The organism is Peribacillus sp. BM1 (assembly GCF_056679975.1).
Map to the genome: position 1 here is coordinate 2,941,250 of NZ_CM155259.1, position 115,343 is coordinate 3,056,592.

Sequence of the window (115,343 nt, forward strand, 5' to 3'; positions counted from 1 at the left end):
CATTTGCGTGTTGCCAAACAAAACGATAATGCACTGAAAGTGGCTGGATATTTACAAAATCACCCATCGGTGGAATATGTAAACTATAATGCTTTTGAAAACTTCCCATCACATAAACTTGCCAACAAATACTTAAAAAATGGCTACGGCTCTATCTTGACATTTGGCATTAAGGGTGGTCGTGAAGCAGGTAGTCGCTTAATTGATAGCGTAGAGTTATTCTCACATGTAGCAAACGTAGGGGATGCAAGATCGTTAATTATCCACCCAGCTTCTACGACCCATCAACAATTATCTGCTGAAGAATTAAAAGTTGCAGGCGTATTTGAAGAGCTCATTCGCTTATCTATTGGCCTAGAAGCAGTAGAAGATATTATTGCTGATTTAGATCAAGCAATTGTAAAAGCACAACAGGCATTAATACTATAGATAATAGACTTTATTAATGTTTTGTTAAATATAACAAGCCGGCTAGACAGCTAGAGGATTCCAATTCGAGTTGGAATGTATCTTGATTTGTATGTATATTAGTTTGCTGGTGAAAAATTAGTAAATATATATATAACAAGCCTTAGCTTAGTATGATTTTAATGTCGGTTCTTTGATGAACTGAAAATAGAGCCGACCCTTAGTAGGTATATATGGTTACCACAGTTACTAAATTGCATTTTATTACAAATAGCGAAAAAGTAAAGAGAGTTTCATCAACTAAGATATATATTAGGGAGGAATTAATGATGAGTAATAATGGATTATATAATAAGTCTTATTTCAATCGCCTTGGAGAATTAAACGACCTAGCACCAGAAGTATTCAAAGCCTTTGTACAATTTGACAAACTGGCGTTATCAGAAGGGAAATTAACAAAAAAGTTAAAGGAATTAATCGCCATTGCCGTAGCTCATACAACAGGGTGTCCATACTGCATCGAGGTTCATGTAAAAAACGGAAAATCACAAGATATTTCTAAGGAAGAAATGTCAGAAGCTATTTTAGTTGCCACTGCATTAAAAGCAGGTTCAGCACTAGCTCATGGTGTAAATGCTTTAAACGCTTATGATGGAAATGGTGACGAAGATTTATACAAAGCCTCTTACTTTAGCAGATTAAAAGAATTCTCAAAACTAAATGGAGATATTTTTAGCTCATTTGTTGATTTTGATCAAAAATCAATGAAAGAAGGAGCATTAAGCGTTAAAGAAAAGGAATTAATCGCCGTTGCGGTTGCTCACACAACAGGATGCCCATATTGTATTGACGTTCATACAAAAGGGGCAAAGCATGCAAATGCAACTAAAGAAGAAGTTGCAGAATCTATTATGGTCGCAACAGCTTTAAAAGCAGGTTCAGCATTGGCTCACAGTGTTAATGCTTTAAATGCATTTGATTCAGAAAATTAATATTAAGAGTTTTTATCATGTACATTCGTTTATTAGAATGATATAGAGGGTTAGATCTACATAAATAAAGCAGATTTTAATCAGGAAATAATTAATACCAGGAAAACACCTAAGGTCAAATTAGAAAGACATGATCAAAAATTAAAAAGTTAGGAGCCGATAACATGACAAAGAAAAGAATGTATTTAAATGCGTTTGAAATGAATTGTGCAGGGTTTCAATCCCATGCATTGTGGAGACATCCGGAGGACAACACACCGGGGTATAAGTCCATCGATTATTGGACGCATCTTGCGAAACTTTTGGAAAAAGGACGTTTCGATGCCGTCTTTCTTGCGGATGTGCTCGGCGTTTATGATGTGTATCAAGGGTCAAGGGATCCGGCAATTGTGAATGGTGTCCAAGTGCCTGCAAACGATCCTGCTTTCGTTATACCTGTCATGGCGTCTGTTACAAAACATCTCGGTTTTGGACTGACGGCTTCCACAACACACGAGCATCCTTATACGTTCGCAAGAAAAATATCGACGTTGGATCATTTAACGAATGGGAGAATCGGTTGGAATGTCGTCACGTCTTACTTGAATAGCGCTGCGAAAAATATCGGACTGGCACAGCAAACAAGCCACAACGAGCGCTATGCAAGAGCTGAAGAATATATGGAAGTTGTCTATAAATTATGGGAAACAAGCTGGGAAGACGATGCCGTTGTTGTGAATAAAGAGAAAGGCATTTACGCAGACCCTTCCAAAATTCACGACATAGATCATGATGGAAAATACTTCAGCGTGCCGGGCAACCATTTATGTGAGCCATCGCCGCAACGGACCCCTGTCATCATCCAGGCGGGCGCCTCTTCTAGTGGACGAAAATTCGCTGCGAATCATGCGGAGCTTGTTTTTATTTCATCCACTTCAGCGGAAAAAACGAAAAATATCGTTGCCACTTTCCGACAAGAGATCGTGCAATCCGGACGACCCGCGGATGATGTCAAAGTGATTGCAGCCATTACACCGATTACCGCGCCGACCACCGAAGAAGCGCAGGCGAAATATGAAGATTACAAGCGGTACATCAGCCGTGATGGAGCATTCGCGCTAGTCGGCGGATGGACAGGTGTCGATTTGTCAAAAGTGGATCCGGATGAAAAAGTTGAATACATTCAAAACGATGCAATGCGCTCCATTTTAAAAGGCTTTGCAGGCATGACGCCGAATGAAATTGCAGACGAAGTCGCATTGGGCGGTCTAGGTCCGGTCATTGTCGGTGATCCTCATCAGATCGCCGATGAGTTGGAATACTGGATGGACTATGCGGACGTCGATGGGTTTAACATCGTCTATTCCATCACGCCTGGGTCCTTTGAAGATTTCGTGGAATTAGTCGTTCCCGTCTTACAGGAACGCGGATTGGTTCGCAAGGAATATGAAGAAGGCACCTTCCGCAACAATCTATTTGGCAATGACCAACTGACTAATAGCCATCCCGCAAAACAAATCGGCCGCGTAAATATTACATCATAAAAATACAACAGCGACCCGCTCGAAATGAACTGCAACCCAATTGTTAGACACAACTAACAATTGGAGGTGCACTTATTGGCCAGCCCGATGTCTTACTTCTTGACTAACCGTTTAGTGCGCTCGATGCTTTCACTAAAATGCAACTGCAAGATTTATTGTTAAAAATTCAAAAGAAACGTTTAACGACGATGGTGGTCGTTACGCATGACATTGACGAAGCACTTTACTTATGTGACCGGATTTTCATCCTCGGTGGTCAGCCCGGGACTTTGCAGGCGGAAATACTAGAATTATTACATATCGAAAAGGCGGTTGACTAAACATGGAAAATGAAGAAGTGATTTATCCATATGAAGGAAATTATAATATAACAGCTGATCTTCCATCAAGAGAGGATTTCACATGGGAAAAACTTGAATCGAATTTTAGTTGGTCTGTTACTGGAAAAGTGAATATGGCCTATGAATGTGTGGATCGCCATGTCGTGGAAGGGTTTGGGGAGAAAGTCGCGCTACATTATTTTGGAGAAAATGAAGAGTATACATTAACGTATCGCGAATTGAAAGAGAAATCTGATCACTGGGCTACTGTTTTGAAAAAGCAAGGGGTGAAAAAAGGGGACTTCGTCTTTATCTTTTTATCAAAGCATCCCGATTGCCATATCGCAATGCTCGCCGCAATTAAGCTTGGTGCTGTTGTCGGACCGCTTTTTGAAGCGTTTATGGAAGACGCAGTGAAGGAGCGGATTGCTGATTGTGAGGGGACTTATTTAATTGCTTCACCAGAGTTGATGAAACGGGTGCCGCGTGCGGAATTGCCGTCACTGAAAACGGTTTTGATAACGGCGGAACCAGAACAATGCAATAGTGATGAGATTTCGTTATTTGCGGAAGCGCGAGTTGTTGAAGTTGAAGAAGAAATCATCGAGTGGGTGGATTTAGAACATGCGCTTAATATTCATTATACGAGTGGTTCGACAGGTCGCCCGAAAGGAATTGTCCATGCGCATCGAGCAATGATCCAACAATACATTACAGGGAGATGGGTATTGGATTTGAAAGAAGAGGATGTGTATTGGTGCACCGCCCACCCTGGTTGGGTGACAGGAACGGTATACGGTGTTTTCGCACCACTACTTAACCGGGCAACGATTATAATTCACGGCGGTAGATTTAATGCCGATGAATGGTATTCCGTGTTGGAGAAATCTGGTGTCACAGTTTGGTATAGTGCGCCGACGGCTTTCAGAATGTTGATGGCAGAAGGGGATGGAAAGACAGCGACTTATGATTTGTCAAAGATCCGGCATGTTTTAAGCGTGGGCGAGCCGTTAAATCCAGAAGTGATCCGTTGGGGGGTCAAAACGTTGTCCAATCGTATCCATGATACGTGGTGGATGACAGAAACAGGGGCTCAACTCATTGTTAATCTGCCATCCGAGAAGATTATTCCAGGATCGATGGGAAGACCATTTCCAGGAATTGAAGCGGCGATTCTAGGAGAAGATGGCGAAAAGCTTGCGCCTGGTGAAGTTGGTAATTTAGCTTTGAAAGCAAATTGGCCTGCCATGATGCGAGAAGTGTGGAAAGACCCTGCTAAGTATTCGACGTACTTCCCGTTCGAGGGGTGGTATGTGTCTGGTGATTTGGCGACAATCGATGACAACGGCTATATCTTCTTCCAAGGCCGGAGCGACGATATGATCAATTCTTCAGGTGAACGAATCGGTCCGTTTGAAGTGGAGAGTAAATTGATCGAACATCCAGCTGTTGCAGAAGTGGGTGTCATTGGAAAACCAGACGCGGTGAGAGGGGAAATCGTGAAGGCGTTTATCGTCTTAAAGAATGGCTATGAAGCAAGTGATGCGTTACTGCAAGAGCTCCGCCAATTTGTACGAAGTGGACTTGCAGCTCATGCGGCACCAAGAGAAATTGAATTTCTTGAGGAGTTGCCTAAGACGCCGATTAGCGGAAAAATCCTTCGACGTGAATTAAAGGCAAGGGAACTTCAAAAAGTCGGTGTCTAATCTCCTGAATTGGGACAGAAGAGTCTGCTAAACAAGATAAAGTCCAATACTGCCCGAATTCTAGTAGTGAACGGATAAAGAAGTCACTTTCTACTTTAAATAGCATAGATATCGTTACCCCGTTCGTAAAAGTACACTTTTGCGAACGGGTTGTTTTTTCTTTAAATCAGCTGTTTTGTACGTTCATAAAACTTCGAAAAAGATTTACGAACGACCACTAATTTTCATATACTTTTACGAACGTTTTTTAGTAGAATAATAGTAAACGGTATGAAAATGAGGTAGATACAGATGGACGTTCGAAAGTTTGGATACATACGAGTTAGCAGCAAGGATCAAAACGAGGGACGACAACTTGAGGCCATGAAAGAAAAGGGAATAGGCGAACGAGATATTTTCATGGACAAACAAAGTGGAAAGGACTTTAATCGAACTCAATATCAGTTGCTTAAACGGATGTTGAGAAAAGGAGATGTGCTATATATCCATTCCTTGGATCGCTTTGGGCGGAACAAAGAAGAGATTTTACAGGAGTGGAATGACATCACGAAGAACATACAGGCCGATATTGTGGTGGTAGATATGCCTTTGCTCGATACTACTCAATTTAAGGATAGTTTAGGAACTTTCATTGCGGATCTTGTTTTGCAGATTCTATCCTGGATGGCGGAAGAAGAAAGGGATCGAATTCGAAAACGGCAGCGTGAGGGCATTGATTTGGCTATGCAAAATGGAACAGTATTTGGTCGACCTAAAGTTGAGGTTACTGAAGAATTCAGAGAAGTCTATGATCGTTGGAAAGCAGGAGAGATGACCGCTGTTAAAGCGATGGAAGAATTAAATGTTAAAAAGACGACTTTTTATAAATTGGTTAAGGAATATGAAAATGTCATTAAAAAGGTTTATATATAATAGAAGAAACACGTCAAAAAAGGAGCATTGTCGATAAGCAGATGCTTTTCAATAATTTAAAAGTACCATATACAATAGAAAATAAAGAAACAGGCACGTGGTTTAGGGGGAAGCAATTTGAATAATTTTATTGTTATGCAAGGGCACACTTACGAGGAAGAAAAAGATCTAGGTATTATTTGGTCTCCACAACAAGATAAAGGAGGAAATGTACCACATTCATGGCAACGGATGACGGAAGTAAAGGAAGGATATCGAGTATTTCACTATGTGAAAGGAAATATTTGTTGCTATTAGCATTGCTAGTGAAAGCTGTAAAGCCGATAGCAAACCATCTATCTTGCAAAGTCGAAGTTTAATGAGATCTTGCCATTATTACCGATTAAATATTCACCATTCCAGCAAGATGCAAATGGGAATCAAGGCTATTTATATCCATGTAACGAAGAACTGGCGATTAAATTGCTTGAACTGATTAGCGTATCGCACCGAATACGCTGCTAACAATCAATGGAGACATTCCTGACCGTCAAACTGGGCTGCAGCTTGCGGAACAATATGGTATTGATGGAGTTATGATTGGGAGAGGTACTTTTAAAAATCCTTTTTCTTTTGAAAAAGAGCCAAAAGATCATAGCAGTAAAGAATACCTTGATCTTTTAAGACTGCAGCTTGATCTTCAAGATCAATATGCGGAAGCACTGCCACGTTCAATCACAGGGCTTCATCGCTTTTTCAAAATTTATGTCAAAGGATTCCGTGGAGCTGGTGAATTAAGAAGTCAATTGATGAACACGAAATCAACAGATGAAGTGCGTGCATTGCTTGATAACTTTGGAAAAGAATGTTGATGGGACGGGGACAGTGAAATGATGTAACTCTCAAAAAGTTAGAGAAAAAATGAATCACATCAACTCATGTGTACTTATTTTATTCAGTTTCAAGTTCCTTTGCAGCCGGCAACTTTTGTTTTGATAAAGTCTGAAAGAAAAAGGTCTTAAGAATGTAATAAACCCACCAGCACCCTTGTGTTGCCACATATACTCTGCACATGTTGGAGTTTGTAGTACAGCTCATAGAAAAAATTAGATAAAATTAGGCTCAGTCGATTGATGTACTGAGCCCTTTCTGTTTTTAAAAGGAAACAGAAATTAATTAATAATTATTCGACAAAATCCAACGAACTTCGTAAGGGGTCAGTCATCGCTATTTATTTTTAATAATAATGAGTTTTAACTTGTTCTTCATAATTGGATAAAACCCAACAATAATGGATGTGAAATTGTCCTAATAAGACTACTATATATTTAGATCAAATTATGATGGTCTTGGAAATGAGAATATCATAAATATAAATAAATATTTAAAGGGACAAATACAATGGCTATTGGATTAAGAGAGGAACAAAAAAATGATAAATAACAAAACTGAAAAGTTATTGAACAGCCAATATATTGCGATCAATTTAATTGCTTTTATCTTCTTCTTTGCTGACTATATTTTGATCACAACGATTCCTCTTTATGCCCTTGAAATTGGTGGTAACGCATCTACTGCAGGTGCATTTGTATTTGTAATTAGCACGACTTCCCTAGTTCTTCGACCAATTCTAGGGAACCTTATGGATGTGAAAACTAGGAAGCTTATCATTCTAATAGGGACAATTGCTTTAGCCATAGCGTCACTATTCTATGGACTTGTAGCCTCCATAACAGCGATTTTAGTTTTGGCGATCATTCATGGCCTTTCCTCTAGTGCGCTTACAACCTCAGGACCTACGGTTATAGCGGATGTAACGCCAGCTTCGAGATTGGCAGAAGGGATTAGTATGTTTGGTGTTGCAACGAATCTTACAATAGCTGTTGGGCCTTTAGCGTCACTTTACCTTATCAATACGTTTAGCTATTCTATAACATTTAATGTAGCCTTCGTGTTAGTTCTGTTAAGCATAGTTCTTACTTATCTAATCAATTATGAAAAAAAGGAAGAAAAAATTGTTGGAGAACAAATAAAAACAAAGAAAAAAATAAACATTAAAACCTTATTTGAAAAAACAGCCTTGAAACCAGCAATCTATCAACTCTTTTTAGCCTTTGGTTTATCTGCTATTTTGGCATTTATACCCATTTATGGGAAAATGCGCGGAATTGAGGATATCGGCTTATTTTTTACATTCTATGCAGCTTCCGCGGTTACCGTTTCTTTTATAACTGGAAAAATTGTTCAAACATATGGGGTACGTAAAGTTTTTATCGCAGGATTAATTATGCAGCTGCTAGCATTTTTACTTTTAGCGTTTGCATACTCTTTACCTTTTATGATAATTGCAGCCTTTCTCTATGGGTTCGGGAGTGGCTCTGGTTTTGCAATCATTAGTATTATAGCAATGGAGTTAGCAGAACCGGAGAGGAGAGGTGCTGCTAACGCTACCATTTTCGCTGCAATGGATATAGGTATCGCAGTGGGCTCCATTGTATTAGGAGTGATTTCAACTAAATTCGGATTTACAGTGACATTTATGATTACAGCTTTTATGATGCTCGTTGATATTATTGTTTTTAGTGTTCTGCACAAAGAGAATACAACCAGGTACGCAGAGATGGAAGAAACAAAAGTATTGAATGCTTACCAAAGCTAGTAAAAATAATAAGATGTAAACAGTTAAACCACACCTCTTTTATTAAAAGGTGTGGTTTTTTATCCTTCGCAGGCTTGTGATTTTAAGATGTCTACTCTTTTGCCCTTTTATACTCTGTAGCTGTCATTCCCTTTGTGTCCTTAAAAACTTTGCAGAAATAATTATAACTGCTAAATCCTACTTGTTCGCTGATCACAGTAATAGATTGCCTCCCTTGTTCAAGCAGAAAGGCTGCTTCATCAATACGTTTTTTCTGAATATAATCGATCACGCTCATGTTCATCTCTTCTCTAAATTTTTTAGCTAAATAGGTACGATTAAAACAAATTTCATCTGCTACGGATTGTAAATTAATGTTTTCATGGAAGTGGATATTTATATACATGAGAGCTTTCTTTACAGCCGAACTATGGCCTTTTATGGCAAAATTTTTGACCGCATTAGAATACTCTTTTAACATGGCTATTTCCAACATTTCTAGTTCAGAAATGGTCACAGCCTGCTCAATTTTGATGGAAAATTTTTCTGAAATTTCGTGTAAGTATCGTGGTGGCACACTTCCTCTTCCGGCTGTGATTCTATTAATGGAGTTGGAGCTAAAAGTAACATTTTTTCTTGCTCTCAATGGATTTCCAGGTATTCTATAATCAAAATCACCTGAAAATTGAACTAACATTGCCAGTGCTTTTTCTGTATCACCTGTTTCTATGAAGTGCAAATATTTCTTTTCAAGTTCATATCTTAAATTAGTACTCTTTTCCTCTTTTTGTTCAACTTCTTGTAACGGAAGCACTTCATAATTTTTGTCTACATGATTACTATCAATTGTTATAAGATGGGAACCTAAATGAGGATTTGCAAATATATTCACAAAAGCATCAGCTAACGCCATGGATGTTGACCCAACATTGGTAATGGATTTGTAGTAATTTTCTAAAGGTTTGATCCAGCTTTGCACTAAATTATTCTTCTTCAAAACACTCCATAGAAAATGGTCATTAACTTTTTCAGTTAGAAATGGACCAACAATGGTCATTCCTTGATAGTGTTTCTCTTCTTTAATACCAATAGCGATGTAGGATAGATGAAAAGAATCTGTATAGAAACAGAAACTATTTATTTTGGCCCCTAATAGCGCTTCATGGAAAAAGGGGTACATGCTTTTCCTTGTTTCTGTAATAATTAACGGTTCAGCATCCTCAGAGATATGCAAAATTTGGTTCAAGTCTTTATCAATAAACTGTACATCAATTTTAAAGGCATTTTTAATTATCTGGCATTTTTCTGTAAGTTCATTTTCAATCATTACTATACCTTCTCTATCTGCATTTTTTAATATATTACCACGACTATTCTATTCTAACTACTTAAAATTTTAAACGGGATAAAGTTGTTGGATTTTGAATAAAAAACAACAATATTAGATGTGATATCGCTAACAAAACATTAATATTAACTTATCCTAAATTACGATAGATTTCTATTAAATCATCGTGGTTTGAGGAGCATATTTTTATTATTCTTTTAAGACATCAGATAAACAAATCAACAGTAAGGAGAATGTATAATGGAAAAAGTAAGATTAGGCATTATTGGAATTGGTGCACAAGGCGGTGCTTATGCTGACTTTATTGCTGAAGGAAAAGTTAAAAACATGGTAATCGGAGCTATTTGTGACATTGACCCCGAGAAAAAAGCCATGTGTGCTGAAAACTATTCGGATGTTCCTTTTTATGACAACTATATCGACATGCTTGAAAGTGGCAATGTGGATGCAATCGTAACAGCTGTTCCACATTTCCTCCACCCTAAAATGGGAATAGAAGCGTTAAAAAGAAACATTCACATATTGTTAGAAAAACCAGCCGGTGTTTATACAAAACAAGTTCGAGAATTAAACGAATTTGCGGCAACAAAACCCGAATTAACTTTTGCTATTATGTTCAACCAACGCACAAATCCACTGTATATAAAGTTAAAGGAAATTATTGATAATGGTGAAATTGGCAAAATCCGCCGTACAAACTGGATCATTACAACCTGGTGGAGACCACAAGGATACTATGATCAAAGTGCATGGAGAGCTACATGGGGCGGCGAAGGAGGCGGTGTACTTGTTAACCAGGCACCACACCAAATTGACCTGCTGCAATGGATTTGCGGTATGCCAAAGAAAGTGTCCTCAAATGTGAAATATGGATATCAAAGAAATATTGCAGTAGAAGATGAAGTTACTACAATCCTTGATTATGGTAATGGAGCAACAGGTGTCTTTATTACTTGTACACATGATATTCTTGGCACTGACCGTTTTGAAATTCTAGGTGATAAAGGAAAAATTGTTGTGGATGATAGCAAGAAAATTATGATTAAGCGTCTTAAAAATTCTGAAAATGAAATGAATGCGTCGATTAGTTGGGCAGATATTGAAAAAGTCTACCAGAGTATTGACATGGGTGAAATCTACAGTGAAGAAGTACTTGAATTTGAAAGCGTTTGGGGAGCTCAGCATATAACTGTTTTAGAAAATTTTGCTGCTAATATTATTGAAGGAACGCCACTAATTGCCCCTGGAACGGATGGAATTAACGGGGTAGGGCTTGCAAATGCGATACATCTATCAAGCTGGTTAGGAAAGGAAGTAGAAATTCCAGTTGATGAAGACCTGTATTTGGCTGAATTAAATAAGAAAATTGAAGAAGAAAAGAAACAGCCGGTATTACATTAATTTTTCACTAAAAAACTCATAGTATCCAAGCTATGAGTTTTTTAGTGAAGATTGCCAATCATTCAAATGATTGATGCTCGGGAAACCATCCCAATTAAAACAAGATATAAAAATGGAGGTTGTAACAAGATGAATAAGGGGAAAATTGGCGTACAAATGTATACAGTAAAAGACAAGGTTGTTGATCTTGGTGCATATGAAATAATGCGAAGAATAGCCGAATTAGGCTATCGCGCTGTCGAGGTTTCACAAGTTCCAATGACGGCTGAAAACGTTGCAGAGCTAAAAAGGGCAAGCAAAGATTTTGATATTAAAATTGCTGCGCTGTCTGCAGGCCTAGAACCAATGGTTCCTGGAGACCCTGGAGAAACACTGTCAGCAGATTTTGATAAGATTATAAATGATTGTAAAGTATTAGATTGTAATTATTTAAGAATCGGGATGATGTCTATCCATCTAATGGACGATAAAGATAAAATTATGGGATTCATTGAAAGAGCGGAAGCAATGGCACACCGCCTCGCAGAGCAGGAAATAGAATTATATTATCACACCCACCATCTTGAATTTCAAAAATTTGATGGAGTCTATCTATTGGATATAATGAAAGATAATACAACTAAACTAGGATTTGAATTAGATGTACACTGGATTCAAAGAGCAGGTGAGAACCCAGTAGAGTTTGTGAGAAAGTATAAAGACCGTATTTCCTTATTACATCTGAAGGATTACCGCATCGGAAAAATGGATTTAAGTAAAGTTGACTTTAAAAGTTGGGCTAATTTTGATGATGCCTTTATGAGCACCATTCAATTTGCGGAGGTAGGCGAAGGAAATCTTAACTTCCCTGCCATTATTGATGCTGGCCTTGAAGCAGGTGCCAAATATTTCTTAGTTGAACAAGACGAACAATACGGACGCGATCCATTTGACTGCTTAAAGGTTTCTGCTGAAAACTTAAGAAAAATGGGATATGCTGATTGGTTCTAAACACATATATCGCAAGCATTGAAACCTAATGAACCACTTGGTTTATCAGGTTTTCAATGTTTTATTGATACGAACAGTTTTTCCTCCTCCTATATATAATCAATCACGCTGATTTTCATTTCCACTTTATAATTTTTTCCCAGTCCGTAAATCCAATGGCAATGTAGGAGAGACTTTTAATATGGGATAAAGTGCTAAATATAAAGTTTTTCAATTTTTTATAAAAAACAACAATATCGGATGTGAAAACGCTAACAAAACATTAATATAAACCTATGCTAATTCGATGAACATTACAAAGATACTATTCCGGAGGTATTGAGTGATCTTCATTAAACTTTTAGGTTACTAGAAATTATTTTAACAAATAATTGGGGGTTGGAACGATGGGACTTCTTGCAGAAGCAAAAAATGAAAAAACTGTTTCTACTGTTACAGTCAGGAAATTTGGTTTAAGAGACAAAATTGGATATTTGTTTGGTGATTTCGGGAATGATTTCTTCTTTGGATTAACTTCTATGTATTTAATGGTTTATTATACGGATGTTCTTCATATTAGTGCTGCAGCAGTAGGGGTTCTATTTTTAATAGCGAGGCTGTGGGATGCGTTTGCCGATGTAACTTGGGGCCGTTTTATAGATTCAAGAAAGCCTGGGAAACATGGTCAATTTAAACCTTGGATTCTAAGAATGTCTTTTCCGCTTGTATTATCAGGTGTTTTAATGTTTGTGAAAATCCCTGGTATGTCAGATGGTTTTCATATGGCATGGGCGTTCGCTACCTATATTGTGTGGGGAACTCTCTACAGCACAGTAAATATTCCTTATGGTGCGATGGCATCTGTCATCACCAATGATCCAGTAGAGCGTACAAGCTTATCTACTTGGAGATCCCTGGGTGGAAACTTATCTTATCTAATCGTTGGTTCAGCAGCGCCGCTAATCCTGTTTGTCGATAATAAGGCAGATGGAAACCGTTTTCTAATTGGAGCTATTATTTTTGCCATTCTTTCTCTTTCTAGCTACATTGCCTGCTATAAATTATCAACGGAAAGAATTCTTGATTCTAATGATCAAAAAGAAAAACTGGACTTTAGAAAAACGGCAAAAGGCCTTATAAAAAATAAACCATTATTAGTTCTTTTAATATCAGCATTACTTTTATTAGTTGTATCAATGTTACAAGGAGCGGTAACCACTTACTTGGTTAAAGATTATTTTGGAAATGCAAAGTCATTGAGTTTAGTCTTCGCTCTTCAAATGGTTGCAGCATTGGCTGTCATTCCTATGATTACTCCATTAGCAAAAAAAGTCGGTAAAAAAGAAATATCAGGAATATCCATGGTAATTAGCGGGGCTATCTTCGCTGTGATGTATTTTATGCCGAATATGTCACTAACCACCTATATTATTCTTTCATCAGTTGCTTACTTTGCTTTGTGCTTCTTTTCAACAGCAATTTGGGCATTTGTTACAGATTGTATTGATTACCAAGAATACCTAACAGGTACTCGTGAAGATGGAACGGTTTACTCTATCTACTCATTTTTCCGTAAAGTAGGGCAGGCAATTGCCGGAGGTATTGGCGGTTTTGCTCTTGCTGCAGTAGGATATAACGCTTCCCTTGGTGAACAAACAGAAGAAACGCTTAACGGAATATTTGCACTTAATACGTTGTGGTTGGGCATTGGCTTTTTGGTTGTTGGATTACTTATCATGTTCCTTTATCCATTAAATAAAAAACGTACTGAGCAGTTAACGGCAGATTTAGCTAAGAGAAGAAGTGAAGTGAAATAATCTGGATAAAGTAACCTTTTAATCATGGTTATTTGAGAAAAGAGATACCTAGATATCTAGTTATCTCTTTTCCTTTTATTTATTAATTTTGAATTGAAACTAGGGAATTTCTGCATCAGAAGGGTGAGCTTCATGGAAATTGGTGTAGGCACTTATCTTAAGAAGATAAACAGAAGCTTGATTATAAGTAAAATTATTGAACATGGAAAGATTTCTAGGGCAGAATTATCTACTATGACCAAGTTAACGAAGGCTACTATTTCTTTACAGGTAGCAAATTTATTAGGGGACGAGATAATTATTGAATCTCAACAGAAGTATAACCATGTTGGAAGAAAACCAATCATGCTTTCTTTAAATGCGGGTGCTGGTTATGCGTTAGGAGTTGATTTAGACTATCAACATATAATATTTACTGTATCTGATATTATGGGGAATCCAGTTCATTCTGATACTGTAAAGTTAGAAAACTCGAACTATGACGAGGTTCTTCAACTATTAATCGACCATATTAGAGAATATAAAGAAAAATATTCTACTAGTCGTTTTGGAATTGTTGGAGTAGTCATTGGAATTCATGGAACTGTGAAGAGTGACCAAACCATCGGCTTTGTTCCACAGCACCAATGGTATAATACGGATCTAAAGGGCGATCTAGAGAAAAATTCAGGTATGAATGTATATATTGAAAATAATTCAAATTTATGTGCATTTGCGGAAAAGGTATTTAACCGGCATCAAAGTGAGAACTTAATCAGTATCAGCCTGTATTCTGGAATAGGTCTTGGGGTCTTGATTAATGGTAACCTAGTAAAAGGATATCAGGGATATGCTGGTGAAACGGGTCACATGATAATCAATCCTAATGGGGAATTATGTAATTGTGGTAATTCAGGTTGCTGGGAGCTTTATGCTTCTGAATTCAGCTTCTTTAAACAATTATCTGAAAAACTAAATAAACCTAAATTGACCTATAAAGATATTGAAAATCTAATTATGTTAAGAGACCCAGCAGTTATGATTCAAATGGAAGAGTTTATCAAGTATATCTCTATTGGTTTAAATAATATAATAAATATATTAAATCCTGATACAGTAGTGTTTAATAGTGCATTATTGCAACTGTTCCCTGATGTTGAGAGTAAAATTAAAGCAAACTTGAAATCCTCCATTAGTAATTATAAAGAGTTATTAATATCAGAGCTCGGAACTAATGCATGTGTATGGGGTGCTTGTACCCTAGCAATTAAGAATTTCTTTGAATTACCTGATTTAAGCATAACAATTAAATGATATTCTAAGCAAAAAATGCCTCAAGAATGTTGATAAACCGATCAACATCCATTGTATCTACCTGAATACTAGTTTACATAATACACCTTATCGGAACTTGCAAAAATCTAATCTTAGCAATAATGACAGGAATATAACTACCTATTCTCTAGCATTATAAGTGACAGACATACCGAACATATGTTATGTTTATGTTGTCACTACTACATATTATTTAAGATAAAAGGACGAGGTGCTTGACGATGAACAAAACGGATCTAGTGAATGCTGTGGCAACACAAGCAGAACTAACAAAAGAAGACGCTAAAAAAGCAGTGGATGCACTGATTGAAACAATCTCTACTACGCTTGCTAAAGAGGAAAAAATCCAATTAGTTGGATTTGGAACATTTGAAGTGCGCGACCGGGCAGCTCGTACAGGTAGAAACCCACAAACAGGAGAAGAAATACAAATTGCAGCATCTAAAGTTCCTGCTTTTAAACCAGGCAAGGAATTAAAAGAGGCTGTTAAATAATATAAAGAGATCTATTTATAATAGTTTAAAAATACTCTGGGGCTGATTCTCCAGAGTATTTTCTATTTAGATTAGTATTCTTTCTGTTCTATTCAACGGATGTGAATTGTATATACAGTTTGATCATTTATTATTTGTTCGTTGTTAAGTGATAATAAAGTTGTAAAAAAATGAGAGCCATTCTATTCAACAATCGGGCCAGATTATTGAATACTCTTTTTTGAGAGAGTGCGAAAATTACCCTCTTGGAGAGGAATTATATTCAAAGCTGGAAAATGATGATAATATAAAAAATAAGGACTTATTTCCTTGAAAACTTCAAATAATAGGAGATTAAAATGAATAAAGCTGATGTTTTGAGAAAGTTGCATTTGGGGAATTCTGTTGCTGAACATGACAGGAATTTAATTAATTATTACATAAATACTAGTTATGTTGATACTTTTTTAGAATGATGATATCTTAATAAAAAATAATAAAAGATTTTGGGTGATGATGGACCGGCTTGATGATGCATTTCCAGATGGTACCCCAAAGGATATACTTGCTTTAAAGAGCTTATTATATGCTTTTAAAGATATATGCGTTTATGACAATATTAAAGTTAAAGTTTTTATAAGAGATGATATATATACTAACGTAACTGAAAAAGGTTTTACATCATTGACTCATGTAGCATCAAAAACCATGACTTCAATTGAGTGGGATAGAGACAAACTAGAAGATTTATTATTAGAAAGGTTATTGTTTAACGATACTTTTAAACAGTATCTACAAGAAAATGAAATATCTTTTGCAAATATTAATCAAGAAGCTAAAAGGGCTATTTTTGAAATCTTATTTAAAGGGCAAGTTGATGTAGGTAGTAATAATCCCGATACTATTGGTTGGATTATAAATCATATTAAAGATGGCTTAAATACATATACACCACGAGATTTTATAGCTATCATTGATGCAGCTAGAGGTTATCAATTGGAGGAATTAAAAAGAAAAGCCAATAGTGACTCTGAATATTACTTAATAGGTGCAAATGCATTAAGGAAAGCATATACCCATATCTCAACTCAAAAACTAGAAACTCAGCTTTTCGCTGAATATGCAGAGTATAGAGAATGGATTTTAAAATTTAAAGATAGTAAAGCAGAACATAATAAAGATACTTTAAACAAATTATTAGGAAAACAGTGGAAACATAGAATACAGAAGTTGGTTAAGATTGGTTTTATTGAGGAAAAACAAAACACTTGGAAGATACCTTTTCTATATAGGGCAGGTCTTAATATTACACAGGGGCGTGCTTTTTAGAAAGTGAATTAAGAGATTGGGTAAGAATGATCCTGAATTAATCTAACGCAAGGGAAAATATTGATTTTATGCATATTCTGTACATTATGTGAAGATGATACATAATTTAACCTTATGCATGATGCATAATCGGTAAATATCACCTTAATTAATGTACGAATTGTAAATGAGAGTGTGATAATATCGCACTTTTAAAAAGAAGGTTCTTTCTTCCACAAACGGGCGCTTTTCTGAAATAAGGAGACCTTCTTTCTTCATGAAAAGGGCATTTTGTAAAATAACTCAATATCAATCTGAAAGCAGCGCGATTGTTTGAAGATACTTTTTTCTTGTTTATCTTTAACATATGGGAATAGCAGGGATGCCGCATTATTGTCTGTTGCAATCTATGGGGAACCGGCAAGACGTGAACATAGTTTTTTTGTTATAATACAAAGTGAATCAGATATGTTTGTCTTGTGATGATAAATAGGAGGTACGAACCATGTCAAAATTGACGAAGGTTGCAAAACTGCTGAACAATCCCAAAGTGAAAAAAGCGATTATAGAAAAAGGTGTACCGATGATTAAAAAGGAAATTGAAAAGAGGAAGAATAGAACGAAGTAAGGCGATTGCACGTTGTTGCAGTTGTCTTTTTTTTTGCTGTCCTTTTAGCAAGGAAGCGCATGTTTTCAGCATATAAATTTTGTTTCTCTAAGGATCTAAAGATACGATCCACATAACCCCTGTTTTTTCGAATGCCCCCTTTCGGAACCAAAAAACACCTCAAATTAATTAGCGAACATTCTAAATTTATAGTTTATTTAAAATGAAAGAACCTTCAGGAATGTGCTATTCTCTTTGGTTTGTGTATTATTTTTTCGATCCAGATGGCGAGAAGCTACCGAGAACAATTACAAGAAGAACTAAAAAAACATCCTCTGCTTATCTATCTTCCTTTTCAAGTAATTATTCCTATTGTTCTGTTAATTATTGCTTTTTTAAACAGACTTGTATCACCTTGAAGGAAGGTAAGTTTGAAATAGATGAAGATGGAAGTTTGAATATAGTTATCCGAGAAATGATGAAGAGAAAGAAGCCTCCAAGATCTGATTAATAAAAAGCCTGAATTTCAGTAAAAAAGGATATGATGATTATTAGTGTTCATACTAATTATAAAAACAAAAAGCGGGGTGGGGTTTTATGTATGATACATGGATTTATAATCATTTCATAAACACTATGTTCTTCCCTGTGTTAGTGATGGGTGGAACGATAATAATATCAGCTATCTTTATTTATTTTGTATCTAGAAAACAAAACAATCTGTAAATAAATACCCCTATGTATCTATGAACATTAAGTTTAACTATTGCATCGAACGCGAGTCTAAAACGTATCAAATGTTTCCCCACTTTTAACCTCAGAAATAGGATCTATGAACAGCGCATAGAATAATATAGAAATACTGCGGCTAATGCTGGACAAGGAGGGGATGTATTGATATGAGTATCAAAATGATTCGGAAACTGATAAGGTCAAGGCAACAGGAATTAGTCGAACTTGCTGCTTCATTTATTCGAATTCCATCTGAAAATCCATCGCCTGAGTTTAAGAAGCGGTCAGAAGAAATGGGACGCCATATTAGCAGATATCTAGCAGCAAAAGGGTTCTTGATTACCGAGCACCGCCGTAGCAAAAATGCGCTGGTTACCGTGATTTGTGATGCTCCCTTAACCAGGGTACCTGGTCCACGGCTCCTATTTTGCGGTCATACAGATGTCGTACCTGCAGGCGATCGTTCACAATGGACCTTTGATCCTTTCTCAGGAGAAGTCAGATCAGGTATGCTTTTAGGTCGGGGAGCCTCCGACATGAAAGGAGGCTTGGCATCACTGGTTTTTGTGGCTGGATTACTTCAGGAGTTCGCCTCCACGCTTAATTTGAAAGGTAGCCTAGGAGTTATTGCTTCTCCGGATGAAGAGACTGGCGGCATTGAGGTGGCCTCGCTCCTGGATCAAGGATTGATTAAGGGTGATGCTTGTCTGATTGGTGAACCAACGTCCCCCCACCATCCGAATGCCGGTGAAAAGGCTGAGGCATGGATGCAGGTGACCATACCAGGTCAGCCTGGGCATGGCAGCCAACATCCGATTTCTGGAATCTCCGCCGTACGAAGAGGGGCAGCCGCGGTTGAAGCACTAACCAAGCTATGGGAGTACAAGGCAACACCTCCGGCAGAGCTTGGTCAACTTTTGTACAATACTGAGTGGTTCCTATCTCAGCGTCTAGGAAATCCCTTACTGTCACAATTACTTTATCGTCCCTCTTACAATCCAGGTGTAATCCAGGGCGGAACAAATGTGAACGTCATCGCAGACAAGTGCATCATTAAAGTGGATATCCGGGTTCCATTCGGGATGAAGTCCGAGTTTGTACTTGATGTCGCTAGGAATCTTGTCAGTGCAGTAGCGCCAGATGCAGTTGTAGAGCCAATGGTATCCTTTATTAACCCGAACTGGACCTTAGAGAATCGTCCGATTGTGCAGGCCATAGAACTGGGAATCCAGGGTGTCCTCGGAAAGGAGGAACCCGTCTGCAGCGTACTCTTGCTTGGTTCAAGTGATGCCGGTCACTTCCGGAGCCATGGCATTGATACCGTCCTTTACGGTCCTGGGCTGTCACACACTAACCATGCGTATGATGAGAGGGTTTCAGTGAAGAACTTAGTAGAATCTGCTGAGATATATGCTGAGACGGCAGTCAAGTATCTTAGGTCATTTTAAATCTATTTTCACAAAACTTTATGTAGGGGTAACGTCAGGATTCTGACAATTTATAACGTTAAGATAGAACCTCCTTGTATCAATAGGGTCTAGCCTTGATATGGAGTCAATAGTACGGAAACAAGACTTACTAGTGTTTAGTATAACTTGCCTCAACACATTTATCGTTACTACACCACAATTTACCTAGTGATATCAACGAAATGAAGAAAGCACAAAAGTAATACTGGTACTATAATAAAATTAAAATAATAAGAAGTTTAAAGAAGGATTGAGTTTTCCCTTCCGGCACTTGTGGATTAAACTACTGATGAAGATACCGGATGCAGCTCCTTTTTTGTTGTCACAAAAGAGGTACCAGTACATATAAGACGGGTTATATGTACTCCGTTCTTTTTAACAGTCCCTGTTAAAAAATTTTCTTAACCCCAATAAAAAAAGTACCCGATTAATCGGATACATACTTAATGATTCCATGTAAATAAACGGAATATTCTCGCTGCACATACTCTCTTAATTTAATTTTTCCTTCTCTTTCTAATTCTTTAACCAATTCTTCAATCTTATTTTCATCTTCTTTAGTATTCTTAGGAATTTCTAGTGAAAATAAATTACCTTGATGAGTACTCTGAATCAATTTTAATAGTTTCTCTTTATTCATTGAGGCATCCCCTTTATCAACTCTTAGAACAAATACAAAACTAAATGTTGCTCTGGATTTATTATATCCGATTAACGTATATGAAAAGGATAAAACGAGAATTTATTCTTGTTATCAATAAGAATCTGTTACATGTCCATTTTAATTCATTATTTTTCAGGAAGGTTCATTTAAATGGCACCGATTATCGCTATTTGAGTTATGTAATCCCATTACTAGCAGATGTACAAGAAAGTTATTCATCCTTATTGTCACTGTCAAGAATCCGTTGTTCTTTACGGTTAAGAGCAAGGGTACCTGGTGAAAGTAAATCTTAGTTATGACTAACTAAACTCCCTTGCTCAATATCAATATATTTCACGTTATATTCATTTGTGATGCTTCAAGTAGTCTTTGGTGCGGTTTTTCTTTAGCCGGTTTTATTGATAAAGGCTTCAAGCATACTTCGGGCGGCAGCACTACAGCATGTAAGAAAGGGAAGAGCATCCTTTCTTACATGCTATACGTGTCGCTTCGGCATTAAATGGCCCGATAACCACGGTTTGTACGGCTAGCGCCTATATTCCGTAGGTTCCTGTTCCATTTGCGGTTCCCGCCATACCGAACGAACCGAAAACCTGAAAATTAAAGAGATAAAGACGAAAGGAATGCAGCCATCCGGCTGCTTTTTATTGTGTGCCAGGCATGGCAACTATCTAGGTGGTGAAAGTCCACTGTGGGGGTACGCATCGACCAACCACTAAGGAAGCGCAAGGTACTCACCGTGAGGCAAGGGCTGAAGGAAGCGTGGAATAAAATCTTGGCTCGACGAACAGAAATCTGATACTAAGGCTCTACAAAGGGATAAGGCTCCAATACAAGTCAAAGTCCAAAAGATGTGCGTAACTTTGTAGGGTAAATCAGGCGAGTAAAAGAGGAAAGATGGTTGTCTTACCCTGGGAGGTCTTGCGGATGTACATAGGTACAGTCGAAAAAGGTTAACCGCAAGAAGTCAGCAGAAGCCATAGTAGTGAAGTCATTCATGAAGGGCTGAACAATTTATAGTGTTTCAACGCCACGAATGCGTAAGTGACCTATTCCGAATGTATTAATGGTGAAAGTATGAGCGTATCTCAAAGGATAACCAAAATGGAACTATCACTTATTACGTGAGAGGAAGGGAGAAACGAGTGTGAAACTTTTAGAACAGATTCTAAGTAATCAAAATATGAATGAAGCCTACTTACGTGTCTATAAAAATAAAGGTGCCAGTGGGGTTGATGGAGTTACGGTCGACGAACTGAAACAATATCTGATAGAGCATAAAGCCGAGCTGCGTCAGCGCATCAGAACAAGAAAATACCAACCACAAGCTGCCTTAAGAGTGGAGATTCCAAAAGAAAATGGCAAGATGCGCAAATTGGGAATACCAACAGTAGTGGATAGGGTCGTTCAACAAGCCATTCATCAAGTACTCAGTCCGATATTTGAAAAGCAGTTCAGCGAATTCAGTTATGGTTTTAGACTGAAAAGAAGTTGTGAGATGGCCATTATAAAAAGCTTGGAATTTTTGAATGATGGACACGATTGGGTTATAGATATCGACCTTGAAAGATTTTTCGATACAGTCCACCACGATAAACTCATGCGAATTATTTCTAATACAATAGATGACGGAGATGTCATTTCTCTAATAAGAAAATATCTTGTCAGTGGGGTTATGGTAAATGGGAAATATGAAGAAACACCAGTTGGAACTCCGCAAGGAGGAAACTTAAGCCCATTATTGAGTAATATTATGTTGAACGAACTGGATAAGGAACTAGAAAGTAGAGGACTCCAATTCGTGAGATACGCTGACGATGCCCTTATTTTCGTGAAGAGTGAGAAAGCAGCCAATAGAGTGATGGAATCAATCGTGAGATTTATAGAAAAGAAATTAGGGTTGATAGTCAATGTAGAAAAGAGTAAAATCTCCCGTCCAAAAGATTTGAAATTCTTAGGATTTGGATTTTATTACGATTCTAAGAATGAGAAATATCAAGTAAAACCTCATCTCACATCCATACAAAAACTTCAAAGGAAGCTTCGAAAATTAACAAAGCGAAATTGGAGTGTTCCTCTGGACTACCGAATTCTAAAACTAAAACAGGTCATACTTGGGTGGGTTAATTACTTTAGAATCTCGAATATGAAAAAAACGATGACTGAGATAGATAAGAAGCTTCGCTCTAGAATTAGAGTGATCATCTGGAAGCAATGGAAGGTAGCGAAGAAACAAATCAAATCGCTTGTTCAATTAGGGATTCCGGAGGAAGAAGCGAAAGGATTAACTTTCTGTCGAAAAGGTTACCGGTACATCGGACTATCAAAAGTTGTTCAAAGAGCAATTTCAAACAAAAGACTAAAGCAGAGGGGGCTTCCCTCTGCTTTAGAACATTATCTAAAAGTACACACTGTAATATAAATTGAACCGCCGTATACGGAACCGTACGTACGGTGGTGTGAGAGGGGCGAAAATAGTTAAATTATTTTCCCTCTACTCGATTTATTTTATTTTTCCCTTCCGAATCGTAAAACAGCGCAAGGCTTCTAACCTATGTTTACTAAATACTTGCAGCTGTTTCACGCCTACAATATCATACATTAGACGTATGATATTGTAGTTTTCCCGAAAAAATTCTTTATTGTCAACGAAATGAATGTACAAAAACATCTAAAATCATACATTCAGAAAAACCCTATCTTCTATTAGGGGAGGGTTAGTTGAGAGAACAGTAAATCGTTGACTGTTACTAATTGTCTTGTGAAAGCTAGTACAACGAGAGGTTATGACTATACCTCAAATATAATAACAACCAAGCATACATCCTTTACAAATAGGCAAATACCTACCCCTCATTGAATATGGACACATACACTATTTTGGAAACAATTTGAGGAGGAGATATAAAATGGAAAGACAAGTTGGAGGTTATGGCTACGGCATGGGATATGGCGGTTATCCATCTCATGGCATGGGATATGGCGGTTATCCATCTCACGGCATGGGATATGGCGGTTATCCATCTCATGGCATGGGATATGGCGGTTATCCATCTCACGGCATGGGATATGGCGGTTATCCATCTCACGGCATGGGATATGGCGGTTATCCATCTCATGGCATGGGATATGGTGGTTATCCATCTCACGGCATGGGGTATGGTGGGAATTACTGAGATGGTTCTTGCTAGACACATTAAATAATAATACGGATGCATTACTTAAACCCCTGGAGCCGATCAATAGCTCCTTTTTTTATTATCTGGACGAACCAAAAGAATGAAACCTATTTACATAAACATGGTTTTGATAGTCAGCAATCTTCATTTAATAACCATCTATAAATTAAAGAAGGACGACCTATGACGGTCGTCCTTTTTGTTACTTATTTATTAGCAGAAGCCTCCGTAACCGCCCCCGTAACCGCCCCCGTAACCATAGCCACCGCCGCCGAATCCGGCACCACCGAATCCACCGCCACAACTACATCCAATAATGATTAAGAGGATAAACAATACAATTAACAAGGCAAATCCGCCACCAAATCCACGACCGCCATCACAGCCGCCATCTACACAACCTGACATATACAAACATCTCCTTTTGTATTAAAGGAGGCACTTACTACTTGCATGGGCTAATTAATTATATGTTTAAAATAATGAAATGACACAAATATACGCATTATGATGCACGAATTTTTATTTAATAGGTAATCACCTATTTGGAGTGAAGATAAGCCCATTTACTAAATTAGGGCATAGCACGGAAAGGGGGATACACTCTTTTCCAAAAAAGAATGATCAGCAATCATAATTAAATAACCAGTAAATTTAAAGAAGGGCGCCCATGACGGTCGCCCTTTTTGTTACTTACTTATTAGCAGATGCCTTCGCCAAATCCACCACAGAAGCTAGCACCAATAATAATTAAGAGGATAAACAATACAATTAACAAGGCAAAGCCGCCACCAAATCCACAGCCGCCACCAGCAAAACCTGACATATACAAACATCTCCTTTTGTTTAAAGGAGGCACTTAAATGGGCTAATTTATAGTATGTTTGAAATTAATAAAGTGACACAAATATGCATGAATCAAAGCCCAAAAATTTATTTTGATAAGGATTTCCATCCTTATGTCGAAATTTGCGTTCTATTAATATTTGAAATTGTAAGCGTTTTCTATTAAAATGATAATGGGTTGGATGGCACGTGTGGCCGTCATAGTATCTGGCGTAGGTGGGGCCGATACCAGGGAGAGGGCTTAAATGACATGTCCTTTTTTATTTGTTTAAAACTAGCATTTTTTATGCAGTTGAGAGGTTTCTTCAGATGTGATATATAAAATTATGTATAAACAATAACAATGAAGACGTTAACCCCTTGGTGCTCATGGGGTTTTTAGAACCATTAGAATAGTACAAAAAGTATGGAGAACTAATAGATGCCCCCACTCTATTAATAGAGTGGGGGGCAGCTTTGCATTGAATGAAAACTCATTATGAAAAGCATGTTTGAATAGAACAATGAGTCCGAATTGTAATGAATGTACGAAAGTATACAAAATCATACATTCGAAAAAAAACCTTGTTCAACTGAAGGGGCAGTTTAGTTGAAGAATGATGTTAAACTTGTGTTTAACAATCAAGCAATTTTCTGAAATAACACTCTATAAGTAAATTTTAAGTTATAGCAATACGAATTTAAAAAACCACTCATTCCATGATGGAAAGGTTGTTTCGCTCACGGTTCTAAATCAAGAGAATGGGAAAATGAGGCCCTCCACTATAATTAAAATGGCTGTTGAGCAGTATGAAGAGGTTGGAGGTATATATCAAATACAATGGTTAAATGTCCGGGATAATAAATTTGTTTAATTAACAATAAAGTCGTTTAAAAATAGTATGGTTATTTAAAAATCCCCCATTCGCTAAATTGCTACTTTAGCGAATGGAGGAATAAAATTGACAGAATGGTGGGGAATTTCTGTACATACTGCATAACTCACCAATGACCAACGTAATCCTCAGTTTGGGTGGATCGCGCTGGACTGTATGGTAAACGTTCTGACAATGTTATTGAAGGTAGACAGCCAGTCATTAGTGATAATGCTCCCAATGTAACCATCTGGTCGGATTAACACTAATGTATCACCTGTAATGCCATAAATATTGCTCAGTTTGCCTGTTGTGTCGTCGAGGCGGTTGTTGTCAACTCCGATTCCGTTCCCTACGACGTAGCGATGTAATTCGGCACCACCAATCGGCCAATTCAACTCAGAGAGTGCTTTTACCGCATTGGTTCCGAAGGCTAGCAAGGTGAAGTGTGGACCCTGATAGACATCAAATAATCGGGTTAGACCCCCTGCCCCTACACAAGTTACGTCCGGCGCTCTGTCGCCAACACGTAGAGTTTTAGTAGCAGAGCTATTAGCAGGTGCTAGTGGTCCGCCGTAGTATGAAATTCCGAGTTGTCGTTCCTCATCTCCACGTTTAAGTCCTGAGAGATGTTTATTGTCGATTTTAGAGTAAAGCTCACTAGATTTTCTAAGAACGTGTGCGGCAATTGGCTGCCGTTCTGCTTCGTAACTCTCTAGGAGGTTCTCAGATGCACCTTTTATGACCTGTTGGAGCTTCCAACCGAGGTTATAAGCGTCCTGTATTCCGGTGTTTAGACCTTGGGCGCCAGCTGGTGTATGGACGTGAGCAGCGTCTCCAGCAAGAAAGACCCTGCCAGAACGGTAATGCTCTGCAAGTCGGACATTCGGTCTGAACACTGAGGTCCAAGTAATGTCTTTAAGCTGAAAACCTGTGAGTGTTTGGAACTTGATGGCTAACGCAGTCTCGTCAAATTCTACTGATTCGTCTGGTGTTAGTCGAATCATTATCTGGAACTGGTCGGAGTGTGGTAGAGGACATGCTGCAACCTGTTTCCCGTGTGTACGTGGCCAAATATGCCATCTGTTGCGTGATAGTCCGTTTATCGTGCCATCGATGATAAGTATACGGTCCGCTTCGTTGGTCTCCCCGATGAAACGAATACCTGCAGCCTTGCGGACTGTACTAGAACCGCCGTCAGCTCCTACCAGATACCTACTACGAATTTTCTCTCCAGATGATAGAGTTGTGGTTACCCCGTCGTCATCCTGCTCAAAACCAATAATCGCAGTGTCAAACTCAATATTCAGTCCGAAGCGGTCAAGCATGCGATGTAAGATAGCATCGGTACGATGTTGGGGCAGTAATAGAACATTCGGGTACGGCACATCATGAGTCACCTTTTTTTGTTTTTGCATCCGAAATGGTACAATAATCGGTCCGAAATGGATCCCCATAAGTGGGTAGGTTCCCCCTTCAGCATGAGCTTCTTTCAGTAAGCCAAGGTCTTCAAATATCTCTTGGGTTCTCGGCTGGACTCCCTTCGCACGAGAGCCTTTGAAGGAATGGCATGCCTTGTCTACTAATCGGACACTAATTCCGCGTCGAAGTAAATCTGCAGCTAACGTGGAGCCTGTTGGTCCTGCCCCGGCTATCAGTACATCGATATCGTATTTTTCTGTCAAATGAATCAACCTCCTATTTTTTAAAGTGTGAAATTTAACATTTCATGATTTTCATTTCTACGCATTCTTTTTAATAGCAAACAAGATATTTCAGCCGGTAATGCTTTATATAATCGAATATCCTTATGAAAAAAATTTGACCTACATTCTTTTTTGTTAACTAGAAACAAAATGTTAACTAGAAACAATAATAACTACTACTCATCCCTTTGTCAATATTGTTTCTAGGAAACTAAAATTGTTGCTTGTATTATTTCTTTGGTATAATGGTATTAAGTTACTCAACGGAGGAAAAAATCAATGAATAATAATACAACCCAAAAGCAAAATAAAGAATATTTAATCAAGGAAGTGTGGGAAACTGCAAAAGATTTGCAGTATAAAATACAATCGGAAGATGATGAAGAAAAACAGTGGTTGATACAGAATAGCACTAATCTTGTAGTCACAGAATTAATAAAAGAAATGACTGTTTTGATGCTGCATGTTCTAGATGCAATTGGAAGACTTGAGCCTGTAAACGGCATAACGATTTCAAAACAATTCGGGATATCAAGGGGGAGCATCTCTAAAATTACGAGAAAACTTTTTGAAAAAGAAATAATCATTATGGAAACCCTTCCGGATAACAAAAAAGAAATTCTGTTCCGTACAACGCCATTAGGTAAAGAGATATGTAAATTGCATCTAGATTTGCATCAGCAAATTGATAGCGGAATTAATCGTTTCTTACAACAATATACCGAAGACGAATTGGGAACTACCCTTAAGGTATTAAGTGATGTATTAAGTACTTCTTGGATAAATCCTGCGACAAGCGAGGAAAAAAATACACATAGTCAAGAGGAAGTGCAAACAAATGAAAGGGAAGAGTTAGACACTGGCAAGGTCAGTCATTCATACTCTGTTGCTGAAGAAATGAATGAGATCATGGAAATGCTCAATAAACTAGAATCACGTAACTTAAAAAAAGCAAAAACGATTCTAAATGAAATTTTTTTTTCAGACTATAATGAGTAGAATTAGCTGTGTGAAGTATAAAGGGGGTTTTCCTTATTGAACTAACGGGTGCGATAGCACCATAAAAAGGCTGCCAAATGACGGCCTTTTTAATGTATGAATTTATCTAAAATCATACATTCAGAAAAAAACCTTATTCAACTAACGCAGCAGGTTAGTTTAAGTGTGTTATATAATAAATGGATATCTTTAGTTTGAAAGTCACATGTTAGTACAGGGAGGATTGTATGTGGAGTTTTAGCACTTTTAAAGACATACGTTATTGGATTCTTTTGATACCAGCTATAATTATTTTGGTCTTGTATGTTATTTTTACCCCAGATTATATTCTTGAAAAACCTTACTTTGCACCAATTACACTACTTATAGGTGCAGCTTTATTCTGGTCTATATACCACCTTTGGAAGTATTTTGGTGATAAAAAGAAGAGGGATAATACGGAAGACAGTTGCGATTTGTAACTTGCTTGTTCAAGTATCGGGTGCTTAGTGAAAGAAGGATTTGCATAAAATACCCCTTTTTTATGCAGCTACGAGGCTTCTTCAGAAGCCGAAAATGTTGATTCATCAACCATGTATAAAATCATGTATAAATGATAAATACGAACACAATGAAACCCCTTGAGCGCCAAGGGGTTTCATTGTGTTGTACTTCCCGAAATTGACTTTATGTTAACTAGATTTGTATAAAGTATTCATATTTCCCTTAGAAACCTTGTTCAATTAAAGGGCCATTTAATGTAGCATGAGTCTCAAATGGAACTGGATATTTATGTTAAAGTATATAGAGAAAATTGTGAAGAAATGTACGTAAGCTAACTGGCAGTTTAATAAAACATGAGGTGGCATATTTTGAATAAAAAAATTAAAAAGAGATTGTTATATTTATTACTTGGATTGGTTTTATTGACTTTTTTTTTATATTTTCAAAACAATTCTATTGTAACAACTGAATATAATTTTAGTTCAGATAAGGTTCCACAAAATTTTAAAGGGTATAAAATTGTTCAATTGTCTGACCTACACAGCAAGTCTTTTGGAAATAACCAAAGCGACTTAGTTAAAAAAGTAAAAAAAGTAAAGCCAGATTTAATTGTATTTACGGGGGATTTAATAGACTCAGACAGATATGATGAGAAAATTAGTCTGACGTTGATGGAAAAATTGGCTCAAATCGCTCCGGTTTATTATGTAACTGGAAATCACGAATGGTGGTCTGGAAAATTCAATTCATTAGAGGATAAATTAAAAGATACAGGAGTACAGGTAATGCGAAACACAGTAGAGGAAATAATTATTGGAAATGATAAAATTCAAATTATAGGAATTGATGACCCAGCAAAAGTAAATGAATCCTATGCAGAACGAGCTATAGCTGAAGAAGATATCACGAATTCAATCAAAGGACTCGAAGAAGGAGTGAATTTTAAAATTCTATTATCACATAGGCCTGAATTATTTTCTCTTTATACACAATATGAATTTGATGTTGTTTTTTCAGGTCACGCTCACGGCGGACAGGTTAGAATTCCTTTTATCGGAGGTTTAGTTTCTCCAAATCAAGGGTTGTTCCCGGAATACACTTCAGGAATGCACGAGGTAGATAATACAACGATGATTGTTAATAGAGGACTTGGAAATAGTATTATTCCTTTAAGGGTTTTTAATCGTCCAGAAATAGTTGTTGTGACATTGAAAAGGGTAAACAACTAAGAGTAATTTGATAAGTAGAAAAGATTAAGTCTTATTCAATTAAAGGGCGCTTTAATTAAACAAGCAGCTAAAAGGATCTTCCAGCTGAAGATCCTTTTTCAGTGCCGATAAGCAATTTTATGTAAACTAGGTTTGTATATGATATACAAATTATCTATTTATGATTTTAATATATTTGACCATTAAGATATTAAAATATATGTCTGTCCCTATAGAAATGATGAGATCGAACCAATTGGTCTCATCCAAAGAAAGTGAAGGATCAATAAAGGGGATAATAGTATATCCTACTATCGTTACTACCAGCACAAGGACAAAAAAACGGAGTGTGAGTGGGACATATAAACTTATGTAGCGAAACAAAAACCCCTTCCCATCTCCTCGTTGGTTTATCGTATATGCCATATAAATTCCCACAAGATTGATAACCAGATAAATAATCATAACAATGATGTCTAAGATATTGAAAGGTTGAGTCACCAATAATACCGGATATGTTAATAATTCTAAAGCTAATAAAAAAATACCAATTACTTTATAGAGCCTTTTAGATTTATTGGATAGACTTCCTTCTTTTAAAGCTTGAACAAGACCTTTTAGATTCCAGATGTACATGTGTTATCCCCTTTATGATATCGTAAAAAATACCATTATAACATGGGTTCCTATAAGGGTGATTATGTCAACTCCTCTTGAAATAAAATAAGAGGAGTTTTTTAATCTAGCTTATTAATGAGTGACATCATTTCAAGAAGAAGCCCCCTTCTTCAACTAACACGGCATTTTAGTAAAATAATGGTTTTCATAAGTGTTATAATTAAATTATTATGAAATGTAAAAACACTTGATGAAGGTAAAAATGTTCAACATTGGGGACTTGATTTTTCAGCTATTTGCAATGCTCATACCAGTAGTATTTATTGTTCTTATAGTATTTTTTGTACGCTTTATAAAGAAGAGGAATGAACAACTGAAAAGAATTGAAGAAAAGATAGATGATTTACAAAAAAATAGTAATTTCTAATTGAACAAAGAGGTTACTTTGCTCGAACATCAGGAGCAGGGTTCCTCTTCTTTTCTTATTGTGTTAAAGATTTTAGAAAGATAACTTTTAAAATAAAAAGGGGGAATATTGTGTTTAAAGACTTTAAACACAAGAGTTATTGGACACTTATGCCACCATTTTTAATTACTGCATTACTACTATTTGGCTTCCTTTCTGATGATTATAAGTATTATTCATTTTTAGTAATTATCTTGTTTTGGATTGTATATTATAGTTGGAATTACTATGCGGTTAAAAAGAACAATCATAAAAATTTAGAATAGTTATCTTTAACTAACGGCTGCTTGTGCGGCCGAGTCTAGGTCGTATCATATAGCGGGTGGGATTCCCGTCGAGAAAGAACTAGCCATTCACTCGTAGCGAGTCTTGGAGAGCTAGTGGTAACATTAGCCTTTAAGCGTAGACAGTTAGGTGGCGGGCCGAAAGCCAAATGGTTGAAGGGATTGAGCTCCATAATGTTAGTAAATCGAGAGGGTTGATGCCTTAAGCACAGCAGAAAGCTACATTTTATCCATCGTTAAAGGCAAGAAGGATAGAACCTCTCTGGAGTCAGAGACCTTGGCACGTCACACATTGATATGATACGGCAACTCGGGAGACCCTACCGGTCTTTTCTTTTTTAGAAGAGTATGGTGTACAAGCGATAATAAGCAAGGAAGCCAAATGCCGTTGTAGGGAGTCGGATAGCAGCGTAGTACCAATGAAGTTGGGTAATGCCGATGGAGGAAAGGCTGCTACCAAGTTATCACCCTTACTAGGGACACATTTACTACACGCAGAGGTAGGGATAATAAATGGAAACAAAACTATTAAGGATAGCAGAATTAGCAAAAATCTGAGCGAAAGAGATTAGCTATATTTTGTGAATGGTGACTAGGAGGAGCCGTGTGCGTTAATAGCGCAAGCACGGTTCTGTGAGGGGGGAGGAACACAATCTACCGCAAGGTAGAGAGGTTCCCTTCTACTCGACTAGTGAAAGAAAGAAGAATTAATCGATTTTAAGATTGAGATCATGTTCTAGTTATTCCATAATCGGGCGCTTTTCTGTAACAAGGAACAGCGCTTATTTCCATTATAGCGCCAGATTGTGGAGGAGCTTTTTCAGGCAATAAGATATACGCATAATAAAATAAAGAAAAAATGTTATAAGAAATATGTGGTGATTAATTAAATAAAAGGGCAAGATATTTTAATGTGGTGCTTTCATACACATTAAACATGTGGTATTATTAAGAACGAATGTTCTGTACGCTAAAACGAACCATTAGTAAATGAGAGTTTTGATAATGTTTTTTCAGCAATCGGGCTATTTTTAATGAAATAAAGTACTTAAAGAAAAGTGGGATATTTAGCGACATTTAATGAAAAACTTAATTGGTATGGCATTCTTGCCAGTAATTCCCATGGGAGGTAATAAAAAATGGCATTCACATCCAAAAATATCTTTATCAATTTATCAGTAAAAGACGTGAACAAGTCCACCAATTTTTTCAAGGAGATAGGTTTTGAGTTCAACCCACAATTCTCCGATGAGACCACATCTTGTATGATCATCAGTGACAATATCTTTGCTATGATAATGATTGAAGAACGATTCAAAGGATTTAGTAAGAAGGAAATTGTGGATACTATTACTTCTGCCGAAGCAATTCTCAGCTTTTCAGCTGAAAGTCGGGATCAAGTGGATGAGATAGTAAATAAGGCACTGTCATCTGGTGGTAAATCTTTTAGTGAGCCTCAAGATCATGGATTTATGTATATATGGGGGTTTCAGGATTTAGACGGTCATTTATGGGAAGTTGCTTATATGGATGAAAGTGCAATTAATCAAGAATAAACTTTAAGGTTTAGAGTTAGTTTATTCAGGTTTAATATTCTAAGGGGTGATGCCTTAAAAGGTATCACCTTTTTTTTTAGTGCGCCAGGCATGGCGACTATCTAGGTGGTGAAAGTCCACTGTGGGGGTACACATCAACTAACCACTAGAGAAGCGCAAGGTACTTATCGCGAGGTAAGGGCTGAAGGAAGCGTGTATCAAAATCTTGGCTCAACGAACAGAAATCTGATACCAAGGCTTTATAGATGGATAAGGCTCCTAAACAAGTCAAAGTCCAAAAGATGTGCGTAATCCTATAAAGTAAATCAGGTGAGTAAAAGAGGAAAGATAGTTGCCTTACCCTGGGAGGTCTCACGGACAGCTGAGGAGTCCCCTATAAAGAAAGCTGGTCGGAAAAGGTTTATCGTGAGAAGTCAGCCGAAGCCATAGTAATGATGAAAATCATGAAGGGCTGAACAATTTATAGTGTTTCTACACCATGATTGCACGAAAGATAAACTTCTGAATGTGTTAATGAGGAAAGTATGAGCGTATCTCAGAGGATACTCAAAAGAGAAGTGTCTTATCGTCACGTGAAAGGAAAGGAAGAAACGAGTGTGGAGCTCTTAGAAGAAATCCTAAACAATCAAAATATGAATCAAGCCTATAAGCGAGTGTACCGTAATAAAGGCACGAGTGGAATAGACGGAGTGACTGTGGAAGATTTGAAGGTACACCTAAGGGAACATAAGGATGAACTGCGGGATCAAATTCGGAAAAGGAAATACCAACCAACGCCGGCATTACGAGTCGAGATTCCAAAACAAAATGGAAAAATGCGTAAACTAGGTATTCCAACAGTTGTCGACAGAGTGGTACAACAAGCAATTAGCCAAATACTCGGCCCCATATTCGAAAAACAATTCAGCGAATACAGCTATGGTTTCCGACCAAGAAGAAGCTGTGAAATGGCAATTATCCAGGCTTTGGAATATATAAATGACGGACATGAATGGTTAGTAGATATTGACTTAGAGCGATTCTTTGATACAGTTCATCACGACAAGCTGTTGAGAATCATCTCCCATACGATTAAAGATGGAGATGTGATTTCCCTCATACGGAAATATCTTATAAGTGGTGTGATGGTCAATGGAAAGTATGAAGCTACACCAGTAGGAACACCGCAAGGTGGCAACCTTAGTCCACTTTTAAGCAATATTATGTTGAATGAACTGGATAAGGAAATGGAGGCAAGAGGACTGCGTTTCGTAAGATACGCAGATGATAGCCTTATTTTCGTCAAAAGTGAGAAAGCAGCAAACAGAGTACTTCCTTCCATTACAAAATTTATCGAGAAGAAATTGGGATTGAAAGTGAATACGGAGAAAAGTAGAATCTCAGGACCTAGTAAAACAAAATTTCTAGGATTCGGTTTCTATTATGATTCTACTAAGCAGAGGTTTCTACCAAGACCACATGGAAAGTCGATTCAGAAATTTCAAAGGAAACTTCGCCAGCTAACAAAAAGAAACTGGGGCATCTCACTTGATGACAGAATCATCAAGTTGAAACAAGTCATTTTGGGTTGGACCAACTATTTCAAGATAGCCAACATGAAGAAAATTCTTGGAACAATAGACGCAAAGCTCCGTTCTAGAATTCGGGTAATTATTTGGAAGCAGTGGAAGAACAATAAAAAGAGAATAAAGTTTCTCGTTCAGCTTGGCATACCAAAGGAGGAAGCCAAAGGTTTAACCTACTGTAGAAAAGGTTACCGATTCATTGGATTATCGAAGGTCGTACAAAGAGCCTTGTCTAACAAGCGACTAAGGCAAAGGGGAATCCCCTTTGTCTTAGACCACTATCTAAAAGTACACACTGAAATATAAATTGAACCGCCGTATACGGAACCGTACGTACGGTGGTGTGAGAGGGGCGGAAAGTTATTAACTTTCCCTTCTACTCGATTCTTTTACAGATTAGAAATATCTGAAGTAATGGACTTAAAGTAAAGGGGGCTTGATTTGAATAAGATTTAAGCAATGATCTTCAACAATCGGGCGCTTTAATGGAAGATGGATCACAGAAATGATCAATCTTTGTTATAAAAGAATGATTCACTGGGATATATTAAGAGCGTGTTTTGATCAATCTTTTTTCAAAACACGCTCTTTCCTTTTGTCCATTTATTAAAGTAATTAGTATCAATTAGATCGAAAACTATTACAAACCTACACTATAAGAGATTCATAACCGGGTGGCAGGTTATCTTAAAGCAATGTATGGAGATATTGGTGATTGTACCTTAGCAGATCATCAAGATTACTTATACTGGAAAAGTTGTTAAGCTAGGTAGGAGCAGGAGGCTGATAGGATTCTGTTTTTTTATTGCCACAAAAGAGGTACCAGTACATATAAGACGGGTTATATGTACTCTGTTCTTTTCGAAAGTCTCTGTTAAAGTTTTTTCTTAACCCCAATAAAAAAAGTACCCGATTAATCGGATACATACTTAATGATTCCATGTAAATAAACGGAGTATTCTCGCTGCACATACTCCCTTAATTTAATTTTTCCTTCTCTTTCTAATTCTTTAACCCATTCTTCAATCTTATTTTTATCTTCTTTAGTATTCTTAGGAATTTCTAGTGAAAATAAATTACCTTGATGAGTACTCTGAATCATTTTTAATAGTTTCTCTTTATTCATTGAGGCATCCCCTTTATCAACTCTTAGAACAAATAAAAAACTAAATGTTGCTCTGGATTTATTATACCCGATTAAACATATATGAAAAGTGAAAAACGAGAATTTATTCTTGTTATCTATGAGAATCTGTTACATGTCCATGTTAATTCATTATTTTTCAGGAAGGTTCATTTAAATGGTGCCGATTATCGCTATTTGAGTTATGTAATCCCTTTACTAGCAGATGTGCAAGATGGATATTTATCCTTATTGTCACTGTCAAGAAACAGTTGTTCTTTACGGTTAAGAGCAAGGGTACCTGGTGAAAGTAAATCTTAGTTATGACTAACTAAACTCCCTTGCTCAATATCAATATATTTCACTTAATATTCATTTGTGATGCTTCGAGTAGTCTTTAGGCGCGGTCTTTATTTAGATGTTTTATTGGATAAAGGCTTCAAGCATACTTCGGGCGGCAGCACTACAGCATGTAAGAAAGGGAAGAGCGTCCTTTCTAACAAGCTATACGTGTCGCTTCGGCATTAAATGGTCCGATAACCACGGTTTGTACGGCTAGCGCCTACATTCCGTATGTTCCTGTACCATTTACGGTTCCCGCCATACCGAACGAGCCGAACAGCTAAAGATCAAAGAGATAAAGACGAAAGGAATGCAGCCATCCGGCTTCTTTTTATTTTATTTTATTTTTCCCTTTTGCCTTCCGAATCGTAAAACAGCGCAAGCCTTCTAACCTTCCAGCCGGTAGGACACCCGAACCTTTCCGGCAGGAAGCTAAGAAGCCTAGTCAATCGGTCAAGGGGCACAAAAATTTTTTATTAAAAACGCTTCGCAACATAAAAAACTTTTGCGCTCAGATCGCCCTTGACCCATTGCCTATGCGTGTTTTTCGTTCTACTTGCAAAAGGGGAAAAATAATCCCCCTTTGGGGAACAGACTTCGCTTCGAAAGACAAAAAGAAAAACTTAAAACCCCCAATTCATTTAAAAAAACCTTCAGGAGGTAGGACAAGCCCAAAAGGCCAGACCGAAAATCATTAGAACAGAAATGTACACAATCACAACCACAAAGAAGTGTTTTTAATGGAATTAAACCCAATTTTTGAAGTGGTACGAATTAAACAGGAAGTCAGGGAAACGTCAGAGCCATTTTCATCCTATCGGATTGTATCACCAGACGATGTGCAAGAATTAGCGGCTTCATTTATCGCGGATGTGGATAGAGAAGTATTTCTTGTGATGATGCTCAACACCAAAAATCAGGTTATAGGGCTTCATAGAGCACATGTAGGGAGTTTGAATGCGAGCATAGTCCATCCGCGTGATGTCATGAAAAGCGCTATTCTAAATAATGCCGCATCCATTATTGTCAGCCATCAGCACCCATCTGGTGACCCCAATTGAAACAAAGTTATACTGTTTATAAAAAGTCGTATCGTTTTGAAGAAAGTTTAACCGTTTATAAAAAAGATGAACCTGAATTATTCACACTCCGATTTTTCTTATTTAACTATTGGGAGATTAGTCGAAGCAAGGTTCCATTGAAATAGCCTTATTAGCTCTAGATTTCAATGGAGGATTGATAAAAAAAATATTTTAATTCTCATCTTGATACATAGTTAAAATTTCTTCAGCTTGTTTACATAATCCAACTATTAATTCCTTTGGTTCTAAAATTCGTGCATGACTTCCAAGTCTCAAAAATAATGATGTTATAAAACTAAGTTCACCTTTATCAATGATTGTATCTATATATCCAGTTCCATCCTCTTGTGTAACTACAAAACCATCAAAATAAGGAACACTTTTACATTGACGGACACCTTCCATTGTTAAGCGTATATGCAGTCGAATCGGGTTTTTTACTTCATGAGAGTTGAACCATTCTTTTAAATTCATGAATTCATCTTCACTTTTTTCAGTGGATAAGATTGAAAGAATGCGATCTACACGATACATTAATATTTTTTTCTTATGATAATCGTAAGCAGGCAAATACCATAATCCATCATGAGCATATACACCGATAGGACGAATATGTTTTTTTCTCATACCTGATTTAGATTCATATTGAATGTGTAAATTTCTATTCTCAATAGAATGCTCTAAAACATCTTTTAAAAATGGGGCATCAATGGTTCTTTTAGGATTCCAAAAAGCAATATAAGAATGAATTTTATCCACTTTTATTTTAGCTTCACCCTGAAGTGAACTATATAATTTATGTGCAACCGAGGTAATTTCAGCATCAAAAGGCAAGTTACGATAGTAATTTAAAGATTGAAAAGCAAAGAAGATTGAAATCGCTTCTTCTTCTGTAAATAGAATAGGGGGAAGAAGTCTACTTGTTAATACGGTATACCCCCCATTCCGTCCTTGTTCAGCGTAAATTGGCAATCCCATATCACATAAATCTAATATATATCTATGTACAGTACGAATGGATATCTGGAATTCATCTGCTATTTCTCGTGCTGTAAATTTTTTTTTAGCAGTAACAAACATAAGAATATCTAATAGACGCTTGGCTTTTGACATTTTTCTCACCTTTTTTTATTTAATCATGCCATTACTTGTCATGTTTTACAGATAGTATAGTTTATACCTTATGATTTTATCAACAAGGGATATTCTATAAGATAAAAGGAGATAAAAGTATGGCCATTAACGAAAGACCAAGAAGAATAATTTTAGATTTAGCAGTTACTTTAGATGGATTTATTGAAGGGCCGAAAGGGGAAGTTGACTGGTGCGTTATGGACCCTGATATGGGGTTCATTGATTTTTTAAATCATATTGATACGATACTATATGGAAGAAATAGCTACGATTTATGGGGGCAATATACTCCCAATAATGAAGGTTCTGATACCGAAAAAGAACTGTGGAATATAGTTCATAGTAAAGAAAAATATGTGTTTTCGAGAACGCAACAAGAGACTGATAAAAAAGCAAATTTCATAAATGATAATATTCTTGAAGAAGTAAATAAATTGAAGATCAAACCTGGTAGAGACATCTGGTTATATGGTGGGTCAAGCCTTATTACAACTTTTATAAATTTAGGGCTGGTTGATGAATTTAGGTTATCTGTTCACCCTGTTATTTTAGGGGAAGGAAAACCTTTGTTTATTGACATAAAGGAGAGATTGAATCTAAGCCTAGTTGATACAAAAAGATTTTCCTCTGGCGTTGTTCAACTTTGCTATCATTTTAGTGAAGAGTGATTGATAAGCATCATGATATGCTTAATCCAGGGTGAAAATAAATTTCTTCTTCAACTAATAGAGTTTGTGGAATAAGGATCATTGAAAGGATCAAACTTTTTTATAAAAAATTCATATTTAAATAAAAAGAGTAACTCCATTTTAATATGTACCCTTTGTAAAGGACATTTTAAAAGAGAGCCTACGCAACATTTAGAAGATGATTTCTGTATTGAACAGGGGTCATCTTCTTTAAATTCCATTGATATCTAAAGTTGTTATAGTATCTCATATAGGATTTAATTTCCTTTTTAAGTTCTTCAAGATTATCACAAGACTTTATATAAGCTTCATCTTTAAAATGGCCAAAAAATGATTCCTGTGGGGCATTATCCCAACAATTCCCTCTTCGGGACATTGATTGCCCTAACTTACATTTCTTCACCATTTTTTGAAATATAGAACTGGTATAATGCGATCCTTGATCTGAGTGAATAAATGCATCAGGCGCTAACGTTACTTTTCTATTATTCTTCAACTTAAGCAGTGTGTCCGTGGCGATGTCTAAGGTGATACGATCAGATACGTTATAAGCTAAAATTTCATTAGTTGATCCATCCTTAATCGTTGATAAATAGGCTTTCTTACCTTTCCCATAAAATAAGTAGGTGATATCTGTAAGCAATACTTTTCCGGGGATACCTTGTTTAAAATGTCTTTTTAATAAGTTGGGTAGAACGGTATGTTCTTGAGTAGCTTTCATCATTCGCCTATATGGATTGGCTTTCCTAATGGGACAGACAATATTATACTTCTTCATAATTCGTCGAATGCGCTTTAAGTTATAGACCGTCTTAAATTGACTTTCTAAGGTCATTTTGATTTGCCTAGCCCCTTTTTTACGGTTTTTAAACCGATAGGCTTTCAAGATAATTTCTTTAATCAGCTCGTCTTGTTTATCTCTTTGTTTCCTTCGTTCTTGTGATTGTACAGTGAAGTAATTATAATATCCAGACCGTGATACACCGGCTATTTTACATAAATAACTGACCATATTTTTTAATTGGTATTTCTCAATTATAGAATGAATCATTAAGAATGTTTGTTCAGCTGATATTGTTATTTCTTCCTCTTTAACCTTCTTTCCGCCATATCGATCTTTTTTAGCAATTCATTCTCAGCTTTCAATAAATTATTTTGAGCCTCAAGTCGAGCATATTTTTCTTCCAGTGAAAGCTCTCTTTCATTCGGTCGACCTGAATGTCCTTTTCTTGTATCTTGTAAACCATCTATTCCACTTTCTTGATAAGCAGCACGCCATCTACTAGTGGATGATCTAATTCGTCTTAGTCCAATAATATCAATATCAAAGCCACTCTCTTCAAATATTTTCCTTGGGAGCTTCTTATTATCATACTCTGCGATAAAAAGACGTTTGAATTCATCGGTATAGGTAATTCCCTTAGAACTTACTGACTTGACATAAGGGTTAGTCGATAATGTTTTAATCTCTTTCTCTGTAAATGTCTTTTTACTCATTCTTAAAATTTCCCCAATCCCTTTTTTCTCATTATACAAAAAAGTACCCTATAGCTAGACTCTTTTTTATAAGTGTCTACTCTATAGGGTACATATTATTTTAATGGTGGCTCTCTTTATGGTAGTGGTTGCTCGTAGTTTGTATGGATAATATAAGATATATAGATACAAATTTTATTACGAATATAAAATTATGAGAATTAAATCATCTTAAACGAACGGGTGCTTATGTTGTAGAAGAATAACTAACAAAACACACTCATTTGCTGCGCAGTACAATAATACTATTCAATAGAAAATGATATTCAACAAAAGGGCGCTTTTCCTGAGTAAAGAAAGTGTCCTTTTCTTTGTCTTTCAAGGTTTCTCGTAGTTTGGTAATTAGTTATTGTCTGTGATTGTTGAATAACTTGAGTATGAAAATTCCTCTCTTTGAACATAATAAAATCTAGATTAATGGATTTAAATAGTAGGAGAGTGAAAGAGTCATGTTATTATCAGAAGCATGGAAAAAGTATCAACAAGATAAAAAAGTTGAAGGATATTCACCACTTACATTAAAAACATATTGTTTTCAATATAATCTCTTGTTACGATTTTTTGGTGATATTGACATGAGTGAAATTACTACTGAGAAATTAAAAGAATATCTAATACAGGTAGGAGATCACTTAAAGCCATCTAGTTTAGGGCATAGGGTTCGTTGCATTAAATCACTATTCAAATGGACACATGAAGAAGGCTATATCCCTAAAAATCCTGCTGCTAAATTAAAAGAGCCGAAATTAGGTAAAAGAATTCCAAAGTTCCTTTCAGAACTAGAGATAGAACATTTAAGAGAGGCTTGTCATACAACAATGGAGAATGCGCTGTTTGAGTTTATGTATTCGACTGGATGCCGTATTGGGAAGTTGTAAAATTAAATCGTGATAATATTAATTTCTCTACGAATTCAGTCATTGTACATGGGAAAGGTGATAAAGAAAGGGAAGTGTACTTTAATACTCGTTGCTCCATTTGGATAGAAAGGTATCTAGATGAGCGAGGTGATGAGGATCCCTGTTTGTTTATTACGGAAAGAAGACCATACAGGCGTATGAGTATTGATAATCTGAGATATATTATCAAACGCATATCAAATCGTGCTGGGATAAAAAAGAGTATTCATCCTCATCAATTACGACACAGCTATGCTACACATATGATTAATAACGGAGCGCCACTTGAAGTGATCCAGAGCTTGCTTGGTCATGAGAAGAGTGAGACCACAAAAATATATGCCCAGCTAAGTGGGAAGTTGAGGCACGATTTTTATAGTAAATATTTTTAAAACTTTAACCGAAATCGAGGCATGCATATATAAAGGCGTGTCTTTCTATTATCGGGCCAGATTGTGCGGGAACACTTAGCTGGAATCCGGGTTAAACTTAAGAATAGGGCGCGAATTGATGTATTTATTTTAACTGTAAGTTTTTCTCTCGAATTAGCACAAGATAATAGTACTAAGTGATAAAATATATTAGACGTTATAGAAAAGGGTTGAAATAATGAAAACTAGAGTAACAGATATTTTTGGAATTAATTATCCGATTATACAAGGTGGGCTTGCTTATCTAGGTTATGCGGAGTTAGCTTCTTCAGTTTCCAATGCAGGAGGGTTAGGGCAAATTACAGCAGCAACTTTACGTACACCTGAAAACCTTCGAAGTGAAATTCGAAAAGTACGTAAACTTACTGATAAGCCATTTGGTGTAAATTTTGCCATTGCCAAATACAATGGTCAATATGAAGAATTACTTGAAGTGGCAATTGAAGAACAAGTACCCGCAATCTCTATTACTGGTGGTAATCCTCAACCTGTTTTAGAAAGAGTTAAAGGAGAAAATATTAAAACATTAGTTCTCGTATCAGGTGTTAGACATGCACAAAAAGCTGAACAACTTGGTGCTGATGCCATTATGGCTGTTGGTCAAGAAGGTGGTGGTCATATAGGGCGAGACGATATAGGTACAATGGTTCTTATTCCTCGAATTGTGGATCATGTATCAATTCCTGTACTGGCTGCTGGGGGAATTGGTGATGGACGAGGTTTATTGGCGGCTTTTTCCTTGGGAGCAGAAGGAATTGTGATGGGAACTCGATTTATTGCTACTCAAGATTGCGTACACGCAAATGAAAAATATAAAAGTGCTCTTCTTCAAGCAAACGAGACGGATACAGTAATTATTAAGAAAACATTGGGAACACCAGGTCGAGTTCTCAAAACAAACTATGCTTTAGATATTATCGAACGTGAAAGTAAAGGAGCTACATACGAAAATCTTAAAGATATGATTAGTGGTAAATCAAATTGTAGATATATCTATGATGGAAATTCTGAAGAAGGTATTGGTTGGGCAGGACAAATAATCGGCCTTATTAACAATATTCCTACGGTTCAAGAGTTGATTAGTGAAATGATTCAAACAGCAAATCAAGGAATGGAGCGAATGCAGAATATGATAGGAAGGAGAGTTGATAGTTAAGCCATTTTTTATTGGCGACATCTGAATTTAGATTAATGATATGATTATCTTTTGTTTTATAAAACATAAGAAAAGCATTAAAGTTGATAAGTACGAGTTACTGAAGCAGCCCTTGTTCTTTAACAATCGGGCGCTATCCTTGAACAAGGATAAACGCTCATTTTTCATTTAAGGGCCAGATTGCGGAATAAGGGGCTAGGATCTACGGTTTATAACGAGAGGAGTAACAGAGGTGAAAGGGATTAAAGCATTTATCGCAGTATTCTTATTGGTTATTTTGTTGGCCGGACTGTCTGCATGTGGAGGAAATGATAAAAGTGGTTACTTTCCCAATAAAGAAGAGGCTCTTAAACATTTCATTCAGAAAGAAGATGTTAAAGGGAATATTGACTTGGTTACGACAGCCAAAGATGAAAAGTTATTAGTAACACAGACAAGGGAAAAGACATACTTTGTGGGCGAATTGACGGAAGACAAGAATGGATATTACACCGAGAGAATATCAGACAATGTTGCAATGGAGGATGGCGGTAGCTGGGAACTAAATACTTTGTGTGGCAATGAATACACCATTTATTTCGAAAAGGACAAAGGAAATTTAGATTATATACAGTTATCCAATGGAGAATATAATATTCTGCTTGTAAAGGGACATACGATAACTCAAAACGGCCTGTCCTTAACAAGTGCAATAAAAAGAGTTGAGGCAGTAAAAGACTAATGCCATTAAAGGGCGCTTTTCTAGAGTATGGATCTGCGCTCTTTTTCATTAAAGGGCCATATAATGGAGGAAGAATATCAAGAAAAATTAATTTCTTAGGGTAATGATAGTATGGTGTTTGTGAATGATTCTACTTAAACTTTAGATGCAGGTTAGTGAAATAAATTTATCGGATAGGACATTGGGAATTATTTATAGAAAGGATACCACTCTAAAAATTGGGCATCATAACTTTATGATAAGTAGAACAAATTTAAGGGTGAATGTTAAAAATGAAAAAAACAAAAATAACTACATTATTAGAATTATTGAATGCTATTTCTGAAAATGTGCCGCAAATTTTGGAAGTTCAAGGATCCATTCTTTCCCCTCATTCAATCACTATACCTGAAGGCTATCAAATATTTGGAAAAAATATTGAATCATGTATAGTAAGCTTCAATAATAGTGATGGTTTTGGAGTAACTTGCAACAATACCATCTCAAACCTAACTGTTATGACAAAACAAACAAACCGAGCAATTTATACAGTGTGTGGCATTCCGGATATGGGGAATCTTGTCTTTGAAAATTTGTATATTACAGGTCAGGTTTCAATTATTTCTAGGCAAGGTACGGACAGAATCAACCTTTATGGAAACAGTATCCATATCACCTCTTGCGATTCGAGGCATTATAGTGAGCAACCTCAAAAGTATGGCGTTAATGTGTATCAAGGAGCAATGACTGTATACAATTTCAATTCAGATCCTAACAGTCAAATTGATTGTGAATTAACAAACATCTCCATAGGCACTAAAAATGCTCCTGTAATTGGCTCAGGTATTTTTGTTTGTGGATTTGGCGATGAAGGTGGAAAGGTTAATTTAGAAGCACTAACTACAGGTGCTGTCTATTCAAATGGAATGTTGCCGTATGGGACAGCTAATATTATTACCGCGGCAGTATTCATTGTGTATGGTGTGGAAGCAAAAATAGTTGAACATCATGACGAGATTGTGACTTACGGTGTGAATGACATGGTGCTGGATACATGGGGAAAAGTTGAAAAATGGGTTAGCCATTGTCCGGTCATATCTTATGGACCAAGCGGCATTGGATTTGTGAATTTTGGAACAGTAAAAGATTTCTTGGCGCAGGATATTATTACATATGGATTAGGAGCGAGAGGGTTTAATCAATATGACGGTACAGTAGAAAATATTAAATTTAAATCCATTACAACCCATGGGGATGGTTCTATTGGAATACAAGTCAGTAAGCCCATTGGAAATATGATTATTGAAGAAAATGTTGCAACATATGGCTCTGTTGGCAATTCCCTAGTTAAAGGCGTAATCATGAAACTTGCGGCAAATGCCGTAAGTATTAAATCAGGGGGCAAAATTGAAAGTTTGACCGTTAATGGAGACATTATTACGCACGGTGGTGGTGTTACAAGTTACGCATTGGAAGGCGGAGAAGTGAAGGAACTTAACATTGGGGGTAAAATCATTGCTAATGGTAAAAATGCGAAAGAATTATTAAAGGACGAGGACCTTGATTAAAGTCAATTATTAATGTCCAAATCTTATAGTAAATCATATCACATGTAGCTAATCTTTTTCTTTGTGGAACTAACGAGGACGTTAGTTGAATAGCGATCTTCAACAATCGGGCGCTTTTATTTAACAAGTAGCTAAAAGGATCTTCACTGGGAGATCCTTTTTCAATGCCTATAAAGGTGATTATGTTAAGTGCCTTAAGGTACTCTTTTCAATGTACGAAAGTATGCAAAATCATACATTCGTAAAAACACCTTCTTCAACTAAAGGGGCAGGTTACTTTAAGAAGGTTAGTCAGAATAAATAGCGAAATTATAAGATAAAATCTAAAAGGTGAATCTGGAAGGTGAAAAATTGATACAGTTAAATGAAAGCTTAGGTGAGTTATGGGCAAATGTTATTGATGGAACCAATATTGATGTTTTTAACCATAGAATTGTGTTCGATACAAGAGCTATTGATTTCGGTAAAGTTACAAATTACAAATTAACTTTCGAGGAAGTATCATCCTTTTATTTTCTTGAAGATGCGGGAGAAAGCAGATTTAACCTATTAGAACCCGATGACAGGGTGGATTATTTAGAATTAACATCAATAGATTATCATCCAAATGGGGTAGGTTTAATCTCTATTAAGTCAAAGACGGAAGATTGGGTAAAGCAATATATTTCCAATGCTAATTTTTCAATAGAAATTTGGAGTGCACTTCTGTTTGTAGAGGCTAAACGAGTAATAATAAACGGTGAAGTTTTTGAAGTAGGATACCCAAAGTAAAACCTTACCTTATTAAGCTAACGGGGCAGTTTACTTCTATAAGCAGGAGGTTTTTTAATCTTTGTTGAATAAATCTTTTTGTACTAAAGACGCAGTTTAGTTGATGTACACATTTGTAGCATTATGCGAACCAAGGATGTGATTGTATGTTTCAAGATGGATTTCCAAACTATTTGAGAGATGATGTGACTAAAGCAGTTAGATTGATTCCACATAAGACTTCTAATAATGTCACTATTGGTGTGTCGCAGGATAATATTCAATATTTTCAAGATGATAATGTGATTCGGTTTCCTTATCGTATCTACTACATTGATATTTCAGATGAAGTTATAGAGAATTTGAGTATACGACAAAAAATGATTTTGCATTGCATTTATTCAAGAAGTTGTGACGGGTTTGTTCGACAAAAGCATTTGTATTCGTTGCTTCAGATGGATTATGAAAATTGGGCTATTCCTTATATCGTAAAAATATGTGATGAATATGTCGTAGAAATATTAGAAATGACTTATGATATTTTAAAAGAACAGGATACAGAACGGATTAAGAGATTTTGTCTTGAAAATATTGGTCCGTTTTGCAAAAGCTATAATAGAATGATTAGCTATTGGAACGAATATCATAGGTGTAGATACAAAAATTCCCAACATTATATTGGCAGAAAGTTATTTAGAGAATATTTTGGTTACTCTAAATCAATGGAACGGAGAAAAAAAGTGTAATAAATCCATTTTGGTAGTTCGATTATTACTCATATTATGAAATAATTTCATTTATCCTTCTAAAAACATTTCGAAGAGTTTGTGAAACAATACACTTAAACTAACGGGGTGCGTTAGCGCCATAAAAAGGCCGCCAATTGGCGGCCTTTTTTACACTTTTTCTGAATGTATGAAAATATCTAAAATCATACATTCAGAAAGACCCCACCTTCAACTAAAGGGGCAGGTTAGTTCAATAAGAAAAAATAGGATGCAGTATATTAGGAATAAATTTTGATAATAGGTTTAAAATAACCTCTTGCAGATAAATATCGGTAAGAGGTTATTTTTTTGTAATGAGGGGAGTTTTGAGCAATCTCTTATTACTCTATATTAGTATTATAAATATTCTTTTATATTGATAACAGTTTTTAAGCTATTATTTGATTGGCTTTTTTTCACATGACGTCCATAAAGTACATAGTATAAGGCAATTGTAAGTAATACAACTACTGCTAAAAACGCATATAAATGACTATAAGACATAAATGAAATGAGAAGACCAAGAATATAAGGACCGAATCCAAGACCGATATCTAAAAAGATAGAGAATGTCGAAGTAGATAAACCAACTTTTTCAGGTGGTACAGATTTAATGGAAATCGCTTGGCAACAAGATTGTAAATTACCGAACCCAAATCCTATAATAATGCTTGCTAAAATTAAAATTGAACCACTATGTGTACTGCTTAAAATAAACATGCCTACTGCAAATAAAATTAATGCAGGATACATTACATAATTTGCATTTTTCGTATCTAATAAACGTCCAGAGAAGGGACGTGAAACTAGAATTGCTGCAGAATAAGTGATAAAGAAGAAACTTGCAACGTTTACAAGTTCTAATTCAATGGCATAAAAATTAATATAGGTTAACACACTTGAATAACAAAATCCAAGTACAAGCATGACAATGGAAATGGGTAAAGCTTTAGGTTCAATGAAATTTTTAAAACTAAATGATTCTTTTAGTTTAATAGATGTAATTACTGGTTTTGGAATCTTTGCAAATAAAGCGATAACCAAACTTACAATTCCTAGTGCAAAACAACCTAAGAAAATAAAGTTATAGCTTGTGTGTTGTGCTAATAATAGACCTAGAAATGGGCCAACAGCTGTAGCAATAATTGTACTCAAACTGAAATAGCCGATCCCTTCTCCTTTACGAGAAGCAGGAATGATAAAAGCTACAATAGTAGTAGTGGCAGTGATAGCAATACCTAACATTATACCGTGAATAACCCTTGTTAAAATTAAGAATGGGATACCAATTTGAATAAAGTATAATGCAGATGAAAGTGTATATAAAATTAAACCAATAAATAGTATTTTCCGATAGCCGATTTTTTCTATATAACGCCCAATAAATAACCGTCCAATTAATACACCTACTATGAAAATACTAGAAACCAGTCCAGCTTGACTGGTTGAAGCATTGAAGGTGCTTGTTGCATATCCACTCATCATTACGATAAGTAAGTATACAACTAATGCTAAGAAAAAGTTCATGGCTGAAATAATGATAAAATCTTTTGTCCATAACCGTTCTGATTGATTCATTGTTTTTTTCCTCCTAATATAATACAGCTTCTTCATTATTTTACTATTTTTAATGTTAATATCATTTTAAATTAAGTAAGAGGTTTTGAATAATTATACGTTTTCACTTTATTTTGTTGTTGATATTGTGTGTTTCTACTTCCCGATAATCTTTCAAATGCATCTGCATAAAAATCATAATCAGCTTTAAATATTTCAATTAGTTTTTTCATAAATGCTCCTTTCCTATTTATTAACCATTAGATGATACAATTTGGTAGCTTTCCTAGAAAAAGTTGCTAATCCTATATATTTAATGTGGAAACGAAGACATAAATGGCGGATTTATTTCTCTTTCCTTTGACATTTTTCTTACCTTCGTTTCGATACATGTATCACTATATACCTTGAAGTACACTCCAAGACAAGGGGAAAGTTTCAAGGGAATTTTCATAAACAAAAAACGAAGAACATTTAGTTAGGAAGATTGAACGAATTCTTATATCTGAACAAACTAATACTTGTTAGTTTCTATTTAAGAAACATAAAAAACTAGGCGGTGGTGGATTATGGAAAGGTTCACAACAAAAAAAAGGACTATTGATTTGCCTTGGAGTGTACTTCAAGGTTTGGCGTGAAGGAGATCATACAGCAGCATTAAAATTATCTGATTTAGAAATTCAATTAATGCTTGAGGATAATGAGCAGGAATTATCAGCTGGTGGAATTTTCTTAGTAGATAGTGTTGATGAAATCTATAGTGATAATAAAGATACTTTAGAATTCATAAACGGGCCTGTGGATGTTCCGCCTGAACGTTATGCTATTTATAAAGATAATTCAGGTAATCTTTAAGAATTATTTATTCTTCTAGTTATATCCTTCTCCAACTACTGGTGCGATTGTTTAATAACAGAATCGCTTACTTCTTAAAGCAAATGAGGGTCTTATTAATTGAGCGGGAGGTACATAATGGAGTTTTATAAATTTAATAAAGATAATGGTAAAAGAATCTCAAAATTTAATTCAAGTTTTATTCTGTCTCACATTATTCAAACTGACAAGATGACCAACATAGGATGTTTGCACTTAGATGAAAACGGCATTGTAGGATATCACCAAGCAGTAGTACCTCAACTTCTGTTAATCTTAAATGGGGAAGGGTACGTCCGTAGTGAGAAGGAATACTTCAAAGTTCAGTCTGGAGACGCTGTCTTTTGAGAGAAAGACGAGTGGCACGAAACGAAATCAGAAAAAGGATTGACTGCTATTGTAATTGAAAGTGAAGCATTAAATCCTTCATCATTTATGCTAAATAAATAGATGTTGTTCAACTATCGGGTGCTATCGTATTATAAGGTTAGCCAGTTTTACTGGTTGACCTTTTTTTAATAGAATCTATTATATCAGTAGCCAGGGTAGGACGTACGGGTGCGTGGGACTTGATCCCGTGAACTAAACTGTCCGCCCCCTACTTGTAGAAACATGTTTGAGGCTGGTTGGGACGTAGATCTCGTATAACAAGCGAAGCTATGACACTACATGGAGGACTAGGGGTACTGGTTAGTAAGTAGAGGAGGAAAAAACGATGAATCCAGTAGTTGGTCTGGATGTGGCAAAGGGAGAGAGCCAAGTTCAGGCATTTTTAGATCAATTTAAACCGTATGGGAAGAGCTTTTCAATAAAGCATACTAGAGAGGAATTAGATCATTTTATAGGATTTCTAAAAGAAATAGAAGATGTGACAGGGCAGATGCCTATGGTCATTTTAGAATCTACAGGGCATTACCATACTCCTGTTATTCAATACTTGGAGGAACAAGAGATTCTATATATCTTACTAAATCCGATCATTTCTTATCAGGCAAAGAAGACTAGTTTACGAAAGGTAAAAACAGACGTAATCGATGCGTATCAGTTATGTGTGCTGTATTACAAAGAGGATTTTGAACCTCATAAAATTAGAGGAATTCGGCTGTTAGACCTTCGGAATTTGTCCAGACAACAGGAAATCGTAACGAATATGTATGTGGAAGCTAAACTTCAGTTTCACACCATTTTAGATCAAGTATTTCCTGAATACCGAAAGGTTTTTGGGGATCTATTTTCAAGGGTTTCTTTATTGATATTAAAGGAATATCCCACTTCAGAGGCGGTATTAACAGCTGGAGAAAGTCAAATAGCAGAGAGTGTTATAGAGTTCTGTCCAAGCCGGTCGAGTCAATGGGCATGGGAAAAAGCAAAAAAAATAATGGACTCCGCATCACGAAATCCATTCAAAAAAACGTGTATGAAAGTCACGTAATCAATCTTCATATGTATATTGAGTTACTTTTTCATTACCAGGGACACCTCTCTGATTTGGTAGATCGTATAGTGGCCCTGGCAAATGAACTGGAAGAATATAAGATCATCCAATCGATTCCCGGTATCGGAGAAAAAATCGCAGCCACAATTATCTCTGAAATTGGTGAAATCGATCGGTTTAATCATCCGAAAAAACTAGTTGCCTTCGCTGGAGTAGATCCAAGTGTCCACTCATCGGGTAAGTTTACGGCAACCATAAATCGTATTACTAAAAGAGGTTCGAGCAGACTACGTCATTCTCTGTATCTTGCCGTACTATGCGGCATAAGAAGTTCAAGGAACAAAAAGCTTAAAGAATTCTATGATAAGAAAAAATCAGAAGGAAAACCGGCCAAAGTGTCAATCGTCGCCTGTATTAATAAGTTGCTTCATTGGATTTATGCTTTATTAAAGAGAAAAGAAACGTTCCTAGATTTAGCCTGATTAACGGTTTTGGGAAACAGAGAAAAATCCTTCCAAAAGGCTTTTGGAGGGTTTTTTGGCATGGCCAAAAATAGTATATCATAAGGGAAATGAAAATTTTAGAGAAAGATATTGACATCCTATTAGCTGGTTTACTTCAATAAGGAGTAAAGCATTTTTCATATTCAAGTAACAGGGCAGGATATTACACACTTATATGCCGAGTTTAATGGGCTGCAATGGATAGTAGATCGGTATATAAATCACACAATATATGCCGAGTATGTCACCGATAAATGGATGATGAACGTATATAATGTATATTATGTGCCTAGTTAAATATGTAGGGGTGAAACAGATAATTGGTCATCTCTAATAAAGGAAAAGTGAGAGGAAAGAAAGGAAGGAATATTCTTTACGACCTCTGGATCTAGCTTTCTTCAGGCTATGAAAGAAAAGGGACTGGATGAACGAGATATCTTCATGGACAAACAGAGTGGTTATTGTCATAAAAATAATGATATAAAAACAGCTGTGGCCAATGCGGTATACATCCATGGTGCTTGTGCGGATCAATGGGTTGCATCAAGAAGTGACCGGTCCATAACTGCCCATGATTTAGACGGGCTTTTATCCACCGTTTGCTATCAGTTGGAGAAAAACAGCAGGCACATCTATAATCTAGATGTGCCTGCTGTTTTTTTGTTATTTCTTTTTTTTAGCTTTCGTGTCATTCCGTCTATTGGCTAATTCATCTAAATCGACCTCTTTTTGTTCTGTATCACTGCCGATATAGATGGATTTATGTGCTTGTTGAATTTTATTGAATTTATTGAAGTCCATATGATCATGATTCACCATTTTTTTATTCCTCCCAAAAGTCTAATTAAAAAGTGTCCAATAATGTTATATCGTTTGTATTGTTGTGTATTGTTGGATTTTTTATGCGATGAAAAGAGTTCCTTTTGATTGGGGAGAGTTCGTAAATGAACGTTTTTCTGATTTTTGAGTGATATTAATAGTTCAAGCTCAGTTTACTCATACTATGAGGGATGATAAATATGCCATGTCAATCAAGTGATAAATTAACCGAATTAGTGACAGAGGCGAAAGCATGTACAAGAAAAGGTAAGGTTACAGTCTGCATGAAAACCTAACCATGGACAAAAGCAACGCAACGGGGCAATTAATGTTCCACCTCTTCGCAGCCTTTGCAGAATTTGAACGGAATCTGATCAAGGAACGCTCAGCCGCAGGACGAGCAGCAGCAAGAGCGTGTGGACGTCCTGAGAAATTTGGACTGAAAGATTAGGAAAAAGTTATTCGTCTTGCAAAACGTATGAAATCGATTTAGCTGAGAAAGGTATTGTACCTTATTTTAAAGTTAATTATGAAGGTATAGAGTATGGATCTGAACAGATGGGGTTAGGTGAAAAAGCGGCCCATTATATTTATTGGAATTTTAAAAGAATGCCGAAAAACTCCATTCTTCTTTTAGAGGAACCAGAAACCTATTTAGCACCAAGATCTCAAGAGGCCTTACTTGATGTAATAGCAAAAATAAGTCATAAAAATAAGATTTGGGTAATCCTAACTACACATTCTCCTGGAATTCTTAAAAGTATTCCACCTAAACATGTAAGGTTGCTTACAAAAGGTGAGAATACTATTCAAGTTTTAGAACCAAAAGCCCATTCTGACTATTTACAAACATTGGGGATTAGTACAAAAAAATCTGGAATCATTTTGTTGAGGACCGTGCGGCTAGGTTTTTTCAAAGTATTGGCTAGGTAAGTATTCTCCGTACTTATTACAGGAGTACGATATCATAGATATTTCTGGGGTAGATAAAATTGTACAACAATTAAAGGACTTCCCTGGAGGTATAAAATGGTTTAAGATTTTTGGTTTGTTTGATGGTGACCAAAGAACTGAAATTAAGGATAAACTCAATTGGCCCTATTCATTTTTACCTGGAGTAGAGCCAGTAGAAAAACAGTTTATCCAATTGGCGAGAGATAATAGAGTTGAATTTGCTTCAATAATACGAAGAGACTTAACTCAAATAAATATTGCCCTTGCTACATTGGATGGTAAAGACCACCACGATTGGTTAATAGAACTACCGGATTTACTAGGGTTAAGTTATGAACAATTAATTGCTGCTCTTTTTGACTTAGGTATGTCAGATGAAAAATTCATGAATGACACTGAAGATGCATATAAACAACTGTTTGAGAATTTATTTTCAAAATAATAAGTAATCATTAAACCAGAAAATCAACAATAATAACTGAAAATTATCATATATTCTTTCACTAACGCCAACTGTTGTATTACTTCTACTTTTATTACTGTGGTTTTTTCTATTAGGTTGGAAAAACAATCTTTATAATTTCAATAGTATGGGAATAGATCAAAAAGGGATTTTGTTTTTATATCCAAAGTTTACATAATACACCTTATCGGTCCTTCGCAAAGTACTACTCTTAACAATAATCACAGGAATATAAATACCTATTTGCTAGCATTAATTACAAGTGACAGACATACCGAACGTATGTTATGTTGATGGTGACACTACTACATACTAATAAGAATAAAGGAAGAGGTGTTTCACAATGAACAAAACGGACCTAGTGAATGCTGTAGCAACACAAGCAGAACTAACAAAAGAAGACGCTAAAAAAGCAGTGAATGCACTGATTGAAACAATCTCTACTACGCTTGCTAAAGAGGAAAAAATCCAATTAGTTGGATTCGGTACATTTGAAGTGCGCGACCGAGCAGCCCGAACGGGTAGAAACCCACAAACAGGAGAAGAAATACAAATTGCTGCTTCTAAAGTTCCTGCTTTTAAACCAGGTAAGGAATTAAAAGAAGCTGTTAAATAAAATAAAAATATATTAAACATAGTGTAAAAATATGTATCCATTCTGTTTTTTTAATAGATATGAATTTGAAAAAAAGCTTGATTGTTTGTAGTTTGTATCCTGCAGGCATAGGTAATCAACCATAGACTGTCTCGTGTGATGAACGGGCAGACATGAGGGCTATATAATGGGTTAATGATTTGTATTTAAAATGAAGGAAATGGGATATTTATGTTATATATACTGTTTTGTTAATATAGGATTTAGGTTGAGCATATTGGTGTTGTTCTATTGTTCAACACTTAAGGTTTAAATTTCTAAGTTGTTGACTAAGTTAATAAATATATCTATTAAAAAATTTATCTAAAAGGGGAATGCTATCATGAGCGGCTATAACGCAGTATTAGCAAGAAATACGGAAAATGCTCCAAACGATATCGGTCCATATTCACAAACTGTAGCTTTCTCTCATTACAATTATCTTTCAGCTCAATTACCTATCGAACCCAAAACTGGTAAATTGGTAGCTGGTGGTATAAAAGAGCAGGCTGAACAGTGCTTTAAAAATATCAAGGCAATTGTAGACAGCATCGATCATGTTATGAGCGATGTTGTTAGAATCACTGTATTCGTTAAGAATATCAAAGATATTGACGCTGTAGACGAAGTTTATAAAACATTCTTCCCAACCTATGTTCCTACACGGACGATAGTCGCAGTTGCAGCTTTACCTATGGATGCTTTGGTGCAAATTGAAGCACTTGTTTCAAACGGTGAAGGTACAATTCCAAACGCACCACAAGCAGGCGACCTCATAAAGCTTACAAATAACACGGCAAATGCACCAACAAGTCGTCTATCTACACAAACTGTATCTTTCTCTCATTACAATAATCTTTCAGCTCAATTACCTATCGATCCGAAAACTGGCAGATTGGTAGCTGGCGGTGTAAAAGAGCAGGCTGGACAGTGCTTAAAAAATATCAAGGCAATTTTAGAAAGTATCGACGTTCCTTTTGACGATATTGTTAAAATTAATATCTTCCTTAAAAACCTCTCGGATATTGAAGCCGTAAACGAAGTTTATAAAACATTTTTCCCAGACTCGGCTATCGCCAGGGCCGCAGCCTATGTCCCTGCACGGACAACAGTTGCAGCTTCAGCTTTACCTATGGATGCTTTGGTACAAATTGAAGCAGTGGTGTCACACGGAGATGGTACACCCCCACAAGCTGTTGAAGACAGGCATGGAATCGTCATAAAGGCAAACAACACTGAAAATGCACCAAAGAGTTCTCTATCTACACAAACTGTAGCGTTTTCTCATTACAATCACATTTCAGTTCAATTACCTTTGGACCCAAAAACTGGTGAAATGGTAGCTGGTGGTGTAAAAGAGCAGGCTGGACAGTGCTTAAAAAATATCAAGGCAATTTTAGAAAGTATCGACCACGTTATGGACGATGTGGTTAAAGTGAATATCTTCCTTAAAAATATCGCAGATATTGATGCTGTAGACGAAGTTTACACAACATTCTTCCCAGGCGGTGTTCCTGCACGAAGAACAGTTGGCGTATCAGCTTTACCTAAAGATGCTTTAGTCCAAATCGATGTAGTTGTATCAAACGCTGAAGGAACACCTCCAAAAGCATAACAGGCATTTGTTTGTAAATACAGGAACTATCAAAGTTACTTGTTAATGCCGATAGTGAATACGAAATCGCATATCCTATTCATAAAAAGGGGCTGTCTCAAATGAAAATTGAGACAGCTTCCGTTTTTTAACAGCGCAAATGAAAAAGCATCGAGATTTTAGCCGGTTATGGTAGAAATCTTGATGCTTTTTTATTTTCCGGGCATAACAAAAAAACTGGGTTAGCTTGCGAATCTATGCGATTGAATTTTTATAGAGGGTGACATCTAAACTTTGAGTTTGGATACTTTTGTGAAGTTTGTTCAGTTTATAGCCAAAACACAGAAACATAAACTCAACCTTCACACTTTGTTTATCTCTTGTTAAAAACCTTCGAAATCCGTAATCTTCCTTCAAAACTCCGAATACACCTTCCACTTGGATTAATCGATTCTCCCGAGCGAGTCAGGATACGACTTTAAGCAAGGAAATACGCTCTAAGTTAGAGCAAGGGGGGCAAAGCAACTCGATTTAACAACGATGGCAGATTTCGAATGGGATGCAGTCAAGGCAATTGGTCCTTATACAACAAATGAAATAATTGATGATTCAATGGGCATTCAATTTAAAGGTGATTATGGAGGCATTGAAAGAATTGAGAATCGATTTTTATTAGTATTTGCTAATGGAAAAAATGCAGTTAAAACAGTAGTTCTTTCTAGAGAATATGGGGACTTTACAATTAAGGATAATAAATTATTAATTGTTAAATAGTAATCATTCATACCGTAGCATGAATGGGTGCAGCATAATTTAAATAGGAAATAATATTCCACAATCGGGCGCTTTAATGGAAGATGGGTCGCAGAAATGATCAATCTTTTTTCAAAACACGCTCTTTCCTTTTGTTCATTTATTAAAGTAATTCGTATCAATTTGATCGAACTTTATTCCCAACCTACACTATATGAGATTCATAACCGGGTGGCAGGCTATCTTAAAGAGATGTATGGAGATATTGGTGATTGTTTAGCAGATGATCAAGATCACGTATACGGGGAAAGTTGTTAAGCTAGGTAGAGTAGGAGCTAATAGGCTTCTGTTTTTTTATTTCCACAAAAGAGGTACCAGTACATATAAGTCGGGTTATATGTACGCGGTTCTTTTCATAAGTCTCTGTTAAATTTTTTCCTTAACCCAATAAAAAAAGTACCCGATTAATCGGATACATACTTAATGATTCCATGTAAATAAATTGAGTATTCTCGCTGCACATACTCTCTTAATTTAATTTTTCCTTCTCTTTCTAATTCTTTAACCAATTCTTCAATCTTATTTTCATCTTCTTTAGTATTCTTAGGAATTTCTAGTGAAAATAAATTACCTTGATGTGTACTCTGAATCTTTTTTAATAGTTTCTCTTTATTCATTGAGGCATCCCCTTTATCAACTCGTAGAACAAATAAAAAACTAAATGTTGCTCTGGATTTATTATATCCGATTAACGTATATGAAAAGTAAAAAATGAGAATTTTTTCTTGTTATCAATGAGAATCTGTTACATGTCCATGTTAATTCATTATTTTTCAGGAAGGTTCATTTAAATGGCACCGATTATCGCTACTTGAGTACGTAATACCAATGCTAGCATATGTGCAAGATGGATATTTATCCTTATTGTTACTGTCAAGAAACAGTTGTTCTTTATGGATAAGAGCAAGGGTACCTGGTGAAAGTGAATCTTAGTTATGACTAACTAAACTCCCTTGCTCAATATCAATATATTTCACTTAATATTCATTTGTGATGCTTCGAGTAGTCTTTAGGCGCGGTCTTTCTTTAGATGTTTTATTGGATAAAGGCTTCAAGCATACTTCGGGCGGTAGCACTACAGCCTGTAAGAAAGGGAAGGTCGCTCTTTCTAACATGCTGTACGTTAAATGGCCCGATAACCACGGTTTGTACGGCTAGCGCCTACATAGGGTTCCTGTTCCATTTTCGGTTCCCGCCATACCGAACGAGTCGAAGAACAGAAGATCAAACAGATAAAGACGAAAGGAATGCAGCCATCCGGCTGCTTTTTATTGTGTGCCAGGCATGGCAACTATCTAGGTGGTGAAAGTCCACTGTGGGGGTACGCATCGACCAACCACTAAGGAAGCGCAAGGTACTCACCGTGAGGCAAGGGCTGAAGGAAGCGTGGAATAAAATCTTGGCTCGACGAACAGAAATCTGATACTAAGGCTCTACAAAGGGATAAGGCTCCAATACAAGTCAAAGTCCAAAAGATGTGCGTAACTTTGTAGGGTAAATCAGGCGAGTAAAAGAGGAAAGATGGTTGTCTTACCCTGGGAGGTCTTGCGGATGTACATAGGTACAGTCGAAAAAGGTTAACCGCAAGAAGTCAGCAGAAGCCATAGTAGTGAAGTCATTCATGAAGGGCTGAACAATTTATAGTGTTTCAACGCCACGAATGCGTAAGTGACCTATTCCGAATGTATTAATGGTGAAAGTATGAGCGTATCTCAAAGGATAACCAAAATGGAACTATCACTTATTACGTGAGAGGAAGGGAGAAACGAGTGTGAAACTTTTAGAACAGATTCTAAGTAATCAAAATATGAATGAAGCCTACTTACGTGTCTATAAAAATAAAGGTGCCAGTGGGGTTGATGGAGTTACAGTCGACGAACTGAAACAATATCTGATAGAGCATAAAGCCGAGCTGCGTCAGCGCATCAGAACAAGAAAATACCAACCACAAGCTGCCTTAAGAGTGGAGATTCCAAAAGAAAATGGCAAGATGCGCAAATTGGGAATACCAACAGTAGTGGATAGGGTCGTTCAACAAGCCATTCATCAAGTACTCAGTCCGATATTTGAAAAGCAGTTCAGCGAATTCAGTTATGGTTTTAGACTGAAAAGAAGTTGTGAGATGGCCATTATAAAAAGCTTGGAATTTTTGAATGATGGACACGATTGGGTTATAGATATCGACCTTGAAAGATTTTTCGATACAGTCCACCACGATAAACTCATGCGAATTATTTCTAATACAATAGATGACGGAGATGTCATTTCTCTAATAAGAAAATATCTTGTCAGTGGGGTTATGGTAAATGGGAAATATGAAGAAACACCAGTTGGAACTCCGCAAGGAGGAAACCTAAGCCCATTATTGAGTAATATTATGTTGAACGAACTGGATAAGGAACTAGAAAGTAGAGGACTCCAATTCGTGAGATACGCTGACGATGCCCTTATTTTCGTGAAGAGTGAGAAAGCAGCCAATAGAGTGATGGAATCAATCGTGAGATTTATAGAAAAGAAATTAGGGTTGATAGTCAATGTAGAAAAGAGTAAAATCTCCCGTCCAAAAGATTTGAAATTCTTAGGATTTGGATTTTATTACGATTCTAAGAATGAGAAATATCAAGTAAAACCTCATCTCACATCCATACAAAAACTTCAAAGGAAGCTTCGAAAATTAACAAAGCGAAATTGGAGTGTTCCTCTGGACTACCGAATTCTAAAACTAAAACAGGTCATACTTGGGTGGGTTAATTACTTTAGAATCTCGAATATGAAAAAAACGATGACTGAGATAGATAAGAAGCTTCGCTCTAGAATTAGAGTGATTATCTGGAAGCAATGGAAGGTAGCGAAGAAACAAATCAAATCGCTTGTTCAATTAGGGATTCCGGAGGAAGAAGCGAAAGGATTAACTTTCTGTCGAAAAGGTTACCGGTACATCGGACTATCAAAAGTTGTTCAAAGAGCAATTTCAAACAAAAGACTAAAGCAGAGGGGGCTTCCCTCTGCTTTAGAACATTATCTAAAAGTACACACTGTAATATAAATTGAACCGCCGTATACGGAACCGTACGTACGGTGGTGTGAGAGGGGCGAAAATAGTTAAATTATTTTCCCTATTTGCCTTCCGAATCGTAAAACAGCGCAAGCCTTCTAACCTTTCAGCCGGTAGGACACCCGAACCTTTCCGGCTGAAAGGTTAGAAGGCTAGTCAATCGGTCAAGGGGCACAAAACTTTTTTATTAAAAACGCTACGCAACATAAAAAACTTTTACGCTCAGATCGCCCTTGACCACGTGATAGTTACCCATAATGGAATGCATTTCAGCTTGAAAGAAAAGGGTTATCTTTAAAATTAATTAACGGGCAAAGGGGATTTTCCCCTTTGTTTGAAAGGAGAAATTCATAATGATTGAGAATGAAAGAAGTAGTGAATGAAAGGATATGAAATCTTCAGCTGATTTTTATCTAGGGAAAGATATAACGGAAAAGAGCTTATGACTGTTGCACTGATTATTTTCACGGCGGGGATGCAGAATAAAACATGGAAGGAAATACTCGATTGAAAATTGACCTCAGCTGATCGATCGTCAGACGGTGATTCTTACGCTACGAACGGGCGCTATTCTTTATCAAGGATAAGTGCTCATTTTCATTTAAGGACAATATTGTTAAGGAACACTTTCACGTATTCATGTAGGATAATGTTTTTTACGTTTAAAAACGCGGTACTCCTTATTAAGTTGCAGAAATTAGCAATAATTATAAAATTACTTCTTCCCATCATTGGCTTGAAAGTTGAAATAAGTAACCGATATAAGTTAAGTGATAAATTTCAAGTATTATAAAAAAAGAATAGTTTCATAAACTACTAAGAAAGGTGTCGATATAATGAAATTTAAACCACTTAAACTTATTTCAACCATTCAAGCGAAACTCATTTTCATATAATTCTTTTATTGATTGTACGATGTTAATTTTGGGAATTTTAGCTGTCATAATAGCGCAACAAGTTTGGAATAAATTGATAAGTTAATTTAAAAAATAGTGTGGAATTTACCCGTGAGATAAAATAAATGAAGCAGGAAATAATAGTAAATCAGGCAATTTTGAGCAACCGTGGAATGTAAACTATAAGAAATTGAGGTACAAGAAGTGAAGAAACGATTTAATTTTAAAAGTATTAAGATGAAAATGTTATTTGGGTTTTCATTAGTTATTTTACTTGTCATTCTATTTGGAATTTATAATTTTTCGGCAATTAAGAAAAGTAACGAGGAAGCTAAAAATATTGTAGAGAAAGAGCTGCCACTATTAATTGCTAATGAACAAATGGCTAGAACTATGGCGAATCGAATATCAACAGCCCGTGGTTACGTGTTATATGGTGGTGACTATAAAGATCGATTTAATGAATATACAGAAGAGGGTAAGCGTAATGAAGCAATTGTTAGAGAGGTAGGGGCTTCCGAGGAATTTGATCAACTTATCGAAAAGACCGTTGAGTGGCGACAGTTTGTTGCAAAAGAAGTATTCGAAGAGTATGACAAAGGAAATATCGAATTGGCTCGACAAAATCTAGCAGAAAAAAACCAGGTTGTACGTGAAATTATGGTCGGTTATGAAGAGCTGGCAAGTAAAAGTCGAGATTCGATTAATAAGACAGAGAGCCAAATTATAGCAAAAGGGGGAAAAACACTATTTGTAGCCACGATAGTAACAATTTTGGTTATTTTGGTTAGTTTAGCTGCAGCACTAATTACTTCCAATATTATTGCAAAACCAATCATAAAAGTGATGGAGCGAATGAAGTTAATTTCAAGTGGTGATCTAAGCAATGAACCATTAGAAACAAAGTCACAAGACGAAGTAGGTCAGCTTGTTGTTGCAACAAATGAAATGAGTAACAATATTCGTGAATTACTAAGTGAAATCAATGTAGCCTCTGGATCAATAACAAGTCAAAGTGAAGAGTTAACTCAATCTGCAAATGAAGTGAACGCTGGTTCTCAACAAATTGCCACTACTATGCAAGAATTAGCCGCGGGTACAGAATCAGAAGCCAGAACTGCAAGTGAACTGGCCAACATTATGGGATTATTTTCAACTTCAGTTCAAGAAGCTAATTCTAATGGAGAGCTAATTCAAAAAGCCTCAAATGAAGTTTTCCAAATGACTAGTGAAGGCAGTCAATTAATGGAATCATCCAACAAGCAAATGGCTAAAATTGACCAAATCGTGCAAGATGCAGTACATAAAGTGCAAGGTTTAGATGTTAAGTCACAAGAAATATCGAAATTGGTTTCGGTTATTCAAGAAATTGCTGCCCAGACCAACCTCCTAGCATTAAATGCAGCAATTGAAGCTGCCAGAGCAGGAGAACACGGTAGAGGTTTTGCCGTCGTTGCAGATGAAGTCAGAAAGCTTGCTGAACAAGTCTCTAGTTCTGTAGCAGATATTACTGACATTGTCGCTGGTATACAAAGTGAATCCAGTTTAGTAACGACATCATTACAAGATGGGTATACCGAAGTTAAACAAGGAACAACCCAAATAAAGACAACACGAGAAACCTTTGCTTCAATCAGCTCAGCTGTAACAGAGATGGTAAATAGTATTAAAACGGTCTCTGAGAACTTATCAAGTATTTCATCAAACAGTGAAATAATGAATGGTTCTATCTCAGAGATTGCAGCTATTTCGGAAGAGACAGCTGCTGGAGTAGAACAAACCTCTGCCTCGTCTCAACAAATAAGCAGCTCGATGGAAGAAGTAACCAACAGTTCTGATGACCTTGCGAAATTAGCTGAAAAACTTAATAGATTAGTTCGTCAATTTAAGCTTTAGTTAAACAAGACCATCATTTTGAACTGCACCCCAATTGTTAGACACACCTAACAATTGGAGGTGCAGTTTTTCGTATGACAAAATATAGTTCAGAACTAAAATTAAAGGCAGTTTTAACCTATCTAAAAGGAACAGCTTCATTTAAAACGATAGCTGATCAAAATTTAATATTAGCTTAACCCCATTAATCAAAAGTATGGACAATATTCTCTTTCACTGCCTCGGATATAGCTCCTGTCACGACTATGGCTTCTGGTTGTACTGGAGTAGCAAACACTGGGGGAACTTTGTTTATGACATATGTGCATCAAGCGGGTGCAAAAATTATTATGCAATTGGAACATACAGGCCCTCTTTCTCAAGGAAATTGCTTTGTAGAAGGTACTATTGCTCCATCTGCTGTTCAGCCTAAAGGAGAACAACTTGAATTTTATGGAGGTAAAGGACCATTTTCTCTTCCAAGAGAAGCAACAAAAGAAGAAATTAAAGAAGTAATTAAGGGATTTGTTGATTCAGCAAAACGTGCTCAATCAATTGGGTTTGATGGAGTAGAAATTCATGGAGCTAACGGTTATTTATTAGATGCATTCCTAACAGATTATACCAACCATCGCACAGACGAGTACGGTGGCAATACAGAGAATCGTGTGCGTTTGTTAGTTGAAATATCTAAAGCTGTGCGTGAAGCTGCGGGATCTAACTTTACGGTAGGTATTAGAATTTCACAAAGTAAAGTGAATGACTATGAACATATATGGGCAGGAAGAGAAAAAAATGCTAAAGTTATCTTTGGTCAATTAGGACAAGCTGGTTTAGATTATATTCATGTGACAGAACACAAAGCATGGAATCAGGCCTTTGATACAAGTGATTTATCTCTTGCAGCTTTTGCAAAGGAATATGGGAAAATTCCAGTCATTGCACATGGTCATCTAGAAAACCCTTCTAGAGCTAATGAAATGGTGGCACGAGGAGAAGCTGATGTAGTCACATTAGGAAAAGGCGCTCTAGCTAACCACGATTGGATTCAGAAAGTACAAAATGGAGAAACATTAAAAGAGTTTCATCCAGAAAAAATTTTAAGACCAGATGCAAAGATTAAAGAATTTGAAGCGTAAGTATTCTTTATCTATAAGTTTTCCACTTAAAAAGATTCAAGTAAGAAAGTTGATACTTATATGAAATTCGACTATCTTATATTAAATTTAATAAAGTGAAGCTTCCATAAAAGATGATTCAATCAAAAGATGTGCAGCCGACCCGTGATCAGCAGCAGTTAGAAGATATGAATTGGGCGTTGAAGCTCCATTATTCAGAAGGGGATTACATCCTGTTTGTTGTAGGCTACTATATAAGGCCACAGAAATCTTAACAGAGACAAACCTAGCTCAATGTATGCAAGACTTGTCTCTGTTTTTTTCTAGTATTGTACTGAGGGTTCAATACAAAAAGCAATATGAGTCAAAAAGTATCGAGATCTAAGCAGTTTTGGAGAATGTTTTTTCTTATTAATTGCATTAAAATAAAAGTAGCTTCAGATATACTGACTTATTTGATAGCGTTTTCGTAAAGGTGTGAGAAAAATGGATGAATGGATATATGGTCAGTATAGAATGCAAGGAATGCTAACTCCTTCATTTACTTTTCATTCTCACCACGAATATGAAATTTATTTTTTTCATGCAGGAGAATGTAAGTATTTAATTAACAATCGGATTTATGAATTGCAACCGGGTGATATTATTCTCTTGGATGGTTTAACTTTGCATAAACCGAACCCTCGTTTAATAAGTACGTATACGAGGAGTGTTATTCATTTTTCTCCGACTTGGCTACAGGAGTTATTGTCTGTTCTTGGACTACCAAATTTATTGGATCCGTTTCAAAAGCTGAACAATTTCTTGCTTCGTACCGGGTATGATGAATCAGGAAAATTTGTTGATGGGAAGATCGAGCGGATAGCGAGCTTGCTTTCGTACAGTGATAAATTGAGACAACAAACAGATCAAAAAAGCGATCTAGTTGAAGCTGAAGTAAAGATTGAGTTAGTTCAGTTGTTGTTGAAAATTTATAAAATGAGTCAAAAAGATTTAGCTCATGTGATAAGCGAAAAAACGGAAAAGGAACATCACGCTGAGGCCATTGCCTCATGGATAGATGCCCATTTTGCCGGAAAGATTAGTTTAGATCGTATGGCGACGGAGTTGAATCTGAGCAAGTATTATGTCTCACATGTTTTTAAAGAAGTCACAGGGTTTACGGTGATGGAATATGTGATGGGATGTCGTCTAAATCAAGTGAAGTATTTGTTGGAAATGGAACCAAATCAATCTCTAGCAGAGGTGTCTCGTGCTTCGGGATTTGAGAGTGTATCGCATTTTAGTCGGTTTTTTAAAGATAAAGTGGGCATTACGCCATCACATTATCGTAAAAATAAACAAATTCAAGCAAGTAATTCCCAAAATTAATCTTTCAAACGATTAATATTCAGCATGAAGGAGGAACACGCATAAATGAATATGGTTAAAGACTTAATGATTTCAGGCTTTTCAGATGAAATCTCGTCTGATTTTGATACTCAGCTTGAAGTTGTCGCAAATCTAGGTATGCACTATATATCATTACGTGGGATTGACGGTAAAAATATTGGAGATTTTAACGTAGATGAGATAAAAGAAACTGTACTACCACGTCTTCAAAATGCAGGCATCCGTGTCTCTTCAATAGGGTCGCCCATTGGCAAAGTGTTTATTAACGATGAAGAAGGTTTCGCAAAACAAAAAGTGATGTTGGACGAGCTTTGTCAAATTAGTAATTTATTAGATTGTAAATATATCCGCATCTTCAGCTTCTATATTCCAAAAGGTGAAAATGCCGATCAATATAGTAGTGAAGTAATAACGAAAATAACAGAGTTTGCTGCAATTGCAGAAAAGTATAATGTTATTTTAGTACATGAAAACGAAAAAGATATCTATGGTGACATTGCAAGACGTTGTCATGAGATATTGAAAGCGGTTGACTCTCCTTATTTTAAAGGGATATTCGATTTTGCTAACTTTGTACAATGTGGTGAAGACACGCAAGCTTGCTACGAGTTGTTAAAAGATGAGATTGTTTACATTCACATCAAGGATGCCGTAACAACGGATAGCCAAAATGTTGTGTGTGGTACTGGCGAAGGGAAAATTCCTGAGCTACTTGCACAGTTTATCCAAAGCGGTTACAAAGGCTTTTTAACACTTGAGCCTCATCTCGTTCTCTTTGATTCATTAAAGGATCTAGAGCTTGAGGAAGCTACAGATGTGATTAAGGATAACAAAGGACTTGATGGTGCAGGTGGATACAAACTTCAATATGATTCATTATTAGAAATTCTTAAAAATATAAAGAGCGAGGAGAAATCATTATGAAAACGGTTAGATTAGGAATTATCGGAATTGGTGCGCAAGGTGGAACTTATGCTGGATTTATTTCAGAAGGAAAAGTGAAAAACATGGTAATTGGAGCTATTTGTGATATTGATCCAGCTAAAAAGGCAATGTGTGCAGAAAAGTATCCAGACATACCATTCTATGATAACTATATTGACATGCTTGAGAGCGGTAATGTTGACGCAGTCGTTACAACTGTTCCACATTACTTACACCCAGAAATCGGAATCGCAGCATTACAAAGAGATATCCATGCATTGGTAGAAAAACCAGCTGGTGTTTATACGAAACAAGTAAAAGAATTAAATGAATTTGCAGCATCAAAACCAGAGTTGACTTTCGGTATTTTCTTCAATCAAAGAACAAATCCACTTTATCAAAAAGTAAAAGAGATTATTGATAATGGTGAAATTGGAAAAATCCGTCGTACAAACTGGATGATTACAACATGGTGGAGACCACAGGGTTATTATGACCAAAGTGCATGGAGAGCAACATGGGAAGGAGAAGGTGGTGGTGTATTAGTAAACCAAGCACCACACCAACTTGACTTGCTTCAATGGATTTGTGGTATGCCTAAAAAAGTTTATTCTAACGTAAAATACGGCTATCAAAGAGATATCGCTGTTGAGGATGAAGTAACGACATTACTTGACTATGGGAATGGAGCAACCGGAGTATTTATTACGTGCACACATGATATTTTGGGTACTGATCGTTTTGAAATTTTGGGTGATAAAGGGAAAATTGTTGTGGATGATAGTAAGAAAATCACAATCAAACGACTTAATAAACCTGAATCTGAAATGAGTGCTACTATGAGCTGGGCAGATGTAATGGCCATTTTCACTGGTAAAGGTCTATCAGATATTTACACTGAAGAAGTGCTTGAATTTGAAAGTGTATGGGGTGGACAACATATCTCTGTTTTGGAAAACTTCGCTGCAAATATTGTAGAAGGTACACCACTAATTGCACCTGGTAGCGATGGTATCCATGGTGTTGCGTTTGCTAATGCGATCCATCTATCAAGCTGGTTAGGTAAAGAAGTTGAGCTTCCAGTTGATGAAGACTTATACTTTGCTGAATTAAACAAAAAGATTGAAGAAGAAAAAAAGAGTCCTGTTAAACAGTAATTTAATAAAATCAAATGAACTCATGGCTAGATTGGTCATGAGTTCGTTTTAAAAGGAGTTGGGCGTATGCTTAAAGTAGCAGTTATTGGACTTGGAGATATATCCAAAATCCATATCCCAGCTATTATATCTAATCCAAATGTTGAATTAGTAGCGGTGTGCGATACAGATGAAACATTAAATAATACCGTATCTGGTGTGAATTTTTATACAGATTATCACGAATTACTTGATAAGGAAGCTTTGGATTGTGTGCACAATTTGTTGCCACATTATCTTCATTACCCTGTAACAAAAGCGTGTGTTGAAAAGGGAGTTCATGTATTTCAAGAAAAACCATTATCATTGAACACAGAAGAAGGATATGAGCTAGTAAAACTTGAACAGGACAACGAGGGAGTTAAGATTGGTGTCTGTCTTCAAAATCGATTGAATGAGTCTTTTGAAAAACTTCAAGAACTTGTTACTAACGGACAATATGGCAAAATAATCGGTATTAAGGGGATTGTTTCCTGGTTTAGACCGAAAGATTATTATGATGCGAAACCATGGCGGGGCCAAATGGAGTATGCCGGTGGCGGAGTCATGATTAATCAGGCACTTCATACTTTAGATTTAATGCAACTAATCGGCGGTGAAATTGAATCTATCAGGGGATCTGTTGACAATTTATTAGATTATGACATTGAAGTGGAAGACACAGCCACTGCCAACATCAAGTTCAGAAACGGTGCTTCAGGTCTATTTTTTGCAACGATTGCTAATTCGGGGAATTCCAGCGTTGAACTTCAAGTAGTTTTCGAGAAAGAAAAATTTACAATCAAAGATAGCATTTTAACAAGATTAAATGAAAATGGTAGAAAAGAAGAGATCATAGAAGACGAAAAATTACCTGGAACAAAATTCTATTACGGTGCAAGCCATACAAAATTAATTCATAAATTCCATTCCTGTATAGAAAACAACACGCAGGATTATGTTCATGCTAAAGATGCACTAACGTCTATTCAAATGATTGACGCGATTCGCAAATCATCAGAGTTAAAAAAAGAAATTAAATTGGAGGTTTGACAGAATGACAAAAGGTAAAATTGGCGTTCAAATGATGATGCTTAAAGGCAAAGTGGAAGAACTAGGTGCTTATGAAACAATGAGAAAAATAAATGAACTTGGATATCACGCTGTCGAAGTATCACAAATTCCAATGACTGCAGAAAATGTATCTGAGTTAAAGAGAGCGAGTTTAGACTTTGATATCAAAATCGCTGCGATGTCTGCTGCCCTAGAACCAATGTTACCAGGCGCTCCAGGTGAAACATTGACAGATGATTTCGAAAAAATTGTGAATGATTGCAAAACATTAGATTGTAATTTCTTACGTATCGGTATGTTGCCGTTAACGGTAATGGGCGATAAAGATAAAATCATGGATTTTATTAATAAAGCTGAAATCATGGCAGAGAGATTAGCTGAACATGGTATTGAATTATACTATCATACTCATCATCTCGAATTCCAAAAATACGATGGCGAATATCTATTAGATTTAATAAAAAATAACACGACTAAGCTTGGTTTTGAGTTAGACGTTCACTGGATTCAAAGAGCTGGCGTAAATCCTGTTGAGTTTATTAAACAATACGCAGGACGTATTTCGCTATTACACTTAAAAGATTATCGAATTGGACAAATGGATTTGAGTGAAGTGGACTTTAATGATATGGCTAAATTCATGAATATCTTCACGAATACGATTGAATTTGCAGAACTTGGTGAAGGTAACCTTGATATGAATGCCATTATTGAAGCTGGATTAGAAAGTGGCGCACAGTATTTCTTAGTAGAACAGGATAATACATATGGCCGTGATCCATTCGATTGCCTGCAAACGTCTGCTGAACACTTGAGAAAAATTGGTTATGCAGATTGGTTTTAATTGAAAGGTAAAAAACAGAAATAAAATAACGGTATAAAATCAAGGAATCAGGAACCGTATTTAGACAAATGTCTTCTTCGGCTTCTGATTCTTTTTTTAAGATTACCTTTACTAACCACTCACTTACAATCCCTCGATATAAAAGTTTAGAAATGTCAAAATAATTTCAATTAGGTAAAAAAAATCTATATGATTCTATTAATAATTCTCATACAATAATTAGTATAGTCAATAAGTATAAGGGGGTGTAAACGATAGGATCTTCTAGATTTATGAACAATGTATATGTTGTATGTGATTGGATAATTAGATTACTTTATCTTAATCTACTGTGGATAGTTTTCACGATCGCTGGACTAGTAATAGCTGGTATATTTCCTGCTACAGTTGCCTTGTTTTCGATACTCAAGGAATGGATCCATGAAGGAAAAAATGTAAGGGTTTTCAATGATTTTTTGAACATATATAAAAAGGAATTTTTTAAAGCAAATCGATTGGGTATCATATTATTCTTCATTTCTATCGTTTTTTTCACAGACTGGCTATTTACAAACCAACTCTCGGGTACCTTGGGGATGATTACAAAAGGAGTTCTGCTAGGTAGTGGTTTCGTATTCGGGATTACATTGTTGTACGTGATTCCGGTATATCTTCAGGTAGATGGAAAGGTGTTTACTACTATTAAATTAGCTTTTCTAATAGGAATCACCTACCCTCATTATACTTTTATCATGATGTTATCGGTTGCCTCCTTAATGTTGATAAGCTTTTTACTACCAATGGCAGGATTTCTCTTTTTTGCAAGCGGTTTAGGGTGCGTGCTTACGTTTTTCTCCATGCATCTAATTAGGAAAATAGGAGACCGAACAAAAAAAATACAAAAGCAAGGAAAATCTCAATTGGCCATCCATAACTAAAATTTTAGCAAATGATACTCTCGGGAGGGAAGGTAATATGAGTGTTGAAGCGAAAAGTGTGATTGGAAATGTTGTAGAGAATGCTAAACCTGTAAAAATCAAAAAGAAAAGTGGAATTGAAAAAAAAGAAAATCTAGCAGGTCTATTGTTTGTATCTCCGATGTTAATAGGGGTTGGAATTTTAACTCTCCTGCCAATTATTGCAACTTTTATACTAAGCTTTGCAGATTGGAACTTTATTATGGGGATTGCGCAAATAAAGTGGGTAGGCTTCGATAATTTCAAAGCACTGTTTGAAAATGAAGGGTTTCTTAAATCAGTAGCCAATAATTTACTTTTCTTATTAACGGTTCCTTTAACGATGATTTTCTCTTTGCTTATAGCAATTGTCATTGATAAGCATGTGTATATGAAGAGTTATTTCAAAGTAGCTTTTTTTATGCCGTATATTTCGAGTATTGTTGCCATAGCCGTTGTTTGGCAAGTGCTATTTAATCCAACAGATGGACCGATTAATCAATTTTTATTCTCAATTGGTATCGAGAACCCACCTACATGGATAGCAGATCCCAATTTCGCACTAATTTCCGTGATGTTGATTCAAATTTGGGCAGCCATTGGGTTTAATATGATCCTCTTTTTAGCTGGTTTACAGTCGATTCCTAAAGAACTTTATGAAGCAGCTGATATGGATGGGGCGACGGCTTGGGATAAATTTAAGAACATCATGCTTCCTGCTTTATCTCCAACAACATTCTTCCTTTTGATTACCGGAATTATTGGTACATTTAAGGTGTTTGACTTAATTGCTGTATTAACTAAAGGAGGCCCTATTAATTCAACAACCATGCTTGTATGGCATTTGTATGAAAGCGCATTCGTAGATTTGAAAATTGGTTATGCTTCCGCAATTGCTGTTGTCCTATTCGTATTTGTTCTTATCATCACTTTATTACAGTGGGTAGGGCAGAAAAAATGGGTGAACTACTAATCTACTGAAACATGTTCTCTTTAAATTAAATAATTGGTTGAAATATCGCTGAGGGAGGAAGACACATGGAGAAAAAATTCACCCTACGAAAGTTAATCATTACCATTATCACTTTTGTAGTCAGTATCGCCTTTTTACTACCATTCATTTGGATGCTATCCACGTCCTTTAAGATTGAAGCAGATGTTTTTAAATTTCCAGTTGAATGGATTCCTACAAGATGGAATGGTCTTGAAAACTATAAAGAAGTTTGGTTAGGGCAATATCCTTTTGCACTATATTATTGGAACTCCATAAAAGTTACTGTGATTACAACCATGATTTCTGTAATCGTGTCTGCTATGGCAGCTTATGGGTTTTCAAAAGTGAATTTTCCAGCGGGGAAGTTCCTTTTCTTAATCGTTTTGACCACATTTATGGTACCACAACAATCCATCCTAGTTCCACAATTTATTCTATATCGTTATTTAGGTTTATTCGATAGTCATTTCGGTTTGATTCTTTTAGGGAGCTTTAGTGTGCTAGGTACATTTATGTTAAGGCAGTTCTTTATGGGGATCCATTCGGACTATATTGACGCAGCGAAAATAGACGGTGCTGGCCACTTTAGAATTTTTTGGTCGATTGCCTTGCCAATTGTAAGGCCAGCTATTGCGACATACGCGATTTTACGTTTTATTTGGACATGGAATGATTATCAAAATCCACTCATTTTCTTACGAACAGATGGATTGTATACGATTCAGCTAGCTATGCAGAAATTCACTTCATTAAATGGTGAATTCTATTCTTTGATTATGGCAGCTGCTGTTTCAGCAATACTTCCACTCGTAATTGTCTTTATCATTGGGCAAAAACAAGTTATTGAAGGAATTGCAATGGGTGGAGTAAAAGGATAATTGGTTTTACAGAAAGAAAAAAATAGAAATGAAACGAATTCAGGGGGGAAGGAATAATGAAAAGATTCTTATTACTTTTTTTAAGCTTCACTTTAGTTATTGGGATACTAGCTGCATGTAGCCAAAAAGAATCCACAAGTCCAAGTGGGAAAGAAGGAGAACCCGAAACAATTAAATTTTATACGCATGGAACTGAAGATGGGTACGCATGGAAGAGAACAATCAGTGCTTTTGAAGAAAAATATCCTGATATCAAAGTGGATGTTGTTCAATTAAGTGAAAAACAGGATGGAGCAGAATCACTGAAGAAAATTGATTTAGCTGCCGCTTCTGGAGAAGAGATGGATGTTATAATGTTCACGAATACACCTAACTATGCACAGCGCGTCAATTTAGGCATGCTAGAACCGATTGACAGTTATATTGAACAAGACGGCTATAAAATGGAAGAAGAATATAAAGTTGATACGAATGTTGGCGGAAAATATTACGGACTTCCTGGAAAATTTGTTGCGTGGTATGTCTTATTAAATAAGGACCGTTTAGCAGCTGCTGGACTTGAAGTGCCGAAGAATTGGACTTGGGATGAGTTTATGGAATATGCTAAAAAGTTGTCTTCTAAAGGTCACTACGCTACCTATTTTCATGGTCCATGGGATGGGGCTTGGGTAAACTATATGAGCTTAAGATTACAGTCTCAAGAAAAAGATGCTGGTTTCTTGAAAACGGATGGGACTTCAAATATGGACAACCCATTGTATAAAGAATCATTAGCAATGCGCCTGAAAATGGAGAAGGAAGATAAAACGGCTGTGCCTTATTCTTCAATGATTTCTCAAAAAATGAATTATCGTGATCAATTCTTTACACAAGCAGTAGATATGATCATAACGGGTACTTATATGACAGCGGAACTTGGCGGTTCAGAGCGCTTTCCTGCTGAGTTCAATATTGCCGTAGCACCATTTCCACAAAATGAATTAGAGGAAAAAGGTTCGTATTCGGTGGGAGATGGAGACATTCTGGGGATATCCGCTAACTCAAAACATAAAGAAGCTGCATACAAATTTATTAGATGGTATACAACTGAAGGTCAAGTGGCACAAGGCATTAATATCCCATCTTGGACTAAAGTGACAAATGAGCAAATCGTGGATCTAATTACCGATACCCTTGCAGAAGCAAACAATCCAGAAAAAGTAGATAAAGAATCATTAATTCACTCAATTCAAACGGTTATTACGGCTAAAGCAGGAAAGCCAGTACCATATCAAAATGAAATAGATCAAGCACTTTCTTCAGAATTTGAAAAATTAATTCTGGATAAACAAAATCTTGATGAAACAGTGGCGAATTCCAAAAAAATTGTACAAGATATTTTAGACAAAAATAAAAAATAAATACTCAATATTGTAACGATAAAGAGCTAATGCGTTAGATTCATTCTGTAATAGTTGAGAAGCCTACCGCCTTAACTACCTATTTTAATAGGCAGTTAAGGCGGTTTTATTTTAGAACGGATTAATATATATGTGCAGGAAGATGTCCCTGCTTTGATACAAGGACATGAGGGAGACCAACTTCAGTATAAACCCCGATAGATTCATCTCACTTTCCGTAGGGGACGCCCCACCATTAACGGAAGACTCGCATTTTCGAAAAGGTGTTTCTTAGAAGAAATAAAAATGGTAAAATAGTAATGGGAAAAACAAATTAAACTACGAAGTAAAAACGAATAAAACTTGCAATATTCAATCAAAACAATAAAACAACAAGTCTTTTGATAAGTTTGGTATTTGGCTCCGACGTCTAGCTAACTGTGAAAAAGATGATTTCCTCAAGAAGGAAAAAGCGCCTTCATCGTTCACTCCCAATTTTTTTGTGCGGCTGATCAAAATGTTTACGTTTTTCCATTTATCTCTTTGACTAATTCGTTTAGGTTAGAACAACTAGCTTTTTGTAACCAAGTACCGGGAACGGTTTTTACTGGAGGTTGGAAATGAAGACGCGAATTCTACAAATTGTATCATTTCTTTCATTTCGTGATAAAGTACTGTTACTATCAATAACTTGCTTAATATTACCTGTAATAGGCACATTTTCTATTTACAATTATTTAACGAAAGATGCGGTGGAAGAACAAGCTATTATTAGCGCTAAAAACGAATTGAAACTAACAGACGAATATTTAAAGAAAATCTTCGAGGATATGTTATACACACTTAATTTTATTCAGCTAGACACAGAACTGAACCTCATTTTTAAAAAACCTGTAATGAATTCGGCAGATCCAGATCATGAAAGCCAGTATCTAGTCTTCTTAAATGATAAAAAAGTGAACAAAACATTGGAAACCCTTACATTAAAAAACCAAAGTGTCTATATCACGATTATACTTAATAACGGGAAAATATATACGAATTACTCATCTAATGAATATAACCCGAAAAATGTAAGTGGAGAAACGTGGTTTGAAAATCTACGTACTCTAAAAGGGTATCGCCCTATTTGGATGGCTCCACAGACAACTATGTTTGCATCTGAAAAAATAAAAAGTCCGGACTCATTATCTGTTGCAAGAGTATTGCAAGATAGTATTTCTGGGGTTTATGGATATGCGATCGTTACGACAACTGTAGATAGAATAAGTAATATATTAGAGAGTGAAAACAAGGACAATAGCATCTTACTAATGAATGAAGCCAATCTATTAATTGGGACGAATAAGGATTTTGATAGAAAGCTTTCGGAACAAGTGAACAAAAAAGAAAACTTCCAAACAGAACATATCATTCGTATCAAAGGTAAAGATTATTTGATAAATACACGTGAACTTTCCATTACTGATTGGAAATTAATATCCCTTATTCCCTATGAAAAAGCCACATTTAGAATTAATTTAATTTTCCGTAAATTATTCGTAACTCAAACAATTGCATTCATTTTATTTTTGTTTTTACTTACTCTCATATTAAGCAAAATATTAAATCGGTTAGTAGTATTAAGGAATATCGCTAAAAAGGTACAAAGTGGTGATTTGACTGTACGTTCATCTTTAAAAGGAAATGATGAGATAGCCACTCTTTCAACGTCTTTCAACCTTATGTTAGATAAAGTAAGGGAAATGATAGAAGAAAATACACTTATTCAATCAAGAAAAAGGCAAGCAGAACTAGAGATGTTACAAGCACAAATAAATCCTCATTTCTTATTTAATGTCTTAAATTCTATCCGGATGAAAGTAATGATGAAGCGTGACAATGAAAGTGCGGAAATGATCAGTTCTTTGTCAAAGCTATTACGAATAACGATTGATAAACACAAAGGGATGATCACTTTTCTGGAAGAACTTGAGATTAATCATGATTATGTTCGATTAATGAATATGCGCCAAAGACATGAGGTTGGCTTGAAAATGAATGTTTCAAGTGATACGCATCACATCAAATTACCACGCTTAGTATTACAGCCAATCATTGAAAATGCTATTATTCATGGGCTGAACGAGCAAGTAGGCCTCATTGAGATAAGAGCAAAATATCACAATCATACATTGATGATTGTAATTGAAGATACCGGATGCGGAATGGAAAGTGAACAGCTTACGAAGTTTAAAGAAAATCTAAATAAACCAAGTTTAGGTTCAACCAAAGAGAGTGAATCCAATGGATTTTCAAGTATTGGTCTATCAAATGTTTATGAAAGAATGAAATTAACATTTGGTGAAAACTTTAGCATGCAAGTACAAAGTGAACTGAATAAGGGTACCAAAGTATCTATGGTAATTCCTATTCAGGAGGAGTGAGTAGTATGTATAAAGTGATGTTAGTGGATGACGATTATCCAGTTTTAGAGTTTCTTTCAGAAATGATTGATTGGAGGGGTCTTGGTTTAGCCTTACAAAGTATTCATGTTAATGGCATGAGTGCGTTAAAGGAAGCTGAGACGAGTATGCCGGATATTCTAATAACAGATATTGGAATGCCTAAATTAGATGGTATTGAACTTACAAAAAGATTAAAGGAAAAAAACTCTTCTTTATTAGTAGCTATTCTTTCATGTCATAATGAATTTGAGTTTGTGCAATCAGCTTTAAAATTAAAGGTTCAGGAATATATTTTAAAGGACAGGTTGGACCTTGATCAAATTACTCAATTATTAAGTCAATTTAAGAATACATTGGATATTGAACTGAATCATCAGAGAAATCAATTACAAATGGCTCATACAATAGAAAGAAATAGAGCTATCATGTTAGAGAAGTTCATGAATAAAACCATCTACCAGCCATTACATTGTGAAAAAGATTGGTCTAATGAAGCTGAATCACTTGGCATTCAAGCAAACCAACAGTACATTATCATATTGTGTGTAGTAGATGGTTACCAATCATTACTTAATCAGTTTCGTTCAACGGTTTTAGTGAACTTTCTCATTTATAATGTCATAACCGAAATTATGGGAAATGAAGCATTGAAGGGTGTGTACGGTCACTTCGAACAAGAGGAGTCTTTTTTAATTGTTCCAATTAACCATGTATGTGAAGAAGAGAATCAAAAGATTAAAAAAGTCATTCAAAAAATACAAATCCTATTTCAAAAAATGTTTGGCATAACCATATCATTTGTTCTAGGTGAAGCTTCTGCTACTCCTCTAGACATGAAGAAACAGATGATTGAACTAAGTGAGTCAACTGTTCAAAAATTTTATCTGAAACAAAAAAGCATAGAGAATTTTCAAGTATTAACTATTTCAAAAGAAAATATTTTTAGCTGGTATAATGAAGCATCTAGTGAATTTAAAGATCTTATATTACTAAATAGCGTGGAAATAGAACAGAAATTGGCAATCATAAAAAAATGGATTCGTTTTATTATAGATCATCAATTTTCTCCAGATTCCGTTAAAGATTGGATGTTGAAGATATTACTTGATATCAAGGTGAAAATTCAAGCTTTAACAAATTTCAAATTGTATGGATCAAATGAAAATCTTTATGAAACGATTTCGAAAATTAATGGAATTTATGAATTGGAAAATTGGCTAATCGAATATTTTTCTAAAACTAATGAAATGGCTAGTTACGAATCAAATTCGAATATAGAAATTGCGAATGCTTGCAGGTATATTTCAGCAAATATTCACCGTAGAATAACGCTAGATGAGGTAGCGAGTTATCTACATCTAAATTCTAGTTACTTCAGCCGTTTGTTTAAAAAAGAAGTAGGGGAAAATTTCGTTAAGTATGTTGTAAATATAAAAATGAAACGTGCAAAAGAATTATTAGACCAAACAAATTATTCAATAATCGAAATCAGCGAACAGTTAGGTTATGAAAATCAGAGTTATTTTAATAAAACATTTAAAGCATTTACAGGTATTGCCCCTATAGAGTATAGAAAGGGAAATACAAAGTAAGATAAGCGAACAAATTATTACGGATTGAATCAGAGATATTCTCTATATAATTTTCGTCCTAACAACGATTCAGTTTGATAATGTAATAAAGAGGAAGTCTAATAAGATACTCACAGCCCCTTACTAGACAACCCTTTTCAATTCAAATTATGTAACTACTGAGATAGTCATTCCAATTAACAAATTCCATTCTTGCTACAGAGTATAATCCGCATGCTAAAATCTATGAAAATCGTAAATAATGATAGGAAAATGAAGAAATTATATAAAAAAGAGGAATGTGGCCGTTTTCATCTAATTTGTTATCGTTTTCCTTCAGATTGTTGCCGTTTTCACTGAAGTTGTGAAAACGGCGTTACTACTTGATAATAAAGTTATTAAATAGTATAGGAGAAATATTAATGATGAAAAACTTTGGTAAATTAATTATTGCAGCAATCGAAAAATATGGGATCTATCATGCCCATCAATGTGAACGATTTGAAACCACAATTCGAAAATAAAAAAGAAGTAGTTTTTTGTAGGTTATCTAAGTAAATTCCCCTAAATAATCTTCTAATCAAATCAATCCACGATTTTTATCTTGAGTCCATTGGAATATATATCTAAGAGATCCGATTCATTCCAAATTACGATATTGAATAGGTTGTTTACTGTCATTCAGCCCTTTGATAACTAATCTTGTGACTACTTATAATAAAATATTTTACAAAATACTAGAATGTAATTCTCACATCAAATCCAGCTACCATTGATGCTGTAGATTATTAATAAAGTAGCGATGTTTATAAAAAGTTGTGCCGTTTTACCCCTTTGTCTAAGGTTATCTAAAGGGGTGTTGAAAAGAATATCTTAAGTTTAAAAATGGAATTAGGAACTGTTGAGTGATAATAGAGTTGCTCCTTTAAATGGCTATATAATTGAACAACACCCTAAAAGTAATGTGGATATTTATGTTAAAAATGACTAAGAAACTCCATGATCTCCTATCAGTTGATTTACAAACTGTACAAGGGCAGATGCATAACTGGATCGAGCGGTATTTTCCTGAGTTTCTAACCGTTTTTAAGTAGTGGAAAGGGAAAGCAGCTTAAACTATTAAAACTAAATGTACTGCCGAATGAACTTGTAAAATTATTGTAATTAAAAAGCGAGTTAAGTCGTTAATTTTTATACTGGGCTAGATCTTGGAAAGTTAATTTGCATTTTAAAAGCACATAAATCCAATGTAAGAGCTTATTAGCATACGCTACCGCAGCTACTTTAAGGGCTTTTCTTCTTTACGTTTCTTATCATAAAACTCTCATAATCGCTTGTTACGAGGGATGATTTCATTCGCTGTTTTCTTCTTGCGAAAATCAAGAATGGCACATTTAACGGCCATGCGTGGCGTAGTCTACTAGAATCTCTTTTGGTTATCCGATTTAAAGTACCTTTGAATGTACCAGATTCAAAGACATGGATCGATTCCGGCAAATACAACTAGTTTCTTAGGATGATTAAACTGATCAATTTTCTAAATTTCAGAAATTATGATTATAGCGATCTTTTCACCAATATCGGGGATCGATTTGATAATCCTATATTCTTCAATACTTGTTATTAAAGCATCTATTTCATCTTCAAGTATGGATAGATGTTTTTTTGTATTCAAGTAGCATGTTAATATACATATTTATGCTTAGAATAAGGCTATGATATAGGGTTTTCTGAAAAGGGTTTTGAGTTGCGGCAACTATTAACTTTTCTACTTGAATGTTTGCCCATTTGTCGAGCGACTTTTACATAACTCTTTTTTTCTTAGCGATTGTTTCTTCGCCAGCTACCAAGACCTTTTCTGAAGTAGGAAATGTTTGTAAAGTCAGTAAAGGAACATCCGAATATAAGGCTCCAAAAACCCCACATTATTCAGGGAACACTTGATCCGGAACTGTCTGAAATTACAGTTGAGCTTGTACAAACATGCTTGTAATATTTTCATGTTGTCTTGTAAGGGTTCGTGGGTTTAAGAGTTGTATTCCTCGCTGTTTTTAAGGTACTATGTCCTCTTTATAATACAGCTTGCAGAGATGATGTGCGTCAATGACATCTGATTTTACCTTGTGTAAATTAGAACTCTTAGCTTGATACGATATGTGTGGATTCATGATAATCAGTAAGTAGCCACTATCCTCGAAATACGCACGATTGATATATGATATCTAATAGATTCCAAGACAATGGGAGTCCGTCCCCCTGAAACGTCGTCTACTTCTCTAATAAATAACGTCATTCTTTTCGGGTATTTTATTGAAAGAATAACGTTTTTTTATTTTTGAGGAAATTCATGTCGTTAGTTTGATAGTCATGGGGACAAGGGATTTTTTCTCATGTAATAATATTCTTTACAAATAAAAGTAATGCGTTTTATAATAATGTTAACTTAAAATGAAAGTAGGTTAACAATGTGAAATTAAAAGATTTAATGTATGTTTCAATGTTTGTAGCAATTATGGGCGTACTTGGAGTTCTTCCTCCAATTTTGTTAGCTTTTACTCCTGTGCCTATTACTTTACAAACATTAGGAATCATGTTATCAGGTAGTGTGCTAGGAGCACGTTTAGGTCCTAAATATGCAGCTCTTAGTCAAATTTTATTTTTATTATTGGTCATGACAGGTTTACCGCTATTATCTGGTGGACGAGGCGGAATCGGTGTTTTTTTTAGTCCATCAGGAGGCTATCTTATCGGCTGGGTAGCAGGTGCATATGTTATTGGCCTATTATCCTATCGTATGAAAAATGCGTCTTTGGTAAAGATTCTTCTTATTAATATTCTTGGTGGTATAGGTGTTGTGTATTTATTTGGAATTCCCATTCAAGCTTTGATGATGGGTATTGGGATCGATAAAACAATGATCCTTAGCTTAGCGTATCTTCCTGGTGATTCAATAAAAGTGGTCGTTGCATCCCTGCTTGCTATTAAGCTACGAAACTATATTCCGCTCGCCGAAAGAGTTCAAGTTTAAGTGCGAATTACCAGTACCTATAGAACTTACGCTGAGTTGGATAGCAAGCGACCCGCTATCATAACAGACGAAGAATCCATTTTATATGGTGATTGGCTTGATTTAGTGCAGCGAACCGCTACCTCTTTTTATAGAGAAGCGCAAGCAACGAAACGAGTGGCATTATTCCTACCAAATGGACGCTTGTTTTTACAGCTATTCGCTGGAGCATGTGAAGCAGGCTGGGCAAGTATAGTTGGAGATATGAGATGGAAGAAGCAAGAGATTGAGGAACGAATTCAACAAACGTCTCCAGATTTGATTATTGCTGATGAAAGGCTAAAAGGTTTTTTTCAAAAGCAACGTACGCCTATCATTTATTCAGATGAGGTAGAGAACTGGATCGGTGCTAGATGCGACAGTCCGCACAGTGAAGCTAATGTTCCCTTTTATATTGGTTTTACCTCCGGTTCCACAGGAAAACCAAAAGCCTTCGTTCGCTCTCATGCTTCGTGGATAGAAAGCTTTCGGTGTAATCAAGTCGACCTCGGGATGACGGAAAAAGACCATGTCTTAATACCAGGTTCGTTTGTGAATTCCACTTTTTTATACGGTGCCCTGAGTACCTTATTTTTAGGTGGAACGATATATGTGTTGAAAAAATTTTCTCCTGCACGATTGATGAATGTCTTAGAGCATTATCCGATTTCTCATGTGTTTGTGGTACCTACGATGATCAACGCCTTATTAAAGGAAGAATATCACGAAACCAAAGACATAACTTTTATTTCAACTGGTGCAAAGTGGCTTCCCAGAATGAAGGAGAAGATGCACCTACAGTTTCCAAACGCAGATTTCTATGAATTTTATGGATCATCGGAGCTTAGCTATGTTTCGGTTTTAAAAAATAATGAACAGATTGAATATGCCGATTCAGTTGGAAGAGCCTTTCACAATGTTGAAGTGAGCATTCGTGATGAAAAAGGAAAGGAAGTAGCAGTTGGAGAAGAAGGCGTATTGTTTGTCAAAAGTAACATGCTTTTTGATGGATATATCGATCAAAAGGAGGAAACAAAAAAGGTCTTACAGGGAGATTGGGCGACGGTTTATGATGTCGCCAAAATGAATGAAGAAGGGTATATATATATTCTCGGTCGGAAAAACGATATGATTCTTTACGGTGGAATCAATGTGTACCCCCATGAAATCGAACAGGCATTAATAAAATGTGACGGTGTAGAAGAAGTAGTGGTTTTAGGAATCAACGATGAATATTGGGGCGAGAAAATAGCTGCTTACATTAAAGGAAATGTATCTTTAGCCTCTTTGAAAAATTATTGTCTTCATACTCTATCTTCTTATAAAATTCCACGAGTGTGGCGAAAAGTCGAACAGTTTCCATACACAACGGGAGGCAAGATTTCACGCCAGGAGGTTAGAAAGTGGTTTGAAAAGGATGCGTTATGATGAAAAGAGCAGTCATTGTTAAAGCAAAGAGAACGGTGATTGGAAAAAAAGGCGGCATTTTAAAAGATTATCGCCCTGAACAATTAGCTGCTGCTGTCATTCGAGACCTTGTTCAAGATTTGCCCGAACAAGTAGATGATATTATTTTAGGAAATGTAGTCGGTCCTGGAGGAAATATGGCGAGGCTGTCAAGCTTAGAGAGCAATCTACCTTTTTCTGTTCCTGGGGTGACAATTGATCGACAATGTGGATCCGGATTAGAAGCGATCCGCCTTGCTTGCCATCTCATTCAAGGAGGAGCAGGGGATATCTATATTGCAGGTGGTGTCGAAAGCACGAGTCAATCACCCTACGAAAAGAGAGCCCGTTTCTCACCTAAGCGATTTGGAGATCCTGAAATGGGGATGGCTGCAGAATATGTAGCTGAAAAATATGGAATCACACGACAGATGCAAGATGCATATGCGCTTCTTAGCTATCAACGGGCTATTTATTCCTTACAACACGATTATTTTTCAGAGGAACTTGTAAAGATCGATAATCTTTCCTTACAAGACGAAGGATTAAATACCGAGCAGAATTATGACAGAATGCTGCGTCGCTTATCTCCTTGTTTTAAGGAAAATGGAACGATAACGCTTGGAAATTGCTGTGGAATTAATGATGGAGCAGCAGCGGTTCTTGTAATGTCAGAGGAAAAATCAAAGAAATTAGGCTATAAACCGATTATGCGCTTTGTCGATAGTGTGGTGACTGGCGTGAATCCAAACTATCCAGGAACAGGTCCTATTCCCGCTGTTTCAGAAATATTATCTAAACATTCGCTGTCGATTCAAGATATTGATTTGATTGAATTGAATGAAGCATTTGCTTCCAAAACTGTCGCATGTGCTCAAGAGCTTTCTATTCCTTTTGAAAAATTAAATATAGAAGGTGGTGCTATTGCCTTAGGTCATCCTTATGGGGCATCGGGAGCCATTTTGGTCACCCGATTATTTTATGAAGTACAGCGTTACAAAGCAAACTATATCATTTCGACGATCGGAATTGGTGGCGGAATGGGTATCGCTGTTTTATGGGAGAGTATGATATGAAAACCGAGATTACTTTAGTTACAATCACAGAAGCAATGGTGAAAAACTATGAAGCGATTTTTGGAAAACAAACTAGTTTGCCCCCAACCTTTCCCATGATTTTTTATCGTAATATGAAGATGCCAAGAAGCTTTAAGACAGCACCAATTCATCGGAAACAGACCTGTGTGTGTCACAGGGAACTTTCCGTCGGGGAAAGCTTCCAGTGCGTGGTTACACTTGATAAAGAAAGTCAAAAAGGAAAATATACGTTTTACACTCAATCACTCATAGGCTATGACTTGGAAGGAAGTGAGTGTTTTCAATGTGTGTCGGAATTAGTGGTTCGATTACCCTAACGAAAGAAAAAATCAAACAATATGCATTGCTCTCGGGAGATTTCAATAAGATTCATTTGAATCAGGAGGCAGCCGAACGCTTCGGATTTAAAGCACCGATCGCTCATGGAATGTTGACAATGGGGCTCTCATTGGAAATTGCCTCTTCTTTTATTGAGAAAGGGATGAGGGTTTCTACATACGAGATGCAATTTCTTAAACCGATATTTCAGAATAACACGATTCATTTAGTTGGAGAGAAAATGCAGCTGGCAAATGACTCTACTACATTAGTGATTGAAGGTAGAAATGGAAAGCAAGTAGTCGTTAAGGGGAAATTTGTATTAACGAGAGAGTAATTGTCCCATAGCCTCAAAGAAATAAGGATAGTCATTTTTTGTTTTTCTAAATCATGTTCTTAGCTTGTTGGCTGTATGTATCTTTGTTACACATATTATTAAATAAGCGAGGTTTGGAACAAATGGAATATTTAATAATGATGTCGATAGTGTATAAATTATTGTGCCATTTTTAAAGATTCCAGTATAAAAGTTATTTAGTGTGAAAATATTTTTAAACGATGCTACAAAAGAACATAGAAATGAACAGGAGAGTGAGGAATTAATTGTTAAAAGGAAAGAGAAATTTATCAATGAACTTGGAAATATAGAGGGAAAAGGGGTCAAATCTTTTTTTTGGCATTCAATAAATTGGAATCGTTCAATATTAAATTTCGTTATGTTGGCCTCTATTGTTAAATAGAGGATGCAAATGATTGGTTAAATTTGTCCTTAGAAACTATTAGTTTAGAGCAACATAAATTGGAAATGATTAATACCGTTAATAATTTAACTGATATTAATGTTAATAAACTAACAAGCGGGCTTTTGTCAGCACGTTGTATTAGAAGGGAATACTTCTTATTAGTATTAACGGCTGTTCTTTTCATTGAATTAAATGAAAGAACAGCCAATAGAGAATTTAGAATTTATGGATTAGTATGGGAGTAGACTAATTTGAGTTACATTATATATCGCTTATAAGCGATATATAATAGATGTGAGGTCAGAGTTTTTTTGGACACTCTCATTTGTAAGTTCATTTGGTGTTTCATATTCTACGGCTTATCAATATAACGCTCTTGTTAAGAATTCTCTTCATTACGTATATTTAAACTTATATCTGAAACATCAAAAAAGTTCTTAATAACTAAAGCACAAGCACCCATAATACATGCCTTTTTACCGAATTCTGATATTAGCAGTTCGCGGTAATGACCAACGGTTGACTTTAGTTGGGACTCAATCTCAGAGATAGCATTTGGATATAAGCGAAGTAATTCACAATTAATAACTAATATTTCTGGGTTATACAGATTAATAATATTATTTAGGCCAATTGAGATATACTTGATAAATTGATCCATTTGGTGGCAAGTGACTGGTTCTTGTTCTGTAATCCAAGTGTGTATATCTTCATATTTAACATTCGGTTTGAGATGGCTTTCAGATATTTGTTTAAAAAAGCTATATTCTGATGCATATTGTTCCCAGCAACCTGAATTCCCGCAACTGCATGGTCTTCCATCAGGCACTACAATCATATGACCAATCTCGCCAGCATAACCATGATACCCTTTGAGAGATTCACCATTGATCATGATTCCAAGGCCGATTCCCGAATACAAACTTACACTTAACAGATTCTCGCTTTGATGATGCTTATATACTCTTTCGGCAAATGAACACAAATTCGCATTATTTTCAATATATACGTCAATTCCTATTTCATTCTTTATGTCAGTTTTTAAATTTTTGTTATGCCATTGATGTTGAGGTACAAAATAAATCATCTCATCTTTATTAACAATCCCGTGAATCCCGATGACTACACCGACAAGTCCGTATTGGGTTTTCGTGCATCGATTTTTGTAATCGTTGATATTCTTTATTAAAAGACTAAGAATTACATCGTAATCAGATGTTTGCAATTCAACTGTATCGGTATGAACTGGAAAGCCCAATAAATCTGAAAGGGTAAACGTAATCGTATTTTTATCAAGATCAATACCTAAAGCAAATCCTGCCTGTTGATTAATGGAAAGCATAATCGGCCGTCTACCTAGATTTTTGTGTTCTTGAAGTGTTTCGATAATTAATCCTTCATCTAATAGATCAGATACTTGTACAGAAATGGTCGCTTTGTTTAATCCTGTAATCTTGGCTAAGTCAGCCCTAGATATCATTCCGTGCTCAATAATTTTGCTAATGATTATACATCTATTTATATTTTTGATATATGCGGCATCTCCAGTAAGCATATATTTCCCTCCTCGTTTTTTATGGATTAATAAGCATCTCTTAAAAGAAAGAGTATCGATTTTACTTGAATCCCTATTATTTTTAAAAAAATTAATTATTCATGAATCTTTAATCAATAAATATTGACGAAAGAATACCTTAATGTTATTATACAGGTAATTAATTTGTTTGGTAAACAAATTAATAAATTTTTTAATATATTTTAGTTATATAACCGTGATATAATCAACATACTTCTAATTTTGAAAGGGATTACAACTAATCTCAGTCAAGTACCATTTTTACGTGATCTATATTCATATTTTACAGAACTTTGAAGGAACATAAAGAAAAAGGAGTGTAGTTAATTATGGGTATTCTACAAGAATTATTAAAAGATATTCCAGTACCAAAAATGGCAAAAGTAAAAGTGAAGTTTGACGACAAACAGATAGATGATCTTGAACAAGAATTGATGAAAAAATTGCAACAAGAATCGATTGGAAAACTGATTCAGCCAGGAATGGAGATTGCGATTGCAGTGGGTAGTAGAGGATTGGATCGCCTCGTGGAAACAACTGCAACAACAGTGAAATTTTTAAAAGAATTAGGAGCGAAACCTTTCATTGTACCAAGCATGGGAAGTCATGGTGGTGCAACTGCAGAAGGGCAACGTGCAGTATTAGAACATCTTGGAGTGACAGAAGAAAGTGCAGGTTGCGAGATTCGATCTACGATGGAAGTAGTGAAACTCGGTGAATTACCGAACGGCTTGCCTGTTTATATCGACAAATTTGCTTCACAAGCAGATGGAATTGTCGTCATCAACCGCGTGAAACCACATACTGCATTCCGAGGACCGGTTGAAAGCGGAATTATGAAAATGCTAAGTATTGGCTTAGGTAAGCAAAAAGGAGCCGAAGCGTGCCATCAAATGGGCTTTAAATATATGGCGGAAAATGTACCAGCAATGGCTAAGGTCATCATGGAGAAAAAACCAGTGCTTTTCGGCGTTGCTACAGTTGAAAATGCCTTTGATAGAGTGGCTATAATTGAGGTACATACACCTGAAGAAATTATTGAAAAAGAACCAGCACTTCAAATGAAAGCGAAAGAACTACTGCCGAAGCTTTTCTTTGATCAATTGGAAGTCCTTGTTATAGATGAAATTGGTAAAAACATCAGTGGTGATGGTATGGATCCTAATATTACTGGTCGATACCCAACTCCATATGCATCCGGAGGACCAGAAGTTAACAAAATGGTTGTCCTTGATGTTACGCCTCAATCAGAGGGAAATGCCAATGGAGTCGGAACAGCAGACTTTACAACTCAACGCTTAGTAGACAAGATGGATAAAGAAGGAACATATGCGAATGGATTAACTTCAACTGTTGTGTCTCCGACAAAAATAGCAACAACATTACCTAATGATCGCGAAACCATTCAAGCGGCCGTTAAAACAAGTAATGTTTTAGATTTTACAACAGTAAAAATGGTACGCATTAAAAATACATTAAAACTTAGTGAAATTGAAGTATCGGAAACTTTACTAGAGTATATCGCTCAACATCCAAATATGGAGCAAATTTCAGATCTATATGAATTAGGATTTGATGAAAAAGGAAACTTATTTTAAAAATTGGGGGAATATTAATATGACACAATTATTCGATTTAACAGGAAAAACAGCAGTTGCAATTGGCGGAAATGGTGTATTGGGATCTTCAATGGCAAAGGGATTAGCTGCTCAAGGAGCAAAAGTTGCGATTGTCGGCCGTAATTTGGAAAAAGCAAACGAAGTCGTTCAAGAAATAGAAAACGATGGAGGGACTGCAAAAGCTTTTCAAGCAGATGTAAGTTCACGTGATTCTTTAGTTCATGTAGCAAATGAAATTGAAAAATGGTCTGGCGGGTGGGACATTCTACTAAATGCACCTGGTACAAATAGTGCGACACCGTTTTTTGAACTTGGTATGGACGAATGGGATCAAATTATGGACATTAACCTAAAAGGGATTGTACTATCGTGCCAAATTTTTGCGAAGAGAATGATTGAGCAAGAAAGAAAAGGCAGTATCATTAATATTTCATCTGTTTCATCTACTACTCCATTATCAAAAGTATTTACATATTCAGTGTCAAAAGCAGGGATCAATAGTGTAACTCAGTATTTAGCACGTGAATTCGCTCCAAATGGCATTCGTGTAAACGCGATTATTCCTGGTTTCTTCCCGGCAGAACAAAACCGGAAGATTTTAAGCCCGGAAAGAGTCGAGTCAATCATGAACCATACACCAATGAACCGTTTTGGTACACCAGAAGAACTACAAGGGGCTACAGTTTGGCTTGCATCTGAAAAGGCTTCAAGCTTTGTTACAGGGACTCTTATTCGAGTTGACGGCGGTTTTGGAAGCATGACCATTTAATTTTGTACTCATAAAGCAATAACCAAATAAATATGGTAAACTATGGTTTGCTCAAATCTAGATAAATAAACTTAATGATGGAGGGAGATGAGACCGTGCTAACTGAGAAATACAATCAATTAACGTCGATTCTCCGAGAAATGGAATCAGTTGTGGTAGCTTTTTCAGGTGGAGTAGATAGTACGTTTTTATTAAAGGCTGCTGTAGACACATTAGGCAAAGATCACGTACTTGCCGTAACTGCTGACTCTGAAACGTATCCATCTAGTGAACTGAAAGAAGCAATCGTTCTGGCTGAAAAAATTGGCGTCAAACACCAAGTGATTGAGACATCAGAATTGGCGATTCCTGGTTATTCAGAGAATAACAAGAATCGATGCTACTTCTGTAAAAGCAGTTTATTTGACCACTTACTTCCTGTGTTAGAAGAAAAGGGTTTTCACAATGTGATTTATGGAGTCATTGCTGATGACATGAATGAACATCGACCTGGTATGCGAGCAGCTAAAGAAAAGGGAATACGTGGTCCATTGCTAGAAGCTAATTTGTTTAAAGAAGAAATTAGGGAACTTTCACGTAAGTATGATTTACCAACATGGGATAAACCTTCTTTTGCATGTCTTTCATCAAGGATCGCCTATGGTGAATATATTACAAAAGAAAAGTTAACAAAGGTTGAAAAAGCAGAAGCATTCTTAAAAAGCCTTCATATACGCCAAGTTCGGGTCCGAACGCACGAAGAAATTGCTAGGATTGAGGTAGAACCTAATGATATGAAGATCGTTTTAGATAATCATAATGCTATTGTCAAAGAGCTTCAAGATTACGGTTATAAATATATCACGTTAGATTTAATTGGCTATCAGAGTGGTAGTATGAACAAAGTTCTTACAACGTAAATTTATTAATTAGCTTGCTATGATTATGTATCGGATACAAAAGAAAAGGCTTTGGAGGGATCCAAAGCCTTTTCTTTTAAGAGTAAGAATCAATATAGTTTTTTCACTTTGACTAATGTTTATATAAAAGGAAGATGAATCATGTCAAGAGAATTTGTTATTGGCCTTGATATTGGAACTACAAGTGTTAAAGCATGTGTTTTTAACTTAAATGGGAATGTAGTTGCAGAAGCAGAAAAAATGAACACATTTTATTACCCACAACAAGGCTGGGTAGAGCAGGATGCAGTTGAAATAGAACGATCAGCTGTATTTGCTATTAGAGAAGCTATTGAAAAAGCGAATATCAAGAAAAACGAGCTGATTACGCTCGGGTTTTCTGCTGCCATGCATTCACTTATTTGTGCAGATATCAACGGTAAGCCACTTTCACCAGCGCTTATTTGGGCGGACGGAAGAGGTAGTGCTCTAAGCGAAAACTTGATGGAAACTCAAGGGGACGAAATTTACAAAAAAACAGGGACACCAATTCATCCTATGACCCCATTCATAAAATTATTATGGATGAAAGAAACAGAATATAAACCTTATCAAGAAGCAGAATATTTTATGTCGATTAAAGAGTATCTAATTCATAGCTGGTTTAATCAAAGGGTTATTGATTATTCGATGGCATCGGCAACAGGGTTATTTAATCCAACTACACGTAAGTGGGATCACGAATTATTGGAGCTAACGGGTATTAATAAGGAGCAGCTATCTGAAATTGTCGCCCCGACGGAACGATTAACGGGAATCAAAAGCCATATAGCTGCAGAAATGGGAATAATGCCTGAAATGCCTTTTGTTGTAGGGGCTGCTGACGGCCAACTAGCCAACTTGGGAATCGGAGCAATACTTCCAGGAGAAGTAGCTGTTTCTGTTGGTACAAGTGGAGCAATCAGACAAATAACAAAAGGATTTAAAATTAGTGAAAATCGTGAAACATTTTGTTATTCTTTTACAGAAGACTATTCCATTGTCGGAGGTCCGACGAATAATGGTGGGATTGCTTTACAGTGGTTAAAGGACTTACTAAATTATGAAGGCAGTTTTGAGGAATTTCTTGCTGAAGCAAAACAGGTAGCTCCAGGTGCAGAAGGAATCGTTTTCCTACCTTATATAAATGGGGAAAGAGCGCCATTATGGAATCAGAATGCAAAAGGAAATTTTTATGGAATGACCCTTACACATAAAAGAGAACATTTTATTCGAGCAGTTCTTGAGGGTATTACTTTAAATCTTTATCAAATTGGGAAAGCTTTAGAGAGGATAGCTGGGGAACCCGAAAAAATTTATGTAAATGGCGGCTTGGCAAGATCTCCTTTATGGCTTCAAATGATGGCTGATGTTTTTGGAAAAGAAGTTTTCGTACCAGAGAGCCATCACAGTGCCGCATGGGGAGCAGCCTGGACAGCATTGGTTGCCATTGGAAAAGTTGATTCTTTTGCAGATATTAAAAAGAATATCCCTATGGGTGAAGTGATTAAACCGAATAAACAAGCGAATGAGTTTTATAAAAATATGTATGAGAAATATGAAATGATGGCAAAAGACTTGTCGAAGTATTTTTAATTTTTCCTACCACGTCAAGATGAAAGAATAATGGGAGTGAAATCATGCTGGAGAATATTTTGGAACAAGTCCAAAAAGGAACGTTAAGTGTAGAAGGAGCAAAAGAACAATTAGCTACATATGAGAATTTAGGGTTTGCTAAAGTTGATCACCATCGGAAGAAGCGACAAGGTTTCGCAGAAATTATCTACGGAGAAGGCAAAACGGCTGAACAGATTATTTCTATTTCTGAGGCTCTAAGATCTAAAAACAACCAAGTTTTGATTACTCGGATTTCAAAAGAAAAGGCTGAAATGGTGCTAAAAGTATTGCCTGATTTTATTTATAATGAAACGGCCCAAATTCTTTATTGGAAAGATCAAAAAGCGATGGAAAGAAACTCTCAAGGATACATAGCCGTTATTTGCGCAGGAACATCTGACTTACGTGTAGCTGAAGAAGCGGCCGTTACAGCAGAAGTACTAGGAAGCAAGGTACATCGAATTTATGATGTAGGTGTGGCTGGGATTCATCGGTTATTGAATCATTTAGAGGAAATTCAACAGGCTACAGTCTCAGTTGTAGTTGCTGGAATGGAAGGGGCTCTTCCGAGTGTAGTAGGTGGACTTGTTTCCCATCCCGTTATTGCTGTCCCAACGAGCGTGGGGTATGGTGCGAATTTTAATGGCTTATCAGCCTTACTCACCATGTTAAATTCATGCGCTTCAGGGATAAGTGTTGTCAATATTGATAACGGGTTTGGTGGAGGATACAACGCTGTATTAATCCATCAACTTGCACAAAGAGAGGTAGGGAACAATGAAGACACTGTATTTTGATTGTATATCAGGTATTAGTGGAGATATGGTAATCGGAGCTCTCATCGATGCTGGCGCTGATCCTAATATACTGGAAGAAGAATTAAAGAAGCTTCAGATTGAAGAAGAATATCAATTGAAGTGGAAAAAAGTAATAAAAAATGGAATTACTAGTACGAAGTTTGATGTTTTATTAACAGAAAAACATGAACATAACCACGATCATGCGCATAGTCATGAACATGACCACAATCATGCGCATAGCCATGAACATGATCACGATCATGCGCATAGTCATGAACATGATCACGATCATGCGCATAGTCATGAACATAACCACGATCATGCTCATAGCCATGAACATGACCACAATCATGCGCATTCTCATCATGATCATCGTAGTTATCAAGATATTGTAAAGTTAATTGAAGTAGCTGGATTTTCTGACCAAGTAAAAGAAACAGCTTTGAAAATTTTTAAGAAAATTGGCGTGGCAGAAGGTCGGATTCATGGGCTTCCATTAGATCGTGTTCATTTTCATGAAGTTGGGGCCGTTGATTCGATTATTGACATTGTTGGTGCAGCCATTTTACTTCATCAACTAGACATATCCATCATCAAGTCATCGTCTATTCCTGTTGGTGCGGGGAGAATTCATATCGATCATGGTATTTATCCAGTTCCGGCACCTGCTACACTCGAAATATTAAAAGAAGCATCTATTGAACAATCGAATATTAGAGCGGAACTTACGACTCCAACAGGAGCAGCTATTGTATCGGTACTTGCAGAGGAATTTTGCACGATACCGTCTATGAAGGTTAAATCAATAGGGTATGGAGCTGGGACAAAGAGCTTCCCAAATCATCCGAATGTGCTCCGTGTCATTATTGGGGAATAGACTAAAACCAACATTGAAGCGAGAGGAGTAAAAATGATGAGTGCCAAACATCCTCCAAATCATGAACATCTTGATGATCAAATGATCAAAATGGAAGTGAATCTTGATGATATTCCAGGTGAATGGCTTGGATATGTGATGGATTTACTTTTCGAATCTGGTGCGAATGATGTATTCTATACCCCTATTTATATGAAAAAAAATCGGCCAGGTATATTACTTCAATTGCTCTGCTCAAGTAAAAAAATCAACAAAATGAAAGAAATCCTTTTTAAAGAAACAACAACACTTGGTGTGCGCTATTATCCATTAACGGTTCATCGGTTGGAAAGAGAGTTTAGAGAAGTAACAACTGAATGGGGAACAGTAACGATTAAAGAGGGAATATATGATGGACAAGTTGTACAAAGTGCACCAGAGTATGATGAATGTAAAAACATTGCCCAACTACATGATATTCCTTTGAAAAAAGTGTATGAACAAGTATGGAAGTCATTTGAGAGTGAAAAGTAAACCAATCTATATAGTTTCGTTGTTTTGAAAAAGGATTTAGCGCATATGTAACACTTCAGAGATGTATCCGCAATATCAATGAAGTGTAATGCATATGAGCGAATCCCCATACTAAATAATTTACTAGATTAGGAGTGTAATAGATGAAGACATTATTAAACGAAACACAAATTGATCAATTAGCTATTAATACAATTCGAACATTATCCATTGATGGTGTTGAAAAAGCAAACTCTGGTCACCCGGGTATGCCAATGGGGTCAGCTCCAATGGCATATACACTATGGGCAAAAGAGATGAATCATAATCCAGTAAATCCGAAATGGTTTAATAGGGACCGATTTGTATTATCTGCAGGGCATGGTTCTATGCTTTTATATAGCCTTTTACATGTATTTGGTTATGATGTGACAATGGAAGATTTAAAAAGTTTCCGTCAATGGGGAAGTAGAACGCCAGGGCACCCTGAATTTGGTCATACACCTGGAGTTGAAGCAACAACAGGTCCTTTAGGACAAGGAGTTGCAATGGCTGTAGGTATGGCAATGGCAGAAAGACATCTTGCAGAAACATACAATCAAGAGGGGCATAACATCGTTGATCATTATACGTATAGTATTTGTGGTGATGGAGATTTAATGGAAGGTGTTTCAGCTGAAGCTGCATCACTTGCAGGTCATTTAAATCTAGGTCGCCTTATTGTTATGTATGATTCTAATGATATTTCCCTGGATGGAGATTTGAATTTATCATTTTCAGAAAGTGTAGAAGACCGATTTAAAGCCTACGGTTGGCAAGTAATTCGCGTTGAAAATGGCAATGATGTTGATGCTATTCAAACGGCATTACAAGAAGCTAAAGCTGATTTGAATCGACCAACTTTAATAGAAGTTAAAACGGTAATTGGATATGGTTCTCCAAATAAGTCAGGTAAATCTTCTTCTCATGGTTCACCACTTGGTAAGGAAGAAATTAAGTTAACGAAAGCTTCTTATAATTGGAATGTAGAAGAACCATTCTTTATTCCAGAAGAAGCAAAAGAGCATTTTGAGCAATTTACAGCAGTTGGCCAAGAAAAGGAAAATGCTTGGAATGAATTATTTGAAAGCTATAAGAACAACCATCCAGAGTTAGCTAAGCAATTTGAGGCTGCTTTAGCAGGAGAGCTTCCTGAAAATTGGCAAGAAACATTACCAACCTTCACAGAAGGGGATGTAATCGCGACAAGAGATTCATCAGGGAAAGCACTGAATGCTGCTGCTAATGTGATTCCACAATTACTTGGTGGTTCTGCAGATTTAGCAGGATCCAATAAGACTTTCCTTTCATCTGAAAAAAATTACAAGATAGATGGATATGCAGGTCGCAATATTTGGTTTGGCGTACGGGAATTTGCAATGGGAGCGGCTCTTAATGGGATGACACTTCACGGCGGCGTTAAAGTATTTGGTTCTACGTTTTTCGTATTCTCAGACTACCTACGCCCAGCTATTCGCTTAGCTGCACTTATGAATCTTCCTGTTACGTATGTATTTACACATGATAGTATTGCCGTAGGGGAAGATGGACCAACACATGAACCAATCGAACAACTTGCAGCTTTACGTGCAATGCCAGGACTTTCAATTATTCGTCCAGCTGACGCAAAAGAAACAGTTGCGGCTTGGCAATTAGCTCTTGAAAGTACCGATACACCTACAGCACTCGTTTTAACACGTCAAGGTTTACCGACATTAAACGTTGATGAACAAACGGTTTACGAAGGTGTGAAAAGTGGGGCTTATGTAGTTTCAAAGGCAAAAGGCGAAGTCAGCGGTTTATTGCTTGCTACTGGATCAGAGGTAACCTTAGCAATTGCTGCTCAAAAAGAACTTGAAAGTGAAGGGGTTTTTGTATCGGTTGTCAGCATGCCAAGTTGGGACCGTTTTGAAAAACAGCCGATTGAATATAAAGAAAGTATTCTTCCAAAAAATACAAAAGCTCGTATTGGGATTGAAATGGGTTCATCTATTGGTTGGAGAGAATACGTTGGAGATCATGGAGCAGTAATTGCGATCAATCAATTTGGAGCATCTGCACCAGCAAATAAATTGCTCGAGGAATACGGATTTACCGTTGAAAACGTAGTGAAAAGATTTAAAGAAGTTACCTCTGCAATGAATTGAACGTTTATTCATAATGAGCCGATGTTCAGAACTGGATAAGTGAAAAGAAAGAGTTGATGCTTTAATAGAGCATTCAACTCTTTCTTTTTGAAAAAACGATGTAATCAGCTTTAATGTAAGTATTATGACTTCACTATATTTATATTTCAATAATTTCCTCGATAGAATATTAAAATATTCTATAAATTATAGTTTTATGTTTTCACTTAATTATTAGCATCTAATGGAACCAAACATTTCATATAATAAAATAATTGATTTCAATGTCTTTTACATGACTCCCTTTTGCTTATCCTACAGTATGTCTTTTTTTCTTAAGTAAGCTCCAATTATTGTTGACAGGCTTCCTCGAAAGAAAGAAGCACCCAAACGCCAAACAAGGAAACAAACAATCATCGTGTGTAAGAGTATGCAAAAACGAATGACAGACTTTATTTTAACAAATGATAAAAAACTGTTCTGAAAAAGTGAAACATCTTTAAAATTCTATTTCTTGTATCTCTTTACATTGGCAAAACCATTGATGAAGGACTTTGTTATAATAGATGTTTATACAGGTGAATTAAAAAAATATGTCAAATGACAAGTATTCGAAACACCAACGGATTTTTGGTAAGCGCTTTAAATTTCAATTCTTTGCTTTTTTCAAGTACCTAAATATGGTATTATATAGACACTTATTAAATAGGTTTAATAAGTCTGTTTGTATAGGTGATTAACTTTATGAAAGAACGGATTTGGTCATTTATCTACACTTTATATAAAAAATTTAGAAGGAGATGATTATCATAAAAACAGAAAAAGAAAAAATGTTAAACGGTGAATTGTATAATGCCGCAGACACTGAATTACAAAGAGAACGCATAAATGCCAGAAGACTAACCAGATTATACAATCAAACAATAGAAACAGAAGAAAGTAAACGTACTGAACTTTTAAAAGCTCTTCTTGGTTCGACTGGAGATCATGTATACATTGAACCAAGTTTCAAATGTGACTATGGGTACAATATACATGTTGGCGAAAACTTTTACGCAAATTTTGATTGTGTGATTTTAGATGTTTGTGAAGTTCGAATAGGAGATAACTGTTTTATTGCTCCGGGTGTACATATTTATACCGCTGCTCATCCATTAAATCCACATGAACGCATTGCAGGACCTGAATTCGGTAAAACTGTTACGATTGGGGATAATGTTTGGATTGGTGGTAGAGCCATAATCAATCCAGGTATTTGTGTTGGAAATAATGTGGTTATTGCATCAGGTGCAATTGTCACAAAAGATGTACCTGATAATGTTGTAGTAGGTGGAAATCCTGCAAAAATTATTAAACAAATTGACAATTAATTTGATATAAAGTAACAAATATTTGTAGTATTCTATACAAAACTTTGAAACTAATTTAATAAGCTGGTGAACATTATGGATGAACGATTTGCTACACCAAAATCAATGAAAAAGGTCATTCTTCGTGTAATACGAACAACACTGTTACAGCTTGGTAGTGCTACAAAAGTTGAACTTAGCAAGCAGTTAGGAATCAGCTTTCCCACTGTCAGCAAGGTAATTGCTCAAATGGAACAGGATGGAGAGGTTTATGAAGTCGGATTGGATGATTCCAGTGGTGGAAGAAGAGCAAAGCGATATGTATTTAATCCGGAGCATATGCTAGGTCTAGCTATTTTTTTGGAGAAAAATGAGACGGTCTATGCCGTTTTTAATTGTGTGGGGGAAATGAAGGAACAGAGAACACGACCAAGTGTATTCCAAGATGACTTACATTCGTTGATAGAGCTAGTACAGGATATCTTATTAGAATTCCCAAAAATCAGTTCGATGGCGATTGGTGTACCTGGAGCTGTCGATAATGGACGAATATTTCACATCCCTAATTATAAGAGTTTCCATGACGTTGAATTGAAAACATACTTCGAGGATCTGTTTTCCATACCTGTTGTTGTAGAGAATGATATGAATGCTGCAGTTCTAGGGTTTCAAAAAATGAGCGGGAGAGAGGATAAACAATCGCTTGTATATTTGTACTCTGGGGAGAATGGCCCTGGAGCTGGGATTCTAATTAATGGTGACGTTGTACGTGGGAGTACGTTCTTTACTGGAGAGGTCTCGTTTTTGCCATTGTATGATAACCAAAACTTCCATCAAGCTATGTACCAGGGACGCAAGAAGAGTAAGGATACCTCTATTATTGGTGAGGAGCATGAGATTCAGGCTATTAGTCGCTTAATTGCTTCCTTAGTAGCCATTATTAATCCGCATACAATCATTTTTTCTAAAGAGGAAATGAATCAGATAGCAATAAATCGAATTGCGATAGAAAGTGCTAAGTATGTTCCAAAAGAACATCTTCCAGAGCTTATTGTGAGTGACTGGAAACGAGACTATCTTCATGGATTGCAGCGACTTGCGCTTGACCGTATGGTAACTGGTACCCGGTTAGTTAACGTATTAGAGTAAGCAAAAAACAAAACAAAACTATACAACGAATAAATGAAAAATACAGGGGGACTTATAATGGCTACTTTATTTTTAGTCATCATATATATGGCGTTCATTAGCTTAGGTTTGCCTGATTCAATGTTAGGCGTAGCATGGCCTGTGATGCAATCAGATTATGGGCAACCACTTGAAACTGCTGGCTTGCTTTTCATGGTAATTGCAGGCGGTACAATCGTTTCCAGTTTAGCGGCTGGGTCTGTTATTAAGCGGCTGGGAACTGGAAATGTCACATTAATTAGTGTTTTAATGACAGCCGTTGCACTTTTAGGGTTTTCTTTTTCACCATCGCTCATATGGCTTATTATATGTGCCATACCACTCGGATTAGGTGCAGGAGCAGTCGACGCAGGATTAAACAACTATGTTGCTACACACTATAAAGCACATCACATGAGCTGGTTACATTGTTTCTGGGGAGTGGGCGCTTCTCTTGGTCCTATTATAATGTCCCAGTTTATCACTGGTCAAAATTCTTGGAGACAGGGATATGTTGCCATTGCCATTATTCAGTTTACTTTAGTCCTCATCCTCTTTTTTACTCTTCCGTTATGGAAACGAGTGGCAATAAACAGTCAGGCGAATTTAAGTGAAGAGCCAGATGACAAAGAAATTGTTTTGCCTGATGAAACAGCATTGAAGCATGTGAGACCATTACGTATTAAGGGTGTAAAGCTAGCGCTCGTATCTTTTTTATTTTATTGTGGCGTGGAATCAACGATGGGGTTGTGGGGAAGTAGTTATCTTGTAAATGTTAAGGGACTATCTGTAGTAGTAGCAGCTCAATGGGTTTCCTTATACTACGCAGGGATTACAGTAGGCCGATTGATTACAGGATTTATTACCATGAAGGTGAGTAACCGTATTCTCATTCGTGCAGGACAGATCACAGCATTGATGGGAGCTGCTTTTCTTTTATTGCCCTTGCCGACTTCTTTTTCTCTTGTAGGATTTATTTTGGTTGGCTTAGGATTGGCGCCAATTTTTCCATGTATGTTACATGAAACACCGGCTCGTTTTGGGAAAGAACATTCTCAGTCCATTATGGGGTATCAAATGGCAATTGCCTATACTGGGAGTACATTTTTACCACCGATTCTAGGAATGGTTGTATCGTATTCTACAATGGAGATTCTTCCTTTTTTTATTGTGGTTTATATAATCACCATGCTTCTTGGTTCGGAAAAAATAAATACTTTAATGAAATCGCGTCCATTTGAAAGAAATCTAAATGCTTGATTATATGATTATCAGTCCAATGGGGCGGATAATCAAGGTGATTAAGTTGTTTTAGTGTATAATTACTATGTAATAATACGATTTAAATGCCAAAATATAATGTAATGCTTAAAAGAAAAAAATGATCAATATTAACTGAACTAGTAGAATGGAGAGAAAAAAATGATTAATAAAGTCGGTCAAATTATGTTATATGTAAATAACCAAGATGAGACATTGAAATTTTGGACAGAAAAAGTAGGGTTTAGCGTAATTTCTGAAGAAGATAACGGCCAAGGACTGAGATGGATTGAAATTGCTCCAACAAAAGAAGCAGAAACGAGTATTGTTCTCCATAATAAGGAATTAATTTCTAAAATGCAGCCTGAATTAAACCTTGGTACACCTTCGTTAATGTTTTACTCGGAAAATCTTGAAAAATTATATAAAGACTTTTTGGATAAAAATATTAAAGTCGGAGAAATTGTCAATATGCCTTCTGGCAGAGTATTTAACTTTGCTGATAATGAAGAAAATTACTTTGCAATCATGGAAAAAAAGTGAACATAAAAAACTAACATCAATATGACTAGAAAAACTAATTTTAGTCGTGTTAGTGTGGAATAACAATATTTGGATTGTCAAATAGAAAGTTTTGAAAAAAGTTTAACCATTTATAAAAAAGATGAACCGGAATTTCCTATCTCTATAAAGAAGGGATTTCGGTTTTTCTTATGAATTAAAAACCTGTTAAGTGATAATAAAGTTATTCCATTAAATCAGCTAATAGTTTATCAATATTTTCCAATAAAAACTTAAAATATCCCATGCTATACTAAATTTAGACATACCAAATAACCTTCCAATATTGTGTGTTTGGAAAGTTTTGGGCTGTTTAGTTATGTTTTAAAACTAGGCTAGATCTTGGAAAGCAGATTTGTTTTTTAATAATGCATAAATCCAATGTAAGAGTTTATTAGCACAGGCTATCACAGCTACTTTAAAGGGTTTTCCTTCTTCAGGTTTCTTATCATAAAACTCTCATAATCGCTTATTACGAGGAATGATTTCATTTGTCGTTTTCTTCTTGCGACAATCACGAATGGCACATTTAACAGCCATATACAAGGCATGTCGTAGTGTCCTAGAACCTCTTTTGGTAATCCGATTTAATGTACCTTTGAATGTACCAAATTCAAAGATGCTTGGATCAATTCCGGCAAATGCAACTAGTTTCTTAGGGTGATTAAACCGATCAATTTCTCCAATCTCAGAAATAATCGTGGCAGCGATTTTTTCACCGATACCAGGGACTGATTGGATAATCCTACACTCTTCAATACCCTTTGCTAAAACATCTATCTCATCTTCAAGATTGGATAGATGTTTTTTGTATTCAAAAAGCATATTAATATACATATCCAAGCTTAAAGAAAGACTATGATATAAGGTTTTCTGAAACGGGTTTTGAGCTGCGGCAGCCATTAGTTTTTCGGTCTGACTATTTGCCCATTGTTGTGAACGACTTTTACATACCTTTTTTATTTTGTTAGCGATTGTTTCTTCGCTTGTTTTCAAGATTTCTTCTGAAGTAGAAAATGCTTGTAAAGTCAGTAATGAAACATCCGAGTATAAGGCCCCAAAAACCCCACAATACTGAGGAAACACTTGATCCAGAATTGCCTGAAATTGCAGTTTAATTTGTACAAACATACCTGTAATATTTTCATGTTGTCTTGTAAGGTTACAAAGGTTTAAGAGCTGAATTCCTCGCTGTTTATAAGGATCTAAATCTTCTTTATAATACAGCTCACAGAGATGGCGAGCGTCCATGACATCTGTCTTTACCTTGCGTAAACTAGAACTCTTAGCTCGATAAGATATGAGTGGATTTACGATAATCAATAAATACCCTCTGTCTTCGAAATATTGGACGACTGATGTATGATAATGTCCAGTGGATTCCAATACAATGGGAGGCCGTCCCCCCGATACATCTTCTACTTCTTTAATAAAATCTAGAAGACTAGCTAATCCTTCAAGTGTATGTGTTACTTTAAAGCTCTTTTTGTATGGTTGCTTTTTATCCAAGAATGCCTGAACCTGACTTTCACCTTTTGCCACATCCAGACCAATGACTGGATTCATGTTTGATCTCCTCCTCAAGAAAATTACCGGTACCCCTAATTCCTTCTTGCAGTGTCATAGCTTCGCTTGTTATACGAGATCCAAGTCCCAACCAGCCTCAATCATGTTTCTACAAGTAGGGGGCGAACTGTTTAACAGACGGGATCAAGTCCCAAGGGCCATTACGTTCTACCCCGGCTGCCGTTATCATATATCGATATAAAAAAAGGTCAACCAGAAATATGTTCTGGCTGACCTTATAATACGAAAGGGCCATTTTCCGAAGTAATTGGTTGTGCAAAGTACCAAAAGTTGAAATAATTGTTATTATGCTTCAGGGAGGAACTCAGTAATATAGAAGTGTATAATTATTATGATAGGGATAGCACCAACTTAAAGAATAAATTCTAATACTCAATCAAATAAACAAGCTAAGTAACAAGTATCTAGCTTGTTTATTTGATTTTTTTCCTCGATAGTTTTTTATTTAGAGCTATACATGGTGTTTCTTAAAAAAATAAATATCGCACTCAATATTACGGATAATAATCCTACTAGGATAACGTATTGCGTTCCCATCGCTGAGATAATTAAGCCCCCTACAGCTGTACCGATTGTTGTTCCTATATTTGCGGATGATAAAAACAAGCCGTTAGCAAAGTCAGGAGCTTCAGGTGCTGCAGATGTAACCACATATTGATTAATGTTTGCTGCTATTCCAGCTAGTATTCCCCAAAGTAAGATAATAATTACCATAGGCAAGGTAAGCTGTCCCATGAAAAATAGTATGATATATACAACTCCCAATAGAAAAGGAAGAGATACGATTGTTTTGATAGGATTAATAGTAAGCAGCCTTCCAGCCAAAATGTTACCAATAATATTTGCTGCACCGTAAATGAATAACATCAAGCTAGTTATATTTGGTGATATATTCGTTACGGTTTGTAAATAATCTGCAAGATAGCTGTAAACCCCAAAAACAGCTGAGTTTAGCAAAATGACAATTATAATAGACAGCCATGTAACAGATTTTTTCAATACATTTAATTGAGTTCCATAGGAGATTTTTTCTTTAACCGGCATGGATGGAACGAATAATAATGTAGCAATAAGTACAATAATATTAACAATAGCGAAAAACGCCATCGCAATTTGTAAATTAGACACGCTAGCAATAAAACTAACGATCGGAACGCCGACTACCATCCCCGCAGACACACCAATAAAAATTTTTGATACTGCTTTGGGAGCTTCCTCTTTGCTAACCGAATCAGCAGCCGCTGAAAATGCCAAAGAAACATAAACCGGATGAAAAAGAGCTGGAATGATTCGGGCAATTAATAAAACGGTAAAATTAGCTGTAAATATAGATATGATATTCCCCACAACAAAAACACTTAATACAAGTATCATCACTTTCTTTCGATTAATCCCTGAAAATAATAACGGCATTGTTGGAGCTGATATTGCAACGCCTATGGCAAAAATACTTACCACCCATCCCGCTGTTGAAACACTAACACCGAAGTGGCTGGCGATATCAGGTAATATCCCAATGAAACCCATTTCGGTATTTAAGATACCGAAAACCCCAACTGTCAAAATAAATATTAGTAAACTTTTTCTTTTCATTAAAAAATAGCTCCTCTCTTGCACATCTTCTCTATTTATTTTACTTTTACTATTAAGGAATTACCAATACCTATATCTTATATTATGATATGCTCGAAAGGTATATTTCGTTATGTATAAGGGAGACTGAATTATGGAATTTAGAGTTCTACGTTATTTTCTTACTGTCGCAAGAGAAGGAAGTATAACAGGAGCAGCAAATTTTTTGCATGTTACACAACCAACTTTGTCGAGGCAATTAAAAGAGTTGGAGGAGGAGTTGGGAAAGAAATTATTTATCCGGAAAAGTCACCATGTCGTTCTTACAGAGGAAGGAATGATCCTAAGAAAGAGAGCAGAAGAAATTATTGATATGGTTGTTAAGGTGGAAGAGGAATTTAATTCTATGGAAGAAACGATAGGGGGAGATATTTACATAGGGGGTGGAGAAACAGAGGCTATGAAGCTAATTGCGCAAATAGTAAAAGGTTTGCAGTTTAAATATCCAACTATCAGATATCACTTTTACAGTGGAAACTCCGATGATGTGACGGAGCAACTTGATAAGGGATTACTTGATTTTGGAATTCTGATTCAACCAGCCGATTTGTCAAAATACAATTATATCAATATCCCGGCCAAAGATGTGTGGGGAGTTGTTATGAGAAAAGATAGTCCCCTAGCTGTAAAAGAAAGCATACAGAAGACTGATTTAATAGATGTTCCTCTCCTCTTATCAAGGCAAGCTATTAAACCGGGATTATCTAGAAATGAATTTTCTGAGTGGTTTGGGGAAGATTATGATAAATTAAACGTGATCACGACATATAACCTTGTTTATAATGCTGCCATATTGGTTGAGGAAGGTATCGGTTATGCAGTCACCATTGATAAAATAGCAAATACATCTAGTGATAGTAACCTTTGTTTTAGACCATTAGAACCGAGACTTGAATCCGGATTAAATATTGTTTGGAAGAAGCATCAGGTTTTTTCCGATGCCGCCAATATGTTTTTCGAAGAAATTAGGGGTAAATTTTCTAATCGTTAATCTGTTGAATAAGAAAAACAACAAGCTTATTTTATAGTAATGAATGCTTGATATAAATCTTTATTTCCTTCCCTACTGTACCTATTCAATACAGGGAGGGGGACCCCTTTGCTTTAATTAAACTTGTTGACTGGTTGGACGAACAATCATATCACTAATGGACATACGATCAGGTGTATCAATCGCAAACATTACTGCGGATGCAATGTCTTCAGGAATTAAGCCTGATTCTTTTTGCGATTGATGGATTTTCTCCGCAACTTCTTTATCATTAATTGTTTTGTACAATTCAGTAGCAACAGCACCAGGGGAGATGATTGTTGATTTGATATTATTTTCTCTTTATTTCCTGTCTTAACCCTTCCATGATTGCACGTACGGCAAATTTCGTTCCACAATACACTACATGTCCTGCCAGGGAATCCGTTGCAATAATATGTCCTGACTTTTGTTCGACCATAATAGGGACAACAGCAGCTATGCCAGTTAAAACACCCATGATATTAATATCAAGCATCTGATCTGTGGTCTGTTGCTAGTGAGCAAGAAAAACATGCTATTGCTAGCGTGATGGTGAAACTAGTTGAGAGTAATGGTACTTCACAGTAACTAATTATGAAGCCCTGTCCATTGTAAAATGTACACTTTGTAGGGGTACGGCAAGAATTCGTTCTTTTTGGGGCCACTCATAAACAAGAGAGGTTTTTTAATGTTGGCAAAGTGTAAAGTGACAATATAGTATTTATTTTTAAAACCTCAAAATACGCTTAACCCCATTCTAATTTTAGGATGGGGTCAAAAGTTGTTTAATTTTTGATGTAGATTACTTCACTGCACATAAAGTCGTTTAAATCTAAGAGTGGATAGATTACCATCCTCACGATTTTTATGTTAGCTATTTATTCTATGTTATATTCGGTATTTGATTTTTGTGATAAGGCATCCTTTTTCCAGAGTTTACCCGGCCAGAAAGCGAAATTCCCTAGAACAGCAGTAATCGCCGGTACGAGAAGTGGACGAACGATAAATGTATCTAATAGTACACCAATTGCTGTAACAATACCAAATTGAACAAGTACTTGAATAGGTAAAGTAGCCAAAACAGCAAATGTTCCTGCTAAGATTAGACCTGCCGAAGTGATAACACTTCCGGTTTGTATCACTCCGCCCGCAACAGCATCAAGATGGGTTTGAGTTCGTTTATTCTTCCATATTTCGGAAACCATAAAAATATTATAATCCTCACCTAATGCAACAAGGAAAACAAAGGCATATAAAGGAATTGCCCCTTGAATTGCAGGGGCCCCCAGCCCAACGTGAAGAATGAGCCAGCCTGCACCTAGTGCAGAAAAGAATGATAAAACCACAGTTAAAATCAAATAAATCATGGCAATGATAGAGCGTAAGTATAACAGCAACAATAATGAAATAATACAAATCATAACGGGGATAATAACAGATTCATCTCGTTCTGTGGTTATTTTTGTATCATATAATGAGGCTGTCTCACCGCCAATCCATACATGGCTTTCAAAATCATGGATGTCTGAGGTTGTTAACATCTTTTTCAATTGACTTCTTAGCTCGGGAATCCGATTCAACGCTTTAATGGAATAGGGATTCTCAGCCAAGGACACTTCGTACATTTGCAATTGATGATTATATTTTCCTCCCACGGGCTCGGTTACTTCGGCTACGAAGGAAAGTTGTTCCAATTCTCTTTTCAAAGAGATGTCTTTCCCATTGGTATCAACAACAATTTGTATAGGTGCCAATTCTCCCGGAGAAAAATGATCAGAGATTAAATCAAACCCTTCCCTTGAGGGCATATCTTTAGGAAAAGATTCCAATAAATCATACGTATATTGAATACGTGGAACAACGCCAGCCAAACCTCCAAGTAGAATGAGCGTTGTAATAATTACTGTCCATGGCCGTTGGATCACGAGGCGGCCAAGCCTCTTACTAAAGAACCCTTGTGATTTTCTAAGTTTGATTGATTTCCCTTTCTTTTTAGTCCATTCTTCTGTCATTTCCTTTGTTCTTGGAATAAACGGAAAAAATGCCATTCTTCCAAAAATTGCAAAAAAAGCTGGAAGAAGTGTTAAAGATGCAATCCCCATCAGAAGAACTGCGAGACTAAATGGAATGGCAAACCGATGGAAAGAACCGAAATGAGCAAGTAATAATGTACCTAACCCTATCACGACAGTTAGAGCATTCATCGAAATAGCCCCGCCTGATTCTTTCATTGCAAAGGGGAGAACTATATGCAACGGGAACATCGACCACTTGGAAGACCACGTCAAGATCATAAAGAGAAGCCTACAAAAAACGTAATATTAGATGGAGCTACTCAATTGTTTCTTGAACAAGGCTATCAGGTAGTTTCCATGGATGATGTTGCAAAAAAATGTGGAGTAACCAAAGCAACGGTGTATTATTATTATAAAACAAAAGCTGATCTCTTTACGGATGCAATGGTCCAAATGATGATTCGAATTCGGAAACGCATTTTTGATATACTATCTGCGGACAAGTCACTGAAAGATCGATTACTTGAATTTGCCAAAGCGCATTTGCAAGCAACGGTTGATATTGATCTAAAAGGCTTTATGAAAGAAGCAAAAACTTCTCTTTCCAAAGATCAATTACAGCAGATGAAGGAAGCAGAAGATAAAATGTATGAAGTACTTGAGCAGGCACTAATAAATGCGATGGAAAAGGGAGACATTCCTCAGGGTCACTCGAAATTAGGAGCCCATGCTTTTGTCTCACTGCTAACAGTGGGAAATTACAAGGATTCGGATCAAAAACCTATTTTTTCTTCAATAGATGAAATGACAGAACAAATTGTTGATTTTTATTGGAATGGACTAGCAAAGTAATTTATTAAATAATTTCATTGGAACACATAAGAGCCATGCTATAGCATGGCTCTTATACATTATTGAGGTTGATTTAGCCTTTGAATGATTAGATACTAATCTTCCTTTAATTTTGATAAATCTGTTTCCTCGCCAAATTCAGTGGAGTAATTTAGGTTTCTTTGACCTTGTCTATTCATGTTCTTCACGTTTTCTCTCATTGGTGCAAATAAAAGGGTTATACATGCTAGTCCACTAATCCCAACTAGGCCAAAAATTACTCTTGACAAAAAGGCACTTTGTCCACCAAATATCGCTCCTACTAAATCAAATCTAAAAAAACCAATTAAGCCCCAGTTAATAGCCCCAATTATAGTTAGTACTAAGGCGATACGTTGTACTATTCCCATCCGATATAACACCTCCTTCATTTTCTATGTGGATTCTAAATAGTAAGGACGATTGCCCTTCCCTTATGAAACTTTAGCGACGATGCTCGACTAAATCGATTGCCCCTAATACAACATGGGCTAAACCGAAACCAATAATCGAACCTGTGATTAACGGTTTTATGTGTCTATTGACCCGCGATGTTACCCCCTGTAGTTGTTACTGCTGTTCCAAGAACTGCGGGGATTAATTCTTCACGTACGTTATCCATAAAAACACTCCTACCGTAAGTAGCTAAAATTCATCCTTATCTTTTGTATTAAAAGTCGATTTAATACTAGCTGTAGAATGTGTGTTCAACAAGGAAAGCCGTGGCATTTATCCTTCTTTTATGGTGATTATAACCAGTTGATAAATGATATATATCCCTAAATAACCCCCAGTTGATAAGAATAATGGATTTAGGAAGATGGAATGGATATTCGTCATAAATACAGTTTTATCTTTAATGATTTCATAAACAGACATAGAAGCAATATCTCCAAATATAATTGCTGATACAATGGCACCTAAATTAAAAATAATACGAAACTTCATCTGGAATTTCTGTAGAAAAAACATAATTAAAGGAAGTACAATACTTGTTAGAACTAAGAATATCTTCAAAAAATCACCTTCTATATACAGTCTTAATTAGTTTCCATTTTACGAGATTATTTTCATTATTTCGAAAATCCACTTTAATATTTCACAAATATACTAATGAAATCCGTTTCAAAGCATAAAAATAAGTAGTAGTTAGACATGCATAATGGGGTGGAAAATCATTTTTTTAGCTGATTTATTTTTTATTATCGTTGGAATAATTTATAGAATTCGATTATTAGGTGGAAAATCAAGTTATTTTTAATAAACAGGAGGCAAAAGATGCTAGAGACATTACATAAATTTTTCTACATTCAAACAGTTATTTGATTGTTTCCTGTCAATTTTATATTCCATGCCTTAGAAGAGATCATAACAGTTGAAAGTTTTATGACCAAGTAAAAAAACAGAGTTCCGAAAACTTTCCTTGCCAAACTTACGTTAGTCGTTGGAAAAAAATGAGTGCGAAATCCGCCCAACAATCTATTATGGTTGCATGGATTTTACTTATTATTTCAGTTATCAAATTTATGACCGCCTATCTTATTCCAACCGGGGAAAACTTTCTTCTATTTACTGTCGCAATAAATGTATTTTTGCTACAGGCCTTTTCCCATATTGGTCAAACTATCATTTTCCGTGGTTATACGCCTGGTGTCATAACGGCGTTATTTATGGTAATTCCTTATTTTCTTCTTACCTATTACCGCTTGTTTGAATAGAGTCTTATAGATAGACATTTACTATTCAAAAGTATTCCCATCAGCATTTTAATGGTACCAATTTTCCTTAATAGGGAATCTTTTAGGGAGACGATTAATCCGCTAATCAATTTCATCCAATAAATCAGCTAAATAATTTAGGGTAACGCAAACATTACGCTAAATTTCAACACTTAAAAGAGGCCTTAATATCTTGCTTCAACACGGAGAAATTATACGCTAGTTACTCTATAAGAGCTCCGGAAAGTAAAAAACACACAATTTTTCAAAATGAAATATCGTGTGTCTTAACATAAGTTATTCTGATCATTCAGGTGAAATATTCCAATTTAGCATTTGGAAAAAACTTTTCCATGTAGGAATAAAGGTGACTTTTTATATCCTCTTCTTCCTCTTTTTGATAAATATATTTACCGATGCCGTATTTCCCCCACTTATACCTTCTGGAAGACTCATCTAATTCTAATTTTGTCATCGGGTAATTTTTTTCAATCACTCGCTTAGCCGGCTTCGTGAACCGGTGTTGTATAAATTCAAAGGTGATATCATCCCTTGCATCCATTGGTAATTCTCCATCTAGCCGTTCAAATAAATGATAATAGCCTTCCTCCCAACCTTCATGCAGGTAAATAGGTGCAACAATAAACCCTAATGGATAGCCGGCTCTTGCTACTTTTCCAGCTGCCTCAATTCGTTTTGCTAACGGAGAGGTACCAGGCTCAAAATTCTTTATCACATAATCTGCATTTACACTAAAACGAAATCTTGTTTTTCCATTATGTTTCGCATCAAGTAAGTGATCGACATAATGAAATTTTGTGACAAAACGCAGCTTACCAAATTCTGATTTTCCAAAATGCTCAATCGCCCGCTTTAATGTATGTGTCAGATGATCGATTCCGACAATATCAGATGTACAAGATGCTTCAAATCTTGTGATTTCTGGCGCTCGTTCTTCCATATAACGATCAGCAGCATCTAATATATCTTCTACATTTACATATGTACGAATGTAAGGCTTCGAACCCATCGTCGTTTGCAAATAACAATAATGGCAATGACCCATACAACCTGTTGCAAAAGGGATGGCATATTCTGCTGAAGGCTTTGATGTATCAAACTTAAGTGTTTTTCTTATACCAACTACTAGTGTTGACTTTGCAATTCTATACCTTTGAAAATCAGTATCCCCAGGAAGGTTTCTGACTTGATTATGCGAAGTAGTATAACGAATTTCCACATCCATTTTTTCGAATTTTTCCTTTAGTTCCCGCCCAAGTGGATATTTCAATGCATCTGGTTCAAAGTAAACGAGCTGTGGCGTAAATGGTTTATTCATGTGACAATCTCCATTCTATTCATATCCAAAATACTGTTCATAGGCCTGCATCGCATCAGCCTCACTTGTGTAAACAGCCATTTCGTTTGTTAGAGGGTAATAGGTTTCATATAGAAATATAGCCAATTCACCAGGATTGTCCGGATTATTCACAACGGCCGCTTCCTGAATATTTGCAACGTCCTGTGTATGCGGATTACGATAAAAGACGTAGACAACATCTCCTGGATTATGGGAGGTATACTCAGGGTTTACTTCCATTTCCATTCACCGTCCTTTAAATATTCTTATTTTTATAACGGAAAAAACGTCGCAAAGGACGTGAAATGATAATAATTAAGGCTTATCAACTATCTTTGTAAGCCTTTTTAGCGTTTTGATCAGGTTGTCCGTAACCGATAACCTTTCCTGCATGTTCTTCATGGTACTTCGATCCTGAACCCAGTTGATTGCCGGATTGCCCTCTTTGTTTCTCGCCATTAGTACGTTGCTGATTTGACAATATAAGCACCTCCTTTGTTCATTAGGATTTGTTACATCTCTGAAGTTATTCGAAGCATGATAAAAAGAGAGAAAATAACATTTACCCATACCTCACTGAAATCCGAGTATTTTATTCATTTTTTGGTTAATAATAGTAACTGACCTTTTGATACAGGAGTGAAGGAAAATTGATTCAATTACAAACAGAAATTGAAGGAAAAAGAGCGTATTTTGGGGCAGTTCGTGATATCTTTCATTCTTACGGATGTAGTTTTTGCAGTAATTTTGATTATGAACAAGGAAAATTCGACTCATTATTATGGCGTGGTGGAGGTGAGTCTATCTATCTAAGAGTCCCCATTTATGTTTTGGATGGAGCTTTAGATCATTCCAGTGCATTGATTGAATTTGGAACACCTTTTGTCATCAAGCATGTTGTCAATATTGGGCTTGATCATGATGAAAACTCATTTTTAACTGGTACTACCGGGCTTGATCAATTTCAAACACCATTGGATAATGACGACTATATCAATGATAAAAGCAGATGGGCCAAAGCTGGAGAAGAAGCAATACAACAAGTCTTTAGTTCGATCACTGGATTATTAGTTTCCTAACGACACATAATGAAAACAATAACGGAACAGCACCTACGATTTTGAACTGTCCCATAAATGTTAGACAACAAACTAACTGAACTGCACCAAGGGGTTTTATATTTCGGAAGTTCCGAAAATTCCCCTTTATGTTAACTAGATTTGTATAGACTATTCACGTGTTCTTTAGAAACCTTATTCAGCAAACGAGCCATATTCTGGAGTAAGGCTGTTGTAATTATCAATAGACAATTGAAAGATACGTTTCCTTGAACTAAGAAAAAACCTCTCTAAATTCCTCTTAATTAAGGAATTTCAGGAGAGGTTTGTTTTATATGCTACTTTTCGAAAAATATTTCCGGGTATCTTCACGTATTTGTTTGGGCAAGACACGATCAAGCTCTTCATTTAACCATGAAAGTGTTTTACTACGTAAGTCATCACGCATTTTTTCTTCCGCAGAGAGCATAACTAAATTGATTGTACAAAAGGAGGGAGCTGAACAGCAGCTTTCTCTATACAAATAACCATTATCTTTAATATTTTTACATTGAAAAATAGGTTTAGGCCCTTCAACTGCTTCAACAACATCCCAAAAGGAAATATCTTCTGGGGACTTAGATAATCTATATCCACCCTTTACACCGGGGACAGAACTTACAATACCAGCCTTAGATAATTTACCGAAAACTTTTGAAAGAAACGTCTCAGAAAGCCCTTGGAATTCTGCTAAATCCTTTATCCCAACACTTTCCTTGGAAGGAACATCAATTAAATAAACCAGACAATGTAAAGCATATTCAACTCCGACACTATATTGCATATTAACTCACCTACTTTTTATTAAGGACTATCAAAATGTATCTTAGGAATATTTAGAGATCTAGTCAAATATAAAAATCTCTTTGGTAAATTTTATTCGTTTGACAAAAATAATTATAGCACATATTATAGACAATGTTAATCGACGATTAATATTGTCTATAATTAGTTCCTGAAATCCATTTTAAAGGAGAAATCCAATTGAACAAGACACTTATTATTAACGCACATCCAAAAATAGATGATACTTCTTCAGTTAGCTTGCAGGTTTTTAACCACTTTTTGAAAGCTTATAAAGAATTAATCCCCGACAGCGAAGTATTTGAACAGATTGACTTGTACGGAGATGTAGTGCCCATGATAGATAAAACGGTTTTAAATGCATGGGAAAAACAACGAAAAGAACAGGAGCTAACTAGCCAAGAACAAAAAGTAACAGAGCGTATGTCCGAAATATTACAACAATTTAAAAGTGCAAAAACGTATATCATCGTTTTACCTTTGCATAATTTTAATATTCCATCAAAGTTAAAAGATTACATGGACAATATCATGATTGCTCGTGAAACTTTTAAATATACTGAAAATGGGTCAGTAGGTCTACTTAAAGATGGACGAAGAATGCTTGTCATACAAGCAAGTGGTGGAATCTATACCAATAATGATTGGTATACAGAAGTTGATTACTCTAATAAATACCTGAAGTCAATGTTCAATTTTCTTGGCATCGAAGATTATCAAATCATTCGCGCACAAGGAACTGCTTTACTAGACCCAAGTGAAGTATTACAAAAAGCATATAAAGAAGCTGAAGAAGCTGCTTCAAGATTAGCAACTGAATTAATATGGTCTTAAATGAAAAGAAATATAAGGAGGTAATTAAATTGGAACAAAGAATTGATTATTACAACGTAGCACCAGAAGCACTTAAAATAATGATGGAAATGGAAAAGTATACGAAAACTACAGATATAGACCGTAAACTTCGTGAACTTATAAAAATTCGGGCTTCTCAAATAAATGGTTGTGCATATTGCATTAACATGCATACAGCAGATGCTCGAAAAATGGGTGAAACGGAACAGCGTTTATATTGTATTAGTGCTTGGAAAGAGTGCACATTTTACACAGATGCAGAAAAAGTAGCTCTCGAGTTGACAGAGTACGTGACTTTAATCCCATCAAAACGTGTGCCAGATGAGCTTTATCACCGAGTACGTGAACATTTTGACGAAAGACAATATGTTGACCTTGTTCTAATAATCAATCAAATCAACAGTTGGAATAGAATTTCTATTGCAATGGGAAATACAGCAACTGAAAAATAGTAACTCTCAGCGAGCATCTTATAGTGTTCGTTTCGGATACATTTAATAATATTGTTTATCTTCAGCAATCGTGCACTTTAATTGAACAAGCAGCTAAAAGGATCTTCCAACCGAAGATCCTTTTTCAGTACCGATAAGCGTGATTATGTAAACAATTAAGGCTTTCATGCAGGACATTTCATAAGCTAGCATGAATATGTGTATGTAAAAGTAAGATGAAAGTAGGTGGCTTTTACGTATGCTAGTAAGTAAAATCATTCATAAAATTATGATGAAAGAAATGACCATCAAAGAACTGGCCGAATTGTATGGTGTAAGTGATCGAACGATTCAACTGAAGATTAAAAAGTTAGGTTATGAATGGGATAGCAAGAAAAGTGTTTATAACTATTTAGGAGAATCGCCCGAGCCATTCGATGTTGATTTTAGTACATTGTTTGGGAGAAATAACGCTTCTATAGGTAAAATCAATAAAAGTAAAAGTGAAATTACTAGCACTAGCACAAGTGAAACAAAAAGCAAAGGCAAAGCTGAATCTGCTAGTGCTAGCAATGATGACATGGATTCAATCGATATGTTACTTGCAGGTAAGAAAACACACTCTAAAAGAGTATACAGAGGGTTTTATTTTGATGAAGACATATTAAGCATCATTGATCGTGTTCCTAAAAACTATAAATCTGAATTGGTGAATGAATCATTAAGGAAAATATTCAAAGATAAAGGATTACTAGAATAAAAAGAGGTTGGATACCTTTTAGATACCCAACCACTTTTTTTTAGATAATTGACCTTATGTAAACTAGTTTTGTATAGAGTATTCATTTGACACTATGGGACCTTGTTCAACTAAAGGGCCAAATAATTGCACAAGGTATTAAAGAAATTTCCTCGACACTATAAATGAGATAAAACAATGATAGGAATAAGAAGAGATTGAAAAAATCCTAATTTATTCACATTAAATTGAGAAATTAGGATTTTTAATATTGAAATTTCCTTAACGTTGTGTAAATCCTCATTTTCTTGACGCTACCCAAGCTAAGAGAGGCTTTAGTGAAAGAAGAATTAATGGACTTCTAATTGACTTGTATATCATTAAACGATACATTATACTTAATGATATATCATTTAATGATATACGAAGGAGGAGTATCATGGGAAGAAATGTCTCATTAGAAATGGGGGATCTGACGGACACAGCTTACTATATTTTATTGTCTTTAGTCGATGCGAAGCATGGTTACCTCATTATGCAAACGATTGAAAAAATGACCGATCAGCGATTTTTAATTGGACCTGCCTCTATGTATACAACAATCAAGAAACTGTTAGCTACCGAATTAATTCAACTGTTTGATGACCATAATCCGAAAAGAAAAACCTATATTGCAACAGAAAAGGGCATTGAACTTTTGAAAAAAGAAGTAAAGCGAAGATGAGAAATGGTATTACATGCAGAAGAAGTATTTAACAGAAGAGGGGAGCAGTTATCATGAAAAAAGTTAAATATATTTCTAGTTGTGGTTTAGCATTTTTTGAAGAGCAAGAGATGAAAACGCTTGCCGAATATGCAAAAAAGGGATGGATTTTAGAAAAATTTGCAGGGATGGGATACAAACTAAGAAAAGGGGAACGTAAGAACATTGAGTATTCACTGGATTATCAAAAGGAAGAAGATGATGAGTATTTTGCCTTCTTTGAAGCTACTGGATGGTCACATGTATGCTCTGTAGGAAATGAGATTCATATATTTAGTGCCCCTACAGGAACCAAGCCAATCTATACAGACAGACCAACTACTATTGAAAAATATGAACGAGAAAAGAGGTATATGGGGAAATCTGCTCTTCCATTCTTCATTTCCACTGTTGTATTTTGGTTGCTTAGTGTCTTTAGTCATTGGGGATGGGTACCTGAAAGTATCGGGAACATTTTTCAAGTGTTGGGGCTGATTTCCCTCATCATTCTTATCCTTCCAGGCTTGCCATATCTTTCTTATCAATTTAAATTATTGAAATTACGAAAGGAATAAATGTCTCTATATCGATTAAAAAAGTTCGGAAACAAGCAAAATTTTCACTATCTGGGTGTTTTAATTTAACAAGCACAAAAGGATCTTCCAGTGAAGATCCTTTTTCAGTACCAATAACATAGCATTATGTAAACTATTTTTGAATATATAATACATCAATATACATAAAATAGAGTATATAGCATAGTCAGAGTAACTTTTCTTAAGTTATGACACCTATACATATCTACATTTAGTTTAGTAGAAAAATAAATTTCCCGTTGGTATAATTTTCAGAAAATAGATAAAAGGGGGCGACAAAGATTGCAAGGTGAAACTCCATACGATAAGCTTCCAATGGATTTATTAGTTAAATTTTATTATGAAGTAAACATAAATATCAAAGAAGGTATCTTGTCTGAAGCTATGTGTCATGGAATAGAGTTAATAAAACAAGCAGCTAGTAGAAGGGGTATTTCTTTACTAACTGTTCGATGATTTGCTTACAAGATGAATAAAGATAGCTGATATTATTATCGTTCCACCAATCACTACTACAGGAAAAAAAAGAGTATTGATGAAATGATTATAAATCCATTTATCATACATTAAACCCACCTCAGTATTATTCCTTTAGTATGCTTATAGAGGTTGTTTTTAGTTATGGGTTCATTTTTATTTTCGTTAAACGGTATCCATTCGGAATCAAGGTCAGAATATACCCCGTCTCAAATAGTTCAATCTTTGATATAGTAATGTTTCACAAACATAGATTAAAAAAATCATGCAATTTAAGATACATATGATTGTGATTGGCAGCCTTATCGTTCTAACGCATACAGGGGCTTTAAGGTATAACGTATGCATAAATTACCTTTAGATTCTTGTTCAACTAAAGGACCATATTGTTAAAGGATCCATGAATCCACCTTCTTGTCAATTATTCCGATAGCAACAACAAAATGCGACAAATTTCGGAATCTAATTACAGTAATATATAACGAGAAAAGGCAAACTTATTGAAAAATAAGGACGCAAAACTACAGGTCTAAAGTTTTGACTATGATGGCTGAGTTGCCTGAAATAATGTATTATTTTAGGAGGATACCTTGTTGGATGGACGATTTAGAAAACAGGATTAATGAATTGAAAAAGGAATTAATTCTGATTGCAAAGGAAACAGGCTTAAATAGCCACGACACCATTAATTGCAGTCAAAAATTAGATCAGCTTATCATGGTTTACCAAAAACATAGGGCGTTTTAATTAAACAAGCATTTAAAAGGATCTTCCAGCCGAAGATCCTTTTTCAGTGGCTATAAGAAACTTTATGTTAACTAGATTTGTATAGAGTATTCATGTGATACTTTAAGGCCTTGTTGTAG

At 36.0% G+C, this 115,343-nt stretch carries 101 protein-coding genes, 13 pseudogenes and 1 riboswitch (1 of these 115 cut by a window edge); of the genes and pseudogenes, 86 read left to right on the top strand and 28 right to left on the bottom strand.

The window, feature by feature from the left end:
- The 9 genes and pseudogenes from AC1MGI_RS14215 to AC1MGI_RS14255 form a co-directional block, all read left to right on the top strand.
- Nucleotides 1–429 carry the end of an O-acetylhomoserine aminocarboxypropyltransferase/cysteine synthase family protein gene (locus tag AC1MGI_RS14215; protein WP_480345814.1) on the top strand. 864 nt of this gene lie to the left of the window's left edge, so the window shows 429 of its 1,293 coding nt (coding positions 865–1,293); its start codon lies off the left edge, out of view; its stop codon occupies nt 427–429.
- A gap of 308 nt (nt 430–737) precedes the next feature.
- Nucleotides 738–1,400, top strand: coding sequence for a carboxymuconolactone decarboxylase family protein (locus AC1MGI_RS14220; RefSeq protein WP_480349794.1), 663 nt, complete (start codon nt 738–740; stop codon nt 1,398–1,400).
- 164 nt (nt 1,401–1,564) lie between these two features.
- Entirely contained in the window at nt 1,565–2,923 is a 1,359-nt protein-coding gene (locus tag AC1MGI_RS14225) for an LLM class flavin-dependent oxidoreductase (RefSeq protein ID WP_480345815.1), read from the top strand.
- Nucleotides 2,924–2,973: 50 nt separating this feature from the next.
- Nucleotides 2,974–3,207: pseudogene (locus tag AC1MGI_RS14230) on the top strand (ABC transporter ATP-binding protein); the annotation flags it as partial.
- A gap of 38 nt (nt 3,208–3,245) precedes the next feature.
- Nucleotides 3,246–4,949 carry an acetate--CoA ligase gene (gene acsA, locus AC1MGI_RS14235; RefSeq protein ID WP_480345816.1) on the top strand — a complete coding sequence of 568 codons (1,704 nt, stop codon included), beginning with the start codon at nt 3,246–3,248 and terminating at the stop codon, nt 4,947–4,949.
- Nucleotides 4,950–5,240: 291 nt separating this feature from the next.
- Complete coding sequence (locus tag AC1MGI_RS14240) at nt 5,241–5,861, top strand: recombinase family protein (protein ID WP_480345817.1); 621 nt, start codon at nt 5,241–5,243, stop codon at nt 5,859–5,861.
- A gap of 117 nt (nt 5,862–5,978) precedes the next feature.
- Nucleotides 5,979–6,350 (top strand): annotated as a pseudogene (locus AC1MGI_RS14245) (HNH endonuclease); the annotation flags it as partial.
- Nucleotides 6,341–6,712: pseudogene (locus AC1MGI_RS14250) on the top strand (tRNA-dihydrouridine synthase); the annotation flags it as partial. The pseudogenes AC1MGI_RS14245 and AC1MGI_RS14250, both read left to right, overlap by 10 nt.
- A 560-nt stretch (nt 6,713–7,272) precedes the next feature.
- Nucleotides 7,273–8,499 carry an MFS transporter gene (locus tag AC1MGI_RS14255; protein ID WP_480345818.1) on the top strand — a complete coding sequence of 409 codons (1,227 nt, stop codon included), beginning with the start codon at nt 7,273–7,275 and terminating at the stop codon, nt 8,497–8,499.
- Nucleotides 8,500–8,590: 91 nt separating this feature from the next.
- Here the strand turns inward: AC1MGI_RS14255 and AC1MGI_RS14260 are convergent, their stop codons facing one another.
- Nucleotides 8,591–9,805 carry a helix-turn-helix transcriptional regulator gene (locus tag AC1MGI_RS14260; protein WP_480345819.1) on the bottom strand — a complete coding sequence of 405 codons (1,215 nt, stop codon included), beginning with the start codon at nt 9,803–9,805 and terminating at the stop codon, nt 8,591–8,593.
- A gap of 261 nt (nt 9,806–10,066) precedes the next feature.
- Here AC1MGI_RS14260 and AC1MGI_RS14265 point away from each other — a divergent pair, with 261 nt between their 5' ends.
- From AC1MGI_RS14265 to AC1MGI_RS14300, 8 genes are all read left to right on the top strand, one after another.
- Nucleotides 10,067–11,227, top strand: coding sequence for a Gfo/Idh/MocA family protein (locus AC1MGI_RS14265; protein WP_480345820.1), 1,161 nt, complete (start codon nt 10,067–10,069; stop codon nt 11,225–11,227).
- Between the two features lie 129 nt (nt 11,228–11,356).
- Nucleotides 11,357–12,217, top strand: coding sequence for a sugar phosphate isomerase/epimerase family protein (locus AC1MGI_RS14270; RefSeq protein ID WP_480345821.1), 861 nt, complete (start codon nt 11,357–11,359; stop codon nt 12,215–12,217).
- A gap of 386 nt (nt 12,218–12,603) precedes the next feature.
- Entirely contained in the window at nt 12,604–14,013 is a 1,410-nt protein-coding gene (locus tag AC1MGI_RS14275) for an MFS transporter (protein WP_480345822.1), read from the top strand.
- Nucleotides 14,014–14,145: 132 nt separating this feature from the next.
- Nucleotides 14,146–15,306, top strand: coding sequence for an ROK family protein (locus AC1MGI_RS14280; protein WP_480345823.1), 1,161 nt, complete (start codon nt 14,146–14,148; stop codon nt 15,304–15,306).
- A gap of 242 nt (nt 15,307–15,548) precedes the next feature.
- A complete protein-coding gene (locus tag AC1MGI_RS14285) occupies nt 15,549–15,821 on the top strand; it encodes an HU family DNA-binding protein (RefSeq protein WP_480345824.1) in 273 nt (90 codons plus the stop codon).
- Between the two features lie 492 nt (nt 15,822–16,313).
- On the top strand, nt 16,314–17,129 hold the full coding sequence (locus AC1MGI_RS14290) for a P-loop ATPase, Sll1717 family (RefSeq protein WP_480345825.1): 816 nt from the start codon (nt 16,314–16,316) through the stop codon (nt 17,127–17,129).
- A gap of 484 nt (nt 17,130–17,613) precedes the next feature.
- The gene (locus AC1MGI_RS14295) at nt 17,614–17,736 is read left to right on the top strand and encodes a hypothetical protein (RefSeq protein ID WP_480345826.1); all 123 of its coding nucleotides are present in this window, start codon (nt 17,614–17,616) and stop codon (nt 17,734–17,736) included.
- Nucleotides 17,737–18,614: 878 nt separating this feature from the next.
- Entirely contained in the window at nt 18,615–19,895 is a 1,281-nt protein-coding gene (locus AC1MGI_RS14300) for a M20 family metallopeptidase (RefSeq protein ID WP_480345827.1), read from the top strand.
- Between the two features lie 448 nt (nt 19,896–20,343).
- On the opposite strand, the gene AC1MGI_RS14305 is transcribed toward AC1MGI_RS14300, so the two are convergent.
- Nucleotides 20,344–20,556 carry a hypothetical protein gene (locus AC1MGI_RS14305; RefSeq protein ID WP_480345828.1) on the bottom strand — a complete coding sequence of 71 codons (213 nt, stop codon included), beginning with the start codon at nt 20,554–20,556 and terminating at the stop codon, nt 20,344–20,346.
- 1,171 nt (nt 20,557–21,727) lie between these two features.
- Between AC1MGI_RS14305 and ltrA (AC1MGI_RS14310) the strand changes: the two genes are divergently transcribed.
- Together ltrA (AC1MGI_RS14310) and AC1MGI_RS14315 are read left to right on the top strand one after the other, a co-directional pair.
- Nucleotides 21,728–23,002 carry a group II intron reverse transcriptase/maturase gene (gene ltrA, locus AC1MGI_RS14310; protein ID WP_480345829.1) on the top strand — a complete coding sequence of 425 codons (1,275 nt, stop codon included), beginning with the start codon at nt 21,728–21,730 and terminating at the stop codon, nt 23,000–23,002.
- 487 nt (nt 23,003–23,489) lie between these two features.
- Nucleotides 23,490–23,756: a hypothetical protein gene (locus AC1MGI_RS14315; RefSeq protein WP_480345830.1), complete on the top strand. Its 267-nt coding sequence runs from the start codon at nt 23,490–23,492 to the stop codon at nt 23,754–23,756.
- Nucleotides 23,757–23,972: 216 nt separating this feature from the next.
- On the opposite strand, the gene AC1MGI_RS14320 is transcribed toward AC1MGI_RS14315, so the two are convergent.
- The 3 genes from AC1MGI_RS14320 to AC1MGI_RS14330 form a co-directional block, all read right to left on the bottom strand.
- Nucleotides 23,973–24,167, bottom strand: coding sequence for a YjcZ family sporulation protein (locus AC1MGI_RS14320; protein WP_480345831.1), 195 nt, complete (start codon nt 24,165–24,167; stop codon nt 23,973–23,975).
- Nucleotides 24,168–24,459: 292 nt separating this feature from the next.
- Nucleotides 24,460–24,585, bottom strand: coding sequence for a YjcZ family sporulation protein (locus tag AC1MGI_RS14325; protein ID WP_480345832.1), 126 nt, complete (start codon nt 24,583–24,585; stop codon nt 24,460–24,462).
- Nucleotides 24,586–25,608: 1,023 nt separating this feature from the next.
- Entirely contained in the window at nt 25,609–27,144 is a 1,536-nt protein-coding gene (locus tag AC1MGI_RS14330; RefSeq protein ID WP_480345833.1) for an FAD-dependent monooxygenase, read from the bottom strand.
- 300 nt (nt 27,145–27,444) lie between these two features.
- Between AC1MGI_RS14330 and AC1MGI_RS14335 the strand changes: the two genes are divergently transcribed.
- The 3 genes from AC1MGI_RS14335 to AC1MGI_RS14345 all read left to right on the top strand — a co-directional run bounded on the left by AC1MGI_RS14335 (nt 27,445) and on the right by AC1MGI_RS14345 (nt 29,876).
- Nucleotides 27,445–28,164: a MarR family transcriptional regulator gene (locus AC1MGI_RS14335; RefSeq protein ID WP_480345834.1), complete on the top strand. Its 720-nt coding sequence runs from the start codon at nt 27,445–27,447 to the stop codon at nt 28,162–28,164.
- A 227-nt stretch (nt 28,165–28,391) separates the two neighbouring features.
- Nucleotides 28,392–28,625, top strand: a complete 234-nt coding sequence (locus AC1MGI_RS14340) for a permease (protein ID WP_480345835.1) — start codon at nt 28,392–28,394, stop codon at nt 28,623–28,625.
- Between the two features lie 390 nt (nt 28,626–29,015).
- Nucleotides 29,016–29,876, top strand: coding sequence for a metallophosphoesterase (locus AC1MGI_RS14345; RefSeq protein ID WP_480345836.1), 861 nt, complete (start codon nt 29,016–29,018; stop codon nt 29,874–29,876).
- Between the two features lie 150 nt (nt 29,877–30,026).
- Here the strand turns inward: AC1MGI_RS14345 and AC1MGI_RS14350 are convergent, their stop codons facing one another.
- Nucleotides 30,027–30,491: a hypothetical protein gene (locus AC1MGI_RS14350; protein WP_480345837.1), complete on the bottom strand. Its 465-nt coding sequence runs from the start codon at nt 30,489–30,491 to the stop codon at nt 30,027–30,029.
- A 1,871-nt stretch (nt 30,492–32,362) separates the two neighbouring features.
- Between AC1MGI_RS14350 and AC1MGI_RS14355 the strand changes: the two genes are divergently transcribed.
- Both AC1MGI_RS14355 and ltrA (AC1MGI_RS14360) read left to right on the top strand, forming a co-directional pair.
- Nucleotides 32,363–32,779 carry a VOC family protein gene (locus AC1MGI_RS14355; protein WP_480345838.1) on the top strand — a complete coding sequence of 139 codons (417 nt, stop codon included), beginning with the start codon at nt 32,363–32,365 and terminating at the stop codon, nt 32,777–32,779.
- A gap of 596 nt (nt 32,780–33,375) precedes the next feature.
- On the top strand, nt 33,376–34,650 hold the full coding sequence (ltrA, locus tag AC1MGI_RS14360) for a group II intron reverse transcriptase/maturase (RefSeq protein WP_480349764.1): 1,275 nt from the start codon (nt 33,376–33,378) through the stop codon (nt 34,648–34,650).
- A 607-nt stretch (nt 34,651–35,257) separates the two neighbouring features.
- On the opposite strand, the gene AC1MGI_RS14365 is transcribed toward ltrA (AC1MGI_RS14360), so the two are convergent.
- On the bottom strand, nt 35,258–35,470 hold the full coding sequence (locus AC1MGI_RS14365) for a hypothetical protein (RefSeq protein ID WP_480345839.1): 213 nt from the start codon (nt 35,468–35,470) through the stop codon (nt 35,258–35,260).
- Between the two features lie 1,079 nt (nt 35,471–36,549).
- Between AC1MGI_RS14365 and AC1MGI_RS14370 the strand changes: the two genes are divergently transcribed.
- Together AC1MGI_RS14370 and AC1MGI_RS14375 are read left to right on the top strand one after the other, a co-directional pair.
- Nucleotides 36,550–36,870 carry a JAB domain-containing protein gene (locus tag AC1MGI_RS14370; protein ID WP_480345840.1) on the top strand — a complete coding sequence of 107 codons (321 nt, stop codon included), beginning with the start codon at nt 36,550–36,552 and terminating at the stop codon, nt 36,868–36,870.
- Nucleotides 36,867–37,016 (top strand): hypothetical protein, encoded by a 150-nt coding sequence (locus AC1MGI_RS14375; protein WP_480345841.1) that lies wholly within the window; start codon nt 36,867–36,869, stop codon nt 37,014–37,016. Before AC1MGI_RS14370 ends, AC1MGI_RS14375 begins: the two co-directional genes overlap by 4 nt.
- 46 nt (nt 37,017–37,062) lie before the next feature.
- On the opposite strand, the gene AC1MGI_RS14380 is transcribed toward AC1MGI_RS14375, so the two are convergent.
- The gene (locus AC1MGI_RS14380; protein ID WP_480345842.1) at nt 37,063–38,004 is read right to left on the bottom strand and encodes a helix-turn-helix transcriptional regulator; all 942 of its coding nucleotides are present in this window, start codon (nt 38,002–38,004) and stop codon (nt 37,063–37,065) included.
- A gap of 119 nt (nt 38,005–38,123) precedes the next feature.
- Between AC1MGI_RS14380 and AC1MGI_RS14385 the strand changes: the two genes are divergently transcribed.
- A complete protein-coding gene (locus AC1MGI_RS14385; protein ID WP_480345843.1) occupies nt 38,124–38,693 on the top strand; it encodes a dihydrofolate reductase family protein in 570 nt (189 codons plus the stop codon).
- A 181-nt stretch (nt 38,694–38,874) separates the two neighbouring features.
- Here AC1MGI_RS14385 and AC1MGI_RS14390 read toward each other — a convergent pair.
- A protein-coding gene (locus tag AC1MGI_RS14390) for an IS3 family transposase (protein ID WP_480345844.1) occupies nt 38,875–40,211 on the bottom strand; the annotation gives its coding sequence in 2 pieces (ribosomal slippage) (nt 38,875–39,818 and nt 39,818–40,211; 1,338 coding nt in all).
- Between the two features lie 488 nt (nt 40,212–40,699).
- On the opposite strand from AC1MGI_RS14390, the pseudogene AC1MGI_RS14395 reads away from it, so the two are divergent.
- The 6 genes and pseudogenes from AC1MGI_RS14395 to AC1MGI_RS14420 all read left to right on the top strand — a co-directional run bounded on the left by AC1MGI_RS14395 (nt 40,700) and on the right by AC1MGI_RS14420 (nt 46,500).
- Nucleotides 40,700–41,541 (top strand): annotated as a pseudogene (locus AC1MGI_RS14395) (tyrosine-type recombinase/integrase).
- Nucleotides 41,542–41,758: 217 nt separating this feature from the next.
- A complete protein-coding gene (locus tag AC1MGI_RS14400) occupies nt 41,759–42,736 on the top strand; it encodes an NAD(P)H-dependent flavin oxidoreductase (protein WP_480345845.1) in 978 nt (325 codons plus the stop codon).
- A gap of 232 nt (nt 42,737–42,968) precedes the next feature.
- Nucleotides 42,969–43,457, top strand: a complete 489-nt coding sequence (locus AC1MGI_RS14405) for a hypothetical protein (RefSeq protein WP_480345846.1) — start codon at nt 42,969–42,971, stop codon at nt 43,455–43,457.
- A gap of 272 nt (nt 43,458–43,729) precedes the next feature.
- Nucleotides 43,730–45,004: a hypothetical protein gene (locus AC1MGI_RS14410; RefSeq protein ID WP_480345847.1), complete on the top strand. Its 1,275-nt coding sequence runs from the start codon at nt 43,730–43,732 to the stop codon at nt 45,002–45,004.
- Between the two features lie 351 nt (nt 45,005–45,355).
- Complete coding sequence (locus AC1MGI_RS14415) at nt 45,356–45,775, top strand: YxiG family protein (RefSeq protein ID WP_480345848.1); 420 nt, start codon at nt 45,356–45,358, stop codon at nt 45,773–45,775.
- 146 nt (nt 45,776–45,921) lie between these two features.
- The gene (locus tag AC1MGI_RS14420) at nt 45,922–46,500 is read left to right on the top strand and encodes a hypothetical protein (protein WP_480345849.1); all 579 of its coding nucleotides are present in this window, start codon (nt 45,922–45,924) and stop codon (nt 46,498–46,500) included.
- Between the two features lie 378 nt (nt 46,501–46,878).
- Here the strand turns inward: AC1MGI_RS14420 and AC1MGI_RS14425 are convergent, their stop codons facing one another.
- Nucleotides 46,879–48,099 (bottom strand): MFS transporter, encoded by a 1,221-nt coding sequence (locus AC1MGI_RS14425; protein WP_480345850.1) that lies wholly within the window; start codon nt 48,097–48,099, stop codon nt 46,879–46,881.
- A 71-nt stretch (nt 48,100–48,170) separates the two neighbouring features.
- Nucleotides 48,171–48,311 carry a hypothetical protein gene (locus AC1MGI_RS14430; RefSeq protein WP_480345851.1) on the bottom strand — a complete coding sequence of 47 codons (141 nt, stop codon included), beginning with the start codon at nt 48,309–48,311 and terminating at the stop codon, nt 48,171–48,173.
- 367 nt (nt 48,312–48,678) lie between these two features.
- Here AC1MGI_RS14430 and AC1MGI_RS14435 point away from each other — a divergent pair, with 367 nt between their 5' ends.
- The 3 genes and pseudogenes from AC1MGI_RS14435 (at nt 48,679) to AC1MGI_RS14445 (ending at nt 50,868) form a co-directional block, all read left to right on the top strand.
- Nucleotides 48,679–48,933 (top strand): hypothetical protein, encoded by a 255-nt coding sequence (locus tag AC1MGI_RS14435; protein WP_480345852.1) that lies wholly within the window; start codon nt 48,679–48,681, stop codon nt 48,931–48,933.
- A 117-nt stretch (nt 48,934–49,050) separates the two neighbouring features.
- Nucleotides 49,051–49,401: pseudogene (locus AC1MGI_RS14440) on the top strand (cupin domain-containing protein).
- A gap of 265 nt (nt 49,402–49,666) precedes the next feature.
- Nucleotides 49,667–50,868 (top strand): annotated as a pseudogene (locus AC1MGI_RS14445) (IS110 family RNA-guided transposase).
- Between the two features lie 684 nt (nt 50,869–51,552).
- Here AC1MGI_RS14445 and AC1MGI_RS14450 read toward each other — a convergent pair.
- Nucleotides 51,553–51,708: a hypothetical protein gene (locus AC1MGI_RS14450; RefSeq protein ID WP_480345853.1), complete on the bottom strand. Its 156-nt coding sequence runs from the start codon at nt 51,706–51,708 to the stop codon at nt 51,553–51,555.
- Nucleotides 51,709–51,982: 274 nt separating this feature from the next.
- On the opposite strand from AC1MGI_RS14450, the pseudogene AC1MGI_RS14455 reads away from it, so the two are divergent.
- From AC1MGI_RS14455 to AC1MGI_RS14475, 5 genes and pseudogenes are all read left to right on the top strand, one after another.
- Nucleotides 51,983–52,156, top strand: a pseudogene (locus AC1MGI_RS14455) (recombinase family protein); the annotation flags it as partial.
- A 110-nt stretch (nt 52,157–52,266) separates the two neighbouring features.
- Nucleotides 52,267–52,641 (top strand): AAA family ATPase, encoded by a 375-nt coding sequence (locus AC1MGI_RS14460; protein ID WP_480345854.1) that lies wholly within the window; start codon nt 52,267–52,269, stop codon nt 52,639–52,641.
- A gap of 115 nt (nt 52,642–52,756) precedes the next feature.
- Nucleotides 52,757–53,104: a hypothetical protein gene (locus AC1MGI_RS14465; protein WP_480345855.1), complete on the top strand. Its 348-nt coding sequence runs from the start codon at nt 52,757–52,759 to the stop codon at nt 53,102–53,104.
- Nucleotides 53,105–53,468: 364 nt separating this feature from the next.
- Entirely contained in the window at nt 53,469–53,741 is a 273-nt protein-coding gene (locus AC1MGI_RS14470) for an HU family DNA-binding protein (protein ID WP_480345856.1), read from the top strand.
- Nucleotides 53,742–54,102: 361 nt separating this feature from the next.
- Nucleotides 54,103–55,374 carry a RidA family protein gene (locus tag AC1MGI_RS14475; RefSeq protein WP_480345857.1) on the top strand — a complete coding sequence of 424 codons (1,272 nt, stop codon included), beginning with the start codon at nt 54,103–54,105 and terminating at the stop codon, nt 55,372–55,374.
- A gap of 234 nt (nt 55,375–55,608) precedes the next feature.
- On the opposite strand, the gene AC1MGI_RS14480 is transcribed toward AC1MGI_RS14475, so the two are convergent.
- Nucleotides 55,609–55,791: a transposase gene (locus AC1MGI_RS14480; protein ID WP_480345858.1), complete on the bottom strand. Its 183-nt coding sequence runs from the start codon at nt 55,789–55,791 to the stop codon at nt 55,609–55,611.
- 102 nt (nt 55,792–55,893) lie between these two features.
- On the opposite strand from AC1MGI_RS14480, the gene AC1MGI_RS14485 reads away from it, so the two are divergent.
- Both AC1MGI_RS14485 and AC1MGI_RS14490 read left to right on the top strand, forming a co-directional pair.
- The gene (locus tag AC1MGI_RS14485; RefSeq protein ID WP_480345859.1) at nt 55,894–56,127 is read left to right on the top strand and encodes a hypothetical protein; all 234 of its coding nucleotides are present in this window, start codon (nt 55,894–55,896) and stop codon (nt 56,125–56,127) included.
- Between the two features lie 96 nt (nt 56,128–56,223).
- The gene (locus AC1MGI_RS14490; protein ID WP_480345860.1) at nt 56,224–56,424 is read left to right on the top strand and encodes a hypothetical protein; all 201 of its coding nucleotides are present in this window, start codon (nt 56,224–56,226) and stop codon (nt 56,422–56,424) included.
- Between the two features lie 146 nt (nt 56,425–56,570).
- Here the strand turns inward: AC1MGI_RS14490 and AC1MGI_RS14495 are convergent, their stop codons facing one another.
- Nucleotides 56,571–56,783: a hypothetical protein gene (locus tag AC1MGI_RS14495; protein WP_480345861.1), complete on the bottom strand. Its 213-nt coding sequence runs from the start codon at nt 56,781–56,783 to the stop codon at nt 56,571–56,573.
- A gap of 1,154 nt (nt 56,784–57,937) precedes the next feature.
- On the opposite strand from AC1MGI_RS14495, the gene ltrA (AC1MGI_RS14500) reads away from it, so the two are divergent.
- The 15 genes and pseudogenes from ltrA (AC1MGI_RS14500) to AC1MGI_RS14570 all read left to right on the top strand — a co-directional run bounded on the left by ltrA (AC1MGI_RS14500) (nt 57,938) and on the right by AC1MGI_RS14570 (nt 76,744).
- Nucleotides 57,938–59,212, top strand: coding sequence for a group II intron reverse transcriptase/maturase (gene ltrA / locus AC1MGI_RS14500; protein WP_480345829.1), 1,275 nt, complete (start codon nt 57,938–57,940; stop codon nt 59,210–59,212).
- A 1,109-nt stretch (nt 59,213–60,321) separates the two neighbouring features.
- Nucleotides 60,322–62,013: a methyl-accepting chemotaxis protein gene (locus AC1MGI_RS14505; protein ID WP_480345862.1), complete on the top strand. Its 1,692-nt coding sequence runs from the start codon at nt 60,322–60,324 to the stop codon at nt 62,011–62,013.
- Between the two features lie 293 nt (nt 62,014–62,306).
- Nucleotides 62,307–63,131, top strand: coding sequence for an NADH:flavin oxidoreductase (locus AC1MGI_RS14510; protein ID WP_480349795.1), 825 nt, complete (start codon nt 62,307–62,309; stop codon nt 63,129–63,131).
- Nucleotides 63,132–63,596: 465 nt separating this feature from the next.
- Nucleotides 63,597–64,481, top strand: a complete 885-nt coding sequence (locus AC1MGI_RS14515; RefSeq protein WP_480345863.1) for an AraC family transcriptional regulator — start codon at nt 63,597–63,599, stop codon at nt 64,479–64,481.
- A 45-nt stretch (nt 64,482–64,526) separates the two neighbouring features.
- The gene (locus AC1MGI_RS14520) at nt 64,527–65,426 is read left to right on the top strand and encodes a sugar phosphate isomerase/epimerase family protein (protein WP_480345864.1); all 900 of its coding nucleotides are present in this window, start codon (nt 64,527–64,529) and stop codon (nt 65,424–65,426) included.
- Nucleotides 65,423–66,583, top strand: a complete 1,161-nt coding sequence (locus AC1MGI_RS14525) for a Gfo/Idh/MocA family protein (protein WP_480345865.1) — start codon at nt 65,423–65,425, stop codon at nt 66,581–66,583. Before AC1MGI_RS14520 ends, AC1MGI_RS14525 begins: the two co-directional genes overlap by 4 nt.
- A gap of 66 nt (nt 66,584–66,649) precedes the next feature.
- Entirely contained in the window at nt 66,650–67,654 is a 1,005-nt protein-coding gene (locus AC1MGI_RS14530; RefSeq protein ID WP_480345866.1) for a Gfo/Idh/MocA family protein, read from the top strand.
- A 4-nt stretch (nt 67,655–67,658) separates the two neighbouring features.
- Nucleotides 67,659–68,519, top strand: a complete 861-nt coding sequence (locus tag AC1MGI_RS14535) for a sugar phosphate isomerase/epimerase family protein (protein WP_480345867.1) — start codon at nt 67,659–67,661, stop codon at nt 68,517–68,519.
- A 272-nt stretch (nt 68,520–68,791) separates the two neighbouring features.
- Nucleotides 68,792–69,001: pseudogene (locus AC1MGI_RS14540) on the top strand (DUF624 domain-containing protein); the annotation flags it as partial.
- Nucleotides 69,002–69,094: 93 nt separating this feature from the next.
- Nucleotides 69,095–69,436, top strand: coding sequence for a YesL family protein (locus AC1MGI_RS14545; protein WP_480349900.1), 342 nt, complete (start codon nt 69,095–69,097; stop codon nt 69,434–69,436).
- A gap of 37 nt (nt 69,437–69,473) precedes the next feature.
- On the top strand, nt 69,474–70,427 hold the full coding sequence (locus tag AC1MGI_RS14550; protein ID WP_480345868.1) for a carbohydrate ABC transporter permease: 954 nt from the start codon (nt 69,474–69,476) through the stop codon (nt 70,425–70,427).
- 65 nt (nt 70,428–70,492) lie between these two features.
- Nucleotides 70,493–71,326 (top strand): carbohydrate ABC transporter permease, encoded by an 834-nt coding sequence (locus tag AC1MGI_RS14555; RefSeq protein WP_480345869.1) that lies wholly within the window; start codon nt 70,493–70,495, stop codon nt 71,324–71,326.
- Nucleotides 71,327–71,382: 56 nt separating this feature from the next.
- Complete coding sequence (locus AC1MGI_RS14560) at nt 71,383–72,726, top strand: ABC transporter substrate-binding protein (RefSeq protein ID WP_480345870.1); 1,344 nt, start codon at nt 71,383–71,385, stop codon at nt 72,724–72,726.
- Nucleotides 72,727–73,325: 599 nt separating this feature from the next.
- Nucleotides 73,326–75,131 (top strand): sensor histidine kinase, encoded by a 1,806-nt coding sequence (locus AC1MGI_RS14565; RefSeq protein ID WP_480345871.1) that lies wholly within the window; start codon nt 73,326–73,328, stop codon nt 75,129–75,131.
- A 5-nt stretch (nt 75,132–75,136) separates the two neighbouring features.
- Nucleotides 75,137–76,744: a response regulator transcription factor gene (locus tag AC1MGI_RS14570; protein WP_480345872.1), complete on the top strand. Its 1,608-nt coding sequence runs from the start codon at nt 75,137–75,139 to the stop codon at nt 76,742–76,744.
- Between the two features lie 1,163 nt (nt 76,745–77,907).
- Here the strand turns inward: AC1MGI_RS14570 and AC1MGI_RS14575 are convergent.
- Nucleotides 77,908–79,007 (bottom strand): annotated as a pseudogene (locus AC1MGI_RS14575) (transposase); the annotation flags it as partial.
- 183 nt (nt 79,008–79,190) lie between these two features.
- Between AC1MGI_RS14575 and AC1MGI_RS14580 the strand changes: the two are divergent.
- Genes AC1MGI_RS14580 through AC1MGI_RS14600 form a run of 5 tightly spaced genes read left to right on the top strand, consistent with a single transcriptional unit; the run spans nt 79,191 to nt 82,967 of the window.
- The gene (locus AC1MGI_RS14580; RefSeq protein WP_480345873.1) at nt 79,191–79,751 is read left to right on the top strand and encodes a biotin transporter BioY; all 561 of its coding nucleotides are present in this window, start codon (nt 79,191–79,193) and stop codon (nt 79,749–79,751) included.
- Nucleotides 79,752–81,197, top strand: coding sequence for an AMP-binding protein (locus AC1MGI_RS14585; protein WP_480345874.1), 1,446 nt, complete (start codon nt 79,752–79,754; stop codon nt 81,195–81,197).
- Nucleotides 81,197–82,291, top strand: coding sequence for an acetyl-CoA C-acyltransferase (locus tag AC1MGI_RS14590; RefSeq protein ID WP_480349796.1), 1,095 nt, complete (start codon nt 81,197–81,199; stop codon nt 82,289–82,291). Before AC1MGI_RS14585 ends, AC1MGI_RS14590 begins: the two co-directional genes overlap by 1 nt.
- On the top strand, nt 82,288–82,629 hold the full coding sequence (locus AC1MGI_RS14595; protein WP_480345875.1) for a hypothetical protein: 342 nt from the start codon (nt 82,288–82,290) through the stop codon (nt 82,627–82,629). The genes AC1MGI_RS14590 and AC1MGI_RS14595 overlap by 4 nt, the downstream gene beginning before the upstream one ends.
- A complete protein-coding gene (locus tag AC1MGI_RS14600) occupies nt 82,596–82,967 on the top strand; it encodes a MaoC family dehydratase (RefSeq protein WP_480349797.1) in 372 nt (123 codons plus the stop codon). The genes AC1MGI_RS14595 and AC1MGI_RS14600 overlap by 34 nt, the downstream gene beginning before the upstream one ends.
- A gap of 785 nt (nt 82,968–83,752) precedes the next feature.
- Here AC1MGI_RS14600 and AC1MGI_RS14605 read toward each other — a convergent pair.
- Complete coding sequence (locus tag AC1MGI_RS14605; RefSeq protein WP_480345876.1) at nt 83,753–84,928, bottom strand: ROK family protein; 1,176 nt, start codon at nt 84,926–84,928, stop codon at nt 83,753–83,755.
- Between the two features lie 350 nt (nt 84,929–85,278).
- Between AC1MGI_RS14605 and AC1MGI_RS14610 the strand changes: the two genes are divergently transcribed.
- From AC1MGI_RS14610 to AC1MGI_RS14660, 11 genes and pseudogenes are all read left to right on the top strand, one after another.
- Complete coding sequence (locus AC1MGI_RS14610) at nt 85,279–86,547, top strand: nickel pincer cofactor-dependent isomerase, group 22 (protein ID WP_480345877.1); 1,269 nt, start codon at nt 85,279–85,281, stop codon at nt 86,545–86,547.
- Between the two features lie 19 nt (nt 86,548–86,566).
- The gene (locus AC1MGI_RS14615; protein WP_480345878.1) at nt 86,567–87,337 is read left to right on the top strand and encodes an SDR family oxidoreductase; all 771 of its coding nucleotides are present in this window, start codon (nt 86,567–86,569) and stop codon (nt 87,335–87,337) included.
- Between the two features lie 95 nt (nt 87,338–87,432).
- The gene (gene larE / locus AC1MGI_RS14620; protein ID WP_480345879.1) at nt 87,433–88,236 is read left to right on the top strand and encodes an ATP-dependent sacrificial sulfur transferase LarE; all 804 of its coding nucleotides are present in this window, start codon (nt 87,433–87,435) and stop codon (nt 88,234–88,236) included.
- A 141-nt stretch (nt 88,237–88,377) separates the two neighbouring features.
- On the top strand, nt 88,378–89,850 hold the full coding sequence (locus tag AC1MGI_RS14625) for a gluconokinase (RefSeq protein WP_480345880.1): 1,473 nt from the start codon (nt 88,378–88,380) through the stop codon (nt 89,848–89,850).
- Nucleotides 89,851–89,894: 44 nt separating this feature from the next.
- On the top strand, nt 89,895–90,668 hold the full coding sequence (gene larB, locus AC1MGI_RS14630; protein ID WP_480345881.1) for a nickel pincer cofactor biosynthesis protein LarB: 774 nt from the start codon (nt 89,895–89,897) through the stop codon (nt 90,666–90,668).
- Between the two features lie 25 nt (nt 90,669–90,693).
- Nucleotides 90,694–92,061: pseudogene (larC, locus tag AC1MGI_RS14635) on the top strand (nickel pincer cofactor biosynthesis protein LarC).
- Between the two features lie 143 nt (nt 92,062–92,204).
- On the top strand, nt 92,205–94,226 hold the full coding sequence (gene tkt, locus AC1MGI_RS14640) for a transketolase (protein WP_480345882.1): 2,022 nt from the start codon (nt 92,205–92,207) through the stop codon (nt 94,224–94,226).
- A 788-nt stretch (nt 94,227–95,014) separates the two neighbouring features.
- A complete protein-coding gene (locus AC1MGI_RS14645) occupies nt 95,015–95,575 on the top strand; it encodes a maltose acetyltransferase domain-containing protein (protein WP_480349798.1) in 561 nt (186 codons plus the stop codon).
- 75 nt (nt 95,576–95,650) lie between these two features.
- Nucleotides 95,651–96,703 carry an ROK family transcriptional regulator gene (locus tag AC1MGI_RS14650; RefSeq protein ID WP_480345883.1) on the top strand — a complete coding sequence of 351 codons (1,053 nt, stop codon included), beginning with the start codon at nt 95,651–95,653 and terminating at the stop codon, nt 96,701–96,703.
- A gap of 57 nt (nt 96,704–96,760) precedes the next feature.
- On the top strand, nt 96,761–97,981 hold the full coding sequence (locus AC1MGI_RS14655) for an MFS transporter (protein ID WP_480345884.1): 1,221 nt from the start codon (nt 96,761–96,763) through the stop codon (nt 97,979–97,981).
- Between the two features lie 162 nt (nt 97,982–98,143).
- A complete protein-coding gene (locus AC1MGI_RS14660) occupies nt 98,144–98,524 on the top strand; it encodes a VOC family protein (protein ID WP_480345885.1) in 381 nt (126 codons plus the stop codon).
- A gap of 348 nt (nt 98,525–98,872) precedes the next feature.
- On the opposite strand, the pseudogene AC1MGI_RS14665 reads toward AC1MGI_RS14660, so the two are convergent.
- Both AC1MGI_RS14665 and AC1MGI_RS14670 read right to left on the bottom strand, forming a co-directional pair.
- Nucleotides 98,873–100,108: pseudogene (locus AC1MGI_RS14665) on the bottom strand (IS110 family RNA-guided transposase).
- A 462-nt stretch (nt 100,109–100,570) separates the two neighbouring features.
- Nucleotides 100,571–101,722, bottom strand: a complete 1,152-nt coding sequence (locus AC1MGI_RS14670) for an MFS transporter (RefSeq protein WP_480345886.1) — start codon at nt 101,720–101,722, stop codon at nt 100,571–100,573.
- Between the two features lie 133 nt (nt 101,723–101,855).
- Here AC1MGI_RS14670 and AC1MGI_RS14675 point away from each other — a divergent pair, with 133 nt between their 5' ends.
- The gene (locus tag AC1MGI_RS14675) at nt 101,856–102,752 is read left to right on the top strand and encodes a LysR family transcriptional regulator (RefSeq protein WP_480345887.1); all 897 of its coding nucleotides are present in this window, start codon (nt 101,856–101,858) and stop codon (nt 102,750–102,752) included.
- Between the two features lie 117 nt (nt 102,753–102,869).
- On the opposite strand, the gene AC1MGI_RS14680 is transcribed toward AC1MGI_RS14675, so the two are convergent.
- A complete protein-coding gene (locus AC1MGI_RS14680; protein ID WP_480345888.1) occupies nt 102,870–103,040 on the bottom strand; it encodes a hypothetical protein in 171 nt (56 codons plus the stop codon).
- Nucleotides 103,041–103,083: 43 nt separating this feature from the next.
- Nucleotides 103,084–103,269: an SDR family oxidoreductase gene (locus AC1MGI_RS14685; RefSeq protein WP_480345889.1), complete on the bottom strand. Its 186-nt coding sequence runs from the start codon at nt 103,267–103,269 to the stop codon at nt 103,084–103,086.
- 5 nt (nt 103,270–103,274) lie between these two features.
- Between AC1MGI_RS14685 and AC1MGI_RS14690 the strand changes: the two genes are divergently transcribed.
- On the top strand, nt 103,275–103,361 hold the full coding sequence (locus tag AC1MGI_RS14690) for a DUF3243 family protein (RefSeq protein WP_480349799.1): 87 nt from the start codon (nt 103,275–103,277) through the stop codon (nt 103,359–103,361).
- A 290-nt stretch (nt 103,362–103,651) separates the two neighbouring features.
- On the opposite strand, the pseudogene AC1MGI_RS14695 reads toward AC1MGI_RS14690, so the two are convergent.
- Nucleotides 103,652–105,016 (bottom strand): annotated as a pseudogene (locus AC1MGI_RS14695) (MMPL family transporter); the annotation flags it as partial.
- A 6-nt stretch (nt 105,017–105,022) separates the two neighbouring features.
- Between AC1MGI_RS14695 and AC1MGI_RS14700 the strand changes: the two are divergent.
- Nucleotides 105,023–105,640 (top strand): TetR/AcrR family transcriptional regulator, encoded by a 618-nt coding sequence (locus tag AC1MGI_RS14700; RefSeq protein ID WP_480345890.1) that lies wholly within the window; start codon nt 105,023–105,025, stop codon nt 105,638–105,640.
- 95 nt (nt 105,641–105,735) lie between these two features.
- On the opposite strand, the gene AC1MGI_RS14705 is transcribed toward AC1MGI_RS14700, so the two are convergent.
- From AC1MGI_RS14705 to AC1MGI_RS14715, 3 genes and pseudogenes are all read right to left on the bottom strand, one after another.
- Nucleotides 105,736–106,029: a DUF378 domain-containing protein gene (locus AC1MGI_RS14705; RefSeq protein ID WP_480345891.1), complete on the bottom strand. Its 294-nt coding sequence runs from the start codon at nt 106,027–106,029 to the stop codon at nt 105,736–105,738.
- Nucleotides 106,030–106,102: 73 nt separating this feature from the next.
- Nucleotides 106,103–106,280: pseudogene (locus AC1MGI_RS14710) on the bottom strand (asparagine synthase).
- Between the two features lie 107 nt (nt 106,281–106,387).
- A complete protein-coding gene (locus AC1MGI_RS14715) occupies nt 106,388–106,675 on the bottom strand; it encodes a transposase (protein ID WP_480345892.1) in 288 nt (95 codons plus the stop codon).
- Between the two features lie 437 nt (nt 106,676–107,112).
- On the opposite strand from AC1MGI_RS14715, the gene AC1MGI_RS14720 reads away from it, so the two are divergent.
- A complete protein-coding gene (locus AC1MGI_RS14720; protein WP_480345893.1) occupies nt 107,113–107,376 on the top strand; it encodes an HXXEE domain-containing protein in 264 nt (87 codons plus the stop codon).
- Nucleotides 107,377–107,686: 310 nt separating this feature from the next.
- Here the strand turns inward: AC1MGI_RS14720 and splB are convergent, their stop codons facing one another.
- From splB to AC1MGI_RS14735, 3 genes are all read right to left on the bottom strand, one after another.
- Nucleotides 107,687–108,715 (bottom strand): spore photoproduct lyase, encoded by a 1,029-nt coding sequence (gene splB, locus AC1MGI_RS14725; RefSeq protein ID WP_480345894.1) that lies wholly within the window; start codon nt 108,713–108,715, stop codon nt 107,687–107,689.
- A 15-nt stretch (nt 108,716–108,730) separates the two neighbouring features.
- Nucleotides 108,731–108,976, bottom strand: a complete 246-nt coding sequence (locus AC1MGI_RS14730; RefSeq protein WP_480349800.1) for a transcriptional regulator SplA domain-containing protein — start codon at nt 108,974–108,976, stop codon at nt 108,731–108,733.
- 85 nt (nt 108,977–109,061) lie between these two features.
- Nucleotides 109,062–109,217, bottom strand: a complete 156-nt coding sequence (locus AC1MGI_RS14735; RefSeq protein ID WP_480345895.1) for a hypothetical protein — start codon at nt 109,215–109,217, stop codon at nt 109,062–109,064.
- A 169-nt stretch (nt 109,218–109,386) separates the two neighbouring features.
- On the opposite strand from AC1MGI_RS14735, the gene AC1MGI_RS14740 reads away from it, so the two are divergent.
- Nucleotides 109,387–109,815: a YugN family protein gene (locus tag AC1MGI_RS14740; RefSeq protein WP_480345896.1), complete on the top strand. Its 429-nt coding sequence runs from the start codon at nt 109,387–109,389 to the stop codon at nt 109,813–109,815.
- Between the two features lie 310 nt (nt 109,816–110,125).
- Here the strand turns inward: AC1MGI_RS14740 and AC1MGI_RS14745 are convergent, their stop codons facing one another.
- Complete coding sequence (locus tag AC1MGI_RS14745; RefSeq protein ID WP_480345897.1) at nt 110,126–110,617, bottom strand: RrF2 family transcriptional regulator; 492 nt, start codon at nt 110,615–110,617, stop codon at nt 110,126–110,128.
- A 200-nt stretch (nt 110,618–110,817) separates the two neighbouring features.
- Here AC1MGI_RS14745 and AC1MGI_RS14750 point away from each other — a divergent pair, with 200 nt between their 5' ends.
- The 7 genes from AC1MGI_RS14750 to AC1MGI_RS14780 all read left to right on the top strand — a co-directional run bounded on the left by AC1MGI_RS14750 (nt 110,818) and on the right by AC1MGI_RS14780 (nt 115,224).
- Nucleotides 110,818–111,471 (top strand): FMN-dependent NADH-azoreductase, encoded by a 654-nt coding sequence (locus AC1MGI_RS14750; protein ID WP_480345898.1) that lies wholly within the window; start codon nt 110,818–110,820, stop codon nt 111,469–111,471.
- A 29-nt stretch (nt 111,472–111,500) separates the two neighbouring features.
- Nucleotides 111,501–111,944 (top strand): carboxymuconolactone decarboxylase family protein, encoded by a 444-nt coding sequence (locus AC1MGI_RS14755; RefSeq protein WP_480345899.1) that lies wholly within the window; start codon nt 111,501–111,503, stop codon nt 111,942–111,944.
- A gap of 238 nt (nt 111,945–112,182) precedes the next feature.
- A complete protein-coding gene (locus tag AC1MGI_RS14760) occupies nt 112,183–112,683 on the top strand; it encodes an HTH domain-containing protein (protein ID WP_480345900.1) in 501 nt (166 codons plus the stop codon).
- Nucleotides 112,684–113,101: 418 nt separating this feature from the next.
- Complete coding sequence (locus AC1MGI_RS14765; protein ID WP_480345901.1) at nt 113,102–113,386, top strand: PadR family transcriptional regulator; 285 nt, start codon at nt 113,102–113,104, stop codon at nt 113,384–113,386.
- A gap of 53 nt (nt 113,387–113,439) precedes the next feature.
- Complete coding sequence (locus AC1MGI_RS14770; protein ID WP_480345902.1) at nt 113,440–113,979, top strand: DUF2812 domain-containing protein; 540 nt, start codon at nt 113,440–113,442, stop codon at nt 113,977–113,979.
- A 303-nt stretch (nt 113,980–114,282) separates the two neighbouring features.
- Nucleotides 114,283–114,456, top strand: coding sequence for a hypothetical protein (locus tag AC1MGI_RS14775; RefSeq protein WP_480345903.1), 174 nt, complete (start codon nt 114,283–114,285; stop codon nt 114,454–114,456).
- A gap of 501 nt (nt 114,457–114,957) precedes the next feature.
- A riboswitch (cyclic di-GMP riboswitch) is annotated at nt 114,958–115,040 on the top strand.
- A 34-nt stretch (nt 115,041–115,074) separates the two neighbouring features.
- Nucleotides 115,075–115,224, top strand: coding sequence for an aspartyl-phosphate phosphatase Spo0E family protein (locus AC1MGI_RS14780; protein WP_480345904.1), 150 nt, complete (start codon nt 115,075–115,077; stop codon nt 115,222–115,224).
- The last annotated feature ends 119 nt before the right edge of the window (nt 115,225–115,343 follow it).

Bases quoted from the DNA above. Each gene is read 5' to 3' on its own strand.
- AC1MGI_RS14545 (WP_480349900.1), top strand. From the start codon at position 69,095: ATGATTACAAAAGGAGTTCTGCTAGGTAGTGGTTTCGTATTCGGGATT.
- AC1MGI_RS14265 (WP_480345820.1), top strand. From the start codon at position 10,067: ATGGAAAAAGTAAGATTAGGCATTATTGGAATTGGTGCACAAGGCGGT.
- AC1MGI_RS14275 (WP_480345822.1), top strand. From the start codon at position 12,604: ATGGGACTTCTTGCAGAAGCAAAAAATGAAAAAACTGTTTCTACTGTT.
- AC1MGI_RS14425 (WP_480345850.1), bottom strand. From the start codon at position 48,099: ATGAATCAATCAGAACGGTTATGGACAAAAGATTTTATCATTATTTCA.
- AC1MGI_RS14590 (WP_480349796.1), top strand. From the start codon at position 81,197: ATGAAAAGAGCAGTCATTGTTAAAGCAAAGAGAACGGTGATTGGAAAA.
- AC1MGI_RS14355 (WP_480345838.1), top strand. From the start codon at position 32,363: ATGGCATTCACATCCAAAAATATCTTTATCAATTTATCAGTAAAAGAC.
- AC1MGI_RS14560 (WP_480345870.1), top strand. From the start codon at position 71,383: ATGAAAAGATTCTTATTACTTTTTTTAAGCTTCACTTTAGTTATTGGG.
- AC1MGI_RS14600 (WP_480349797.1), top strand. From the start codon at position 82,596: ATGTGTGTCGGAATTAGTGGTTCGATTACCCTAACGAAAGAAAAAATC.
- splB (WP_480345894.1), bottom strand. From the start codon at position 108,715: ATGAATAAACCATTTACGCCACAGCTCGTTTACTTTGAACCAGATGCA.
- AC1MGI_RS14615 (WP_480345878.1), top strand. From the start codon at position 86,567: ATGACACAATTATTCGATTTAACAGGAAAAACAGCAGTTGCAATTGGC.
- AC1MGI_RS14315 (WP_480345830.1), top strand. From the start codon at position 23,490: ATGGAAAGACAAGTTGGAGGTTATGGCTACGGCATGGGATATGGCGGT.
- AC1MGI_RS14385 (WP_480345843.1), top strand. From the start codon at position 38,124: ATGGCCATTAACGAAAGACCAAGAAGAATAATTTTAGATTTAGCAGTT.
- AC1MGI_RS14760 (WP_480345900.1), top strand. From the start codon at position 112,183: ATGCTAGTAAGTAAAATCATTCATAAAATTATGATGAAAGAAATGACC.
- AC1MGI_RS14240 (WP_480345817.1), top strand. From the start codon at position 5,241: ATGGACGTTCGAAAGTTTGGATACATACGAGTTAGCAGCAAGGATCAA.
- AC1MGI_RS14410 (WP_480345847.1), top strand. From the start codon at position 43,730: ATGAAAAAAACAAAAATAACTACATTATTAGAATTATTGAATGCTATT.
- AC1MGI_RS14625 (WP_480345880.1), top strand. From the start codon at position 88,378: ATGTCAAGAGAATTTGTTATTGGCCTTGATATTGGAACTACAAGTGTT.
- AC1MGI_RS14550 (WP_480345868.1), top strand. From the start codon at position 69,474: ATGAGTGTTGAAGCGAAAAGTGTGATTGGAAATGTTGTAGAGAATGCT.
- AC1MGI_RS14260 (WP_480345819.1), bottom strand. From the start codon at position 9,805: ATGATTGAAAATGAACTTACAGAAAAATGCCAGATAATTAAAAATGCC.
- AC1MGI_RS14770 (WP_480345902.1), top strand. From the start codon at position 113,440: ATGAAAAAAGTTAAATATATTTCTAGTTGTGGTTTAGCATTTTTTGAA.
- AC1MGI_RS14325 (WP_480345832.1), bottom strand. From the start codon at position 24,585: ATGTCAGGTTTTGCTGGTGGCGGCTGTGGATTTGGTGGCGGCTTTGCC.
- AC1MGI_RS14365 (WP_480345839.1), bottom strand. From the start codon at position 35,470: ATGAATAAAGAGAAACTATTAAAAATGATTCAGAGTACTCATCAAGGT.
- AC1MGI_RS14515 (WP_480345863.1), top strand. From the start codon at position 63,597: ATGGATGAATGGATATATGGTCAGTATAGAATGCAAGGAATGCTAACT.
- AC1MGI_RS14460 (WP_480345854.1), top strand. From the start codon at position 52,267: ATGGGGTTAGGTGAAAAAGCGGCCCATTATATTTATTGGAATTTTAAA.
- AC1MGI_RS14720 (WP_480345893.1), top strand. From the start codon at position 107,113: ATGAGTGCGAAATCCGCCCAACAATCTATTATGGTTGCATGGATTTTA.
- AC1MGI_RS14300 (WP_480345827.1), top strand. From the start codon at position 18,615: ATGAGTATCAAAATGATTCGGAAACTGATAAGGTCAAGGCAACAGGAA.
- AC1MGI_RS14370 (WP_480345840.1), top strand. From the start codon at position 36,550: ATGGAATTAAACCCAATTTTTGAAGTGGTACGAATTAAACAGGAAGTC.
- AC1MGI_RS14555 (WP_480345869.1), top strand. From the start codon at position 70,493: ATGGAGAAAAAATTCACCCTACGAAAGTTAATCATTACCATTATCACT.
- AC1MGI_RS14780 (WP_480345904.1), top strand. From the start codon at position 115,075: ATGGACGATTTAGAAAACAGGATTAATGAATTGAAAAAGGAATTAATT.
- AC1MGI_RS14565 (WP_480345871.1), top strand. From the start codon at position 73,326: ATGAAGACGCGAATTCTACAAATTGTATCATTTCTTTCATTTCGTGAT.
- AC1MGI_RS14305 (WP_480345828.1), bottom strand. From the start codon at position 20,556: ATGAATAAAGAGAAACTATTAAAATTGATTCAGAGTACTCATCAAGGT.
- AC1MGI_RS14595 (WP_480345875.1), top strand. From the start codon at position 82,288: ATGAAAACCGAGATTACTTTAGTTACAATCACAGAAGCAATGGTGAAA.
- tkt (WP_480345882.1), top strand. From the start codon at position 92,205: ATGAAGACATTATTAAACGAAACACAAATTGATCAATTAGCTATTAAT.
- AC1MGI_RS14450 (WP_480345853.1), bottom strand. From the start codon at position 51,708: ATGGTGAATCATGATCATATGGACTTCAATAAATTCAATAAAATTCAA.
- AC1MGI_RS14350 (WP_480345837.1), bottom strand. From the start codon at position 30,491: ATGTACATCTGGAATCTAAAAGGTCTTGTTCAAGCTTTAAAAGAAGGA.
- AC1MGI_RS14745 (WP_480345897.1), bottom strand. From the start codon at position 110,617: ATGCAATATAGTGTCGGAGTTGAATATGCTTTACATTGTCTGGTTTAT.
- AC1MGI_RS14765 (WP_480345901.1), top strand. From the start codon at position 113,102: ATGGGAAGAAATGTCTCATTAGAAATGGGGGATCTGACGGACACAGCT.
- AC1MGI_RS14705 (WP_480345891.1), bottom strand. From the start codon at position 106,029: ATGGGAATAGTACAACGTATCGCCTTAGTACTAACTATAATTGGGGCT.
- AC1MGI_RS14685 (WP_480345889.1), bottom strand. From the start codon at position 103,269: ATGCTTGATATTAATATCATGGGTGTTTTAACTGGCATAGCTGCTGTT.
- AC1MGI_RS14730 (WP_480349800.1), bottom strand. From the start codon at position 108,976: ATGGAAGTAAACCCTGAGTATACCTCCCATAATCCAGGAGATGTTGTC.
- AC1MGI_RS14470 (WP_480345856.1), top strand. From the start codon at position 53,469: ATGAACAAAACGGACCTAGTGAATGCTGTAGCAACACAAGCAGAACTA.
- AC1MGI_RS14320 (WP_480345831.1), bottom strand. From the start codon at position 24,167: ATGTCAGGTTGTGTAGATGGCGGCTGTGATGGCGGTCGTGGATTTGGT.
- AC1MGI_RS14520 (WP_480345864.1), top strand. From the start codon at position 64,527: ATGAATATGGTTAAAGACTTAATGATTTCAGGCTTTTCAGATGAAATC.
- AC1MGI_RS14220 (WP_480349794.1), top strand. From the start codon at position 738: ATGAGTAATAATGGATTATATAATAAGTCTTATTTCAATCGCCTTGGA.
- AC1MGI_RS14650 (WP_480345883.1), top strand. From the start codon at position 95,651: ATGGATGAACGATTTGCTACACCAAAATCAATGAAAAAGGTCATTCTT.
- AC1MGI_RS14255 (WP_480345818.1), top strand. From the start codon at position 7,273: ATGATAAATAACAAAACTGAAAAGTTATTGAACAGCCAATATATTGCG.
- AC1MGI_RS14510 (WP_480349795.1), top strand. From the start codon at position 62,307: ATGACATATGTGCATCAAGCGGGTGCAAAAATTATTATGCAATTGGAA.
- AC1MGI_RS14430 (WP_480345851.1), bottom strand. From the start codon at position 48,311: ATGAAAAAACTAATTGAAATATTTAAAGCTGATTATGATTTTTATGCA.
- AC1MGI_RS14400 (WP_480345845.1), top strand. From the start codon at position 41,759: ATGAAAACTAGAGTAACAGATATTTTTGGAATTAATTATCCGATTATA.
- AC1MGI_RS14285 (WP_480345824.1), top strand. From the start codon at position 15,549: ATGAACAAAACGGATCTAGTGAATGCTGTGGCAACACAAGCAGAACTA.
- AC1MGI_RS14660 (WP_480345885.1), top strand. From the start codon at position 98,144: ATGATTAATAAAGTCGGTCAAATTATGTTATATGTAAATAACCAAGAT.
- AC1MGI_RS14270 (WP_480345821.1), top strand. From the start codon at position 11,357: ATGAATAAGGGGAAAATTGGCGTACAAATGTATACAGTAAAAGACAAG.
- AC1MGI_RS14675 (WP_480345887.1), top strand. From the start codon at position 101,856: ATGGAATTTAGAGTTCTACGTTATTTTCTTACTGTCGCAAGAGAAGGA.
- acsA (WP_480345816.1), top strand. From the start codon at position 3,246: ATGGAAAATGAAGAAGTGATTTATCCATATGAAGGAAATTATAATATA.
- AC1MGI_RS14610 (WP_480345877.1), top strand. From the start codon at position 85,279: ATGGGTATTCTACAAGAATTATTAAAAGATATTCCAGTACCAAAAATG.
- AC1MGI_RS14495 (WP_480345861.1), bottom strand. From the start codon at position 56,783: ATGAATAAAGAGAAACTATTAAAAAAGATTCAGAGTACACATCAAGGT.
- AC1MGI_RS14280 (WP_480345823.1), top strand. From the start codon at position 14,146: ATGGAAATTGGTGTAGGCACTTATCTTAAGAAGATAAACAGAAGCTTG.
- AC1MGI_RS14605 (WP_480345876.1), bottom strand. From the start codon at position 84,928: ATGCTTACTGGAGATGCCGCATATATCAAAAATATAAATAGATGTATA.
- AC1MGI_RS14570 (WP_480345872.1), top strand. From the start codon at position 75,137: ATGTATAAAGTGATGTTAGTGGATGACGATTATCCAGTTTTAGAGTTT.
- AC1MGI_RS14335 (WP_480345834.1), top strand. From the start codon at position 27,445: ATGAATAATAATACAACCCAAAAGCAAAATAAAGAATATTTAATCAAG.
- AC1MGI_RS14290 (WP_480345825.1), top strand. From the start codon at position 16,314: ATGATGGACCGGCTTGATGATGCATTTCCAGATGGTACCCCAAAGGAT.
- AC1MGI_RS14700 (WP_480345890.1), top strand. From the start codon at position 105,023: ATGCAACGGGAACATCGACCACTTGGAAGACCACGTCAAGATCATAAA.
- AC1MGI_RS14340 (WP_480345835.1), top strand. From the start codon at position 28,392: ATGTGGAGTTTTAGCACTTTTAAAGACATACGTTATTGGATTCTTTTG.
- AC1MGI_RS14380 (WP_480345842.1), bottom strand. From the start codon at position 38,004: ATGTCAAAAGCCAAGCGTCTATTAGATATTCTTATGTTTGTTACTGCT.
- AC1MGI_RS14535 (WP_480345867.1), top strand. From the start codon at position 67,659: ATGACAAAAGGTAAAATTGGCGTTCAAATGATGATGCTTAAAGGCAAA.
- AC1MGI_RS14420 (WP_480345849.1), top strand. From the start codon at position 45,922: ATGTTTCAAGATGGATTTCCAAACTATTTGAGAGATGATGTGACTAAA.
- AC1MGI_RS14530 (WP_480345866.1), top strand. From the start codon at position 66,650: ATGCTTAAAGTAGCAGTTATTGGACTTGGAGATATATCCAAAATCCAT.
- AC1MGI_RS14225 (WP_480345815.1), top strand. From the start codon at position 1,565: ATGACAAAGAAAAGAATGTATTTAAATGCGTTTGAAATGAATTGTGCA.
- AC1MGI_RS14490 (WP_480345860.1), top strand. From the start codon at position 56,224: ATGATCAATCTTTTTTCAAAACACGCTCTTTCCTTTTGTTCATTTATT.
- AC1MGI_RS14295 (WP_480345826.1), top strand. From the start codon at position 17,614: ATGTCAAAATTGACGAAGGTTGCAAAACTGCTGAACAATCCCAAAGTG.
- AC1MGI_RS14525 (WP_480345865.1), top strand. From the start codon at position 65,423: ATGAAAACGGTTAGATTAGGAATTATCGGAATTGGTGCGCAAGGTGGA.
- AC1MGI_RS14655 (WP_480345884.1), top strand. From the start codon at position 96,761: ATGGCTACTTTATTTTTAGTCATCATATATATGGCGTTCATTAGCTTA.
- AC1MGI_RS14475 (WP_480345857.1), top strand. From the start codon at position 54,103: ATGAGCGGCTATAACGCAGTATTAGCAAGAAATACGGAAAATGCTCCA.
- larB (WP_480345881.1), top strand. From the start codon at position 89,895: ATGCTGGAGAATATTTTGGAACAAGTCCAAAAAGGAACGTTAAGTGTA.
- AC1MGI_RS14670 (WP_480345886.1), bottom strand. From the start codon at position 101,722: ATGAAAAGAAAAAGTTTACTAATATTTATTTTGACAGTTGGGGTTTTC.
- AC1MGI_RS14485 (WP_480345859.1), top strand. From the start codon at position 55,894: ATGGCAGATTTCGAATGGGATGCAGTCAAGGCAATTGGTCCTTATACA.